The sequence below is a fragment of the Nocardia sp. GP40 genome (assembly GCF_050434125.1).
In the GTDB taxonomy this organism is placed as follows: domain Bacteria; phylum Actinomycetota; class Actinomycetes; order Mycobacteriales; family Mycobacteriaceae; genus Nocardia; species Nocardia albiluteola.
Genome location: NZ_JBNPVW010000005.1, coordinates 1 through 114,208 on the forward strand (window position 1 = coordinate 1; position 114,208 = coordinate 114,208).

Below are 114,208 nucleotides of genomic sequence, written 5' to 3' on the forward strand. Positions count from 1 at the left end.
GACACCCACACGGGGGTGTAAGCGCCGGAACCAAAATAAATATTTGGCACTGACATTCATCGACACACTATTGAGTTCTCAAAGAACACACGCACCAGAATCTCACCGGCGTGAACCGGGTCTCGATCGGCTGGGCAACTTTTACAGCTTAGCTCAGTCAAGCGTGCGGAACCAAATCCGTGATCTTGTGCTGATCCAGTGTGATCGTCAGGCGCTCATCGTACATCCTCGTGTCCCGGGCCTCTCGGCTCCGGGTCGGTGTCCGTGTCGCTCTGACTTGAAATAAGTTACGTGTCCGCCATGATCATTGTCAAATCGCCTGGTCAGGACGGGTTTCCCACGCGCTGGACGTCGGCGCCGAGCGCGGCGAGGTTCTCCACGAAGTTCGGATAGCCGCGATCGATGTGGAAGACGTCGTGCACCTCGGTTACCCCGTCGGCCACCAGACCCGCGAGCACCAGACCCGCGCCGGCCCGGATATCCGACGACCACACCGGCGCGCTCGACAGCCGCGGAATGCCGCGCACCACCGCGTGGTGACCATCGGTCCGCGCGTCGGCGCCCAGCCGGATCATCTCCTCGACGAACCGGAACCGCGCCTCGAAGACGTTCTCGGTGATCATCGAGGTGCCGTCCGCAATCGCCGCCAGGCCGATGGCCATCGGCTGCAGGTCGGTCGGGAATCCCGGAAAGGGCAGCGTCGCGAAGTTCACCGCGCGCGGGCGCTCCGGCTGCACGACACGAAAACCGTTGGGCTCGAACGATATTCGCGCCCCGGCCGAGCGCAGCTTGTCCAGTACCAGGGACAGATGCTTGGGATTGATCCCGATCACCCGCACATCGCCCAGCGTCATCGCCGCCGCGATGCCCCACGTCGCGGCGACGATCCGGTCCCCGATCACCTGATGGGTGGCCGGGGAGAGCTTGCGCACGCCCTCGATGGTCAGCACCGAGGTGCCGGCGCCGTGGATCCGCGCGCCCATGCGGGTCAGCATCGTGCACAGATCGACGATGTCGGGCTCGCGCGCGGCATTGTCGATCACCGTCTCGCCCTCGGCGAGCACGGCCGCCATCAGGATGTTCTCGGTGGCGCCGACCGACGGGAAGTCCAGCCGGATCCGGGCGCCCTGCAGCTCGTCGGCTCGGGCCACCACGCAGCCATGTTCGATTTCGCTGGTCGCACCGAGTAGCCGCAGGCCAGCCTGGTGCATATCGAGCGGGCGCGAACCGATCGCATCACCGCCCGGCAACGCCACCACCGCCCGGCGGCACCGGGCCATCAGCGGGCCGAGCACGCAGACCGAGGCCCGGAACTGCGTCACCGCCGGGAAGTCCGCGTGGTACTTGGGCTCCGCCGGGGTGGTGATCCTGACCACCGACCCGTTGACCGCGACATCGCAGCCCAGGCCGCGCAGCACCTCCGCCATCAGCGGCACGTCGAGAATGTCCGGGCAGTTCGTGATCGTCGTCGTGCCCTCGGCCAGCAGGGCGGCGGCCATCAGCTTCAGGACGCTGTTCTTCGCGCCTCCCACCGTGACCTCGCCGACGAGCCGGCTCCCCCCGGTAACCAGAAACCGTTCACTCACAGCGACTCCTCGCTAGCGCTCGTCGCCGCGGCGCCCGCAGTGTCATTGGTTCGGTCGCAAGCTCCCTCACGGTCGGCGCTCATCGGCGTCGTGCATGCAGCACGCTGTGCTGAGGGTTCGTTCACAGCGGTCAGCCTAACGGTCGGGGCCATCGATCGTGGCCTCTCCGCCGGTGTGCTCCTGTCCGGTGGCACCGGGACGCCACAGCACATCGCCCTGTGGATTCGCCACCCGCCCGAGTATGAAGAGCAGGTCCGAGAGGCGATTCAGGTACCTCGCCGGCAGCACGCTCGTGTCCTCCGGGTGCGCGTCCACGGCCGCCCAGGCCGCGCGCTCGGCCCGCCGGACCACCGTCCGCGCGGTGTGCAGCAGCGCGGCCAGGGGCGTGCCACCAGGCAGAATGAACGAATTCAACGGTGCCAGTTCGGCATTGAATTCATCACACCAGGCCTCGAGCCGGTCGATGTATGGCTGGGTGATGCGCAGGGGCGGATACTTCGGTTCGGCCACAACGGGAGTGGACAGGTCCGCACCGGCGTCGAACAGATCGTTCTGGACCCGACGCAGCACGTCGGCCAGCGCCGGTTCGGGCTGCCCTAACGCAATTGCGACACCGATCGCGGCGTTGGCCTCGTCACAGTCGGCGTACGCGACCAGCCGCGGATCGGTCTTGGCCACGCGCGAGAAATCGCTCAGACCGGTGGTGCCGTCGTCGCCGGTTCGCGTATAGATCCGCGTCAGATGCACACTCACAGGCTCACCCTCATATCAGAAGTACATCCTCGTCCCGGTCAGGCCGGCCGGCGACGGATCCGCTCGGAAGGCCTCGACTCGACCCAGGACAGGAACGCGGCCAGCGCACCCCGATCCAGGGCGAGCTCGTAACTGCCGTCGCCGTCCGACACCGCGATCACGATGATGTCATCGGTCATGATGTCGTACTCGTCACCCACCGGCCCGCGCCGATCGACGACCTCGATGCCGAGGCGCCGAATCGTCGAATCCGCACCGAATTTCAGGCTGGTCAGCTTGTAGAAGACCAGCTGGTTCTCGCGATAGCGGATCAGCCCGTGGCGCCAGCCCTGGCCGCCCTTGGCCGGGAGTACGCGCAGGATCGCGGCCGTGCCGCCGCGGCGCAACATCACCAGCCGGTACAACGAGGCGAGCCCGACAGCGACAAGCAGCAACACCAGAATGATCAGCAACACCATCCCGGTCCGCAATCCAGGTCCGTCCCTTCGCTGAAGCCCCTGTTCGTCGCGAGTGCCGTGCCATCCCATACAACGTCACCGTGTGGGCGAGTCTACAAACCGCCCCGCGCGGGGAATCGCCCGGTACACCCCTGCCCCGCGCGCGGCCGCCGATGTCCGGGCCCGCCTGCGTTCTTCAGGCGAAAACCACACGTGCACACGGAGATTCAAGACCCCCAGAAACACGCATGCCGCGCCGGCGGCGCGCCCGGCATATCGGACACCCCGTCGGCGCGGCGGACGAGCTCAGCCCATCGTGAACGGCGCTCCGTAGATGGTGCTGAAGCTCTCGGTGTTGTCGGTCGAGACGTCCACGCCCGCGAACAGGCGCGCCTGCGCGTACCCGCCGCAGCCGTTGACCGCGAACGTCTCGTCGATCCAGCTGACGCTCGCGTGCGGCCCGTGCACGGTGGTGTGCTTCTTGTGGCTCTCCTGGCCGTAGTCGTCGGGCTGCTCGATGTCCAGAATGAAGTTCGCGCCCGCCTGGCCGGGGCCGAGCGTCAGGGTTTCGGTGTCGCCGATGGCCCCCGTCAGGAGGGCGGTGCTGGATGCGGGCGCGGTCCCGGACTCGCTCTCGCCGGTGCCGAGCGAGCTGATGTTGACCTGGCAGCCCACGATGTAGCCGGGGTTGATCTCGATGGACGCGCTGGACGCCTTGGGCCCGGACACGTCCACCACCACCCGGCCGGTCGTCCACGCGTTGCGATGCAACGGCGTGGCGCCCATCGACCCGCTGACCTTCGCCGACTCCCCGACGATGGACAGGTGAACGACCGTGCCGTCACCGAGCGTGCGGGTGATCGACGCGTCCGGCAGTGGAATCAAGGTGTCGGCGTTGGCCGCGCCCGACGAGCCGAACCCCAGGCCTACCCCGACCGTCGCGACGATCGCGGCTACGCGGGAACTGGGCGTGGATATTCCGGTCATGCGTGTGGTCTCCGTTCGCTCTGCGGTCGTCACCCGAGGGTGAACGGCTGGCCGTACAGGGTCGTCTTGGAATAGTCGGCGCCGATGACCTCGACCACCGAGAACTGCCGGGCCTGCGCGTAGCCCGCGCACCCCTGCACGTTCATGTCGAAATCCTGATAGTTGAGGTGGTAGGTGCCGGACTTGGTCATATCGATGTTGTCGATCTGCACCCACGTCACCGAGCCCGGGCTCAGCGGGAAGGACACCGCTCCCAGCACCGAGGGCGGATTGGTGATGGTGAAACCCGCACCCGCGGAGAGATTGCCGAGCGACACCTGGCACCCGACGATGTAACCGACGGTCAGACCGGACGATCCGTGCGTGGAGGAATCATTGGTGCCGGGATTGTTCTGCGCACCGTTGTTGGGCCCGACCGCACCGTTCGGCGTGACGATATCGACGGTGACGTTTCCCGACACCCACGCCGTGCGACCGGCGCCGTTCGCCGCCAGCGACGGCGAAACCTTGGCCGATTCCCCGGTGCTGACGATCCGCACGCCGGGTCCGTTGATATGCCCGTTCGGCAGCGGGATGAAACTGTCGGCGCGGGCCGCACCCGGCGACCACAGCCCCAGGGCGGCGACAACCGCCATCGCGCCGACGCCCAACCGGGCCAGGCCCGGCCATTTCCTCGTGTCCATCGTGCTCATCGACCCCTCGCTCATCATTGCGATTGCGCGGCCCGTCGCCACTGCCCGGATGAAGACGGCCCCCGCGCCAATCCACAACTCGGTACGGAAAGCTCTGATAAATCCGATTGCGCGGTAATTCCGTGCCGGTGCGACGCCGGCCTGGCAAAGACTCGAATCACCCCATACTGAACGGCTCCCCCCACAGCGTGACCATGCTCTCGGTGTTGTCCGTGGCGACATCGGCGGCGATGAACGACCGCGCGGTGGCCGCGCCGGCGCATCCGTCGATCGCGAACGTCTCATCCCCCCAGGTGACGCTCGAATGCGGACCGCCGATCACCTGCGTGTACTGCTTGTGCGATTCGCGGTGGTAGTCGTCGGGCTGTTCCAGGTCCAGGATGTAGAGGGCCTGCGCCTGTCCCGGGCCGATAGTCAGCGCTTCGGCGAACGTGGACTGCAGGGTTCCGGCGCTGCGAGCCGTCGTGTGCGGCGTATATGCCTCCACCACACCGGAGTTCAGCCCGCCGATCGACACCTGGCATCCGACGATGTAGCCCGGATACAGCTTGATCGACAGGCCCGGCTGATGCGCCTTGGGCCCGGACACATCGACCACCCCGCGGCCGGACACCCACACATTGCGATGCAGTGGAGTGTCGCCCAGCGACGGGTTGATCGTCGCGGATTCGCCGTCGATATGCAGCGATACCGCGGTGCCGTCCGCGAGCGTCCGATTGATCGCGCCACCCGGCAGGGGAATGTGGGTATCGGCCCGGCTCCTGCCCGGATCGCCCGTCACGATGGCGATCACTCCCACCAGCAGCGCGGCCACGGCCGGGGCGCGCAGGAATGTCCCACGCCGGCCCGGCATGCGATCGGTTCGCGGTCGCTTCATCCGGATCATCCGATGCTGAACGGCTGGCCGTACAACGTGGTCTTGCCGTAATCCGGGCCGATGATCTCGACCACCGAAAACTGGCGCGCCTGCGCGAATCCGCCGCAGTTCTCGATATTCATGGAAACGTCCTGGTAGCTGACGTGATATGTGCCCGATTTGGTCATGTCGATATTGTTGATCTGCACCCACTTGACCTGGCCGGGTGCAATGGGAATCGTGGCGTTGCCGCCGATGGTAGGGATGGCGTTGTTGAATGCCAGCGTCACGCCGACCGGCGTATTGAGCAGCTGCACCTGACATCCCACGATGTAGCCGACGGTGAGCCCGGACGAACCGTGCGTCGAGGAGTCGTTGGTGCCGGGATTGTTCTGCGCGCCGTTATTGGGTCCGACGGCGCCCGGCGGGGTGTCGATCTCGGCGGTGACATCGCCAGAGACCCAGGCGACGCGGCCGGCGCCGTTGGCCGCCAGCGACGGCGACACCACCGCGTGCTCCCCCCTGCTGGAGATCCGAATGCCGTGGCTGTCAATATGTCCCGGGGGTAATGCGACGAACGCATCGGCCGAGGCCGCGCCGGGCGACAACAATCCGATCGCCATGGCGGCGGCCGTAATCGAGGTGACGGCGCAGACATTCCGCGGCCGGAGGATCGCCCGCCTGTACTTCCTCATCCACCCTCGCTCAGTGTGGCGAGATCCCACCCGTCATGCCGAGTGCGACCGCGCTGCGCCAACTCGTCGTGCTGGAGGTAAAGCCGATCAATCGGGCAGAACTGCCCGATCGTGGTCGAGCCGTGATCAGGTAGTGCGAAGTTCAGGTGGAGCAGCACGCGTGAAAATCCGCGTGCCCGGACATAACTGGTGACGGGTCAGCGAACGGCACTGCGCCGGAAGAACTTCAATGTTGCAGTGGTGCACGCGCTTTACGACCTCGCGCAGAATCATAACCATACGTTTGCAGTTGCGTACACCGGATGCATCGAATTGTGTCGCTGCGTCGGCCGCCGAGACCACCGCGCCCGCGAGAATGGTTCTCCCCCAGCGCAATCCGATAGAACGACCCGAGACACAAAAAACGAGTGGCGATTCCGGATTTGCCCGGAATCGCCACTCGTTGGTGAATGCGATTTCGCTATAGGGAGCTCGAGCCAGCGGCCTCGACCGCCCGCACGCGGCCCGTGGCCATGTTGCGCTCCTGCTCGGTGGCATTCGGGTCGGCCAGCACCGCGCGGGCCGCATCGACATCCACATCGCCCGCGAAATCCGCTGTCTCCGCGAGAATCCGCACGGTGGCGCCGGTGACCGAGAAGAATCCGCCGTTCACCGCCGCGACGATCCGCTCGCCCTCGGTCCCGACGATCGTCACGACGCCGCCCTCGACGAGCTGGCCCAGCACCGGCTCGTGGCCATGCAGAATACCGATCTGGCCCTCGGTGGTCTGGGCACTGACGAAGCTCGCCGTCCCGGACCACAGCCGGCGCTCGATCGAGACCAGATCCACTGACATGTCAGCCATGGTGGCCTACTTCCCGGCGATCTTCTTCGCGGCCGCCTCGACGTCGTCCAGGCCACCGCAGGAGTTGAACGCCTGCTCGGGGAAGTGGTCGAACTCGCCCTTGCAGACGCGGTCGAAGTCGTCGATGGTCTGCTCCAGCGGCACGACCGAACCCGGCTGGCCGGTGAACTTCTCGGCGACGATGAAGTTCTGGCCCAGGAACTTCTCCAGGCGACGGGCGCGGCCGACGAGGACCTTGTCCTCCTCGGAGAGCTCGTCCATACCCAGAATCGCGATGATGTCCTGAAGTTCCTTGTACTTCTGCAGGATTCGCTTGACCTCGTTGGCCACATCGAAGTGCCGCTGACCCAGGATCGAGGCCTCCAGAATGCGGGAGGTCGAGGTCAGCGGGTCGACGGCGGGGTAGATACCCTTCTGCGAAATCGGGCGGGAGAGCTCGGTGGTCGCATCCAGGTGGGCGAAGGTGGTCGCCGGCGCCGGGTCGGTGTAGTCGTCCGCGGGCACGTAGATCGCCTGCATCGAGGTGATCGAGCGGCCACGGGTCGAGGTGATGCGCTCCTGCAGCTGGCCCATCTCGTCGGCCAGGGTCGGCTGGTAACCGACGGCCGAGGGCATGCGGCCCAGCAGGGTCGAGACCTCGGAACCGGCCTGGGTGAACCGGAAGATGTTGTCGATGAACAGCAGCACGTCCTGGTTCTGCACATCGCGGAAGTACTCCGCCATGGTCAGCGCCGAGAGGGCCACGCGCATACGCGTGCCCGGCGGCTCGTCCATCTGGCCGAAGACGAGGGCGGTGTCCTGAAGGACGCCCATCTCCTCCATTTCCAGGTGCAGGTCGGTGCCCTCACGGGTGCGCTCACCGACGCCCGCGAACACCGAGGTGCCGGAGAACTCGCGGGCGATACGGGTGATCATCTCCTGGATCAGAACGGTCTTGCCGACACCGGCGCCACCGAACAGACCGATCTTGCCGCCCTTGACGTACGGGGTCAGCAGGTCGATGACCTTCACACCGGTCTCGAGGATCTCGGTCTTGCCCTCGAGCTGGTCGAACGACGGCGGCTGGCGGTGGATGCCCCACTGCTCGCCGTCGCGGCCGGTGCCCGGCGCGTCGAGGCAGTCGCCGAGGGCGTTGAAGACGTGGCCCTTGACGACGTCACCGACGGGCACCGAGATCGGCTTGCCGGTGTCCTCGACGGGCACGCCGCGGACCAGGCCGTCGGTCGGCTGCATCGAGATGGTGCGAACGATGTTGTCGCCCAGGTGCTGCGCGACCTCGAGGGTCAGCGTCTTGGCCACCGAGGGCAGCGTGACCTGCGCGTGCAGGGCGTTGAACAGCTCCGGGATGGAACCCCGCGGGAACTCGACGTCGACGACGGGGCCGATGATCCGGGCGACGCGGCCTGTGCCAGCGCCCGCCCGGCTCGTGTTCTCTTGTGTGAGAGATGCGGTCATTGTTCTCTTTCTGGATGGACGGGCTAGTCGCGATCCGATGCCGACGCCAGCGCGTTTGCGCCGCCGACGATTTCGCTGATTTCCTGCGTGATCTGGGCCTGCCGCGCCGAGTTCGCCTGCCGGGTCAGCGTGCTGACCAGATCGGTGGCGTTGTCGGTGGCCGCCTTCATTGCGGTGCGGCGCGCGGCCGACTCCGAGGCCGCGGCCTCGAGCAATGACGAGTAGATGCGGGTGTTGATGTACTTCGGCAACAGCGCGCCGAGCAGCTTGTCCGCATCGGGCTCGAACTCGTACAGCGAACTGATCTGCGCGGTCGGCGAATCGGACAGCATGTCCTCGCCGAGTTCGTAGGTCTCCTCGATGTAGTCCACGTGGATCGGTGCCAGCCGGCGAACCTCCGGCACCTGCGACAGCATCGACACGAACCGGGTGTAGACGATGTGCAGCTCGTCCACGCCGGCGACGGTGCCCTCGCCGCTCGGCGCCGGAACCTGCTCCTGGGAGCCGGCCATGAAGGCCTCCACCAGGTGGTTGCAGGCCTCCGACGCGTCGGTGTAGTGCGGCTGCTGGGAGAACCCCGTCCATGAGCCCAACGGACGGCGGCTGCGGAAGGTGTAGTAGGTCACACCCTTCGCGCCCATCACGTAGATCACCGGCTCCTTGCCCTCGGAGCGCAGCGTCTGCATGAGCTCCTCCGCGCGCCTGAGCACGTTGGAGTTGTAGCCGCCGCACATACCGCGGTCGCTGGTGATCACCAGGATCGCGGCGCGGGTCGGCTCGGCCCGCTCGACCAGTAGCGGATGCGAGAGATTCTGCGAGGCGCCGGCGAGCTCGCCGAGCACCTTGGTGATCTCCTCCGCATACGGCTTCGCGGCGGCGACCCGGGCCTGCGCCTTGCTGATTCGCGAAGTCGCGATCAGCTCCTGCGCCTTGGTGATCTTCTTGATCGAACTCACACTACGAATGCGGGAGCGCAGTTCGCGAATACTTGCCATGCCTACCGCCTCCCTTCATTCGTCTTGTCCGACAATCCCATTGGCTCGCCCGCGTTACTTCTCGACGTGCTTGCGGTGGACGGCGACGGACTCGACCTCTTCGTGGTCCAGCTTGCCCGCGGCGGCCTCGTTGACCACGCGGCTGCCGTCAGCGGCGATGAAGCCCTGCTTGAAGCGATCGGTCTCGGCCTTGAACTTGTCCGCCGTCTCGCCCTCGAGCTTCTTGCCGCCCTCGATGGCCTTGAAGGCCTCGGCCGCGGTGCGGTGCAGGCTCTCGAGCAGCTCGGAGTTGAAGCGGCGCACGTCGCCGACCGGGACGGTGTCGTAGTAGCCCGCGTCGACCAGGAAGATCGACACGATCTGGTCCTCGACCGCGACCGGCGAGTACTGGTTCTGCTTGAGCAACTCGACCCAGCGGGCGCCGCGCTCGAGCTGGGCCAGCGAAGCGGCATCCAGGTCGGAGGCGAAGGCGGAGAACGCCTCCAGCTCGCGGTACTGGGCCAGCTCCAGGCGCAGCGAACCGGCGACCTGCTTCATGCCCTTGGTCTGGGCGGCGCCACCGACACGGGAGACGGAGGTACCGACGTTGATCGCCGGGCGCACACCCTTGTTGAACAGGTCGGACTCGAGGAAGACCTGGCCGTCGGTGATGGAGATGACGTTGGTCGGGATGAACGCGGAGACGTCACCGGCCTTGGTCTCGATGATCGGCAGCGCGGTCATCGAGCCGGCGCCCATCTCGTCCGAGAGCTTCGCGCAGCGCTCCAGCAGGCGCGAGTGCAGGTAGAACACGTCGCCGGGGTACGCCTCGCGGCCCGGCGGGCGGCGCAGCAGCAGCGAGATCGAGCGGTAGGCCTCGGCCTGCTTGGACAGGTCGTCGAACACGATCAGCACGTGCTTGCCCTGGTACATCCAGTGCTGGCCGATGGCCGAACCCGTGTAGGGCGCAAGCCACTTGAAGCCGGCGGAGTCCGACGCGGGCGCCGCGACGATGGTGGTGTACTCCATCGCGCCCTGCGCCTCCAGCGCGGCCTTCACGCCCGCGATGGTGGAGCCCTTCTGACCGATGGCGACGTAGATGCAGCGCATCTGCTTGGTCGGATCGCCCGACTCCCAGTTCGCCTTCTGGTTCAGGATGGCATCGATGCAGACCGCGGTCTTACCGGTCTTGCGGTCGCCGATGATCAGCTGACGCTGGCCGCGGCCGATGGCGGTCAGGGCGTCGATGGCGGTGATGCCGGTGGCCATCGGCTCGCCGACGGGCTGGCGCTGGAGCACCGTGGCCGCCTGCAGCTCGAGCACGCGGCGGTCGTCGGCCTCGATCTCGCCCAGGCCGTCGATCGGCTGGCCGAGCGGGTTCACCACGCGGCCCAGGAACTTGTCGCCGACGGGCACCGAGAGCACGTCGCCGGTGCGGCGGACCGTCTGGCCCTCCTCGATGGTGTCGAACTCACCCAGGATGACCGCACCGATCTCGGTGTCCTCCAGGTTCAGTGCGACGCCCAACACGCCGCCCGGGAATTCGAGCAGCTCGTTGGCCATCGCCGAGGGCAGGCCGCTGACGTGCGCGATGCCGTCGCTGGTGTCGGTGACCGTGCCGACCTCCTCGATGGAGGTCTCGGGGGTGTAGGCCTGGGTGTAGCTCTCGATCGCGCTACGGATCTCATCGGGGGAGATCGTCAGCTCCGCCATGTTCTTCCTGCTCTCGCTGGTCTGGTCTGGAATGTCGTTGTGGGGTGCCGGTGTCGGCTAGAGGAGCGTCTGCCGCAGGCGCGCAAGCCGCCCGACGGCGCTGCCGTCGATCACGTCGTCGCCGACGCGCACGACGACACCGGCCAGCAGCTCCGGGTCGACCTGGACGTGCACGGTGATCGGCCGGTCGTAGATGCGCTGCAGCGAGGCCGCCAACTGCTCGCGCTGCTGCTGCGTCAGCTCGGTCGCCGCCCGCACGTGCGCCACGATCTGCTTGCGCAGCGACGCGGCCAGATCGGCCAGCTCGTCGAAGGCCGTGCCCACGTCGCCGCGCGAGCGGCTCACGGCCTGCTCGGCGAGCTGGAGGGTGACGTCCTCGACCTTTCCGGTGAGCAGGCGCGCGACCAGCTCCCGCTTGGCCTGCGCCGACTTGCCGCGGTCGGCCAGCGCCTGCTCGAGGTCCGGATGGTCCTCGACGATCCGGCCGAGCCGGAACAGTTCGTCCTCGACCGCGTCGATGCGCCCGCGGTCGGCCGCGGCACGCAGCAGCGCCTCCCGCCCGAGCAGGACGAGGGTGTCGACCAGATCCCGGCTACGGGACCAGTCCTGGGCGACGGCGGTGGTCAGCACGGCCTGCGTGGCCACGCTGATCTTTCCGCCGAAGAGCCGTTCGGCCAGTTCGGCGCGCGCCGAACTGGCCACCGACTTGTCTGCGAGCGCCACACGCAACGAACGCTGGTCGTCGAGCACGTCGACGACGGCGAACAATTCGGAACCCGTCGTGGCGGCGACGGTGTCACTCCCGGTGAGAGCGGCCGAAAGAGCTTCCCGGGCACGGGAGTTCGCCTCGCGGCTCGCTGCGTACATGCTTCCCACTTGTGTCGTTACCTTCCGACCCCGATGCCTGCCTGCAGATCCAATTCTGCAAGGAACCGGTCGATGGACGCAGCCTGCTTGGCCTCATCGGCCACGGACTGCCCGATGATCTTCTCAGCAAGGTCTACCGCAGTGTGGCCGAGTTCGGAACGAAGCTCGGTCACGATCTGCTGACGTTGCGCCTCGAGCTGTGCGTGCCCGGACGCCACGATGCGGTCGGCCTCGGCCTGCGCCTCCGCGCGCAACTGCGCGAGGATCTGCTGGCCCTGGGTGCGCGCCTCTTCACGGATCCGCGCGGCCTCGAGCCGGGCGTCGGCCAGTTGCTGCTGGTACTGCGACAGCGTGGCCTGCGCCTGCTCCTGTGCGACCTCCGCCTTCTCGAGCCCGCCCTCGATCTTCTCGGAGCGTTCGTCGAGCACCTTGGTCAACCGCGGGACGACGTACTTGAAGAAGACGACGCCGACGACGACGAAAACCACCGCCGACCAGAAAATGTCGTACGGCTCGGGAATCAGCGGGTTCGGATCCGAACCAGCGGCCGCGAGCAAAATCATCCCGTTCATGGCAATCAGAAGATGAAGCCGGCGACGAGACCGATCAGGGCCAGCGCCTCGGTGAACGCGATACCCAGGAACATGTTGGTCCGGATGGTGCCCTGCAGCTCGGGCTGACGGGCGATGCCCTCGATCGCCTTACCGACGACGATGCCGACACCGATGCCGGGGCCGATAGCAGCCAGACCATAACCAATGGCGCCGTAGCCCTTCACCTTGTCGGTGGTCTGGGCGAGCTCGGTGGCCATGTAGGAGAGGCTCATGAGATTTCATTTCCCTTTCTGTTGCCCACCCACCCGGCGGCGTGTGGGGCAGTTCATGTGCGTGTGCAGTTGTGCCGCAGGTCAGTGCGAATCCGCATGCTGCGCCAGGCCGATGTACACGGCTGTCAGCAGCGCGAAAACGTACGCCTGCAGGAAGATGACCAGCAGTTCGAACAGTGTGAAGGCGAAACCGCCGGCCAGCGAGAACGGGGACAGGCCCTTCATCCAGACGGCGCCGTCGAACAGGAAGAACTGGGTGGCCGCGAAGAACAGCACCAGCATGACGTGTCCGGCGAGCATATTTGCCATGAGTCGGACGGTCAGCGTGAACGGGCGCAGGATGAAGGTCGAGATGAACTCGATCGGAATCAGCAGGATGTGCATCGCCCACGGCACATTGGGCACCACGATGGACGAGTGCAGGTATCGCCAGAAGCCGTACTTCTTGATGCCGACGTAGTTGAACGTGACGTACGCGACAACCGCCAGCACCAGCGGCATACCGATACGCGCATTCGACGACACGTTCAGGAACGGGATGACGCTGGAGAAGTTCAGGAACAGCACCGTGAAGAAGATCGACGCGATGAGCGGGAAATACTTGCGGCCGGTTTCCTTGCCGAGTACCTCGAAGCAGATCTGTTCGCGCACGAATACCAGTCCGTATTCGGCGACGTTCTGCAGACCGCGCGGTACGAGTTTGGGGCTGCGGAATGCGAGCAACATCACGGCCACCAGCACGGCCGCCATGATGATGCGAATCAGCATCAGCCGGTTGAGCTCGAAAGGCGTCCCCGCGAACAGCACCGCTGAAGGGAAGAAGTCGGTTAGCGAAGGCGCATGGAACTCGCCCGCCAAAGTGGTGACGCTCAGCGTTCTCTCCCGTGTTCGGGCCGCGAGCCATAGTGAACTCACGGTTCGGACATTGACGATCAGGTGGGTCGACTGAGGTCGGCTCGAGGTTCGTCAGCAGCTGAGGCGGGAAGATCCCGCTCGAGGCGTCTGTACGTCGGCGACATCGTCGACGGTGCAGAGCCGAACCCAGAGGTCCGGCACGGCTGCAAGCATAACCCGGAGTGGCTGGATCGAGGCGATCGCCCCCACTGATCGGATGCTTACGGTAAAGAGTTTACCAAGCAATCTACGACGCTGTGTAGGGGGTCCCGCTCAAAGATTTGAATGATCTTGTTGTTGCCGGTCATCCGGGGTGGGCATGACCGGAACACGCTGGCGCAGTAGGCCGAACGTCTCGGCGCCCAGCACGATCAGCAGCGCCGCGACGACGGTGAGGAACAGCGTTCCGCGGCTGTAGAAGTCGAACTGCTTCAACACCGCGATCACGATCATGACAACCAGGAGTTTGCCAACCCAGCTGGCAAGCATCACCATGCCCTGAATGCCGGATTCCAATTTCGCACTGAACAGCACCAGAGCGGCCGTGGTCAGGATGAAGAACCCGCCGATTGCCGAACCGATCAGCGCGCCCCACAGGCCGGCCAGGCCCGCGACGATCGAACCGACGACGGACGAAACCACCACCAGCACAATCAATCCGGCAATGCCGTAGCGCAGCGCTCCGCGAAGTGGCGCGTCCTGATGGTTGTCCGGTGTGCTCACGACTCCACCTCGCTGGCGCTCGGCTCCGTCGTGCGCACCGCGCGCCGGCTCATCGGTTCGCTGCGCTTCGCTCCGCTCACGCCGCCCGAGTTTACTCGCCGCTTACTTCGGGCCCGTCCGCCGCCCGACGACCGCGCCGGCGCCGCAGGCCCACGGCCTCGCGCAGCGAGGGCACCGCGGTCAGCACCAGCGCCAGCACCAATCCGGCCGCGAACAGCAGCACCACCAGGCGACGATCGATCAGCGAGGAACCCACCGCCGCGAAGGCAAGCACCCCGACCCACAGATAGATGGTCAGCACGACCCGGCGCTGCGAATGTCCGATCTGCAGCAGCCGGTGGTGCAGATGCATTTTGTCCGGTGTGGAAAAGCTCACACCCGCACGCGCACGGCGCACGATAGCGAGCACCAGATCCAGCACCGGAATAAACATCACGGCCCCCACCAGCAACAATGGCGAGAGCAGACCGACAATGTCGCGGGCGCCGTAGCTGGTGAGCGGAATTCGGCCGGACGCGCCGGTGGAGACGGCCGCGAGCATGAGCCCGATCAGCATCGATCCGGAATCGCCCATGAATATTCGCGCGGGCTGGAAATTATGTGCCAGAAATCCCAGGCAGCCGCCCGCCAGCGCGGCGGCCAGCAGCGCGGGCGGATAGCCGTCGGTGGCCCCGCCCTGCTGATACAGCAGCCCGGCGGCGAATACGAACACCGCCACCGCCGCGATCACCCCGAGGCCGGCCGCGAGCCCGTCCAGGCCGTCCACGAAATTCCATGCGTTGATCATCGTGACCGTGATGGCGACGGTCACCATGCCGCCGTACAGCTGGTCCAGCACCACGGTGGTGTTGGTGAACGGGTTGTAGATCGCCACCCAGCTCAGCCCCATCACCGCCATCACGCCGGCGGCGGTGACCTGGCCGACGAACTTCGTCAGCGCGTCCAGGCCCCACCGGTCATCGATGATGCCCACCAGCACGATGAGCGTGCCCGCGACCACCACCGCCGGGATGTCGTGGGGATAGTCGAAGCCGCGCCGCAGCGCGGGCAACTGGTGGGCGAACAGCACCGCGGCCAGCACGCCCAGGTAGATGCCGACGCCACCCATTCGCGGAATCGGTTTGGTGTGCACGTCACGCGCGCGGGGGATGGCGACGGCGCCGAACTTGATCGCCAGCACCCGAATGGCGCCGGTGGACAGCAGCGTCACCACCGCCGCCACCAGCAGTACCAGCAGTAGCTCACGCAGCGGAACGACCGCGCCCTGGCTGAATATCATCTACCAGGCCGTCACCGCGCGACTTCGGGCGACAGTTCGCCGGGCGCGATACCCAGGACCTCGCCCACCTGCGCGGCGGTGATCGCGCCCTCGCGCAGGATGCGCGGCGCGTCCCCGGTCAGATCGACGATCGTCGAGGCCACACCGTGCTCGGCCGGTCCACCGTCCAGATAAACGCTCACTGCCTCACCGAATTGGATCCGGGCCTCCTCGGCGGACGCGGCCGGGGGCTGCCCGGAAATATTCGCGCTCGAGCACGCGATGGGGCCTACCTCACGCAACAGCTCCAGCGCGACCGGATGCAGCGGCATCCGCAGCATCACCGTGCCGCGGGTGTCGCCGAGATCCCACGCCAGCGAAGGTGCCTGCTGCACCACCAGGCTCAGCCCACCCGGCCAGAAGGCTCGAATCAGATCGCGCGCGGACTGCGGCACCGAGAACACGAGACCGTCGATGGTGTTCCACGAGCCGACCAGCACCTGCACCGGCATGTCCCGGCCGCGGCGCTTGGCCGCCAGCAGCGCGCCGACGGCGGCCGAATCGAACGCGTCGGCAGCGATGCCGTACAGCGTGTCGGTCGGGATGACGGCCAATCGTCCGGATTTCAGCGCGGTCCGGGCGGCGGTCAGCCCGGCGGCGCGTGTATCGGGATCGGAGCAGTCGTAGACGGTACTCACCCGGGAGAGTGTAGGTGTTGCCCCTGAGAGCGGTGTGACGGGAGTCGCCGAGGAGCCGCCCATTCAACGCACCAGGCGGCCGAGAAGGGCCGAGGCGCAGGCGATTCCGAGCACCGCGGCCGCGACGAGGACCCCCAGGTCCAGCCACAGGTTGTCCGCGGCGCCGATCAGGAGCCCGCGCAGCGCGTCGACCTCGTAGCTGAGCGGGTTGACATGGCTGATCGTGCGCAGCCAGCCGGGCATGAGGTTGATCGGGTACGGCGCGTTGGAGGCGAAGAACAGCGGCATCGTGATGGCCTGGCCGATACCCATCAGCCGGTCGCGCTTGACCACCAGCCCGGCGATCGTCATGGACAGGCAGGCGATCCGATTCGCGAGCTCAGTGCCCGCGCGCGGGCCAGGCCCCGCGGCGCCTGGACATTGCGCAGCCCTCCCTCCAGGTTCGTGTCCTCGTCCAGGCCGGCGCCCGTGTGGTGGCGGAACACGTCCTCGAGGGTGGCGCTAGGGCCGAGCGCGGCCTTCAGCTCGGCCGGGGAGCCGACCGCCCGCAGCACGCCCTGGTGCAGCATCGCGACGCGATCGCAGAGCTCGTCGGCCTCGGACATGTAGTGGGTGGTCAGCAGGACGGTCGTGCCGAATCGCCGGCGCAGCTCCCGCACCCGATCCCAGACGCTGTCGCGGGGATCTCGGTGAAGGAGGTTGCCGCGGAGATGGGGCTGGCGGCCAACAGCGTGCGCGAACAGGATTCGGACGATCGGCGGGTGAACCGAGATCGTCGTGGTGCAGGTCGGCGGGCGCTACGGCGACTGAATGGTGCGGCGGGCGGTGACGAAGCGGGGCTTGCCCGCGAGGTCGGGGTGTTCGGTGACGGCTTCGAAGGAAGTGGCGACCAGCAGGGCCGCCACCCCGGAACCGTTGGTGTCGTCGTGCTCGATCGCCGCGACGCCGCCGGGGCGCAGCAGGCGGGTGATGGTGGCGATCATGGGGCGGATTACGGTCAGGCCGTCGGGGCCGCCGAAGAGGGCCAGGTGCGGATCGTGGTCCGCGACTTCGGGATCGAGTGCGGCGCCCTCGGGAATGTACGGCGGATTGGAGACCACGACGTCGACACGGCCGTTCAGGGCGGACAGGATTCCGGGGTCGGTGACGTCGCCGGCGTGCAGCGTGATCGGCGTATCCCCCTCGGCCGCCTGACGATCGGCATTGCGTTGCGCCCATTCGCGTGCGGCCGGGTCGATTTCGACCGCGTGCACGTCGATGTCGGGGCGGGCGTGGGCGATCGCGAGCGCCAGGGCGCCCGATCCGGTGCACAGATCCACGACGACGGGCACGTGTTCGTGCCCGATCCCCTCCAATTGCCCCAGCGCCCAGGCGAACAGCAGCTCGGTCTCGGGCCGGGGCACGAAAACCCCGGGACCGACCTCGAGATCGAGCTCGCCCATGGCCGCGAGGCCCGTGAGATGCTGCAGCGGAATGCGTTCGGCGCGCCGGTCGATCAGCTTCTCGAACTCGGCCACCTGCTCGGCGGACACCATCGGGACCAGCGCCAGGCGCGAGCGCTCGATGCCGAGCACGTGCGCGGCGAGGAATTCGGCGTCGGCGCCGGGGCTGTGCACACCGGCCGCCCGCAGCCGTTCGGCGCCCCGGCTGATCACGGGACGGAGTTGTACGCGACTCACACTGTTCCGCCTCTCCGCGATTTCAGCGTGCCGTTGCCTACCAGGAGACCTGCTCGTCGGGCCGGCTGATGACGGCCCGCTCCCGGTGGGCCCGTCCCCGGTGAGTTACCCATGTGCGTGCGAAATCAGTTGTCGCGTCTGCCTCGTCATGCACGGCGATTCCCCGTTACTCCGCGGCCAGCCGGGCGGCGCGATCGGCCTCGACCAGTGCGTCCAGCAGGGCATCCAGATCCCCGTCAAGCACCGAATCCAGGTTGTGGGCCTTGAAGCCGATGCGGTGGTCGGCGATCCGGTTTTCCGGGAAGTTGTAGGTGCGGATGCGCTCGGAGCGATCCACTGTGCGGATCTGCGAGGCCCGTCCGGCGGCGGCGTCCTGCTCGGCCTGCTCCTCGGCCAGGGCCTGCAGGCGCGCGGCGAGCACCTGCTTGGCGCGAATCTTGTTCTGCAGCTGGGACCGCTCGTTCTGACAGGTCACCACCAGGCCGGTGGGCAGGTGGGTCAGGCGCACGGCCGAGTCGGTGGTATTGACGCCCTGGCCGCCCTTGCCCGAGGAGCGATAGACGTCGACGCGCAGATCCTTGTCGTCGATCTCGACCTCGGCCACCTCGTCCGGCTCCGGATAGACCAGCACGCCCGCGGCGGAGGTGTGGATGCGGCCCTGCGATTCGGTGACCGGTACGCGCTGCACCCGGTGCACGCCGCCCTCCCACTTCAGGCGCGACCACACGCCGTCGCGGGTGGGCTCCTTGCTGCGGATGGAGAACGTGGCCTCCTTGTAGCCGTCCAGGTCGGAGTAGGTGACCCCGAGGACCTCAACCTTCCAGCCGTGCCGCTCGGCATAGCGGACGTACATGCGGGCCAGATCGGAGGCGAACAGCGCCGACTCCTCGCCGCCCTCGCCGGATTTCACCTCGAGCACGATGTCGTCGCCGTCGTGCGGGTCGCGCGGGGCGAGCAGGTCGGTCAGGGCCTTCTCGAGCTCCTCGACCTGCTCCTCGAGCCCCGGCACCTCGGCGGCGAAGGACGCGTCGTCGGCGGCCAGCTCGCGCGCGGCGGCCAGGTCGTCCCGCGCGGCGTTCAGCTTGGTGTAGGTGGACATGATCGGAGCGAGCTCGGCGAACCGCTTACCGACGCGCCGCGCCGCGCCCGGGCTGTTGTGCAGCGCCGGATCGGACAGCTGCAGTTCCAGCCCGGCGTGCTCGGCCAGGATGTCGTCGATCGCGTTCGGGGCCGTCTTGTCGGCCATCGCGGGTGCTCCTTCGGGTCTGATCCATCTGTCCGGCGCGGCTGGAGAACGCACCGACGCCCGCCCTGCGCACGGGCAGGACGGGCGTCGGGTAAGCAGCTACTTGGCGTCGGCGTTCTTCGTGCGCTTGCCGTAGCGCGCCTCGAAGCGGGCGACGCGGCCGCCGGTGTCCAGAATCTTCTGCTTGCCCGTGTAGAACGGGTGGCACTGGGAGCAGACCTCAACAGTGATGTGGCCCGACTCCTTGGTGCTGCGAGTCTGGAACGTGTTGCCACAACCGCAGACGACGGTCGTGTCCACGTAGGTGGGGTGGATTCCTGCCTTCATGGGTGTCCTTTCAATGGTCGCCGGGTCGCCCGCTGTAGCCATGGACGTGAACCGGAACCGACTAGGCATTGTTGCCAACGGAGAAGTATAACCGCCGCTCCTCCCCCGTTTGTTCCCCCCTCCCGGACGCCGGACCGCCCGGCCCGACCACCGGCGTTCGCGGGGGGAAATCGTCGTCCGGACAACGGGTCGGTTTCTCCCCCGGGCGGCCCCCAAGTAATTACGGGCACGCATATTCGCAGCTCTCGAGCCACTCTGAAGACAAGTAGTTCGCTACTCAAGAATGCGAACACCTATGTTCATAGAGTTTCGCAGTGTGAGAGCAGGCCGTTACAGGAGGGACAGCCAGTGAATCTCCACACCGCTCGGGGAGCTCGGGGATCACGATCACCGGGATCGGCACGGCCGCGGCGCTTGCGGCGGTTGATCCGCGCCCTGCCGGGGGGTTGGCGCGCGGAATACCTGGCCGCGAGCGCAGTCGTGCTGATGCTCGGCCTGGCCGCGATCGGCTGGTGGGCCGCGCCGGGAGACCGGACCACCCCTGCGCCCACACCGGGTTCCGGCGACGAGCCGTACCAGTTCACGGTCACGGCCGTCCCGACCGGCGGCCTCACCGCGGCCGCCGCGCTGATTCTGGCGGTCCTGATCCTGGGCGCGGCCCTCATCGGGGTGCTGTTCTACTCCCCCGCCTCCCCGCGACTTCAGCGTGCCGTTGCCAGCCACGAGACTTGCTCATCGGGCCGACGGTTGACGGCCCACTCGAGGTGGGCCCGTCCCCGGCAAGTTACCCATGTTCGTACGAAATCAGTTGTCGCTGTTACGCAGCAAGGGGAATGCCCGCCTCCTGGGCTGGCATCCCCTCGCAGCGCTATCAGTCGTCCATGGCGCCCGGTGCGGTCTTGGCGACCTGCAGCAGGAACTCCATGTTGTTCTTGGACTTCTTCAGCCGGTCGATCAGCAGATCGATGGCCTGCTGCGAGTCCAGACCGGAGAGCACGCGCCGCAGCTTGTGAATGACCGCGGCCTCGTCGGGCGCCAGCAGCAGCTCGTCGTGGCGGGTGCTGGACGGGTTGACGTCCACCGCCGGGAACACGCGCCGCTCGGCGATCTTGCGGTCCAGCTTGAGCTCGGCGTTACCGGTGCCCTTGAACTCCTCGAAGATCACCGTGTCACCGGTCGAACCGGTCTCCACCATGGCGGTGGCGATGATCGTCAGCGAGCCGCCGTTCTCGATGTTGCGCGCCGCGCCGAGGAACCGCTTGGGCGGGTACAGCGCGGTCGAGTCGACACCACCGGACAGGATGCGGCCCGAGGCCGGCGAGGAGTTGTTGTACGCGCGGCCCAGGCGGGTGATCGAGTCCAGCAGCACCACGACGTCCTGGCCCATCTCCACCAGGCGCTTGGCGCGCTCGATGGCGAGCTCGGCGACCGAAGTGTGATCGCCCGGCGGCCGGTCGAACGTCGAGGCGATCACCTCGCCGCGCACCGAGCGCTGCATGTCGGTGACCTCTTCGGGACGCTCGTCGACCAGCACCACCATCAGGTAGCACTCGGGGTTGTTGGTCGCGATCGCGTTCGCGATGTCCTGCATGATCGTGGTCTTACCGGCCTTGGGCGGGGACACGATCAGGGCGCGCTGGCCCTTGCCGATCGGCATGATCAGATCGATCACGCGGGTGGTCAGCTTGTTGGGCGTGGTCTCGAGCCGCAGCCGCTGGTTCGGGTACAGCGGGGTCAGCTTGTTGAACTCCGGACGACGGCGGGCCGAATCGAGATCGGTGCCGTTGACGGTGTCCAGGCGCACCAGCGGATCGAACTTCTGGCGCTGGTTGCCCTGCTCGCCCTCGCGGGGCGCACGCACCGCACCGGTGATCGCGTCACCGCGGCGCAGGCCGTTCTTGCGGACCAGGTTCATCGAGACGTACACGTCGTTCTGGCCGGCCAGGTAGCCGGAGGTCCGCACGAACGCGTAGTTGTCCAGCACGTCGAGGATTCCGGCGACCGGCTGCAGGACGTCGTCCTCGCGGATCTCGACCTCGCGGCCCTCGCCACCGGCGGCGCCGCCCTCGCGGTCCCGGCCCCGGCGACGCTCGCGGAAGCGACGGCCTCGGCGGCCGCGGCCGTCCTCTTCGTCACCGTCGTTGCTGCGGGGCGCGCCGTTGCGGTTGCCCTGGTTCTGGCCACCGTTCTGGTTCCGCTCGCCCTGCTGGTTCCGCTCGCCCTGCTGGCTGCGCTCGCCCTGCTGGCCTCGGTCGCGCCGGCGCTCGCCGGACTCCTGCTCAGGGCGCGCCTCGGCGCCATTGGTCTCGGTCTTCGCTTCCGCGGTTTCGGTAGCGGCCGAACGCGCCTCGCGCCCCCGGCGCTGGCGGCCACCACGGCCACGACCCGACTCCCGCCCGGCGTCCTCGGCCGAATCAGCCGGGCGCGCAGGCGAATCCGTCTTGGCCGCGCCCGACTCGGACTTCCCGGCGGACTTCTCGGCAGCCGGCTTGTCCGCGACGATGCTGTCGAGGGTCTGCTGCTCGGCGCGGGCGGACTTGGACCGCGACGACGGGGCCCGCACGGCCTCGGCCGCGGGCGCCTCCTGCGCCGGCTTGGCCTCGGCCGCGACAGCGTCGGTGCGACCCTTCGTCGGCTTGCCGGAACTGGACTGATTCTCCTTGATAGCGGCGATGAGATCGCCCTTACGCATCCCGGATGTGCCTCGGATACCGAGTTCCCCGGCAAGCGCGCGCAACTGCGGCAACAACATTCCTGTCAGCCCCGATCGTGCGACGTCGGTGTGTTCGCTCATCTTCGAAATCTGTCCGGAGTCACTTTCGCGGTCGTCCGAGGTACGTCCATTGGTTTCCACCCCGGGTGTCGCGAGCAGGTCCGTATCTGTCACGGAGATCCTTTCCTTCCCTCGATTGCCGTGTGCTTATTCGAGGGTTTCTTCCCGAAGCCCGATCATCGTGCCGAGCTCGGATGCCGTATCGCCTGCCCCGCCGGACCAGCGGCTAGTGCCACCAGGTCTGCGCCACCGGTTCACAAAGGTGGGATTGATCATTCCAGTGTCGACCCCAATATCCGAGACCCGCGTCGCGAGCCTGAGCAAGGAGCCTGCTGGAGCGATTGCCCAAATGAAGCACCGGCGTCTGATGCGCACGATGTACGGACTCGCCCAGGATAGCTCCCTGCGGGAATGCCTGCAAGGCAGGCACGCGGTCAATCGGTCCGCACACCCTCGGAAATGGCCGGCTCGAGTACCCGCAACCCCTCCGCAATCGCGAGTTCGCGCAGTTCGGCAGGGAATTCGCCGGTGGTCAACGCCAGCACCGTCGGCCCCGCGCCCGACACCGTGGCGGCGATCCCGGCCGCGCGCAACCGAGCGATCCAGGCGGTTGTCAGGGGCAGCGCACCGGCCCGGTACCCCTGGTGCAGCCGGTCCGCCGTGGCGGGTATCAGCAGGTCGGGGCGCTGCGTCAGCGCCACCACCGCGAGCGCGGCGCGACTGGCGTTGAACGCCGCGTCGCCGTGCGGGACGGTCTCGGGGAGCAGTCCGCGGGTGTGCGCGGTCGCCGAGCGCTCCTCGGGAACCAGCACGTGCGCCCGCAGCAGCGGATGCGGGCTCAGCCGCACCGCGAAATAGGCTCGCCCGGGCCGCTCGCCGTCGGCCACCTGATCGTTTTCGGTCCAGGACACCACAATTCCGCCCAGCACACTGGCCGCGGCATTATCGGGATGTCCCTCGAACTCCGATGCCAGCTGGACCAATTCGGCCTCGCTGCCCGCGAGTTCCGGATCGAACTTCGCCGCCAGTGCCCGCCCGGCGGCCAGCCCGCCGACCACCGCCGAGGCCGAGGATCCCAGCCCCCGCGAATGCGGAATCACATTGCGGCACACCACATCCAGGCCGTCGGCCCACACACCCGCCGATTCCAGCCCCCTTTGGATCGCGCGTACCACGAGATGTGAAGAGTCCCAAGGCACCTCATCGGCACCCTCGCCTTCCACCCGAATCGTAAGCCCCGAATCGGTGGTTCGCACGGCAATCTCGTCGTACAGGCCCAGCGCGATGCCCAGGGAATCGAATCCGGGCCCCAGGTTGGCGCTGGACGCGGGCACCCGCGCCGTCACGCACAATCCGGCGGGCAGGGTTGCGGTCACCTGCCCGGCTCGGCTCGATGCTGTGAAATGACTCACCTCAGGCTAGTTCCAGCTCGTGGGCGACCGCGACCGGGTCGACCGCGATCGCCTGCACCTCGGGCATACCCAAGAGCGCGGTGTCCGGATCCTTGAGGCCGTTGCCGGTCACGGTGCAGACCACGGTCAGCCCGTCATCGAGCCAGCCCTCCTTGCGCGCGGCCAGCAGCCCGGCCACGCTGGCGGCCGAGGCGGGCTCGACGAAGACGCCCTCGGTGCTCGCGACGAGGCGGTACGCCTCGAGGATCTCCGCGTCGGTGGCCGCGCGGAAGGCGCCACCGGACTCCTCCTTCGCCGCGACCGCACTGTTCCACGACGCGGGCGCGCCGATCCGGATGGCGGTGGCGATCGTCTCGGGGTTCTTCACCGGCGCCCCGTTGACCAGCGGCGCGGCCCCGGCAGCCTGCACACCGAGCATGCGCGGGCGGGCGGTGGTGAGGCCGTCGGCGTGATACTCGCTGTAGCCCTTCCAGTACGCGGTGATGTTGCCCGCGTTACCGACCGGCAGCGCGTGCACGTCGGGGGCGCGGCCGAGGGCATCGCAGATCTCGAAGGCCGCGGTCTTCTGGCCCTCGATGCGGGCCGGGTTGACCGAGTTCACCAGGCCGACCTGCGGGAATTCCGCGGTCACCTTGCGGGCGAGCTCGAGGCAGTCGTCGAAGTTGCCGTCCACCTGGATGATCTTGGCGCCGAGCATGACGGCCTGGGCCAGCTTGCCCATCGCGATCTTGCCCTGCGGGATCAGCACCGCGCAGTGCATGCCTGCGCGGGTGGCGTACGCCGCGGCCGACGCCGAGGTGTTGCCGGTGGAGGCGCACAGCACGGCCTTCTGACCGCGGGCCTTGGCATCGGTCATCGCCACGGTCATGCCGCGATCCTTGAAGGATCCGGTCGGGTTCAGGCCCTCGACCTTGAGATATACCTCACAGCCGGTGAGCTGCGAGAGATGATGCGCCGGCACCAGCGGGGTGCCGCCCTCGAACAGCGTGACCGTCTCCCAGTCCGCGCCGACCGCGAGACGATCGCGGTAGGCCTCGATCAGGCCCGGCCAGGGGGTGTGTACCGCGGCGGGAAGGGGCACTCCTGCCTTGTTCATTCCTCGGTGCCTTCCAATCTCAAGACGCTGGTCACGGATGTGACGGATTCCAGCTCGGCCAGTGCGGCCACCGTATCGGCCAGCGCCGACTCGGACGCGTGGTGGGTCACCACGACCAGTCGGGCGCCCGCGTCGGAGCCCTCCTGGCGGACCGTCGAGATGCTGACCCCATGCTGGGCGAACTCGCCGGCGACGGCCTGTAAAACCCCGGTACGGTCGGCGACCTGCAGGTTCACGTGGTAGCGGGTGGGCGTGTCGCCGATCGGCGCGATCGGCAGCTCAGCATAGACCGATTCGCCCGGCGCGCGGCCACCGAAGAACTTGTTGCGGGCGGCCATCACCAGATCGCCCATCACCGCGGAGGCGGTCGGCGCGCCACCGGCACCCTGGCCGTAGAACATCAGCCGGCCCGCGTTCTCGGCCTCCACGACGACGGCGTTGAACGCGCCGGTGACCGCGGACAGCGGATGCTTGCGCGGGATCAGCGCGGGATACACGCGCACCGAGATGCGGTCCTTGCCGCCCTCGTCCGCGCTGGGCTGGCCGGGCACGCGCTCGCAGATCGCCAGCAGCTTGACCGTGCAACCGACGGCCGCGGCGGTCTCCAGGTCCTCGGCGGTGATCTTGGAGATGCCCTCGCGGTAGACGTCGGCGGCGGTCACCCGGGTGTGGAAGGCCAGCGAGGCCAGGATCGCGGCCTTGGCGGCGGCGTCGTAGCCCTCGACGTCGGCGGTCGGGTCGGCCTCGGCATAGCCCAGCCGCTGCGCGTCGGCGAGCATCTGCCCGTAGTCGGCGCCGGTCTCGTCCATCGCCGAGAGGATGAAATTGGTTGTGCCGTTGACGATTCCCACGACGCGGTTGACCCGGTCACCGGACAGCGACTGGATCAGCGGGCGCACCACCGGGATCGCGCCGGCCACGGCGGCCTCGAAATACAGGTCGGCGCGCGAGTGCTCGGCGGCCGCGGCCAGCTCGCCGGTGTAATCGGCCAGCAGCGCCTTGTTCGCGGTGACCACGGATTTGCCGGCGTTCAGCGCGGCACCGATCAGCTCGCGGGCCGGATCGATGCCGCCCATCACCTCCACGACCAGGTCCACGTCGTCGCGGGTGACCAGGGCGCGCGCGTCGGTGGTCAGCAGCTCGGCCGGGATGCCGCGGTCGACGTCGAGGCGGCGCACCGCGACTCCCCGCAGCACCAGCGGGGCGCCCACGCGCTGACGCAGGTCCTCGGCGTTGTCGAGGATGATGCGTACCACCTCGGCGCCGACATTGCCCATGCCCAGGACCGCGACTCCGATCGGATGATCGGATCCGAATGCGCCATTCATGACTGCACCTCCAAGCTCAACAGATCGTTCACCGTCTCGCGGCGCAGGATCAGGCGGGCCTCGCCCGCGCGCACGGCGACCACCGCCGGGCGGGTCAACAGGTTGTACCGGCTCGACATCGAGTAGCAGTACGCGCCCGTCGCGGCCACCGCGATCAGATCGCCCGGGCCGACATCCTCGGGCATCCACGCGTCTCGAATGACGATATCGCCGCTCTCGCAATGCTTTCCGACCACGCGAGCTACCACCGCGGATGCGGCGGACGTGCGCGAGACCAGGCGACAGTCGTAGTCGGCCTGATACAGCGCGGGGCGAATGTTGTCGCTCATCCCGCCGTCGACACTGATGTAGCGGCGCTGGGCGCCGGCGTCGAGGGCGACGTCCTTGATGGTGCCGACTTCGTAGAGCGTGACGGTGCCCGGGCCGGCGATGGCGCGGCCCGGCTCGACCGCGATCTGCGGGGCGGGCAGCCCGATCAGGGCGGCCTCCTCGGCGACCAGATCGCACACCTTGCGCGCGAAGTCGTCCAGGGGCGGCGGGTCGTCGCTCGGCAGATACGAAATGCCCAGTCCGCCACCGAGATCCAGGGTGTGAATCTGCTCGGTGCGCGCCACGCCGAACTTGGCGATCGCATCGCTGAGCAGGCGCAGCATGCGCCGGGCGGAGATCTTGAAGCCGTCGATGTCGAAGATCTGCGAACCGATGTGGCTGTGCAGGCCGACCAGGCGCAGATTCTGCGCCTCGAACACCCGCGCCAGGGCCTCCATGGCGTCGCCGCCGGCGATCGAGAACCCGAACTTCTGATCCTCGTGCGCGGTCGAAATGTATTCGTGGGTATGGGCTTCCACGCCGACCGTGACACGGACCAGCACGTCCTGCACCACCCCGGCGCGACCGGCCACGGCCTCCAGCCGATCGATCTCGATCAGCGAATCCACCACGATGTGGCCGACCCCGGCCCGCACGGCGGCGTCGAGTTCGGTGACGGATTTGTTGTTGCCGTGCAGGGCGATTCGCTCGGCGGGGAAATCAGCGTGCAGCGCGACGGCCAGCTCGCCGCCGGAACACACATCCAGGGACAGACCCTCGTCGCGGACCCAGCGCGCGACCTCGCCGCACAGAAATGCCTTGGAGGCGTAGTGGACTCGGGTATTGGCGCCGAACGCGCGCACCATGTCCCGGCAGCGGGAACGGAAGTCGTCCTCGTCGACCACGAACAGCGGGGTGCCGAACCGCTCGGCGAGCTCGGTCACGGGCACGCCGGCCAGCCGCACCACGCCGTCGTCGCCGCGGGAGGCGTTGCGGGGCCATACATTCGCGGGCAGCTCGGTCATCCGTGCCGGATCACCGGGCCGCTCCGGCAGATTCGGGGCATGCGGAATCTCGGCGTGCCGTGGTCCCGCCGGGTGCGCGCTCATACCTCCGCCTCGCTAGCGCTCGGCTCCGGCATGACCGCGCCGACGGCTGCGCCCATGGTTCGCTCGCTGCGCTCCCTCACAAAAATCGTTCCTTCCATAGCGGATTCACATGCGCTCCGGTGCGCTGACGCCGAGCAGGGCCAGCCCGTTGCGCAGCACCTGACGGGTGGCCTTCACCAGCTCCAGGCGGGCTGCGTGGCGGGGGGTGACCGGCTCGTCGCCCTTCGGGAGCACGCGCATGTCGTCGTCGGACTGGAAGGGGTGGTAGACACCGGCCAGTTCCTCGAGGTAACGCACCACCCGATGCGGCTCGCGCGCCTGGGCGGCCGTGGCGACCACTCGCGGATACTCGCCGAGCGTACGCATCAGCTCACCCTCGCGGTCCGCGGTCATCGCGGCGAAATCCGGTGCCACCGAGGCGAAATCGAATTCGCTCGAATTCTCGATGATGCGGCAGGTGCGGGCGTGCGCGTACTGCACGTAGTAGATCGGGTTGACGCTCTCCTGCTTGGTCCACAGATCCAGATCGATATCGATGCTGCTGTTGACCGACGACCGCACCAGCGAATACCGCGCGGCATCCACCCCGATCGCCTCGACCAGGTCGTCGAGCGTGACGACCGTGCCCGCGCGCTTGGACATCCGCACGGCCACACCGTCTTTCACCAGATTCACCATCTGGCCGATGAGCACCTCGACGGTGTCCGGATCGTCGCCGAACGCGGCCGCGGCGGCCTTCAGGCGGCCGATATATCCGTGGTGGTCCGCGCCGAGCATGTAGATACACAGGTCGAAGCCCCGCGCGCGCTTGTTGTGGAAGTAGGCGATGTCACCGGCGATATAGGCGGAATTGCCGTCGCTCTTGATGACGACGCGGTCCTTGTCGTCGCCGTATTCGGTGGACGCGATCCACCACGCGCCCTCCTTCTCGTACAGCTTGCCCGAGGCCTTCAGCTCGGCGACGGCCCGCTCGACCTCGCCCGAGGCGAACAGCGAGCTCTCGTTGAAGTAGACGTCGAAGTCGGTGCCGAACTCGTGCAGCGTCTGCTTGATCTGCGCGAACATCAGCTCGACGCCCTCGCGGCGGAACAGCTCGTGCCGCTCGTCCTGCGGCAGGTCGGCCGCGCCCGGGTTGGCCGCGACGATCGTGCCGGCGATTTCGCCGATGTAGGCGCCCGCGTAGCCGTCGTCCGGGGTGGGCTGCCCGGTCGCGGCCGCGACCAGGGAGTTGGCGAAGCGGTCGATCTGCGCGCCGTGGTCGTTGAAGTAGTACTCGCGGGTGACCGCGGCGCCCTGCGCGGCCAGGATGCGGCCGAGCGCGTCGCCGACCGCCGCCCACCGGGTGCCGCCGAGATGGATCGGGCCCGTCGGGTTCGCGGAGACGAACTCCAGGTTGATCTTCGTGCCGGCCAGTGCCGCGGCGGTGCCGTACTTCTCCCCGGCCGCCAGGACCGTCTCGATGATGGCGCTCTGCGCGGCCGCGGCCAGCCGGATGTTCAGGAAGCCCGGGCCCGCGACCTCGGCGGACTCGACGCCGTCGGCGGCCGAGAGCGCCTCGGCGAGCAGCCCGGCCAGCTCGCGGGGATTCATGCCCGCCTTCTTCGCCACCTGCATCGCCACATTCGTGGCGTAATCGCCGTGTTCCGGATTGCGGGGTCGCTCCACAGTGACCTCGTCGGGCAGGACGGAGGGGTCCGATCCACGTTCGACGAGCACCTTCGCCGCGGTGGCACGAAGGAGATCTGCAAGGTCAGCTGGAGTCACGAGTAACCATCCTATGGTTACACCCATGAGCCACCGCCAGTGGGTTTAGGCTGGCCCGCCCGCGCCGAACGCGCCCTTTTGGCGCTGCGCCCTCGATGCGATACGCTTTCCCAGCCCGATCGGACGAAGGACGAGCGGGTCCAATCCCCGCCCTCGTAGCTCAGGGGATAGAGCGTCTGCCTCCGGAGCAGAAGGCCGTAGGTTCGAATCCTACCGAGGGCACAAATACTTCGAGCCCCGATCAGCATCGGCTGATCGGGGCTCTTCGTTTTCCGCTACCGCGGCAATCGCCTATTCAGTTGTGCCCGCGAGGATTTCGCGATCCGCCGAGATCCGTGCGGACCGGTCGAGTTGCGCCGCCACCTCGCGCTCACTCCGCGAGAAGTTTGCGGAGGCCGGCGATCACGTAACTCGTGTTCTCGTCGAGCACCCAGTGGTCGGCGTGGGGGACGACGTCGGTGGTCACGTTCGTGGCGACGCGGGCGAGCATGGCGCCGACGGTGGGGCCCATGCTGTCCTGGCCGCCCAGGCCCAATACCGGAATCGTCAGCTTGCCCTGCTGGGCGAACAGGGCGTCCTCGGCCTTGTCGCCGGCGTCCTTCTCGCGGTAGTACTCCAGGCCGGCGTGGGTGCGGCCGGCCCGGCTGAAGGCGGCGATGTAGCCGTCGGTCTCGGCCTTGTCGAGCGGACCGTCCTTCGCCTCGTACAGCCCGCCGTAGAAGTCGGCTTCCTTGCCGGCGATCAACCGTCGGTGGAACGCGGAGAAACGCATCGGTGGATCCTTCTCGAGGCGGCCACCGCGGGCACCACGGTCCCCAGCCTCCGGCGCCGATACCGGAACAAGGCCGAACTGGTAGCCGCGGTGATCGACTCACTACGAGTCGAGGAACCGCCCGAGGTCACCGCTTTTCCCCGCGCCGACGCCCTGGCGATCCTGGAGAACTTCCTGCTCAACCTGCGGGCCATCCCCGCGATGGCCATCCTGGGCTCACTGCTCGCCGAGGAGGAACGCCACCCGGAACTGCTCGGCCTGTTCAAGACGCGCCTCGTCGAGCCGCGACGGGCGCTGCTGCGCCGGGCACTGGCCGAGGGCGGATTCCCCGAGTCCACCGACCTCGACGCGCTCACCAGCATGCTCATCGGGTCCTTCTACGGCCGTTACGTCACCGTCGACGGCATCCCGGACGGTTGGCCCGATCGCGTACTCAGCACCGTCTGGCCACCCGACGCTTGACCGCCCGGGCTGCCGAGGCGGCGCCGAATTCCCCTCGACCGCACGACAAGTCGCCGAACCGGCCCTTCACCGCGCCGTGTGGTCGGGAACGACCTTGCCCGGGTTGAGGATTCCGAAGGGGTCGAGGGATTGCTTGATCGCGTGGTGCATGGACATCACGACGGGGTCCAGTTCCTTGGCCAGGCCGTCCATCTTCAGCAGGCCCACGCCGTGTTCGCCGGTGACGGTGCCGCCGAATTCCAGTGCGGCGTCGATGATGTCGGCAAAGGCGGCGCGGGCTCGGTCGCGGGCGGACAGATCGTCGTGGGAGGTGATCAGCAGGGGATGCAGGTTGCCGTCACCGGCGTGGGCGACATTCGCGATGACGGTGTCGTGGCGGGCGGCGATCTCCTCGATGCGGGCGAGCATGCCGGGAACCGCCCGGATCGGGACGCAGATGTCCTCGGTGAGAACGGGTCCCAGCCGTTCGACGGCCGGATAGGCCAGGCGCCGGGCGGCGAACAGCGCCTCGGATTCGGTCTCGTCGGTGGAGATCGCGCTCCAGGTGGCGCCGGCGGACTCGAAGCACCGGCGCATCGTCTCCGCCTCCGCCTCGCCGGCCGCACCGGCGGTGTCGATCCGGCCCAGCAGCACCGCGTCGGCGTCCACCGAGAGCCCGAGCTTCTTCCATTCGTCCACCGCCCGCAAGCAGTGCCTATCGATCAGTTCCAGCGCCGAGGGAACCACCCCGGACCCGACGACAGCCTCCACGGCCCGCCCGGCGCTGACGATCGAGTCGAAATACCCCGCCACCGTGCGCTCGGCAGGACGGGCGGGCCGCAGCCGCACCGTGATCTCGGTGATGATGCCCAGGGTGCCCTCCGAGCCGACCAGCAGCCCGGCCAGGTCGTAGCCCGCCACCCCCTTGGCGGTGCGACGGCCCAGCCGCGCCAATTCGCCCGTGCCGGTGACGATCTGCATGCCGAGCACGTAGTCGCGGGTGACGCCGTACTTCACGCAGCACAGCCCGCCGGCATTGGTCGCGACGTTGCCGCCGATGGTCGACCAGGGCGCGCTCGCCGGATCCGGCGGATACCACAGCCCGCACTCGGCACAGGCGCGGCGCAGGTCGTCGTTGACCACGCCGGGTTGCACCACCGCGACGCGTTCGAGCGGGTCGATCTCGAGGATCGCGTTCATCTGCTCGAGCGTCAGCACCACGCTCCCGCGCCTCGCATTGGCCCCGCCCGAGAGCCCGGTGCCCGCGCCGCGCGCGACGACCGGGATGCGGTGCTCGGCGCAGGCGCGCACCATGGTGCGAACCTCCTCGGCGGTGCGGGGCCGCAGCACGGCCAGCGGCGTCTCGCAGGGCGCCCATTCGGCCTCGTCGTGCAGGTAGGTCGCCATCACGTCCGGGTCCGTGACGACCCGGCCCGCGGGCAGAGCGGCGGCCAGTTCCTCGAGCGGAGTCGACATCTCACCTCACACATTCGTGGTCGTATCGCAGCCGGAGCCCGAAACACTCGACCCTACGGCCGATCCAGGACCGCGATGACTTCGCGCGGCGTGCCCGAGCTCCGGGAACCGGCCGGGCTACGCGCCCGGGGGCGAGGTCAGGTAGCGCTGCAGCGTCGGGCCGATCTCCGCGGCGATCTGTGCGGGCGTCAGCGCGACGACCGGGGGGAGCTGTAATACGTAGCGGCACAGGGCAAGACCCAGTATCTGACTGGCGATGAGCCCGGCGCGCCGGGGGGCGTCGGCGGGATCGCCGACGCGCAGCACCATCGGCATCAGCTGCTCACCGAACACCCGCCGCCGAAGGTGCTCGACCATGGCGTCGTCGGTCATGGACGATCGCAGGATCGTCAGCAGAATCTCGTTGCCCGGGCTGACCTCCCACAGCTCGAGGAAGCGGCGCACGAGCACCTCCCCCAGCGAATCCTGGGCCACCCCACCGAGATCCGGCAGTTCGAGATCGATATCGAGTGCGGCGCCGAACAACCCCTCCTTGTTGCCGTAGTACCGCATCACCATCGACGGGTCGATCTCGGCGTCGGCGGCGATTGCCCGGATCGTGGCCTTGCGGTAGCCGTCCTGCGCGAAGCGGCGCCGGGCAGCGTCGAGGATGGCGGCGCGGGTGGCGTCGGAGCGGCGCGACGCGGTCTCGGCGGTCATGCCAACGACTGTATGCCAACATTTGTTGACATGCCAGTGCGAGCTATCCGGCAGCGATCCGGGGGTACCGCCGGAGTGTCTCGTTCAGCGAGACCACGACCCGAAACCGCGTCCCGGCGACACCGCCGCGGCTACCGTCATGGTGCATACCGATGCCGAAAGGTTGCTCGCGATGAAACTGATGTACGCGCTGTGGGGGCCGGAGCTGGGCAAGGCGCTGAGCTCGCCGGAATTGCACGCGCGCCTGCGCGCGAGCGGGGCGACCGAGCTTCAGGTGAATATCGCCGATGCGGAGGTGGCGGCCGCGCAGCTACGCCACGCCACCTACGACGCACCGGTCGACGCGATCGTCAGCGTGTGGGGCGAGTTCGACACCGCGACCGTCACCGATGCCCTGTCCGCCGTTGCGGCGAACGTGAACGGCTGGATCGTGGACGAGCGGGTGCCGCTCACCCCGCCGTACACCGCCAGCGGCGTGCGCTGCGATGCGCTGGCCAATGTCGCGCTGCTGCGGATTCCGGCGGACCTGCCCCGCGAGGAGTGGCAGCGGCACTGGCACGGCACGCACACCATGGTCGCGATCGAGACCCAGGCGACGTTCGGATACGTGCAGAACACCGTCGTCGATGCGATCACCCCGGGTCCCCGGGTCGACGCGCTCGTCGAGGAGCTGTTCCCGATGGCCGCGATGACCGATCCGCACGCGTTCTGGGGCAGCGCCGGGGACGATGCCGAGCTGCAGCGCCGGATGAGCCGAATGATGGACAGCGTCAACACCTTCGGCGCCAATCGCGACCTGGACCTCATCCCCACCAGCCGATACCGCTACGACCTGCCCTGACCGCCGTTGCGGTGGCCGTTTCGCGGTCGCGCGCCGTACCGTAGTGTGCGTTGTGACCGTGGCAGCAGTCCGGGACGAGGGCGCCGGGCCGACGAAATGGGACCGCCGAAGTGACGTGTTGCGGACCGAGCCGGCGTCGCATGCTCGCCGCACTCGCCGCCATCCCGATCGTTGCCGCCGCGGGTCCGGCTCGCGCGCAGGAGAATTCGATGATCGCGACCGATCTCGAAGTGGTCACCGTCACCCCGACGTCGGTGATCCTGACCTGGACCACGCTCGCGCCCGGCCCGGGTGGGAACCCGGTGCCGGCGGGCACGCAGGTCCGCCTGGCTCCGGCGGATGCCCGCGGCCCGGCGCGGATCCGGCACGACGATTCCGATCGCACGCCGTACCACTACGCCGAGATCATCGGGCTCGAGCCCGGTCGCGCCTACCGTTTCGAGGCCTGGTCGGACGGCGTGCGCGCGACGCCGGGCTCGACCGTGGTCACCCATCTGCCCGGAAGCCCCGAATGCACCGGGCAGTTCACGACACTCGCACTCCCCCCGGGCCGCCTGCTGCGCATCCTCGCGCTGTCCAACGATCTGCACATCGGCGAGGAGACCGCCGGGCTGATCCACGCGGCGGAGCCGCCCGGCGTGCGGCAGGAGCTTGGATTGCCGCCGTATCCGGAGGTGATGCTCACCGCGCTGCTGGGCGATCTGCGCCTGCCCGACCGTGGTGCCGATCATCTGCTCGTCGCGGGCGACCTGACCGCCGAGGCGACACCGGCCCAGACCGGTTCCGTGCGTGCGCATCTGGATTCGTGGGGCGTGCGCGAGCGGGACTGGTTCGCCGTGCGTGGCAACCACGACCGCCCGCACGTCGGCCCGGAGTACGCGGGCTGCCCCGCCGTGGCCGATGCCGACCATCACGACTGCTGGGGCGAATCCTTCGGTCCGCGAGGGCAACTCACCGAACACCGGCTCGGCGGCCTACGGGTGCTGGGCCTGGACACCACCCTGCTCGACGCCGCCGGCGGCGCCATCGACCCGGCCCAATTCGCCCACCTGCGTACGCTGCTGCGGGCCGACCCGGACCGCCCGACCCTGATCTTCGGCCACCATCCGGTGACGCACGACGCGGCCGTATCCAATATCAACGGACTGGATTTCGTGTTGAACCGGACGGATTCGCTGGCGCTGCAGTCGCTCTATCGGTCCGCGCCGGGAGTATTCCTGCACCATGCCGGACACACCCATCGCAATCGCCGTAGCGGCACGGACATCCCGCTGAATGTCGAGTTCCTGGAAGTCGGCGCGGTGAAGGAATATCCCGGCGGCTACACCCTGGTGCGCATCTACGAGGGCGGCTACACGGTCAACTTCTACAAGACCCGAACCCCCGACGCCCGCCGCTGGAGCCACCGCAGCCGCGCCGAATACCTGGGCCTGTGGCCGGATTACACGCTCGGCACCACGGCCGACCGCAATCACACTGTCCTGCGCGATCTTTCGGGCCTGACCTGACCGACCCCGCCGGAGCGGAGCGGAGGCAGAGGATGCAGAGCGGATGGCGGGAATCGAACCCGCGTGCACGGTTTTGCAGACCGCCCCCTAACCACTCAGGCACACCCGCATCGCAGTTCATGGTGCCGCGGCAGAGTCCCAATGCCCACATTTTCGGTCACCATGATCGGAAAGTTCGGGAGCGGAGCAAATAGACTCGTCGCATGGCTACCCCCCGCCCGCTGCCGCTGGACCCGATCGAGGAGGCGCATCGCCAGTGGACCGCCCACGGCTGGGGCGAGGTGGCCGACGGGATGGCGGCGGTCACGTCGCTGGTGCGGGCCCAGCAGATCGTCATGGCGCGGGTGGACGAGGCGCTGCGGCCCTCGGGGCTGACCTTCTCCCGCTACGAACTGCTCGCGCTGCTGAGCTTCAGCAAGTCCGGCGCCCTGCCGATGGCCATGGCCAGTGCGCGCCTGCAGGTGCACCCGACCAGCGTCACCAACACCGTCGACCGGCTCGAGGCCGCCGGACTGGTCAAGCGAGTACCGCACCCCAGTGATCGGCGGGCAACGCTGATCGAGATCACCGACGCGGGCCGCGAGCTGGTCACCCAGGCGACGCGCGAGCTCAACGAGTCGGTTTTCGCGCGCCCCGGCCTACCGCCGGAGCGCCTGCACCTGCTGTTGCAACTGCTGTCGGAATTCCGCCGAACCGCCGGTGACTTCGATACCGGCGGCACGCCGACACGCTGGGCTTAGCCCGGCGGGCCCGCCCGGAACGCCATAACCATTCAGCATCCGGCCAGCGACATCAGGCCCATTGCCTTCACATCCGGCCCCAAAAGGTTCACCATGGAGGCCATGGTGCTGGTCCTGGGGGTGTCGGCGGGCGCTGGGGGCGCCCGCGCGATGCTCACGCATTCGGATCAGCCGCATCTTCCGCCGATCGACCGCTGCACGGTGCCGCGCCGGGCCGGGGGCGGGGTCGAGGAGGCGGTGTTCGCGGCGATCAATCTGATGCGTCAGGCCGCGGCGCGCCGCGACGAGTTCATCACCGGCATCGCGGTCACCTGCCGCACCTCCCTGCACGAGGACGCCATCCGCACCATGGCCGGGCGCAGCCGCCTCACGATCGTCGACGAACCCCTCGCGCAGCTGCGCTACCTCCGTTTCAGCGGGCAGCTCCCGGACGAGGGCGCGGTGCTGCTCTACGACCTGGGCGCCGCGGGGCTCACCGTCACCGAGGCCGACTGCCGCACCGACGCCATTCTGGCCGTCAAGCGCAGCCGGGTGCTGGGCGGCGACGGGCACGACGCCCTGCTGCGCTGGCATTTGGCGCATGCCGCCGTGAATGTCGACAAGCCGACCAGCCGCGCCTACAAGGAGGCGCTGACGATCACGCCGGTGCTCACCGCGAGCGATCCGCACAGCGGCCGGCGAATGGTGGTGACGCGCAGCGATTTCGAGGATCTGACCGAGGCGGGCATCCACCATTCGGTGTCGTACGTGCGGCAGATGATCGACGAGACGGGTGTCCCGCCGCTGGCGATGGCGCTGCTGGGCGGCTGTTCCCGCAATCCCCGCATTCGCGAGTCGGTGGCGCAGCTATTGAATCTGCCGATCATCTACGATCCGGAGCCCGAATTCGTCTCGGCGCGCGGTGCGGTGCTGATGGCCACCCAGCTGCCCTCGGCCCGCCGGGTGCGGGGCGTGCGCCTGCCGCCACTGCCGACCGTGCCGCCCAAGCGCACCGCGCCGGTGTCCAAGCGCAAACTGGTTGCGGCGCTGGCCGTTACGGCGACGCTCGGCGCGACGGTGGCCGGATTGCTGAGCACGAACCGGGATTCGACGCGGCCCGACACGCACGGTCCCAGCCCCGCGCCGACCCCGGTGGAGGTCGCGGGCACGCCCGCGAATCCGATGCCCTCCAAGTAGATTCGCGCCTCGCACAGAACTCAGGTGCCGTCGATGAGTAGCGTGTGCTGCATCAGGCTCATGGCGACGGCGCACGGATCCGGCTGCGCGGCGTGGTCGCGGTTCTGAGTCCACCACGTGATGGTGCCGGTGTCCGCGGTGGTGATCCCGCAGCTGCCCGGGTCGTTCGGATCGCGCCAGTACATGCCGCCGAACTTCTTGACCACCAGCTTCTCGATCTGATACCCGTACTGGGCCGCGACCTGAGTGTCCCGCATCAGGACGTCGTCCTGGAACCAGCTGTAGGTGACGTCGACGACGCCGTGGGCGGTCTGCGCCCGCCAGGTGCAGACGGTGGGCGCGGTCTGCTGGCGCACCACGGTGCCCTGCAGGCTGCGCGCGAGGACCTGATCGGTCACGGGCCCGCACCCGGCCAGGAAGTTCGGATCGGATGCCGACCGGTCGGCGGACGACGGCGGCGTGCCTCCCGACGAGCATCCCGCCACGGCGGCCGTCAGCAGGACCGCGGCCGCCACGCGCATGAACCGCCCCATGCCCCTAGCCTGCCTTCGCGAGCGTGGCGGCGGCAAGCTTCTCGAGGTCGGAGCAGGCCGCTGGGCGGGCGGACCCGTGCCCCGCGGCCGTCACGATCCAGTCGATGAAGTCCTCCCCGCCCGACTCGACGGCGAGCTCGCAGGCCTGCGGGCCGGACCAGAGGATCCCGGAATGGCCGGCGACCTGCGCCGAGGCGGACGTGCCGAGGGTGACCTGGGTGCGGCGGTCCGCCAGCGGCGTGCCCCGGAACCACTCGAAGACGACCGAGTAGTCGGCGCCGCCGCCGGTCTCCCAGGCGCAACGCAGCGGATTGGCCGATACCTGCTGTAGTCCGGACAGGCCCGTGGCCTGCGCGATCTGCGCGTCGCTGACCGAACCGCAGCGCCCGATCGCGGCGGCGGGCGCAGGGGTGGACGGGCTGGGTGTCGTGGTGGGGGTGCCCGGCGAACCGCACCCCATCGCCACCATCAGGGCAGCGCCCGTCCCGACCGCTGCCGCCACCCGCTTCCACACCAGGCCCAGGCTACCCATCGCCCCCGTGCCACGGGGAACGTGAACCGACGGCTCAGCGGTTGCCGAAATTCGCCGCCCGCTTCTCCACGAACGCCGCCATGCCCTCCTTCTGGTCCGCCGTGGCGAACAGCGAGTGGAAGACCCGGCGCTCGAAGCGCAGGCCCTCACCCAGGGTGGTCTCGAAGGAGCGGTTGACCGCCTCCTTGGCGATCATCACCGATGGCAGCGACATCGAGGCGATCGTGGCAGCCACCTCGAGGGCCGTGGCGACCAGCTCGGCGGCCGGGACGATGCGCGAGACCAGCCCCGCGCGCTCGGCCTCCTCGGCATCCATGTTCCGGCCGGTCAGGATCAGATCCATGGCCTTGGCCTTGCCCACCGCGCGGGTCAGGCGCTGGGAACCGCCCATCCCGGGGATGACGCCGAGCTTGATCTCAGGCTGGCCGAACTTGGCGGTGTCGGCCGCGATCAGCAGGTCGCACATCATCGCGAGCTCGCAGCCGCCGCCCAGGGCATACCCGGCGACCGCCGCGATGATCGGCTTGCGGAACGCGACGAGGCGGTCCCAGCCGGCGAAGTGGTCGGCCAGGTACATGTCCATGTAGGACTTGGACTGCATCTCCTTGATGTCCGCGCCGGCGGCGAAGGCCCGCTCGGATCCGGTGAGCACGACCGCACCGATCTCCTCGTCGGCCTCGAGCTCGTCGAGCGCGGCCGAGATATCGGTCAGCACCTGCGAATTCAGGGCGTTGAGGGCCTTGGGCCGGTTCAGCGTGACGAGGGCGACGCGGCCCTTGCGCTCGAGCAGGATGGTCTCGAAATCAGTCATGTCACATCCCTTTCCGGGCACGTCCGGGGCGGCCGGTCATGCCTGTTCCTGTTCCGATCGCGTGCGGATGTCGGTCACGATAGCGGAGAAGTCCCTGCCCGCTTCGTCCCGGTTGAAGCGCTGGTAGATCTGCGCGGCCAGCTGCCCGAGCTGCCCGTCCACGCCGTTGGCGGCGAGGGCGTTCGCGGCCAGGCCCAGATCCTTGGTCATCAGGGCGGTGGCGAAGCCGGGCCGGTAGTCGTTGTTCGCCGGGCTGGCCGGAACCGGGCCCGGCACAGGGCAATACGAGGTCAGCGCCCAAGACTGCCCCGAGGCGGTGGACACCACGTCGAAGAATTTCTCGTGCGTGAGGCCCAGCTTCTCGCCCAGCACGATGGCCTCGGACAGTCCGATCATCGAGATGCCCAACAGCATGTTGTTGCAGATCTTGGCGGCCTGCCCGACGCCCGCGCCGCCGCAGTGCACAACCTTGCCGCCCATGACCTCGAGCAGCGGCAGGGCCTGGGCGAAATCGTCCGGCGCGCCGCCCACCATGAAGGTGAGGGTGCCCGCGGCCGCGCCCGCGACGCCGCCGGAGACGGGCGCGTCCAGGGCCCGATATCCCTGCGCGACAGCGAGTTCCGCAGCGGCCACCGCATCGGCCACGTCGATGGTGGAGGAGTCGATGAACAGCGTCCCGGGCTTCGCGGCGGACAGGATCTCGCCGTAGAGATCGAGCACGATGCGGCCGTTGGGCAGCATCGTGACGACGATGTCGGCTTCGGCCACGGCCTCCGCCGCGGTCGCGACAACACTCGCACCGTCCGCGCGGGCCTGATCCTGCGCGGCGGGCACGGGGTCGAAGGCGACGACCGCGTATCCCGCGCGCACCAGGTTGGCGGCCATGGGTCCGCCCATGTGGCCCAGGCCCAGGAATCCGACCTTCGGGTTCTCGGTAGTCATGCGTGTCCTCCCGTGGCTCACTGTGCGTCTCGAGGTGCGGTCAGGCCCAATTCGCGATCGCCGAGATCGCCGAAGTAGGCCGCGACGTCGGCACCGGTGACCTCGGCCAGGGTGGCCGGTGCCCACCGGGGGTTGCGGTCCTTGTCGACGACCTGGGCCCGAATGCCCTCCACCAGGTCGTGGGTGCGCAGCGACGCGGCCGAGACCCGGTACTCCCGGTTCAGCGCCTCCGCCAGGCTTGCGGCCTCGCGCGCGCCGCGCAGCGAGCGCAGCGTAACCTTCAGCGCCACCGGCGATTTCGACAGCACGTCGGCGGCCGCCGCGGCGGCCTCGGGACGGCCGTCGTTCTGCAGCCGGTACACGATCTCCTCCACGGTGTCCGCGCCGTAGCAGGCATCGATCCAATCCCGCTGTGCCACGAAGGCCGACACCGGCGCGGGCTGCGCGAATTTGGCGATGGCCACCTCCGCATCCGCGGTCCGCAGCGCCTCGAGCAACGCCGGAACATGTTCGGACGGAACGAAATAGTCGGCGAATCCGGCCGCGATGGCATCCCCGGCGCTCATTCGCGCCGTGGTCAGCGCGAGGTGCGTGCCGATCTCTCCCGGGGCGTTGGCGAGCAGGTAGCTGCCGCCCACATCGGGCACGAAGCCGATGCCGGTCTCGGGCATGCCGACCTTGGATCGTTCGGTCACCACGCGGTGCGAGGCATGTCCGGACAGGCCCACACCGCCGCCCATGACGATACCGTCCATGATCGCGACGTACGGCTTGGGGTAGCGGTCGATGAGGGCATTGAGGACGTACTCGTCACGCCAGAACCGCCCGCTCGGCGAGTCCGCGGCGTCGTACGGCGAACCACCCCGGGCGACGGTGTTTTTCGCATCCTCGTGAATGGCGACGATGTCTCCGCCCGCGCACAGCCCGCGCTCGCCGGCCCCGGTGAGCACCACCGTGCGCACCTCGTCATCGTCCGCCCAGGCGTGCAGCGCGTCGAGAATGGCCAGTGCCATCGGATGATTCAGCGCGTTGATGGCCTTGGGCCGGTTCAGCGTGATCAGGCCGATGCCGTCGAGTTTCTCGATCAGAACCTCGGGTTCGGCTGTCTCCATGGGTCGCTCGCTCATGCTGCTCCTACCACCGAGCGGGCCACGACGACCCGCATAATTTCGTTCGTTCCCTCGAGAATCTGATGCACCCGCAGGTCGCGGACGATCTTCTCGATTCCGTATTCGGCCAGATAGCCGTAGCCGCCGTGCAGCTGCAGGGCCTTGTTGGCCACCTCGAACCCGGCGTCGGTGCCGAATCGCTTGGCCATGGCGCACAGTTCGACCTTGTCGGGCGCGTCGGCGTCCAGTGCGGCCGCGGCCCGCCACAGCAGCGTGCGGGCGGCCTCGAGCGAGGTGCGCATGTCGGCCAGGTCGAACTGCAGGGCGGTGTTGTCCAGCAGCCGGGAGCCGAATGCCTTGCGCTCGTTCAGATATGCGACGGTCCGATCGAGCGCGGTCTGCGCCCCGCCCAGGGAGCAGGCGGCGATGTTGAGCCGGCCGCCGTTGAGCCCGTTCATGGCGATGCGGAAACCGTTGCCCTCCACACCGAGCAGGTTGGCGGCGGGCACCCGGGCATTGTCGAGAACGACCTGCCGGGTCGGCTGGGCGTTCCAGCCCATCTTCCGCTCGTTCGCGCCGAACGAGAGTCCGGGGGTGTCGGCGGGCACGATGAACGCCGAGATGCCCCGCGCCCCCGGGTGTCCGGTGCGCGCCATGATCACGTACACGTCGGTGCTGCCGGCGCCGGAGATGAATTGCTTGACGCCGGTGAGCAGATAGTCGTCGCCATCCCGAACGGCCCTGGTGCTCAGGGCCGCCGCATCGGAGCCGACGCCCGGCTCGGTGAGCGCGTAGCTGGCCAGCAGGTCCATCGACGTCAGGCCCGGCAGCCACCGATTCCGTTGCGCCTCATCGCCGTACGTATCGATCATCCACGTCGCCATGTTGTGGATGGAGATGTAGGCGGCAATGGCCGGGCAGCCGGTGGCCAGCTGCTCGAAGATCCGCACCGCGTCCAGCCGCCGCAGCGCCGAGCCGCCCACGTCGTCGCGGATGTAGATGCCGCCCAGGCCCAGCGAGCCGGCCTTGCGCAACACGTCGACCGGGAAGTGCTTGCGCTCGTCCCATTCCAGGGCATTCGGCGCTAGCAGTTCGTCGGCGAAACTCCGGGCGGTCTCGGCGATCGCCTTCTCGTCCTCGTCCAGTGTGAACACCGGTCAGTCCATGGTGGGGATGACGAATGCGTTGGATTCTTTCGTGCCCGACGGCCAGCGCTGGGTGACGGTCTTGGTCTTGGTGTAGAAGCGGATCGAGTCCGGGCCGTGCTGGTTGAGATCGCCGAAGCCGGAACGCTTCCAGCCGCCGAAGGTGTGGTAGGCGATCGGCACCGGAATCGGCACGTTGACCCCGACCATGCCGACCTGCACGCGGGCGGTGAAGTCGCGGGCGGTGTCGCCGTCGCGGGTGAAAATCGCGACGCCGTTGCCGTATTCGTGCTCGCTGGGCAGGCGCAGCGCCTCCTCGTAGTCCGCGGCGCGCACGATCGCCAGCACCGGCCCGAAGATCTCCTCGCGGTAGATGCGCATGTCAGGGGTGACGCGGTCGAAAAGCGATGCACCCGCGAAGAATCCGTCCTCGCCGCCCTCGACGACCAGGCCGCGGCCGTCGATCACCAGCTCCGCGCCCTCCTCGACGCCGATGCCGATGTAGCTGTTCACCCGGTCCACGCCGTCGCGCCCGACCAGCGGTCCGAAGTCCGCGCCCGGATCGTCGGACAGGCCGACGTTCAGCTTCTCGATGCGCTCGATGAGCTTGCCGCGCAGGCGATCCGCGGTCTCCTCGCCGACCGGCACCGCGACCGAGATGGCCATGCAGCGCTCCCCCGCCGAGCCGTAGCCCGCGCCGATGAGCTGGTCGGCCACGTCGTCCATGTCGGCGTCGGGCATGACCACGGCGTGGTTCTTCGCGCCGCCGAAACACTGGGCGCGCTTGCCGTTCGCGGTCGCGGTCTCGTAGATGTACTGCGCGATCGGGGTGGAACCGACGAATCCGACCGCCTTGATGCGCTCGTCGCGCAGCAGCGTGTCCACGGCCTCCTTGTCGCCGTTGACGACGTTGAACACGCCCGCGGGCAGCCCGGCCTCGAGGAAGAGTTCGGCGAGCCGCAGCGGCACCGAGGGGTCCCGCTCGGAGGGCTTGAGCACCACGGCGTTTCCGCACGCCAGCGCCGGGCCCGCCTGCCACAGCGGGATCATGGCCGGAAAGTTGAACGGCGTGATGGCCGCGACCACACCGAGGGGCTGACGCAGGGAGTACACGTCGATGCCGGTGCCCGCACTCTCGGTGTATTCGCCCTTGAGCAGATGCGGTATGCCGGTGGCGAATTCGACGACCTCGAGCCCGCGCTGGATGTCACCCCTGGCATCGGGGATGGTCTTGCCGTGCTCGCTGGACAGCAGCGCCGCCAGCGAATCCATCTCGTCCTGGACCAGGGTCAGGAACTTCATGAGCACCCGTGCCCGCTTCTGCGGGTTCAGCGCGGCCCAGCCCTTCTGCGCCTCGGCCGCGTCGGCGATGACGGCCTCGACCTCACTCCTGCTCGCCAGCGGCACCCGGGCCTGCACCCGTCCGGTGCTCGGGTTGTACACGTCGCCGAACCTGCCGGACGCCCCGGCCACGTGCTTACCGCCGACATAGTGCGTGAGTTCGCGAACCATCCCAGTTCCTGCCCTTACTTGTGCGGTGTGACGAAAGAACGGTCCGGCTTCCGGCCGGACCAATCGGTATGCGGTCATCCTATAGTTGGACGTCCATCTATTCCACGGCTGCGGGATGTGATCCATCCCATGTCGCCGGCTTCATCCCGAACCCCTGGCACACCGGCGGGTCCGATCGTAGAATTACTTTGATGTCCTACTATTGGGTCATCGACTTTACGACGGCCTCTTATGGAGGATGCCATGGCCGACCTGCACGTTCCGGTGCATCCGGTGCGCTTCGTGACCTCGGCGGCGCTGTTCGACGGGCACGACGCCGCGATCAACATCATGCGGCGGATCCTGCAGGCGCAGGGCGCGGAGGTGATTCACCTCGGACATAACCGGGCCGTGCGCGAGGTCGTCGACGCGGTGCTCACCGAGGATGCGCAGGGCGTGGCGATCAGCTCGTATCAGGGCGGGCACGTCGAATACTTCGAGTACCTCGCCGCCGCGCTGCGCGAGGCCGGCGCCGGGCACGTGCGGATCTTCGGGGGCGGCGGCGGAGTGATCGTGGCGCCGGAGATCGCCCGGCTCGCCGCGGCCGGGGTACGGATCTTCTCCCCCGAGGACGGGCAGCGGCTGGGCCTGCCGGGCATGATCAACGAGCTGGTGCGCGACTGCGACGTCGACCTGTCGCGGGAACCGGCGGCGATCGACGCGGTGCTGGCCGGTGAGCGAAATGCCCTGGCGCGCACCGTCACCTGCCTGCAGGCCGGCAATCTGCCGGCGGACGATCTCGCCGCGATCACGGCCGCGGCCGCCGCCCGCGCGGTGCCGGTGCTCGGCATCACCGGCACCGGCGGCTCCGGAAAGTCCTCTCTCACAGACGAACTCGTCCGGCGGCTGCGCTCGGATCAGCAGGACAAGCTCCGCGTGGCGATCCTGGCGGTGGATCCGACGCGGCGGCGCGGCGGGGGCGCGCTGCTGGGCGACCGGATCCGGATGAACTCGCTCGACGGCGACCACGTCTACTTCCGGTCGCTGGCCACCCGCGGCGGTCACGAGCTCCCGAACAATATCGACGCGATGATCCTGGCCTGCAAGGCCGCCGGATACGACCTGGTGATCCTGGAGACGCCGGGCATCGGCCAGGGCGATGCGGAGATCGTCGACCACGTCGATACGGCGCTGTACGTGATGACGCCGGAATTCGGCGCCGCCTCACAGCTCGAGAAGATCGACATGCTCGACTACGCGGATGTGGTGGCCATCAACAAGTTCGAGCGCCGAGGGGCCGCCGACGCAATGCGCGATGTGGCACGTCAGCTCGTGCGCAACCGGGAGGCGTTCGGCAGCGCCCCGGAGGATATGCCGGTATTCGGTACCAGCGCGGCGACATTCAACGACGACGGCGTGACGGCGCTGTATCAGCATCTGGTGGAGCGGCTGTCCGAGTCGGGCCTGCCGTTGGAGCCCGGGGTGCTGCCGCGCGTGGACACCCGAGCCTCGACCCGGTTCGCGCAGATCATTCCGCCCGCGCGGGTGCGGTACCTGGCCGAGATCGCCGAGACGGTGCGTGCCTATCACGCGGACACCGAGCGGGAAGTGCTTGCCGCGCAGCGGGTGCAGCGTTTCGAGCAGGTATTGACGGAACTGCGTGCCGCGTCGCCGGACTCCACGGCGACGGCCGGGCCGGCCGCGGCGCATACCGCGGTGTCGGACCTCCTCGATCGCGCACGCACCGATCTGAGCGCCGACAACGCCGAACTGCTACGCGACTGGCCCGCCGTCGCCGACTCCTATCGGGGCGAGGAGCAGGTCGTGAAGGTGCGGGACAGGGAGATTCGCACGCCCCTGCGCCGAACGTCGCTGTCGGGCAGCTCGATTCCGCGCGTGGCCCTGCCGCGTTTCACCGATCACGGTGAGCTGCTGCGGTTCCTGCGGGCGGAGAATCTGCCCGGGCGATTCCCCTTCACCGCCGGGGTCTTTCCGTTCAAGCGCGACAACGAGGATCCCGCGCGGATGTTCGCCGGCGAGGGCGATCCGTTCCGCACCAACCGCCGCTTCAAGGTCCTCTCGGAGCATGCCGAGGCGACGCGCCTGTCCACCGCCTTCGATTCGGTGACCCTGTACGGCCACGATCCGGCCGAGCGGCCCGACATCTACGGAAAGGTCGGCACCTCGGGGGTTTCCATCGCCACCCTGGACGACATGAAGGCGCTCTACGACGGCTTCGACCTGACCGCGCCCACCACCTCGGTGTCCATGACCATCAACGGTCCCGCACCGACGATTCTGGCGTTCTTCCTGAACACAGCGATGGACCAAGCGCTGCAACGGTTCCAGGACACACAGGGACGCGAGCCCGGCCCGGACGAGGCCGCCGATATCCGAGCCCGGACGCTGGCCACGGTGCGCGGCACCGTCCAGGCCGACATCCTGAAGGAGGATCAGGGGCAGAACACCTGCATCTTCTCCACCGAATTCAGCCTGCGCATGATGTCCGATATCCAGGAATGGTTCGTGCGCAACAATGTTCGCAACTTCTACTCGGTGTCGATCTCCGGCTATCACATCGCCGAGGCGGGCGCGAATCCGATCAGCCAGCTGGCCTTCACCCTGTCCAACGGATTCACCTATGTCGAGGCGTATCTCGCGCGCGGCATGCACATCGACGATTTCGCACCGAACCTGTCCTTCTTCTTCTCCAACGGCATGGATCCCGAGTATTCGGTGATCGGGCGGGTGGCCCGCAGGATCTGGGCGATCACGATGCGGGACAAGTACGGCGCCGCCGAGCGCTCGCAGAAGCTGAAGTATCACGTGCAGACCTCCGGGCGGTCGCTGCACGCACAGGAGATGAGCTTCAACGACATTCGCACGACCCTGCAGGCGCTCATGGCCCTGTACGACAACTGCAACAGCCTGCACACCAACGCCTACGACGAGGCGGTGACGACGCCCACCGAGGAATCGGTGCGCCGCGCCCTGGCCATCCAGTTGATCATCAACAAGGAATGGGGCCTGGCGATGAACGAAAATCCGCTGCAGGGCAGCTTCATCATCGATGAGCTCACCGACCTGGTGGAGGAGGCGGTGCTCACCGAATTCGAGCGGATCTCCGAACGCGGCGGCGTGCTGGGCGCCATGGAGACCGGCTACCAGCGCGGCCGCATCCAGGACGAGTCGATGCGGTACGAGCATCGCAAACACGATGGAACGCTGCCGATCATCGGCGTGAACACCTTCCGCAGCCCGCACGGCGAGGAACACCGCGAGATCGAACTGGCCCGCGGCACCGAGGAGGAAAAACAGTCGCAGCTGCACCGCACCCGCGACTTTCAGGCGCAGCACGGCGACGCGGCCCACGCGGCGCTGGCCCGCCTCGAGGCCGCCGCCCGCACCGACGACAACGTCTTCGAGGTCCTCATGGATGCCGCCCGCGTCTGCACCCTCCAGCAGATCACCGACGCGTTCTTCACCGTCGGCGGGCAGTACCGCCGCAACGTGTAGGGCCGGCCGGGCGCCCGCAGGCTGATCGCGACGATTGCTCCACTCCGCCGGAGTCCGAGGAACCAGATCGCTGCGGCCGATGAGCACCGTCGGGGCCGCCTGGCGGGCCGTATCGATCTTGCGACTATTGGCTCGAGTGCGTGGGAGCGCCCTCGATCGCACGGCTGAGCCGATCGGTCAGCCGGGCACGGGCCGTAGTCAGGGACGGCCCGTACCAGGTGAGGTCACGGCCGGACACCAGCGCCACCGGAATGCCCGGAAATGCATCGGGCCCATCGGATTCGGTGAAGCGATAGGGTTCGTCGGGCAGTACGGCCAGCCGCACGCCGCGCACCAGCTCGTCGGCGGTGACCGTCGGATACCGCTGCGCCCGACCCGCGTGCACGAGGCGTAATCCGATGCGTCGGGCCAGGTCTGCGGTGAAGGTGTCGCGGCCGACGACCATCCAAGGCCGGCGCCAGATCGGAATGACCGCGTCGACGAGCGGACGCGGCGGCGGTGGTGCCCAGAGCGCTTCGGCCGCGGCGAGCCACGCCGGGCGGTCCACGCCGAGCACCACCTCGAAAAGCCGTGTCATCGAGGCGAATGCCTCGTCGAGGGTGCGAATTCTGGTGACCCATACGGGAATTCCGGCCGAGCGCAGGCGCTGCACGTCGATGAGCCGGTTCTCCTCCTGATTGCACACCACCAGATCCGGCGCCAATCGCACGATCCGCCGGGTGTCCGGATTCTTCGTCCCGCGCACCCGCTCGACGTCCAGATCGGCGGGATGGGTGCACCATTGCGTGGCCGCCACCAGCAGGTCGGGGCAGCTCACCGCGATCGCCTCGGTCAGCGACGGGACCAGGGACACCACCCGTCGCACCGGGCGCGTGAGCGGCACCGGTTCGCCTAGATCGTCGACCACGTCACCGCCGGTCATATACTCACCATAGTTCCGGCGATGGCGGGTAGTCCCACCTACCGGTCCAGGCTCTGGTACAGCTTGCGCAGCTCGCGCAGCCCCGCCTCGGCCGTCCGCTCGTCCTCGGCGGTCATGCGCAGCGCCTGCCGCAGCGGGATCGGGTCCAGATCGTCCACCACCGCACGGAATTCGGGCCGCGGCAGTTCCGGCAGGACGACGTTCTCGCCGTACAGGTCGTCGGACACCGTGGGGCCCTGCTCGCGCTGCACCCCGCCGATGAGGGTGTCCAGGTCCAGGCCGCGCAGGGTGAGCATGACCGCGGGCTCCTCGTCGAGGCGCTCGGAGACGATGTAGCAGACCGCGGCCACGTGTTTGCAGGGCCAGCCCGCATCGGGGCAGCTGCAGGAGAAATTCAGTTCGGATGCCGTCGTGGGCAGCAGCAGCGGCCCGAGCTCCTGGGCCAGCGTGCCCGAGGCGATCTGGGCGAGCATGCCGGGCGTACCGCGGATCAGGTCCAGGACCTCGTCGAGCCGGTCGTCGCGCAGCCGGCGCAGGGTCAGCTGCGCGGTGAACGGGCGCGGCTGACTGCCCTGCACCTCGGCGGTCACCGAGCCGGGCTCGATGTGGTAGTTCACGACCTGCCCGGAGCGGGCATAGGTCCGCCCGCGCGCGAGCCGTCCGGCGTCGGCAACCTGCTCGACCGCATCGATGAACGACCGGCCCCACCAGGTGCGCGCGAAGGATCCGCGGCGACTGCGCGAGGAGACACCGCCGCGGACCGGTATCGCCTTGCCGTACTTGCTGTAATCCTCGAAGGGCATCTACTCACCCACCGCCTCTGCGCCCAGCGCGAACAGCGTGCCGATCTCCTCGGTGCTCAGTTCGGTGATCCAGTTCTCCCCCGTACCGACAGTCAGATCCGCCAATTCCTGTTTGCCGCTGATCATGTCGTCGATGCGTTCCTCGATGGTGTCGACGCACACCAGCTTTCGTACCTGCACGTCCCGGCGCTGCCCGATCCGGAAGGCGCGATCCGTGGCCTGGTTCTCCACCGCCGGGTTCCACCAGCGATCCAGGTGCACAACATGATTGGCTGCGGTGAGGTTCAGGCCGGTACCGCCGGCCTTGAGTGACAACAACATCAGCGGCGGCCCGCCGGACTCCTGGAATCGCTCGACCATCGCATCGCGCCCCTTCTTGCTCACCCCGCCGTGCAGGAACGGGATCGCGACGCCGAACCGCTCGGTCAGATACGGCGCGATCAGCTCGCCGAACTCGCGGAACTGCGTGAACAGCAGCGCCTTCTCCCCATCGGCCAGCACCGACTCGAGCACGTCCTCGACCAACCCCAGCTTGCCCGAGCGATGCTGCCCGCGCCGCAGCACCCCCGACCCATCGCCCAGGTAGTGGGCCGGATGATTGCACACCTGCTTCAGCCTGGTCAGCGCGCCCAGCACCGCACCCTTGCGCGACATGCCCTGGGCGTCCTTCAGTTTCGCGAGCATGTCGTCGACGACCGCCTGATACAACGCCGCCTGCTCCACGGTCAGGTTGGCGCGCACCGTCATCTCGATCTTGTCCGGCAGGTCCGAGATGACCGCCGGATCGGTCTTCACCCGGCGTAGCACGAACGGCGAGGTGACCGTGCGCAATCGGGTGAGCGCGTTGGCGTCGCGTTCGCGTTCGATCGGCACCGCGAAGCGCGCATGGAACTGGGAGGCCTTGCCGAGCAGGGACGGCGCGGCGAAGTCCAGGATCGAGCGCAGCTCCTCGAGCCGGTTCTCGACCGGAGTTCCGGTGAGCGCCAGGCGATGCCGCGCGGGCACCGCACGCGCGGCCCGCGACTGGCGAGTGGCGGAATTCTTGATGTGCTGCGCCTCGTCCAGCACGACCCGCTGCCAGTGCTGGCGCTTCAACTCCTCGATATCGCGAGCGAGCAGCGCATACGTCGTGATCACCAGGTCCGAATCTGCCACGGCGGCATCGAAATCCGCTCCCGAGCTACGTCCGGCACCGTGGTGCACCATTACCCGAAGCCCCGGGGCGAACCGCTCCGCCTCGCGCTGCCAGTTGCCGACCACCGACATGGGCGCTACCAGCAGGGTAGGGCCGATGTGCCGGTTGGCCGCATCGCTCGCCACGCCCGGCCCTTCGGCTCGATCGGAGTCGGACGCGGGAGCGGTCGCATCGAGTCGCGAACCGGCGGGCGATCCGTCTGCATCGGGCTGATCGGAACCGGCGGCGCCCGTCACATCCTGGGCGGCGGCCAGTGGTACGGGATTTACTGTCGCCGTTTCTCTTTCGTGCACCAGCAGCGCGAGCACCTGCACGGTCTTGCCCAGGCCCATATCGTCGGCGAGGATGCCGCCGCAGCCGAGGCGGTTCATCGTGGCGAGCCACGACAGGCCGCGCAGCTGATACGGGCGCAGCTCGGCTTTCAGTCCGGCGGGCGGATCGACCTGTGCGGCATCGCGATCGGCCTCCAGCAGCTCTGCCACCCAGCCGGTCGCGGTCACGTCCTCGATCGGCACCTGCCGGACCTCGCTGGCGGCGATCTCCGCGAGCAACTGGGTCAACGAGCCGATGGTTTCGTCGGTGCGGCCGTCCAGGTATTGCGCCGCGGCCGCCAGCGCCCGATGGTCGGCCTGCACCCACTCTCCACGCAGCCGCACCAGATCCGACTTGGATTGCACCAGGCGGGACATCTCCGCGGGGGTCAGCACGACATCGCCGAGCGCCAACTCCCAGCGATAGGACACCAAACCGTCCATGCCGACGGTACTTTCGGTCGCGGCCGGGCTCTGCACCTGCATCCGCATGCTCGGGGCCACGATCTGCCAGGCCCGCGGCAGCAGCAGATGCACACCCGCCGAACGCAATTCGTTCGCACCGTGCGCCACCAGATCGAGGACAACCTCGGTCGGCAGCAGGAAGTCGATGCCGCCGGGATCGCGTGGCAACCGCTGCAACATCGGATACGCCGCGATCGCCGCGGTCACGCGCTCTCCGGCCAGTCGCAGCTGAGCGGGATCGCCCTGCAGCGGAACCGGCTGTGGCGCTTCGCCTTCCGATCGCAGGCACACCTGCAGACGCCACAGCGCCGCGAGGGTCTCCGCACCCTGCTCCGGATCGTCGTCGGGCTCGATCAACCGCAGCACCAGCTCCGGCTCGCCGCTCGTGAGGCTGGTTCGCCACTCCTGCAGCGCCGAGGCGACGCGGTGCGAGCCGGAGTCCAGCGCAGCTCCCGATATCAGCGCGCCGATCAGCGGGTGCGGATCGGCGGCGCGCCCGACGCCCACCGACCTCGCATCGATCCACAGGCGTGCGATCGGGTCGGCCAATTCCGTCACCAGATCCTCCAGTACCGCGGCGCCGCGACCCGCGGGCCGTAGCGCGGGCGGCATGGCAGCGGCCAGTTCGGCGAGCCACGCGCGCTGGCGCTGCCCGCCGACCAGCCGCCAGCGGACCCACCAGTCGCCGTCGTCGCGCCGGAGTTCCGGCACGATCCGCCCGGCCCGCACCCACCGCTCGACGCCCCGCGCCACGTGGCCGAGGAAGCGGAGGTCGGCGGCGACCGCGCCCGGCGGCAGCGGTTGCAACAGCACGGGCGCGGCGGCCTGCGGCGCCAGCGCGTGCGCCTTCACCTCCAGGGTGCGCGGAACATCCGGCCCCGCGACCACAACCTGTGCGCGATGACGGAATCGCGCCGCCTGCACGACCGCCCCCAGCGGATCCGGGACCGCGACCGCATCAATAGCGGCGACGACATCGGACTCGGGGTGCTGCCACAGCACCAGCCCCGAACCCGGTGTCCACAGTCCGTGCAGCATCAGCCCATCCAACCAGCCGCCCCCGACAGGTCGGCTGGGGGATCAATACCCGCTGTTCCGGTACGTTTTCGGCCCGAAATCATGGCCGCCCGCAACTCGGATGCCGACCCCTTTACGGGATCAGACGGCACTGCCGATGGCAGCACCGGCAACGCCGCCGATCACACCACCGACGACCGCGGCCGGAATGCCCGCCACGGCCGCACCCGCGGCCGCACCGACAATCGTGCCCACGACGGGAGCGACCGCAACACTCGTACCGAGCGTCGGCACGGCCAGGACCGCGCCACCCACGGTGCCTCCGATAACCCCGCCGAGTGCTCCGCCGACAACGCCACCGACCACGGCACTCGGTACGCCGAGCACCGCTGCACCCAGCGCGGCGCCCGCCGCGGTACCGGCGGCGATCTTGTCCGAACGGGACGGGTTGATTCCCACCGAGTTCATGTCGGTAGCGAGGGCCGCCTCACCGTTCGCGGAGGTGAGGTTGACCGTGTTGAGCACGTTGTCAGGAACGAAATTCGGCACTGGGCTGGTGAAATTACCCAGACGGAGCGTGCGCGGCGGCGGCGCGATCGGCTTGACCGGCTTCACGGCAGTTGGCGCATGCAGATCCTGCCAGTTGACCGCCGGGGCAGGCTCGGTGTACTCCGCCTCCGGGATGGGCCGGAAATCCGGCGGGACAACATAATTCGGCGCGACCACACCGGGCTGCGGCATGGACGGCGTCACGCCCGGCTGCACCGGGCCCACGGCGCCGCCGTACAGGCTGTTGGCAATGCTCGGGGTCACACCCGGTTGGGAAGTCGTCGGCGGGGCCATGACGGTCGGCTGCTGCTCGTGATCCGGCGGCGGCGTGATGGCGGTGCCGGGCAGGCTCGGCACGGTGGACTGCTCGGTGGGCGCGGTGCCCGCCGTGGTCGGCACCGCGGCAGAGGACGAATGATCAGCCTGGTTGTTCGTAGTGCTGGAACACCCGACGACCAGCGCCAACGGGAGCGCCCCCACAGCAGGCAACACCACGCGGCGTGCCATGTTCAACTTCCGATGCCGACCCACGTCGCCACACCACCCTCATCAGTTCCGGACCGAACCGCTCCCCCGCGACCGAAGCGTCACGTGTGCGACCCGCATGGTAACTACCCGATAACGTATCGTGGCAAACAACTGTGACGAGCACCACAATCAGTTCGAATCCGCACCCGCAGAAGCCAACACGTAAATGCGACCAGTCGGTATTACAACCCTTGTCGCACACTCTATTCGAGGCACACCTCAGCGAAAAACTCTGCGCGGCAGACATTCCCCGGTGCGCCGCGGCAATGGCGGAGATTCACCGAAACGCAACGGCGCCGGTCCTCGATTCGCCCGCGCCGAATCCCCGTCATTCGCGCGTTCGCAACGCCACCGAATATCGCGCGGCGGGACGATCACCGTCGCAATCGAGCCGCGGGATCGAATCGGCACAAATTACCCGTGGCTACCGCGGAAGCCGGTGCGGAAATTATTCGGGCGAGGAAGTTCCGCCAGCGCTGGCCTATCGCCGCATCGCGGGCGGCGTTACGATGGATACATTGATATATCCGCTGGTCACAGCCGACTAAAGGGGTTCGGCAGCGGAATGCAGCAACACAATATTTCGCACCGCGAAACCACTACGGTTCGCGCCCCGCGCACCCAGACGGGGCGAACCGGCGGCGTCGAGGCGCCGCGCCTGTAGGAGGGCAGTGAATATGACGATTCTGCTCCAGGTACTCGAGCAGAGTTTCACGCCGACCACACCCTGGGAACGGCGCAAATTCACCTTCGTCGATGCCGCGAAGATCGTCGGCATGCGCTTGGACGGCCAGTCCGGAGTGTGGCTGGATCTCTCGCGCCCCGGCGAATCACAGCGGTTGGCGCGCACGGACACTCCGCAGGAGGCGATCACGTTCCTGCTCACCACCTTCGCGAAGATCGCCGAGTGCGAGGATCGCGGCGGCTCGTGGCTGATCGGCCACGACGGGGCGCGGGCGGTGACCCTCGCGGCAACTCGTTTCCCGCCGCAGGCGACCGAACTGGCGGCCGACGACCTGCTGGCGCGCGCCTGGTTGTGAAACCTGTCGGCGCCGCGGTGTAGAAGTGGTGCCGTGCATTCGAACAGGGGCGAATGGGGATGGGCACTGGCGGCGCCGATCGTCGCAATACTGGTCGCGCTCGGGCTGCTGGCCGGTCCGGCCCTGCTCGGCCACGGCCCGCCCGCGCCGGGCAGTCCCACGCGGGCGCGGCTCGAGCAGCTGCTCGCCGCGGTCCGTGTCGTGCCGCACCGCCCGCATCCCGGCGGCTACGAGCGTGGCTGCGGCGCCGGGCAGGGCTGCGTGTTCGGCGCGGCCTGGGCCGGCACCGGCGGCGGTTGCGATTCCCGTAACACGGTGCTGGCACGGCAATTACGCGCGGTGCGGTACCGCGCGCACGGCGGCGACTGCGTGGTGACCGGCGGTACCCTGCAGGACCCCTATACCGGCAGAAGCGTCGCATTCGCCAGATCCAATGCTCGCGGGGTGCAGATCGACCACGTGTACCCGCTGGCGGCCGCGTGGGACATGGGTGCCGCGCAATGGCCTCTGCCGCAACGAATTCGATTCGCCAACGACGTCGAATACAACCTGCTGGCGGTCGACGGCGAGGCCAACCAGGACAAGGGCGACCGCACCCCCGCCGACTGGCTACCGCCCGCGCACGCCTACCGCTGCTACTACGCGGGCAAGTACCTCACCACTGCCGCCCGGTATGCCCTGCCGATCACCGTCGCAGACCGCGACGCGCTGCGTGACGTGTCCCGCCACTGCCCGTGAGCATCGTGCGCGCAGCGGGTCGAGCGTGCCGACGTGGCGCCGACGCTGCCGCGAATTGCGACCGGGCAGGCCGATCCCGCGGTTTCGTGGCCCGAGGAGATCCGCACCGAGGACACCGTGCCGCCGGCGGGGACGACGGTGCGGGCGCGCGCCCTACTTCTCCCCGGTGGCGACCGGACGCTCGGGATCGCTGGACCACTGCGACCACGAACCCGGGTACAGCGTGGCGTCGATCCCTGCGGCAGCCAGGGCCGCGATCTGGTGCGCGGCGGTGACTCCCGAGCCACAGTAGACCGCGACCGGACCCGAGCCCAGCCCGGCGAACCGTTCCCGCAGCCGCTCCGGATCCTTGAAAGTGCCCTCGGCGGTGAGGTTCTCGGCGGTGGGGGCGCTGACCGCGCCCGGAATGTGACCCGCGCGTGGGTCGATCGGTTCCACCTCGCCGCGATAGCGCTCACCGGCCCGCGCGTCCAGCAGCAGCCCGTCCCACCCGGCCGCGCCGTCCGCATCGATCATCGGCAGATTCCCCGCGGTGAGCACGACATCGCCGGCGGCGGGATCCGATTCGCTGCCCGTGGCCAGCTCCCCACCGACCCGTTCCCATGCGGGCAGGCCCCCGTCCAGGATGCGCACATCGGCCATTCCGGCCCAGCGCAGCAGCCACCAGGCCCGCGCCGCGGCCATGCCGCCCGTGGCGTCGTAAACCACGACCGGTTCGCCGGCGCGCAACCCCCAGCTGCGGGCGCACTTCTGCAGATGCGCGATCTCGGGCAGCGGATGCCGGCCCCACGCCGGGGACGGCGGCGCGGCGAGCTCGGTCTCCAGGTCGACGAATACCGCGCCGGGGATGTGACCTTCCAGATAGTGCTGCGGCCCATCGGGATCGCCCAGTGCCCAGCGCACGTCCAACAGATGTACGCCGGAATCACTGCCGGACAGCAACTTCCGAAGGTCGTCCGCCGAGATCAATACCGCCGTCAAGCTCAGCTCCTCTGCCACCTAGGTACCCCCGGGACGCGAACGCCCTTCACCCTACGGCAATCCGCGCACCTCGAGCCCGGTCCGCCCCTATACCGGCATATGCCACGATCCGGGCCCGCATAGCGAAACACAGTGAGCCGGACACCAGCCCGACGACCAGGCTCCGGCGATGGCAACGTCAAGCAGTCGGCGCGGCGCGGCGCGCGGTGAGCACCCAGCGCACCAGCAGCCCGGCGAGCAGCCCCCAGAAGGCGCCGCCGATGCCGAACACCGCGAAGCCCGAGGCCGCCACCAGGAAGGTGGCCGCGGCGGCGAGCCGATGCTCGGCGGTGGCGAGGGCCGCGGTGAGCGCCCCGGCGAACGTGGCGATCAGGGCAAGCCCGGCAACGGTTTCCAGCACGCCCTTGGGTGCGGCCGCGGCGAGCACCACCAGTGCGCCCGCGGCCAGTGCCAGCACCAGATAGCTGCAGCCGACGCTGAACACCGCGATCCAGCGGCGACGCGGATCCGGGTGCGCGGACGGCGCGGCGGACAGCGCCGAACTGATCGCGGCCAGGTTGATCGCGTGCCCGCCCGCCGCCGCGCCGAGCATCGTGCCCACGCCGGTCGCGGTCATCGCGGCGCGCCACGGCACCGTATAGCCGTACGAGTTCATGATGGCGGTGCCCGGGATGTTCTGCCCCGCCATGGTGACGATGTAGAGCGGTACCGCGATGCCGATCATCGCCTGCCAACTCCAATGCGGCACCGTCAGTTCCACCCTCGGCGCCATCGCCGCGAGGTCGAGTCCGCGGTGCCCGAGGGCGATGGAGATGCCGGCGCCGATCGCGGCGGTCGCGAACGCCGCGGGCACCGCCCAGCGCGCCGCGAACCGCTGCAGCGCCAGCCAGACCGCGATGACGGGCACGACCACCAGGGGACTCGCCGTGAGGGCATGCACCGGCGCCAGGCACAGCGGCATCAGCACCCCGGCCAGCATGGCCTGGGCGATCTCGACCGGAATCGCCGCGATCAGCCGGCCCAGCAGACCCCAGTAGCCGGTGAGCACGATCAGGGCGCCGGTCACGACGAACGCGCCCACCGCGGCGGGCCACCCGCCGGCCACCACGCCGGTCGTGGCCAGCAGCGCCGCGCCGGGCGTGGACCAGGCCAGCGCGATCGGCATCCGGTAGCGCCGGCTCAGCACCAGCATCCCGACCGCCTGCGCGAGGCACACCGCGAGCAGACCCGAGGCCGCCTGCGCGGGCGTCGCGCCCACCTTCTCCAGTCCGGTCAACACCACAGCGAAGGCACTGGTGAACCCCACCAGCGCGGCCACGATCCCGGCGCTGATCGGTTGCCAGACGCCGGGATCGGCCGCCACCGCCCCCGGATCGTCCGAGTCGAATTCACCGGACGACGCGGCCGAGGGCGAAGGCGCCGGCCGCGACACCGCCAGTTCCGAATCGGCCCCTGACGCGTCCGGGGTCGTATCGGGCGCGAGGATATCCACATCCGGCGTCATGGACTCCTCGGCGCGCACGGCCGACCCCTCGGCCCGCACGTCGGAAAGCCCGGCCTGCGGGTCGGTGACGGTCATGACGTCATGGTCCCGGGTCCGGACCAGTCCAGTCACGAGCCAATTGCTCGAAACTGGACTGAAATTAGTCGGACGATCAGTTCTGCGCGGCCAGGGTCGCCTGGTAGCGGCGCATGCCGGAGATCCAGCGGTCGTAATCAGATCCCTTGTGCCGGTACATCTCGAGCACCTGCGGATGCGGCAGGATCAGGAACCGCTCGTCGGCGACTCCGGCGAGGATCTCCGCGGCCACCCGCTCGGGCGTCAGCACCTCACCGGCCGATACGACCGCGCGGATCGCCTGCTCGGATTCGGCGGCATCGGCGAAGGTCGGCGAGCCCGCGCGCAGCAGATCCGTGTCGACCCCCATCGGGCAGACACAGCTCACCCGAATTCCCTTGTCGCCGTATGTAACAGCGAGCCACTCCGCAAAGCCGACGGCGGCGTGCTTGGTGACCGCGTAGGGCGCCGAGCCGATCTGGGTGAGCAGCCCCGCCGCCGAGGCGGTAGACACGAAATATCCGGTGCCACGCTCGATCCAGCCCGGCACCAGCGCCTGCGCCGCCCGCACGTGCGCCATGACATTGACTTCCATTGCGGCGGACCACTGTTCGTCGGATCCGTGCAGCCCCCGCGCCCCGAAGATCCCCGCATTCGCGAAATACAGGTCCACCGGCCCGAATTCGCGCTCGGCCCGCGCCACCAGCTCCGCGATCACCGCCGCGTCGGCGACATCCCCGACCACCGCGACAGCCCCCGCTCCCAGCCCGTCGGCCACCCCGTTCACCGCGTCGCCGACATCGGCCAGCACCACCCGCGCACCGCCCCCGACCAGCGCCGCGGCCACCGCGGCCCCGATTCCGCCCCCGGCCCCCGTCACGATCGCAACCTTGCCCGAAACGTCCATAGGTCATCCGCCTCTCCGCGGGCCGCTTCTCCGCGAGCTCAGCGTACCGTCGGCCGCCGCGAGACCGCCCCGGACGACAGCCCCTCGAATCGCCCCGGAGCGACCTGCCACACCTCGTCATCGCCCCACCGCGGTGGCGTCGTGCCATCCGGCCGACATGCGGCCGATCGACGCGTCAGATCCGTATCAGGTCGGTGTCAGCTCGCCCGGCGACAGTATCTGTCGACGCCGTGCTCGCGGCGCGGGGCGTGGACCGGGCGCTGGTGGTGGGCTGGTCCTACGGAGCGTTCGTCGCCTCGCACTGGGCCGCCCGCAATCCCCAGCGCGCCCTGGGCGCCGTCCTGGTCGAGGGCGCCGAGCCGTACGACTGGCTGGACGACGCCATGGAGGCGCGGATCCGCCGGCTGTTCAAGCTGCTGTCCCCGGTCACTACCCTGCTGCGCCCGACCGGTCTGACCCCGCGCCTGCCCGCCGCGCAGCAGGCCGAGTGCAACATCGAACTCGGGAAGATCTCCCGTGCCGCGAACCTGGGGCCGGTACTGGATTCCATCACCGTCCCGACCCGGTATGTGCTGGCCTCCGGGGCGTCGTTCGGCAGCCACGGGGACGAGCAGGAAAAGATCCGCGCCGCCACCGATGCGGTGGTCGCTCGCAACCCGCACATCAAGGTGAGCGCCAAGGTGGCCAGCAACCACGACCACATCCTGCGCAAGGACTTCCGCGCCGTCGCCGACGCCGTCCGTGCGGTTGCGGGCGCGGAGATCCGGGGGAGCCGATAACCGGGCGCGAAGATCGCCCCCGGCCCACTCGGTCCGGCCGCGCCGGGGACAAGTCGAGGGCGCGGCGATCAGCGCGCGGAACGGGCCGCAGGGCGGACCGAATCCTGGCGCGCCGCACCGTTGGCGCGGGACAGCCTGCGCAGCAGCGGTGCGGTGCGGGGCCCGACCAGCTGCTGCATCACCAGGGCCATGTTCGTGCGTTCCACGCCGGGGATCTTCAGGATCCGCCCGGCGATGCGGTACAGATCGTCGGCGTCGCGGGCGACCACGCGTACGGTGAGATCGGTCAGCCCCGTCATGCCGCAGACCTCTGTCACCTCGGGGACCTCGGACAATTCGGCGACGATCGCATCGAGCCGATGCTGGTCGCACACCACCGCGACGAAGGCTGCCAGCTGGTAGCCCAGGGCGCGCGGATCGACCCGGCGATCGAAATCGGCCAGCACCCCCGCCGCCTCCCAGCGCGCCAGCCGGGCCTGCACGGTATTGCGCGACAGGCCCAGCCTGGTGGCCAATTCAACGCCGGTCGCGCGGGGATTCGCGACCAATTCCAGCAGTAGTCGCGCATCTGTCGCATCGACCACGGCTCCGACGGGTTCTCCACTGGACATGTTACGCAGTATGACAGCAATCCCGACCCCGTGACGACGCATTCTGCTTAGTTGGCGTGTTAATGCTTGCGCAGGTCGCTCAATCGTGGATGCTGTGAGGTAGAGCACACAATGCCCTTGTCGCCACGGCGCCCAGACCCCGGAGCGCCGACGGAGTAGGAAGGCAGAGGCCATGCCCACCACCCGCGAGGCAGCGTCCAGCTATCCGGTGCAACTCGTCCAGCCCGACGGCCGCCGGGTCTTCGACCGCGACCACGCGGCCCTGGTGGCCGACGTCGGCCCCGACCGGCTGCGGCGGCTGTACGAGGACATGGTCGTCACCCGCCGGATCGACGTCGAGGCCACGGCCCTGCAGCGGCAGGGCCAGCTCGGGCTGTGGCCGCCGCTGCTGGGGCAGGAGGCCGCGCAGATCGGTTCCGCGCACGCGCTGCACTCCGACGACTACGTGTTCTGCAGCTATCGCGAGGCCGGCGTGGCCTACTGCCGCGGGGTGGATCCGGCGCAGCTCACCCGGCTGTGGCGCGGTGCGGCGCACTCCTGCTGGGATCCGGCCGAGATCAATATGACGAATCCGGCAATCGTGGTGGGGTCGCAGGGATTACACGCCACCGGCTACGCCTACGCCGCCAATCTGGACGGCGCCGAGATCGCGGTGATCGCCTACTTCGGCGACGGCGCCACCAGTCAGGGCGATATCGCCGAGGCGCTGGGATTCGCCGCCTCGTGGAGCGCGCCGGTGGTGTTCTTCTGCCAGAACAACCATTGGGCCATCAGCGAACCGGTCCGGGTGCAGAGCGCCACGCCGATCGCGCGGCGCGCGTACGGCTACGGCATTCCCGGCGTCCAGGTCGACGGCAACGACGCGCTCGCGGTGCTGGCCGTGACCAGGCAGGCCGTGGCGCGGGCCCGGGCGGGCGGCGGCCCGTCCTTCATCGAGGCCATCACCTACCGCATGGGCCCGCACACCACCGCCGACGATCCCACCCGCTACCGCTCGGCCGCCGAGACCGAGCTGTGGCAGCGCCGCGACCCCATCGACCGCATGCGACGGCTGCTCGAGCGGGAAGAGCTGTGGGACAGCGATTTCGAGCAACGCGTGCGGGAACGCTCGGACGACGTGGGCGCCCGGCTGCGCGACGCGACCATCGAGATGCCCGATCCGGAACCGGGGGAACTGTTCGAACACGTCTACACCACCGCGCATCCCCTGATCGACTCCGAGCGCCGCCAGTACGCGGCCTACCTGGAGGGAACACCGCAGTGACTACCCACCCCGCCGATTCCGCAAGCTCCATCGGCTCACCGTCCCCGATGACTACCCACCCCGCCGATTCCCCAAGCTCCATCGGCTCACCGTCCCCGATGACCACCCACCCCGCCGATTCCCCAAGCTCCATCGGCTCACCGTCCCCGATGACCACCCACCTCCCGGCGATCACGACAACCTTTGCGGGCGCACTCAATACCGGCCTGCGCCGCGCCCTCGAGGACGACCCGAAGGTCCTGCTGATGGGCGAGGACATCGGGCGCCTCGGCGGCGTCTTCCGGGTCACGGACACGCTGCAGAAGGACTTCGGCAACAACCGCGTCATCGATACCCCGCTGGCCGAATCCGGCATCATCGGAACGGCTTTCGGCATGGCGCTGCGCGGCTACCGGCCGGTGTGCGAGATCCAGTTCGACGGTTTCGTCTATCCGGCCTTCGATCAGATCGTGTCCCAGGTCGCCAAGATCCACTACCGCACGCAGGGAAAGGTCCGCGCGCCCATCACGATTCGCATTCCGTTCGGCGGCGGCATCGGCTCGGTCGAGCACCACTCCGAGTCACCCGAGGTGTACTTCGCGCACACCGCGGGGCTGCGGGTGGTCTCCCCGAGCACGCCGGACGACGCCTATCTGATGATCCGACAGGCCATTTCGCTGGACGACCCGGTGATCTTCTTCGAGCCCAAGCGGCGTTACTGGGACAAGGCCGAGGTGGATTTCGCCGCCCTGGACGCCGATCCGTATCCGCTGGACTCCGCGCGCATCCGCCGCGCCGGCACCGACGCGACGGTCGTGGCCTACGGCGGCATGGTGCGCACGGCGCTCACCGCGGCCGAAATCGCGGCGGGGGAAGGCCATTCGCTGGAGGTGATCGATCTGCGCAGCCTTTCTCCCATCGACTTCGACACCATCGAGGCCTCGGTGCGCCGGACGGGGCGGCTGATCGTCACCCACGAGGCGCCGGTCTTCGCCGGACTGGGCGCGGAGATCGCCGCCCGGATCACCGAACGCTGCTTCTACCAGCTCGAAGCGCCGGTCCTGCGCGTCGGAGGCTTCGACATCCCCTATCCCCCGGCTAAGCTCGAACGGCACCACCTGCCCGATCCCGACCGCATCCTGGACGCGGTCGACCGCACACTAGCCGCCTGACCCGCCAGGTCCGGGGCGTACCGGCGGGCCCGAAGCAGGAAGCCTGCGTAACCACGCAGGGCCCCGCACAGGCCCCGTTATCCAACACAGACAGAGGTGCCCGTGGACGACGCTGCGCGAGAACTTGAATTCCGGCTTCCCGATCTCGGAGAGGGGTTGACCGAGGCCGAGCTGATCTCCTGGGCGGTGGCCGTCGGCGATGTGGTGGAGCTGAATCAGACCATTGCCGAGGTGGAGACGGCCAAGGCACAGGTCGCGCTGCCGTGTCCGTTCGCGGGACGGGTCGCCGAGCTGCTGGCCCAGCCCGGCGATACGGTGCCGGTGGGCGCGCCACTGATTCGCGTGCACAGCGACACCCCGGCGGCGAGCGCCGGCGGGAACGGCACGGCCGAGCGCCAAGCGTCCGGAGAGACGGCCGCACCGTCCGAACGCCGCTCGGTGCTGGTCGGCTACGGCCCCGACGACGAGAGCACCTCTCGCCGCACCCGCCGATCGGCGAATTTCGATGCCGCGCAAGCCAATTCGCTGAACGACGAGGAATCCGGGGAGGAGGAGGCGCCGGTCGCCTACCCCGATCGCCCGGCGGCCACCCCCGGCGCCCGGAAACTGGCCCGCGAGCTCGGCATCCGTCTCACCTTCGTCGCGGGTTCGGGGCCCGGCGGCGCGGTCACCGTCGAGGATGTGCGCCATGCGGTGCCGGTCTCGCAGCCGGGCAACCGAATTCGCGAGGACGACCCGGCCGCGGCCGCCCCGCGTCCCAGCGCGCCGCCGGTGCCGGCGATGCGGCCCGACGGCGGGGTCATCCGGCCCACGCCGACCACGACCGAGACCCGCACCCCGGTGAGCGGGGTGCGCAAGCGCACCGCGGCCGCGATGCTGGCCAGCGCCCGCACGATTCCGCAGGCCAGCACGTTCGTCACGACCGACTTCACGGCCTCCATGGAACTGCTCGACCACCTGCGCGGCACCGACTCCTTCACCGGGCTCACCCTGACCCCGCTGGCCCTGGTGGCCAAGGCGACCGTGGCGGCGATGGCGGAATTCCCCGGCCTCAACTCGTTCTGGGACGAGGAGGCCAAGCAGATCGTCACCAAGCACTACGTGAACCTGGGCATCGCGGTGGCCACCGACCGCGGCCTGCTGGTGCCGAACATCAAGGACGCGCACACCCTGAGCCTGCGCGAGCTGTGCCGGGAGATCGGCTGGCTCGCCGACATCGCGCGCGCCGGATCCGCGACGCCGGCGGACCTGCGCGGCGGCACCTTCACCATCACCAATGTGGGCGTCTTCGGCGTGGATACCGGTGTGCCGCTGGTGAATCCGGGCGAGGCCGCGATCCTGTGCCTGGGCTCGATCCGCAAGCGGCCGTGGGTCTATCGCGACGAGCTGGCGGTGCGGTGGGTCACCACGGTGGGGCTGAGCTTCGATCACCGCATGATCGACGGCGAGCTCGGGTCACGGTTCCTGGCGACGGTCGCCTCGCTGCTGGAGGATCCGCTCACGCTGCTCGGCCGGATCTGAGTACGCGCCCACCCGGTCGTGCCGGCGTGCGCTCGGCCGAGATCGTGGAGTCCGGCCGACAGCACGCCTGACCGATGGGACACGGTCAGCTGGTCGGCTCCACGACCAGCGCGGCGGCCGCATCGCGGATGACGGCCGGGATCTCGACCGACTTGCGGGTGTCGTTGTCCACGTAGACATGCACGAAACCGCCGGTCGCGGCGAGTTCCAGGTCATCACCGGCCTCGCGGAAGATGGCCAGCTCGTAGGTGATGCTGGAGCGGCCCAGGCGGCTGATTCGCAGGCCGACGCGCAGCTGGTCCGGGAAGCTGAGCGATCCCGCGAAGTGGCAGGACGTCTGCGCGACCACGCCGATCGCGGGCAGCTCCCGGATATCGGTGCCCGTGGCGTGCATCAGCCAGGCGTTGACCGCGGTGTCGAAGTACGAGTAGTAGGTGACGTTGTTGACGTGGCCGTAGTGATCGTTGTCGGCCCACCGGGTCGGCACCGGCCAGAGCACCGGGTAATCCTGCGCAGTAGTCACCGACCAGACGATAGTCACCCGATGGCCGCGGACCCGCGCGGGGACGAGCCCCCACCTTTTCCGGCACCGCAAGTCGGGGCCGGAACTTGTCGGTGACCCGGAATACACTCGAAGGCGAAACCAGTTGGAATTGGTAGAAGTTCGGAGCCCTGCCACCCGCGTCGACGATGCTGCGGATGGCCGGGAACGGGAGCGGCCGGTACTTCCGACCGGTACCGTCGAATCAATGGTTGCTTCGACACTCGCTCCCCCGATTCGGATCGCGCGGGCCAGCGTGTTCGCGGTGTTCGGGCTGAACGGATTCCTGTGTGCCATGTGGGTGGTGCACATCCCGGCGATATCGCAGCGCACCGGCACCTCCCACGCCACCCTCGGCATGCTGATCCTGCTGATGGCCCTCGGCGGCATCGCGGGGATGCAGGCGGCCGGGCCGCTGGCCGACCGGTTCGGCAGTCGCACCCTGGTGGCCGCGGCCGGATGCTGGGTATCGCTGGCGGTGCTGGGGCCGGCCCTCGCCACCGGTCCGTTGGCCCTGGCGCTGGCGCTGCTGGCCTTCGGCGTCGGCAACGGCGCGCTGGACGTGTCCATGAACGCCCAGGCGGTACAGGTCGAGCGGGCCTATCCGCGCCCGATCATGTCGGCATTCCATGCGCTGTTCTCCTGCGGCGGGCTGGCCGGAGCGCTGGTCGGAGCGGCCGCCATGCACCGCGGATGGGATGTGCGCGCGACCATGGCGGGTGCGGGGGTACTGGGGTTGGTGGTGATCGGGCTGTGCGTGCCCAGGCTGCTGCCCCGCATCGATTCGCTGCCCGCGGTAGCCGATTCGATCGGCGGGGAAATAGTGGCCGAGCAGACTGGCGAGCGCGTCACTACGCCCGAATCCGCTGGCTCAGCCGTGGACACCAGGCCGACAAGGGCAACTGCGCAGGCCGAATCCGCGCAGCGGCCCGCGAGGGCGCCGCGAGAGAGCGCGCATCGCAAGGTCTTCGCGCTGGCCGCGACCGCCTTCGCCTTCCTGATGACCGAGGGCGTGGCGAACGACTGGAGCGCGCTGCAGGTGCGGGAGCATCTGGGCGTCAGCGACGCCACCGCCGCGCTGGCCTTCGGCGCCTTCTCCACGACGATGACCGCGGGCCGCTTCACCGCGGACCGGGTCAGCGGCCGGTTCGGGCGGGTCGCGGTGGTGCGCTGGGGCGCGCTTCTCGCCGCGGCCGGGCTGATCCTGATCATCACCTCGACATGGCTGCCCGTGACGCTGGTCGGATGGGCACTGCTGGGCGTCGGGCTCTCGGGCGGGATACCTCAGATATTCAGTGCCGCGGGCAACCTCGGCACCGCTGCGGCGGCGACGGATATGTCGCGGGTATTCGGCCTGGGCTATCTCGGGTTCCTGGCCGGCCCCTCGGTCATCGGCTGGCTGTCCAAGCTGGGCTCGCTCACCGCCGCGCTCGCATTCCCGCTCGTGCTGATCCTGGTATGCGCACTGTTCGCGCGCATTGTCCGGCCCAATTATTGACCTCGAAGTCAAGAATCGGTACCGTCGTGGCATGGGCAGACCGCGCAGCTTCGACGCCGACGACGTCGTCGACCGCGCGATGGAGGCGTTCTGGACCCACGGGTACGCCAACACCTCCCCCGCGCAGCTGGCCGAGGCCACCGGCGTCGGCAAGGGCAGCCTGTACAACACCTTCGGCAGCAAACGCGAGCTGTTCGACCGCGCGCTGCTGCGCTACGACAAACTCGGCGCGACCAACGCTCGAGAAGCACTGTTCCAACCCGGCGGCACCCGCGAGCGAATCCGGGAATTGCTGCGCTACCTCGTGGATTCCGATCTGTCGCAACCGATCCGGCGCGGCTGCATGGCCGTCAACACCGCCACGGAGTTCGCAAGGCAGGACCCGGAGATCACCCGGATCCTGCGCGCCATGCAGGATCGCGTCATCGCCGCTCTGGCCGAACGGATCGACCAGGGCCTGCGCGACGGCGACGTGCGGGCGGGCACCGATCCGCAGGCGACCGCGGAATTCCTGCTCAACACCATCGCCGGACTGCGCGTGATGGCCAAGGCGTACGATGCGCCCACGCTGCACGGCATCATCGAAACAGCCCTGACCATCCTGTGAATCCACTTCCACCGCAATCCTTTTCGTGTACCAGTATTTTTGACCTAAAGTTCAAGAATAGTTGAGGAAAGGCACCCCATGGATCTCGAACTGACCGGCAAGACCGCGGTAGTCACCGGCGCCAGCCGGGGCATCGGCCTGGCCATCGCGCAGGCCCTCACCGACGAGGGCGTGCGCGTGGTCGGCGGCGCCCGGACGATCTCGCCCGAGCTCGAAAAGGCAAGCGTTGCAGCAGTTTCCGCCGACCTGAGCACCCAGGAGGGGGTTACCACCCTGATCGATGCCGCACTCGGGGAACTGGGCGGGATCGACATCCTGATCAACAATGTCGGGGCCGGGGATGCGAACACCCTGCAGATCGGCGGATTCCTGGACATCTCCGATGAGCAGTGGCGAAATATCCTGAACCTCAACCTGTTCAGCGCGGTATGGGCGAGCCGCGCGGCGCTGCCCAGCCTGCTGGAGCGGCGCGGTGCGATCGTGAACATCTCCTCGATCAACGGGCGCTGGCCCGCGGCCGGCCCGTCCGGCTACAGTGAGGCCAAGGCGGCGCTCAATGCGTTCGGCAAGCGCCTGAGCGAGGAGTTCGGCCCGCAGGGCGTACGCGTGAACACCATCTCGCCCGGCGCGGTGGGCAGCCCGCTGTGGCGGGGCGCAGACGGCTTCGGGGCCAAAATCGCGGAAACCCAGGGGATTTCGCACGAGGAACTGCTCGCGGCAATCCCGAAGCAGTTCAACATGGCCTCGGACCGCATCACCGAACCGGAGGAGGTCGCCGCGCTGGTCGCCTTCCTGGTCTCGGCCCGGGCCACCAACATCCAGGGCGCCGAGTACGTCATCGACGGCGGCACGCTCAAGCAGATCTGAGCCCGGCGCGCCTGGCCGCGGCAAGACCCGCGCGGCGAGGCGCTACCGCCGGACGATCTGCTCGATACGCATATCGGGCCACGGCGGACGGCGCACCACCGCCAGCGTGCCCAATGTCGCGGCGATAAGGCCGGTGATCACGCCGAGAGTGGCGATCCGCGTTTCATCCATCGCAGGGTGCCACTTCGACTCGCCGCCCTGCACCACCACGACACCCAGCGGCCGCAGTCCGGTACGGAACAGGCCCGGGCGGGCGACGGTAATGATGGTGGCGCCGTCGGGCGTCTGATACGGCGTGCCGAAGATAGCCGAATCGCCGACGGCCGCGGGAAGATCGAATCGTTCTGTGAGCGTCATCTGGCCCCCTGCAATTAATGGCCGAACCGGTATCGGCGCCGTCGCCAGCTTAATGCGCCTCGCCGTTGTGCAGGTACCCCCGGACCTCCGCAGTGTTGCGTATTACGCAATATTAATTGCACCCCTTGCCCGCGAACTGCGATATGAGTCATCCTGTCGCGAACCACCGGAAAGAATCGTGGCGTCCTGTCTCTTAGCGTCTGAGGCACGTCTCATTGGTCTGAGGCATTCGACGCGCGATCTCATGTCTTTTGCGGCACCTGCCGTCAGGGTGCGACGTTCGGCAGCGACGACCCCCGGGATGACGTGTTGGTCAGCAGTGCAGCGGCTTCGAGAGCCGGTGTCTGTTCGGCCACCGGTGGGACCAAGAGACGCCTACCCGTTCCCGCCGTGGAGCGGACCCGCGATCACCGACAGCAGAGGGAGGGCGTCACGGTCAGGCGATCCGTTCGTCAAGTCGCACCCTTATGGCATCGCCAGGCGACTTGTCCAGGGCTCGAAGGAGATCCGCCTTCACCGGCAGCTTGCGAGACGGAATCCACCCCATGCCGTCTCGCGAATGTGAGGCACCGCAGGCCAGAGAGGCGCGCGGGGTATCACCGTCTGGTCAGCAGGGTCTCGACTCGACCGCCGTCGACGACCACGGCATCGTCGTCGGTGAGGGCCCAGTGTGCGACGCCCTCGCCGCGGTAGGTCTCGGCGATCCGGTCGCAGACTCCGTCGGGGTCGGTGTCGGCGGAGCCGACGTGCGGGACGATGCGACGGTCCACCAATCCGAGTCCGTCCCAGCGGGTTTCGATTCCACAGGCGGGCAGCACCTCGGCCGGATCGTCGGCGGGCTCGAGGCCGTGCAGATCGGGGGTGAGCAGGCAGGCGCCCGCGCTGTATCCCGCGTAGGCCAGCGCGTCCTCGGCCAGCAGCGCGGGCAGCACCAGGTCCGCTCCGCTGCGGGCGAATTGGGCGCGCAGCACGAAGGTATTGCCGCCACGGACCCACATCAGGGGATAACCGCGCAGCTTTCGTTCCAGCTCGCCGGTGCGGCCGAGGTAGTCGCGCAGGTCCACCACCTCGGGGCGGAAACCCAACCGGCGCAACGGTGTCAGGTCGCTGGTCACCGCGCTCGACCAGGCCGCGGGCCAGGCGTCGCAGGCGTTCGGGATCACCGCCACCGGACCCGGCTCGCCGGTCAGCGCGGCGAACCGGTCGTAGTGGGCCCCGAATCGATAGCTGGACAGGAACAGCCGCATCGGCGTCAGATGGTGAAGCGCAACGTGTCTGCCAGCCGGTTGCCCAGGTCGCGATCGCCGGCGACGGTGATCTCGGCCGAATGCTCTGCGACGGTGGTCCTTCCGCCCCGGAGCCGGGCGAACAGGCCGCACGGCATCTCGACCGTCACCGTGGCGGGGCCGTCGAACTCGTCGACGAGGTTCGCGCGCCCGTCGACCTGTAGATGTAGGGCGCGGCCCGCGGGGCCGGTGAGCGCGAAGGTGATTCGCGAACCATCCGGCGCCTGCGCGCCCTTGACCACCGCACGCCCGAGACCGCCGGTGAGCTCGGCGAAGGCGATCTCGGCGCGCGGACCACCCTCGTCCACCCGGACCCCGAGCGCATCGGCGATATCGAGTTCGTGCATCCAGCAGTCGAACAGCCGGACCCGCATGAAGCGGGAATAGGGCACGGTGCCGACGGGTGAGGGGCTGGGCGTCTCCCACTGCTCGTCGGTCATGCCGGTCAGCATCGCGCGGCGGCGGTCGGTGATCTCGGTGAACTTCGCCAGCAGCTGTTCGCCCGTCAGCGGCCGCAGCGCGGCGACCCAGGCCTCGTTGAGGGCGCCGATCTCGTTGTGCACGTACTCCAGTGCCGACAGGTCGCCGTCGTGTTTCGGCGTCGGCTCGCCCAGCAGCATGGATTCGGTGCCGACCACGTGGGCGAGCACATCGAAGACGGTCCAGCCGGGCAGTGCGGTCGGTGTGCGCCAGCGCTTTTCGTCGAGGCCGGTGACGAGGCGGGCCAGCGCATCCCACTGATCCGACAGCGCGGTGGTGTAGGTGCTGCGTTCGGTCATGCCTTCGATTCCTTGTCTCGAGTGTCCGATGGTCCCGCGGGCTCTTCGGTATCGAGCCGGGCCAGGCCGGTGCGGATGGCCGCGGCCGTGGCTGCCCGATCGGGCTGGCGGCCCACCCGGCCGCGAAACAGGAAGCCGGTGGCGAAGGTCCGGATATCCCCGTTCCGACGCGGCACCACGTGCAGGTGAACATGGTGCACGGTCTGGAACGCCGACTTGCCGTCGTTGAGGATCAGATTCGCGCCGTCGGACCCGAGTGGGCTGCGCCGCAACGCCTTTGCCAGCCGATGGCCCAGGGCGAACACCCGCGCGCCCAGCGCGGCGTCGAGATCGTCGAGGGTGCCCGCGTGGCGCTTGGGGATCACCAGGGTGTGGCCGCGGGCGATGGGCCGGATATCGAGGAACGCGCACAGCGTGTCGTCCTCGTAGACGGTCGTGGCCGGGGCGGCGCCCGCGACGATCCGGCAGAACACGCAGTCGTCCCCGGCCGTGCCCTGCCGGCGCTCGGTTGCCGCGCGCTCCGTGACCATGCGGGTGACATTACGGTGTACAAGCCCTGGAGGACACCCCCGTCCCGCCGCGCGTCGGAGGCGGGTACGGAACATCGCCGGGACGGTACGGGTTTCGTAGGGGTGTCTCGAGATCCGGTCGAACCGGGACAGCATGTGAGATTGATCTCGGTTACGCTCAGCCTGGAGCCGTTAAGGTTGCCTAACTCAAAACTTACCAAGGAGTAAGTTTCGAGACCGTGTGCGGCCCGAGCGGCCCGCAGGTGTGAAACCGTCACTAGTGAGGATGTTGACCAGTGGAGACTACGCATAGCGGCGTCGACGCAGCGCCACCCGAGGGTGAGGGGAGCGCCCCGCAGCACACGCGTGTCGGGGTGGTGCGGGAGTCCACCCCGGACGAGCGCCGTGTCGCGTTGGTGCCGAAGATCATTCCGAGCCTGGTCAAGCATGGCGTACAGGTGATCATCGAGTCCAGCGCGGGAGCGGGCGCGCTGATCCCGGATGCGGCCTACCTCGAGGCCGGTGCGTCGATCGGCGATCCCTGGACCGCGGATGTGGTCGTCAAGGTGGCCCCGCCCAGCGACGCCGAGATCGCGAAACTGTCTGCGGGGCAGACCCTCATCGGCTTCCTCGCACCGCGCAACGCCGACAACAAGATCGGTGCACTGCGCGAGGCGGGCGTGCAGGCCTTTGCGGTGGAGGCGATTCCGCGTATCTCGCGCGCACAGGTCATGGATGCGCTGTCCTCCCAGGCGAATGTGGCCGGGTACAAGGCGGTGCTGCTCGCGGCCTCGGAGTCCACACGCTTCTTCCCGATGCTCACCACCGCGGCGGGCACGGTCAAGCCCGCGACGGTGCTTGTGCTCGGCGTGGGTGTAGCCGGCCTGCAGGCGTTGGCCACGGCCAAGCGCCTCGGCGGGCGCACCACCGGCTACGACGTGCGGCCCGAGGTCGCCGATCAAGTGCGTTCGGTGGGCGCGCAGTGGCTGGATCTGGGTATCGACGCTGCCGGTGAGGGCGGTTACGCCCGCGAGCTCACCGAGGAGGAGCGGGCTCAGCAGCAGCAGGCGCTGGAGAACGCGATCAAGGGCTTCGACGTGGTGATCACGACCGCGCTCGTGCCCGGGCGTCCCGCACCGCGCCTGGTGACCGCCGCCGCCGTGGAGGGCATGAAGCCCGGCAGCGTCATCGTGGACATGGCCGGAGAGACCGGCGGCAACTGCGAGCTCACCGAGCCCGGCAAAACCGTTGTCGTGCACGATGTCACGATCGCCTCCCCTCTGAATCTGCCCGCCACCATGCCCGAGCACGCCAGCGAGCTGTATTCGAAAAACATTGCGGCCCTGCTGGAATTGATGCTCGTCGACGGAAAGCTGGCGCCCGACTTCGGCGATCAGGTGCTCGCCGACTCCTGCGTCACCCGAGAAGGGTAATTGATGTATACCGCGCCACATGCGAAAAGCTGGATGCCCTCTGAGGAGGATTACTGATGTACACCGAACTTCTGGCCAACATAGCGATCCTCGTGCTGTCCGGCTTCGTCGGCTTCGCGGTGATCTCCAAGGTACCCAACACCCTGCACACCCCACTCATGTCCGGCACCAACGCCATTCACGGCATTGTCGTGCTGGGCGCGCTGGTGACCCTGGGCAATGTGCAGCATCCATCGGTGCTCACTCAGATAATCCTGTTCGTCGCCGTCGTCTTCGGAACCCTCAACGTCATCGGTGGATTCGTGGTCACGGACCGGATGCTGGGCATGTTCAAGGGCAAAAAGGCTGCCCCGAAAGAGGCGGGTAAGTGATGCACACCTTCGACAACATCAGCTATCTGGTCAACGGCCTCTACATCATCGCGTTCGCGCTGTTCATCTACGGCCTGATGGGCCTGACCGGACCCAAGACCGCGGTGCGCGGCAACCTGATCGCCGCGGTCGGCATGTTCATCGCGGTGGTCGCGACACTGATCTCGGTGCGGCACACCAGCAATTGGATCCTGATCATCGCGGGCATCGTCGTCGGCGTGCTGCTGGGCGTGCCGCCCGCGCGGTTTACCAAGATGACCGCGATGCCGCAGCTGGTGGCCGCGTTCAACGGCGTCGGCGGCGGCACGGTCGCGCTGATCGCGTGGTCGGAATTCATCAACTCCCACGGCTTTTCGCACTTCGACGAGCAGCCCACGGTGCACATCGTGGTCGGCTCGCTGTTCGCGGCGATCATCGGATCGGTGTCGTTCTGGGGTTCGCTCATCGCCTTCGGCAAGCTGCAGGAGATCCTGCCCGGCCGCCCCATGGGCGTCGGAAAGCTGCAGCAGCCGCTGAACCTGCTGCTGTTCGCCGGCGCGGTCGCCAGTGCGGTGGTGATCGGCGTCGGCGCGACGAATCACGGTGTGTCACAGCTGTGGATGATCGCGGTGCTGGTGCTGGCCGGGGTGCTCGGGCTGATGGTGGTGCTGCCGATCGGCGGCGCCGACATGCCGGTGGTGATCTCGCTGCTCAACGCCCTGACCGGACTGTCCGCCGCGGCAGCGGGTCTGGCGCTGAACAACACCGCGATGATCGTGGCGGGCATGATCGTGGGCGCCTCGGGTTCGATCCTGACCAACCTGATGGCCAAGGCGATGAACCGGTCCATCCCGGCGATCGTCGCGGGCGGATTCGGCGGCGGCGGAACGGCTCCCAGCGCGGGCAGCGGAGAACAGAAGCAGGCCAAGGCGACCAGCGCCGCGGACGCCGCTATCCAGATGGCGTACGCCAACCAGGTCATCGTCGTACCCGGCTACGGCATGGCCGTGGCCCAGGCCCAGCACGCGGTCAAGGAGATGGCCTCGCTGCTCGAGGCCAAGGGCGTGGAGGTCAAGTACGCCATTCATCCGGTCGCGGGCCGCATGCCGGGGCATATGAATGTGCTGCTGGCCGAGGCCGAGGTCTCCTACGACGCACTCAAGGAGATGGACGACATCAACGGCGAATTCTCCCGCACCGACGTGGCGCTGGTGATCGGCGCCAACGACGTCACCAACCCGGCCGCGCGGGAGGACTCCTCCAGCCCGATCTACGGCATGCCGGTGCTGAACGTCGACCAGGCGAAATCGGTTATCGTGCTGAAGCGTTCGATGAACTCCGGCTTCGCGGGCATCGACAACCCGCTTTTCTACGCCGACCACACCTCGATGCTGTTCGGCGACGCGAAGAAGTCCGTCGGCGCCGTCACCGAGGAACTGAAGGCGCTGTAGAGGAAAGAGCGCGGCGGCGCGCACCGGTGGAATCCGGTGCGCGCCGCCGCTGTTTCCTGTCCCAGCGTCTATCCCGCCATCCGGGTCAACGCAGTTGCGATCGTGCGGTGGGGGCAAGTCTGAGATGTTGTGGCGGGGCGTTGAGCCGATGGGTCAGATCCGAGAGCACCTGTCTCTGCGAGCCGTTGGGTTGTGAGAGTTGTCGCTCGTGGTCGCGGCGATGATCGGAGTCGGCGAACACCGCCAGCCAGACGAAGACGTTCTCATCTGTTCGCACCGGTAGCGCGGGGTAGGTGTTGGGCGCCGGCTCGGTGCTCAGGTAGGCTACCGGCGGGGCCGCGGTCTCGGCCATCATCGGTTTCACGTGCTGTTCGAAGAAGGCGGCGAAGTCCTCGCCTGAAATGGCCGGGTGATAGATGGTCAGCGTGACTCGGGAGTTCGGCAGCGTGTCGGCATCGAGCGCGGGGCGTGCACTCGACAGCGTGAACCCGGACTCGGATCGGGCGGGGCGCAGTAGTAGAACGTTGTCGGTATCGAGCATGGTGGCTCCGGCGGCGGAACGATGTGTTCGCCATGCGGCTCCATGGATATAAAACGCGGTCAACGCCTCTCGGCGGGCGTTCATATCGGGGAATCCGCGAATCCACACGAACCGGTCGGGGTCGTCCTCGTCGCGAAACTGGCCGATCACGCGAATACCCGCTTCCTCCTGGGTTTCCACGAACTCGCGGTCGAACAGGTCGATCAGCACGTCACGCTGTCCCGGGTGCACGGTGTACTGCCGCAACTCGAAGACATTCAAGCTGTTCATGATTCTGGATCATGCCGACGTGGCCCACACAGCCGCGAGTGGCAGGGCTTCCAATATTCGCACTATTTCTGCCAAGTAGGTTGACGTCGTGGAGAATCCCGGGTCGGTCGCTGTGGCCATGATCGATGACATGCCTCTGTTCGAGTTGGCCATCGCCTGCGAAGTGTTCGGACCGAAACGAACAGACCTCGCCGACCCCTGGTACGACCTACACCTGTGCGCGGCGAATCCGGGTGGCACTCGCAGCGAATTCGGCTTCCTACAGCGTGCGGATCACGGCCTGGCGGAGCTGGCGGCCGCGGACACGGTGATCGTGCCGGCGCTGCCGTATGCGTGTGTCCAGTCGGGCTTGCCCATTCCGCCGGCGCTGATCGACGCGGTTCGGGCGGCGGCCGGCGCGGGGGCTCGGATCGTCTCGCTGTGCACCGGATCATTCGTTCTGGCCGCCGCGGGACTATTGGACGGACGGCGGGCGGCGACTCATTGGATGTATGCCGCTACCCTGGCGATGCTGCACCCTCTGGTGCAGGTGGATGCCTCCGCCCTCTACGTCGATGACGGTGATGTGCTCACCAGCGCAGGCCGCAGCGCCGGCATCGATCTGTGTCTGCACGTGGTGCGTTCGGACCTCGGTGCGCAGGTCGCCAACCAGGTGGCCCGTCGTATGGTGCTGCACGCTCACCGGGCCGGGGGCCAGTCCCAGTACGTCAGCGTGCCGGTTCCCGAGACCGACGACGCCGGACTGAGCCCGCTGCTGCATTGGGCCGCAGAGCATCTCGCACAGCCGCTGACCGTGGATATCCTGGCACGCCGAGCCGGGTTGAGCGCCCGGACCTTCGTGCGGCGGTTCCACGATGCGACGGCCACGACCCCGCTGCAGTGGTTGCTCACCCAACGTGTCATCTATGCGCGAAACCTGCTCGAATCCACCGATCTGACGGTGGAACAGATCAGCGAGCGCAGCGGGCTGGGCTCGGCGGCGAACCTGCGCCGCCACTTCAGCGTCCACCTGGGTGTGACACCTACCCAGTATCGCCGCGCATTCCACACGACCGCGTGATCACGCGTCGCTTCCGAACCTTCCCGCTACGCGCTCAATCCTGCTGCGCGGCAGGCGGTTCCTTGGCTGAGAGGCGATGCATCGCGGACTTGAGCCACGTGCGCCACACCTCGGGATCGGCGTCGTCGCCGAGCATGAAGCGCCCGTACTGCGACATCGCCTCCTTGTAGTTGATCATCGAGGTCATCAGCGCCAGCAGATAGGCGGGCGGGATGTCGTCGCGCACGACGCCCCGGCGCTGCGCGTCGTCCATCGCGCCGACCTTGTCCCGGTAGCGGCCCGCGCGGGCCGCGCCAGCCGCGATCTCGTCCGGGCCCAGCTCCAACGCCTCCCACATCTGCAGGCGCAGGAATTCGGGGTGGTCGCGGTGGTAGTCCAGGTGGGCATCGACCCAGGCGTCGACATCGTCCATGTCGACGGGCACCGCGTCGGCGACGTCGAGCATCACCTTCTCCAGTACCTGCCGGAACAACTGCTGCTTGTCGCCGAAGTAGGCGTAGATCAGCTGCTTGTTGGCGCTGGCGTTGCGGGCGATGCGGTCGACCCGGGCGCCGGCGATGCCGTACGCGGCGAACTCGCTGATGGCCGCGTCGAAGATGCGGGCCTTGGTGGCCTCGGGATCGCGTGCGGCTGCCATGCGCTCGATTCTAACCAACCGAACGGTTGACAAGTCCCGAGCAGGGCGGAATAGTTTCAACCAACCGGTTAGTTACAGACTTCGCGAGGGCGCAACCCTCCGCTCCCACGGCGCAGCGCGGCGCCGCAACAATTCCGCCGATTCCTGGAGCTCGACGTGTCGACGATCGAAAGTCCCACCGTCCCAACACCTTCCACCACCCCCGGCAACGCGGCACGGTCCACCACGCACGTCGGCGAACCCGAGCCGTTCGCCGCCCGCTGGCGCGTGCTTCCCGTCGTGCTCAGCGCCATGTTCATGGCGATGTTCGACTGGTTCGTGGTCAATGTCGCGGCCTCCTCGCTGCAGCACGACCTGCACACCGGCCAGTCGGCGCTCGAACTGATCGTCGGCGGCTACGGCTTCGCCTTCGCCTCGGCCCTGATCACCGGCGGGCGCCTCGGCGACCTGCACGGACACCGCCGGATGTTCATCCTGGGCATGCTCGCGTTCGGCGCGGCCTCGCTGCTGTGCGGCCTGGCCCCGAATTCCTGGTCGCTGGTGGCCTTCCGCATCCTGCAGGGCGGCACCGCGGCGCTGATGGTGCCGCAGCTGCTGGCGCTGATCAACACGCTGTTCCCGGTCGCCGAGCGGCCCCGCGCGATGGCGGCCTACGGCGCGACCATCGGCCTGGGCGCGGTCGCGGGACAGGTGGGCGGCGGAGTGCTGCTCGATGCGAACCTGTTCGGATGGGGCTGGCGGACCATCTTCTACATCAATGTCCCCGTCGGGCTGGCCGCCGCCGCGCTGGCCGCACGCTGGCTACCCGGGCACGAGGTCACGTCCCGTCCGAAGCTGGATCCCGTTGGTGCACTCGGCATCTCGGCCGCGCTGGCGCTGATTCTGGTGCCCGTGACCGTCGGCCGCCCCGAGGGCTGGCCGCTGTGGACCTGGCTCTGCATGGCCGCGGCCGCGCCGGTACTGCTGCTCACCCTGCGCTACGAGACGCTGCTGGCCCGCCGGGGCGGCGAACCGGTGCTGGACATGGAGATGATGCGCGGGCGCGTGTTCCGCTCGGGAATGCTCATCGGCGGCGGCTACCTGACGTTCTTCGCCGGATTCATGCTGTGCCTGACCCTGCTGCTGCAGGACGGGCTCGGATTGTCACCGCTGCGTGCGGGATTGGCGTTCGCGCCGCTGGGCCTGTGCTTCGCGGGCAGCTCGTTCTTCCTGGCCCGCCGCGTGTCCGACCGGATCGGCAACCGGGTCATGGTGGCCGGGGTCGGCGCGGGACTGCTGGGCTGCCTGGTGATCCTGGCCGTGCTGACCGTCTTCGGCCGCAATGTGTCTGTGCTGGAGCTCATTCCGGGCATGATGATCGTCGGCACCGGCAACGGGCTGACCCTGCCGTCGGTGATCGGCGCGGTGCTGTCCTCGGGCATCGCACCGCGACAGGCCGGAATGGCGGCCGGGGCGCTGACCACCTCGCAGCAGTTCGGAAACGCCATCGGCGCAACGATTCTCGGCACCACATTCTTCGCGGCGCTGGGTTCGGGAACCGGACGCGGGGACTACGTGGCCGCGATGCAGGCCGCCGCGCTGGTCGGCGTCGTGGTGCTGGTGATCGCGATATGGGCAGCCGCCCGCCTCCCCGCGACTTCAGCGTGACGTTGCCTGCCCGGAGACTTGCTGGAGCGGGCCGCCGGATGGCGGCCCGCTCCAGGTGGGCGGACGGCGCCACGCCGCTTGCATCGGCGGCCGTCGGTTCAGCAACCACCCGGCGTGCGTCTCTGCTACAGATACAGCCCGGTGCCGTGCTCGGTGCGCTCGTTGGCCACCGCATGCAGGTCGCGTTCGCGCATGACCAGATACGCCTGCCCCTGTACCTCGACCTCGAACTGCTCGTCGGCGCTGTACAGCACCCGATCGCCCACCTCGACGCTGCGCACGTGCGACCCGACGCCACACACCTCACCCCAGGTGAGCCGCTTGGCCACCTGCGCGGTCGCCGGAATCAGAATGCCGCCGCTACTGCGCCGCTCCCCAGACTCCGGGGTCTCACGCACCATCACCCGGTCGTGCAGCATCTGGATCTCGAGCTTCGATTCGGACACTCGCGGAGTCTAGCTGTTCCGCCTCTCCGCGACTTCAGCGTGCCGCTGCTTACCACCAAGGTTGCTCGTCGGGCCGGCGGATGACGGCTGCTCACCTTCGCCACTCGCTAGTGTGGGCATCGTGCGGGCCGCGTAGTTTCGTGAGGTGGACGTGAACACTCTCGCAGCACTACTCCCCGACGGCACCCTGGTCACCGATCCCGACATTCTGGCGGGCTACCGCCAGGACCGGGCCCTGGATCCCGACGCGGGCACGGCACTGGCGCTGGTCCGTCCCACCACCACCGAGCAGGTCTCCACCGTGCTGCGCTGGGCGCACGAGCGGCGGGTTCCGGTGGTGCCGCGGGGCGCGGGCACGGGGCTGTCCGGCGGGGCCACCGCCCAGGACGGCGCGCTGCTGCTGAGCACCGAGCGGATGCGCGCGATCACCGTGGATCCGGTCACCCGAACAGCGATCACCCAGCCGGGCCTGCTGAACGCGGAGGTCAAGCGCGCGGTCGCCGAGCACGGCCTGTGGTATCCGCCCGACCCGTCCTCGTTCGAGATCTGCTCGATCGGCGGCAACGCGGCCACCAACGCCGGCGGGCTGTGCTGCGTGAAGTACGGCGTCACAGCCGATTACGTGCTCGGTATGGAGGTGGTGCTGGCCGACGGCACGGTGGTACGCCTGGGCGGGCCGCGCCTGAAGGATTCGGCCGGGCTCTCGCTGACCAAGCTGTTCGTCGGCAGCGAGGGCACCCTGGGCATCATCACCGAGCTCACCCTGCGCCTGCTGCCCGTGCAGCCGCGCCAGAGCACGGTCGTGGCTACGTTCGCCACACTCGAGGCGGCCACCGCGGCGATTCTGGCCATCACCGCGCGGCTGCGGCCCTCGATGCTGGAATTCATGGATGCGGTGGCCATCAACGCCGTCGAGGACGAGCTGCGCATGGACCTGGACCGCACCGCCGCCGCGATGCTTGTCGCCCGCTCCGACGCGCCCGGCGAATACGCCGTCGCCGAGGCCGCGTTGATGGTGGCCGCCTGCGAGAACGCCGGAGCCAGTGAGGTATTCAGCACCGAGGATCCCGAGGAGGGCGAGGCCTTCACCGCCGCACGGCGGTTCGCCATTCCGGCCGTCGAGCGCAAGGGCACCCTGCTGCTCGAGGACGTCGGCGTCCCGCTGCCGCGCCTGGGCGAATTGGTCTCCGGCGTCGCCGATATCGCCGCGCGGCGCGAGGTGCTGATCTCGGTGATCGCGCACGCCGGGGACGGCAACGCCCATCCGCTGATCGTGCACGATCCGCACGACGCCGACGAGACCGCGCGCGCCCACCTGGCCTTCGGGGAGGTGATGGAGCTGGCGATCGCGCTGGGCGGCACCATCACCGGCGAGCACGGCGTCGGGCGCCTGAAGAAGGCCTGGCTGCCCGATCAGCTCGGCCCCGACGTGATGGCGCTGACGCGGCGCATCAAGGACGCCCTGGATCCGCACGGCATCCTCAACCCTGGCGCGGTGCTGTAGCGAGGCACATGCGGCCGGGTACATTTCAGCAATTCCGAAATACCCTCGCCTGATCCGGAACAACCCCTATCGGCAAGGAGTTTCACCTGATATGACGACGGAATCACCCCGCCCGGCCGAACGCAGCGCCGCGCCGTCACCCCGGTTCGAGCACAACGTCGCCGACACCCGCTACGAGATCTACTTCGACGACACCCTCGCCGGATACGCCGACTACAGCGAGCGCGCCGCCGGTGGCCGGCGAACCCGCGATTTCCAGCACACCCTGACGTTTCCGGAATTCCGCGGCCACGGGGTGGCCGCGCAGGTCGTCGAATACGCCCTGCGAGACTCCCGGGAGGCGGGCTTCTCCGTCGTCCCCACGTGCTGGTACGTGGAGAAGTTCATCGCCGAGCATCGCGAATACGCCGATCTGGTCCGGTGACGGACCGCCAGGGGGCGCGGCGCCAGACCGAGAACTGGCAGTCGCTGGTGCTGGCCAGGGCCTGGGTCACCCTCCGGTCGTCGAAATTCGGTAGCGCCCGCAGCCGTGGCAGCAGTGCGGGATTCGCCGCCGAATAGGGCACCACACAACCGTTTCCCTTCGTCCCGATCAGCACGAAGAACATCGCCTCGGCGAACGGCCCGTCCGCCGTGGTGATGACGCGGACCTCGCAGAGCTCACGCCAGAGCACCTCTTCGACACGTCCGTTGTCCAACGTGCGCCGGACGAACATGTCGTTGATCTCGACTCCGGCCATGCCTCAATAGTGCTCCGTGCGAGCCCGGTTTGATAGACCCGAATTCGCCCGATTGCGACTGTATTCGCATATGCAAGAACACATCTGGCCGGCCCTATTACGGACCGGCCAGAAGGGAGCTACTTTTCAGTTCTCAGCGCAGCAGGGCCCGCGACATCACAAGTCGCTGAATCTGGTTCGTGCCCTCGTAGATCTGGGTGATCTTCGCGTCGCGCATCATCCGTTCCACCGGGAAGTCGGTGGTGTACCCGGCGCCGCCGAACAACTGCACGGCATTGGTGGTGACCTCCATCGCCACATCCGACGCGAAACATTTGGCGGCCGCGGAAATGAACCCGAGGTTCTTCTCGCCCCGCTCGGCGCGCGCGGCGGAGGTGTAGACCATCAGGCGCGCGGCCTCCACCTTCATCGCCATGTCCGCGAGCATGAACTGGGTGTTCTGGAAGTCGGCGATGGACTTGCCGAACTGCTTGCGATCCTTGGTGTAGGCGATCGCGGCGTCCAGGGCGCCCTGGGCGAGGCCGACAGCCTGCGCGCCGATGGTCGGGCGGGTGTGGTCGAGGGTCTCGAGCGCGGTCTTGAAGCCGGTGCCCTCCGCGCCGATCATGCGGTCGCCGGGGATGCGGCAGTTCTCGAAATACAGTTCCGCGGTGGGCGAGCCCTTGATGCCCAGCTTGTGCTCCAGCGGGCCGACGACGAAGCCCTCGTCGTCGAGGTGGACCATGAACGCGGAGATGCCGTTGGCGCCCTTCTCGGGGTCGGTCACGGCCATCACGGTGTACCAGCTGGACTTGCCGCCGTTGGTGATCCAGCACTTGGAGCCGTTGATCACCCAGTCGTCGCCGTCGCGGCGGGCGCGGGTGCGCATGCCGGCCGCGTCGGAGCCCGCCTCGCGCTCGGACAGCGCGTAGGAGGCCATCTTGCCGTCGACGATGTCGGGCAGCACCTGCTTCTTGAGCTCCTCGGAGCCCTTGAGGATCAGGCCCATGGTGCCCAGCTTGTTGACCGCCGGGATCAGCGAGGACGAACCGCAGACGCGGGCGACCTCCTCGATAACGATGCAGGTCGCGACCGAATCCGCACCCTGGCCGCCGTAGGCGTCGGGCACGTGCACGGCGTTGAAACCGGCCGCGTTGAGCGCGTCGAGGGCCTCCTGCGGGAATCGGGAGTGCTCGTCGACATCCTTGGCGTGCGGGGAGATTTCCTTCTCGGCCAGGCCGCGGATCGCCTCCCGCAGCTCGTTGTGGACATCGTCCAGCTTGAACAGATCGAAATCGGGATTACCCGCCATGGGTCTTCTCCTGGTCGTCGGTCGGGATCGCCTGTTTCGCGAATCTCCAGCTCCACGGCACTCAGTGCCAGTCGTCATCGAGTATACAACGCCAGGTCGCGCCTACGTGCCCGGATGTGCCGTCTTTCACGTGGCACCGAGTGTCATCGACTGAAATATGTCCGACCTCACAGACTACCGAGACGATGCGCGATCAGATCGGCAACCTGCCCGGGCGGCAGCTGCCGCGGGAAGACCGCGACGACCATCTCCCCGGCCGGATCGCCGCCCGCGCGGCCCCCGCGCGCGATCCCCGCCAGCGCCGCGCGCAAATCCACCGTCCCCGCCTCGGCCCGGCCGCGGACCATGCGCCGCAGCAGATAGTTGTGGGTCGCGGTGACCGCCGCCGAGAACTGGATCAGCACCAGATCGTTCTCCTGCGGCAGCGCCTCGCGCAGATAGTCGGTGAACAGCCGCTCGTACCGGAACACCGTGACGATCTCCCGATCCCGCAGCGCGGGCACCTGCCGCACCACCCGATACCGCCGCGCAGCCAATTCCCTTGTCCGCGTGAATCTCTCGAAGATGCCGACGATGGCCTCGCACACCGCGTCCCACGGATCCCCCTGCGCGGCGTCCAGATCCGCCCGAGCCTGCGCCAATTGCGCCTCGTGATCGGCGAATACGACATCCTCCTTGGCCCGGAACTGCCGGAAGAAGGTCCGTCGCGAGATCCCCGCCGCCTCGGCGATCTCGTCCACCGTCGTCGCCTCGTACCCCTTGTCGGCGAACAGCCGCAGCGCGTGATCGACGACGGCCAGGCGGAATCGAGCCTGGTCGTCGTCGGAGCGGGCGCGGGTCATGTCATCGGAGGGCGCTCCCCCGCCTCCCCGAGACTTCAGCGTGCCGTTGCTTGCTGCGAGACCTGCTTGTCGGGCCGGAGGCTGACGGCCCGCTCCGGTTGGGCCCGTCCCCGGCAAGTTACCCATGTACTCGCGAAATCAGTCGGCAAGTTGACATACCCGAATCATCCCATTAGGCGGGCACGGAGCGTCGCGTCCTTTTCCAGCACCATGTTCTCCAGCCCGGCCTGGAACTGTTCCATGTGGGTGCGCAGCGCCGGGTCGGCCGCGGCGAGGATGCGCACAGCCAGCAGTCCCGCGTTGCGGGCGCCGCCGATGGAGACCGTCGCGACCGGGACGCCCGCGGGCATCTGCACGATCGACAACAGCGAGTCCATGCCGTCGAGATACTTCAGCGGGACCGGCACGCCGATCACCGGAAGGGCGGTAGCCGAGGCGACCATGCCCGGCAGGTGCGCCGCGCCGCCGGCGCCCGCGATGATCACCTGGATGCCGCGCCCGGCCGCGCCGCGGGCGTAGTCGAGCATCCGCTGCGGGGTGCGGTGCGCGGAGACGACACCGACCTCGAAGCGAATTCCGAACTCCGCCAACGCTTCCGCCGCGGCCTCCATCGTCGGCCAGTCGGAGTCGCTGCCCATGATCAGGCCGACCTGCGGCCCGGCGCCGGCGTTCGAAACCTCAGTGCTCACCGTGGGGATCCCATCCGTCGGTCCATACCGCGTGCGACATCCAGTGCGCCGCGCGCTCGGCCTTCTCCCGCACCTGTGCCATGTCGTCGCCGAGGACGTTGATGTGGCCGATCTTCCGGTGCGGACGCTCACCCTTGCCGTACAGGTGCACCCGGGCCTCGGGCATCCGGGCGAACAGATGATGCAGCCGCTCGTCCATCGACATGTCCGGGGCCACCGGCGCGCCGAGAATGTTCGCCATCACCGTCACCGGCGCGAGCGGGCTCGTGTCGCCGAGCGGATAGTCCAGCACGGCCCGCAGATGCTGCTCGAACTGACCGGTGACCGCGCCGTCCATCCCCCAGTGCCCGGAGTTGTGCGGGCGCATCGCGAGCTCGTTGATCAGCAGTTCGCCGTCGTCGGTCTCGAACAGCTCGACCGCCATCACGCCGGTGACGCCCAGCTCCGCGGCCAACCGCAGCGCCAGCGATTCCGCGCGCGTGGCCAGCTCCCGCGACAGGTCCGGGGCCGGGGCGATCACCACCGCGCACTGCCCGTCGCGCTGCACCGTCTCCACCACCGGCCACACCGCGGCCTGTCCGAAGGGCGAGCGCGCGACCATCGCCGAGAGCTCCCGGCGCAGCCGCACCTTCTGCTCGGCCAGCAGCGAAACCCCGTGCGCCAGCTGATCTTTCACGACGGGCTCGACCTCGGCGGCGGTATCGGCCATCCACACGCCGCGGCCGTCGTACCCGCCGCGCACGGCCTTGATCACCACCGGCCAGCCGTGCTCGTCACCGAACCGCACGGCGTCGGCGACCGATTCCACCTCGGTGAAGGCGGGGATCGGCTCGCCGAACTCGGCCAGCCTGCGCCGCATCGCCAGCTTGTCCTGCGCGTAGATCAGCGCGGTCGGCGGCGGCTGCACGTTCACGCCCTCGGCGATCAGCGCCTCGAGGTGCTCGGTCGGCACGTGCTCGTGATCGAAGGTCAGCACGTGCGATCCGACCGCGGCCTTGCGCAGCGCCGTCAGATCGGTGTGCGAGCCCAGCACCGTGTCGGGAGTCACCTGCGCGGCCGGGTCGTCGGGGCGTTCGGCCAGCACCCGCAGCCGCTGACCCAGCGCGATCGCGGCCTGATGCGTCATGCGCGCGAGTTGGCCACCACCGATCATGGTCACGGTCGGCATGCCCGAATTGTCGAAGGAACGGGACGTCACGAGCCATAATGGTGTCATGGGCACTTCCCGGCGATCGCGAGCGGGTTGGTTGCCCACTCGGGGACGCACGTAGACTCATCACGTGTCATTCGTCGACGGTGCCGTCAACGTCCTGCCCAAAACCCTGCGGGACCTCGCATTGCGCCACCATGAGCTGATCAAGTTCGCCATCGTCGGCGCCACTACCTTTCTTATCGACAGCGGGATCTTCTACGCCCTCAAGCTCACGGTGCTGGCGCCCAAACCGGTCACCGCGAAGATCATCTCGGGTGTGATCGCGGTCATCGCGTCCTACATCCTCAACCGGGAGTGGTCGTTCAAGGGCCGCGGCGGGCGGGAGCGCCACCACGAGGCGCTGCTGTTCTTCGTGGTCAGCGGCATCGGCGTGCTGCTGAGCATGATGCCGCTGTGGGTGTCGAGCTACGTGTTCCAGCTGCGCACCCCGCATGTGAGCCTCACCACCGAGAACATCGCCGACTTCTGCAGCGCCTTCATCATCGGCAACATCCTGCAGATGGTGTTCCGGTTCTGGACGATGAAGCGCTGGGTCTTCCCGGACGAGATCGACGCCCTGGTCGACGAGTTCGAGGAGCTCTACGAGGAAGAGCAGCAGCTCGGCCAGTCCTGACCTCCGCCGTTCGGCAGGTCTTCGGCCCCCAGGTAGCCGGTCCCGGCGACGAGCGCGCCGGGACGACGGGGCGAGTTCTCATCGCGGTTCCGTCGTAGCCCCGATCCCCGAGCGCGCGGGCATCGGCTTGGCCAGGAAGACCGCGAACAGGGCCGGGCGGCGGCGCTGCAGCTCCAGACGGCCGCCGTCGGCCTCGATCAGCGCCCTGGCGAGTGCGAGCCCCACACCGGTGGATCCGGCGCCGGAGAAGCCGCGGTCGAAGATGTGCGGGGCCAACTCGTCGCTCACGCCGTCGCCCTCGTCGGCGACCTCCACCGCGACCAGCGGCTCGCGATCCGGGCCGCCGTAGACGGTGCGGACCGAGACCGTGCAGTCGCCCGCGCCGTGCATGAGCGCGTTGTCCACAAGCACCGCCAGCGCCTCGCGCAGCCGCGACCCCGTCACGGGGGCGCGGAGCATCGGATCGCCCGACAGGATCAGCGAACGGCCCGCCTCGGCGAACGGATGGCGCCACTCGGCCACCACCCCGCGCAGCTCCTCGACCACCGCGACCGGATCGCGATCCGACGCGTTCTCGTCCCGGGAGGCGCGCACCAGCTCGTCGATGGCCGCGGTGAGCCGATCGACCTGCGCCATCGCCTCCTCGGCCTCGTGCACCACCGCCGGATCGGGATGCTCGGACAGCTCGTCCAGCCGCAGCCGCACCGCGGTGAGGCGGCTGCGCAGCTGGTGGGAGACGTCGGCCACCAGCGCATGTTCGCGCTGCAGCCGTCCGGCGATCTCGACCGCGGCCGCATCGAGCACGTCCGAGACCCGGTCGAGTTCGGTGATGCGGTGCCGCCGGGTCTCCAGCCGGAAGTCACCCAGCGCCAGCCGGGCCGCGCGCGCGGCGACATCGCGCAGCGGGTCGGCCACCCGCCGCGCGGTCACCATCGCCACCGCCACACCCGAGGACATCGACGCCAGCGCCAGCAGCGCCACGCCCCCGACGGCCTGCCACTGCATCTCGTGCATCCGGCCCGAGGGCGCCTCCATGCGCAGCGAGCCGAAGGTGCCCATCGACAGCGAACGGACCACCGGATCGCTCACCTGCGACGCCCCGGCGGTGACGCTGAGCGCGGCGTCCTCCGGGGTCGGGTAGATGATGGTCAGCTTGCCGCCCTGCGGAATCAGCGCCTGCACCAGATGCAGGTCCAGGGTGCCGTGCACCAGCCCGTCGGGCTGCTCCTGTGCCCGCAACTCCAGCGACATCCGGTCCAGCCGGTCCTGCAGGTCGTTCTGGGTCAGGTCGGCGACCCACTGCCAGGCCGTGAAGGCCAGCGGTACGCCCAGCACGACTGTGGTGAAGAGCAGCGCGGCCAGCATCGACCGGAGAATTCGGCGGCGCATCAGTCGGTGTTGAAGCGGAACCCGACGCCCCGGACGGTGACGATGCGGCGCTCGGCCACGGGGCCCTCGTCACCGATCTTGCGGCGCAGCCAGGACATGTGCATGTCGAGGGTCTTGGAGCCGCGCAGATCGGCATCGCCCCAGACCTCGCGCAGGATCGCCTCGCGCGAGACGACCTGACCGGCCTTGTCGATCAGGACCTTCAGCAGCTCGTACTCCTTGTTGGCCAGGTTCACCTCGTGGCCGTTGACCAGCACCCGGCGCGCCTGCGGCTCGAGCCGGATGCCGCCGATCTCGACGGCCTCGTCGCCGATTCCGCTGCGCCGCAACAGCGCCCGCACCCGCGCCAGCAGCTCGGCCAGGCGGAACGGCTTGCCGACATAGTCATCCGCGCCCGCGTCGAGGCCGACCACGAAATCGACCTCGTCGGTGCGCGCGGTCAGCATCAGCACCGCGAGATCGGCGCCGCTCGCGCGCACCTGACGGCACACCTCCAGCCCGTCCATACCCGGTAGGCCGAGATCCAGGATCAGCAGATCGTGCTCGCCGTGCAGCGCACGCTCGAGGACGGCGGGGCCGAAACTCTCCACGGTCACGGAGTAACCCTCGCGCCCCAGCGCCCGCGACAGCGGGGCGGCGATGGCCTCGTCATCTTCGGCGAGCAATACGGCTGTCACCGCACAAGACTACGTCGATGATCTCGCGGACCGTGTGCGGATCAGCGGTATCCCGGCGCGCGGCGGTCGTCACCGCGGTTCGGCGGATCGCTGCGAGGGGTGTCGAACACCTCGTGGTACAGCAGGCCGTGCACCTGTTCCACCTGCGGAATGTCGTGGTACTCCAGGGGATCGCCGGAGGCCGCGTCGATGATGAGGGTGCCGGTGCCGAGCATCCGATCGAACAGGCCGTTCCGGAACTGCACGCTCGCAATGCGATTGAGCGGAATGTCGATGCCGGTGTGGGTGAATACCCCGTCGCGCACCAGCACCCGGCGATCGGTGACGATGAAATGCGTTGTACGCCAGCGCAGCACCGGCCCCACGCAGCGCCACAGCAGCAGGATCAGCCAGACCGCCGCGATGGCGAGCAGCGCCGCGTTCTGCGCGGTGCCCTCGGTGCGCCGCGAGGCCAGCCCGGCGACGAATCCGGCCACCGCGGTTGCCAGGATGAAGGTGACCGCAGGCCAGAACAACATCTTCCAGTGCGGATGACGGTGTAAGAGTAATTGCTCGTCCGGCGCGAGCAGCCCCTCCGGATAACCCATATTCCGCACCCTACCGCGTGAAGATCGCGGAACGGATGACGGCGACCGGCGCCGTGCGAAGGAACCCCGGCGGTCCGCGCCGGGGTTTCCGGGCAGGTTTACCGCGCCCGGCGCAGGTGGGTTACATCCCCTGCGGAGACCGCGCGGCCGTCGATGAGCAGGCGGCCGCTGCCGTCGATATCGGTGGCGGTTCCGGCGAGGATCTCGCCGCCGGGCAGTTCCGCACGAACCTGGGCGCCGAGCGTAGTGCAGCGTTCGCGATACTCCCCGGCCAGGGCGGTGACATCCCAGTTCGCGGCCTGCCAGCGGGTGAACTGGCGCGCGAATTCGCGCAGCATGGATTGCGCCAGGGCGGTGCGGTCGACGTCGGGAGCACCGGCCAGGGTCAGCGAGGTGGCGTGCGGGACGGGCAGTTCGTCCTGGGTGAGGCTGACATTGAGACCGATGCCGACCACCACCGCGGGCGCCGCGCCGACGGCCGCGATCTCCGCCAGGATGCCCGCCAGCTTGCCGCCGTCGACGAGAACATCGTTGGGCCACTTGAGATTTGCATTCACCCCCGTGGTCGCGCGGACGGCGTCCACCACCGCGACACCGGTCAGCAGCGGCAGCCAGCCGAGCACCTCCGGATCGATGTCGTGCAGTCGCACCAGGATCGACATCGAGATCTGCGCGCGCGGCGGGCTCGACCAAGCGCGGTCGTACCGGCCGCGGGCATGGTCCTGCGTCTCGGCGATCAGGACCTGACGGTCGGCCTGTGGATCGGCCGCCCGGGCGATCAGGTCGGCATTGGTGGATCCGGTGGAATCCACCACCTCGATGCCCGAGAAGTACGAGAGATCCGGATTTTCGGCGATGCTGCGCCGCAGTCCGGCGGCGTCCAAGGGGGGCCTGTGCACCCTCGCAGGCTACCCCGGCGCCGGGCCCGCTCCGACCGTCACCACGATCGGCCGGAGAGTCGCACACGGCCCCGATAGGCAACAGCGCCGCGACCCCGATGGGTCGCGGCGCCGGTCGAGCAGGTTGTCCCGGAGCGAGCGATCAGCCCGCGAGGCAGTAGTCGGCGGATGCCATGGCACCCTCGGACTCCTCGGGCTCCGCGACGGCGGCCACTGCCCACGGCTCCGGATCAGTGACGGTCGGCCTCGGCTCCACCACCCGCATGCTTTGCCAGGTGGCCGCCGCGGCCCTTTCGGCGACGCGAATGAAAGCGAATATTCTTCGTCACAGCCATGCGCGGACTCGATCCGGTTGCCGCGCAGCCTATTTCGCTGCTTTCGGCGAGCGCGGATCAGACCGGTCGCAGGCCCAGTGCGCCGGAGACGAATCGCCGCACCGCGGTGATCCCGGTTTCCAGTGCGGCCGTGTAGCCCTCACGGGCCCAGCCCGAAATATCCGCCGTGCCATCGGCATTGGGCGTCACGACGATCTCGGCAACGAGTTCGGCGGTGGTCGGCTCGCAGACCGCCCACGAATATCCCGTCTCGGCGCTCCAGTCCCCTGTGCGGCGGGCGATGTAGTCCGGATCGGTGATGCCGCCATCGGCCAGGGCCGGGCGGTCGTCGATGCGGTCGTCGGCGCGCAGCGCACGCAGGTACCAGGAACCCGCGTTGATCTCGATCGGCTCCATCTACCGCCCCCGCCGCCGATCGCGCCGCTCGATGCGGCGATCGCGCCGGCGGCCACTCCGCCCGCCCTGCCCGGCCGCGCCGAACAGGATCCCCGCCGCCGGGATCATCAGGAACCACAGCCAGGTGTGCGTCAGGAAGAACAGCGCCAGCGCCGCGATGACGACCAGCCCCATCACCGAACCGCCGACCTCGGGCCTGCGTCCGCGATGCTCGGCCGGCGCGGCGGGTGCGTCCGCCGCGACCGGCTCGGGCAGGTCGGCGAACACCGGCGTCAGGTCCCCGCGCGTCATCGCCGCCGCGACCCGCGCGCTGCGCTCGTCGAACTCGGCGACCGAGAGCCGCCCGGCGGCGAAATGATCCGAGAGACGCCGCATGGCGTCCTCACGCTCCGCGGTACCGATGCGGATGTCGGGTGAATCGGCCATAGGACGAGATTAACCCCGCACCTGTCGTCGAGCTCACTGGCTCCGACTCGCCCGCTCGGTACAGGGTCGGGATATGTTCCCGCAGCGCGACATCAGGAACGCTCGCGCATCGGATTCGGCGCGCGCCTGTCGTCGAGCTCACTGGCTCCCACTCGCCCGCTCGGTCTAGGGTCGGGATATGTTCCGGCAATGCGGCAACAGGACCGCTCGCGCGCCGGGTTCGGCGCGCGCGGCGATCGGCTCCGCCGCATCACGTCGTGGCGACATCGCACGTCCGGTGGGGGTGGTCCGATGACCGGGCACCGGTTCGGCACGTACCGGCTCGATCGGCTCATCGGGCGGGGGTCGGCCGGTGAGGTGTGGCTGGCGCAGGACACCGTGGCCGGGCGCTCGGTGGCGTTGAAGATTCTGTCGGTGACCGCTGGTCAGGATCCGGATTATCGGCGGCGGTTCGAGCGCGAGGCCGCGATTGGCGCGCGGCTGGACAATCCCCATGTGGTGCCGATCCACACCTACGGTGAGGTCGACGGGCGACTATTCCTGGACATGGCCCACATTCCCGGGGTGGACGTGGCCGGGCGGCTGCGCGTCGGCCCGATGGATGCGGCGCGGGCGGTGGATCTCGTCGCGCAGGTCGCGCAGGCTCTGGACGCCGCGCACGCGGCCGGGCTCGTGCACCGGGATGTCAAGCCCGCCAACATCATTGTGCACGCGAGCGGTTTCGCGTACCTGATCGACTTCGGCATCGCGCACGTCTCGAACCAAACCAATATCACCGCAACGGGTTTCACGGTCGGCACGATGGCGTACATGGCGCCCGAGCGGTTCACCGGCAGTGCCGACGCCCGCTCGGACATCTATTCGCTCGCCTGCGTACTGTACGAATGCCTCACCGCGCAAAGGCCGTTCGGCGATACGGACCCGGTGCAGCAACTGCATGCCCACCTGAAGGAGGATCCGCCGCGGGCGGATTCGGCCCCCGCGGCGCTGAACGACGTGATCGCGCGCGGCATGGCCAAGCAGCCCGCCGATCGGTACCGCAGCGCCGGCGAGCTGGCCGCGGCGGCCCTGGCCGCCATCGGTATGGCGCAACCGATTTCGCGCACACCGCCGGTACTCGAGCAACCGTCGGCGACGCGGAGACTGCCGGCCACCGCGGCGACCGGCCGGGCCGCGGCCGCCACCGGATACCCCGTGGAAACCGAGCCGGATACCGGCTCGCCGGGGGCGCAGCCGAACCAGACCGTCCCTCCCGCAGCCGGACCGGCACGAACGAGGACCATGACCGTCATGGACGGGCCGGTGCCACGGGGACCCGCTCCGACCCGCGCGCACCCCTGGCAGGCGGGCCCACTCCCGACACGGGTGCTCGCGAACCCGGATCCGCCGCCCCCGACCGGAGCCCCCGCGGTCCTGGTCTCAGCGCCCGCCGCCCGGCGCCATCCGCTGCTGACCGCCCGGGCCCTCGGGATTGTCGCCGGAGCGATCATCCTGGCGATCCTCGTCTTCGTGGTCGTGGCGGCCTTCACGGCGCTGCTGTCCAGCGGCGGCCAGGCCCCGACGCAGCCCGAGGTGACGACCACGATATCGGCGGCGCCGACCACCACCGAAACCCCCACGCCGACAACCGAATCTACTCCGCCGGGACTGAGCCAGGCGCCGCTGAGCATCCCGGTCGCGCCGGGCTTCACCCTGACGTTCCAGATCCCGGTCCCCTCGGGCATGAGCATCCCGCCCGCACCGGGCAACCAATGAGCCCGCCCGGCGCTCCGGCCCCGGCGTATGACTCGCGTTTGCGCTTGACCTTGCCGTAACGGCAACTTCTACGGTCGAAGGCGAAGTCGGATGGACCGGCTCAACGGAAATGGTGGAGAGCGCTATGAGCTGGTCGATCGCGGAAGTGGCGAGGATGTCGGGCGTCACTGCCCGCACTCTGCGGCACTACGACCAGATCGGGCTGCTCGAGCCGGCATGGGTGGGTGCCAACAGCTATCGCTACTACGAGGAGGAGCAACTGCTGCGCCTGCAGCAGATCCTCGTCCTGCGTGAGCTGGGCCTGAGTCTCGCCGAGATCGCCGAGTCGGTCGATTCCGAGCCGGACACGCTCGCGGCTCTCCGGCAGCATCACGTCCGTCTGCTCACCGAGCGCAATCGCCTGGACCGGATGGCGAACACGGTGGCGCGCACCATCGCCGAACTCGAAGGGAAGACAGAGATGGCAGTCAAGATCAACCGCCCGGAGAACCTGTTCGAGGGGTTCGACCACTCGCAGTACGACGATGAGGCCCGCGAACGCTGGCCGGAGGAGTTCGAGCAGTCCCAGCGCAACGCCGCGAACATATCTCCCGAGGACGTCGAGCGCATGCAGCGGGAAGCGACCGCTGCGATGATCCGCATGGCCGAGTTCATGGCCGCGGGCGCACCAGTCGACAACTCGGCGGTACAGGCCGAGATCCACACTCACTACCAGGGCATATGCCGGTTCTGGACCCCGAACCGGGATGCGTACAAGTGCATGGGTCGGATGTTCGTGGACGACGAGCGGTACAAGGCGAGCTACCTGAAGATCGCCGAGGGCCTGGCCGAGTATCAGCGAGACGCGATGGTTGTCTACGCCGACCAGCGGCTCGGTCAGTAGCCCCGATCATCTGCTGACGAACAGCTGGGGCACCGGATCGAGGGTGCCCCTCCACTGAGGCGCGGCCGGCCGGAACGCCGAAGTCCCGCTCGCTCACCATGAGCGGGCGGGACTTCGGTGAAAAGCGCTGAGCCTGCCTACTTGATTTCGGCGAGCACGGTGCCCTGGGTGATGGCCGCACCGGCCTCCACCGCCAGGCCGGTGACCACGCCGGACTTGTGGGCGTTGACCGGGTTCTCCATCTTCATGGCCTCGAGGACCACGATCAGGTCACCGGCCTCCACGGTCTGGCCCTCGGTGACGGCGACCTTGACCACGGTGCCCTGCATCGGCGCCGTCACCGAATCGCCCGAGGCCGCGGCCCCGGCGCCACCGCCACGCGTGCGCGGCTTGGGCTTCTTGCGGACCACGCCCGTGCCGTTTCCGGCCACGCCCGCGACCCCGGCGCCGACGGTGAACTGTCCGGGCAGCGACACCTCGACGCGGCGTCCGCCGACCTCGACCACGACCTTCTGGCGCGGCTCGTCCTCACCCTCGATCGGCTGGCCGCCGGTGTACGGCTCGATCGGGTTGTCCCACTCGTTCTCGATCCACTTGGTGTAGACGTCGAACTTCTCACCGTCGCCGATGAACGCCGGGTTCTCCACGATGTGCCGGTGGAACGGCAGCACGGTGGCCAGGCCCTCGATCTGGTATTCGGCCAAGGCGCGCGCGGCGCGCTGCAGGGCCTGCTCGCGGTTCTCCCCGTACACGATCAGCTTGGCCAGCATCGAATCGAACTGACCTCCGATCACCGAGCCCTCGACCACGCCGGAATCCACACGCACACCCGGGCCCGCGGGCTCGCGGTAGACCACGACCGGTCCGGGGGCGGGCAGGAAGTTGCGGCCCGCGTCCTCGCCGTTGATCCTGAACTCGAACGCGTGGCCGCGCGGGGCGGGATCCTCGGTGATCGACAGCTCGTGGCCCTCGGCGATGCGGAACTGCTGGCGCACCAGGTCGATGCCCGCGGTCTCCTCGGTCACCGGGTGCTCGACCTGCAGGCGGGTGTTCACCTCGAGGAACGACACCGTCTCGCCCTGCACGAGGTACTCCACCGTGCCGGCGCCGTAGTATCCGGCCTCCCGGCAGATCCGCTTGGCGGACTCGTGGATCTTCGCGCGCACCTCGTCGGACAGGAACGGCGCGGGGGCCTCCTCGACGAGCTTCTGGAAGCGGCGCTGCAGCGAGCAGTCGCGGGTGCCCGCGACGACCACGTTGCCGTGCTTGTCCGCGATGACCTGCGCCTCGACGTGGCGGGCCTTGTCCAGGTACTGCTCCACGAAGCACTCACCGCGACCGAAGGCGGAGACCGCCTCGCGGGTGGCGGACTCGAACAGCTCCGGGATCTCCTCGATGGTGTGCGCGACCTTCATGCCGCGACCGCCACCACCGAACGCGGCCTTGATCGCGACCGGAACCCCGTACTGCTTCGCGAACGCCACGACCTCCTCGGCGTTCTTGACCGGATCCTTGGTGCCCGCGGCCATCGGCGCGTCGGCGCGCTGGGCGATGTGCCGAGCGGTGACCTTGTCACCCAGATCCCGGATCGACTGCGGCGAGGGACCGATCCAGATCAGCCTGGCGTCGAGCACGGCCTGCGCGAAATCCGCGTTCTCGGACAGGAACCCGTACCCCGGGTGAATCGCGTCCGCGCCCGCCTTGCGCGCGGCATCCAAAATCTTGTCGAACACCAGATACGACTCCGCCGAGGTGTGCCCACCCAGGGCGAACGCCTCATCGGCCAGCTTCACGAAGGGCGCATCCGCGTCCGGCTCCGCGTACACGGCGACACTGGCGATACCGGCATCCTTGGCGGCCCGGATCACGCGCACGGCGATCTCGCCTCGGTTGGCTACGAGGACCTTCGTGATCTGCGCGTTGGCATGGTTGGGCACTGAGCCTCCTGTGCTCTGAATTCTTACTTCTCCGGCGAGTGTAGGCAGTCTGCCAATAGAACCCGAACCCGGCCACGCTTACCGAGGGGTAGGAGGGGCGTTCCCGGAGCGGGTTTCGCCACTCACACCGCAGGTATCGCGGCCGGGCCCTGCGACGCTCTCGCCGCGCCCGGTTCAGTCCCCTTGACCATGGGAGTCCGCACCGAATTCCCCCACTCGGTCCACGAGCCGTCGTAGACGCGCACTCGCTCGTGACCCAGCAGCGCAGTGAGCACGAACCAGGTGTGCGCGGCCCGCTCGCCGACCCGGCAGTAGACGATCGTCTCGGCGGCGGCCGGAATCGCCTCGTAGATCCGGTCCAGCTCGGCGCGCGAGCGGAAGCGCCCGTCGGCGCCGACCGCCGCGGTCCACGGGATGTTCACCGCCGTGGGGATGTGCCCGGCGCGCAGGGACTGTTCGTCCGGCCGGTCGAGGATCCTGTCCTGCTCCCCGGAATACTCCTCGGGTGTGCGCACATCGATCAGCGGCCGCCCCAGGTGAGCACGCACCTCGTCCAGGAAGGCCCGCGACTGCGAGTCGTCGCGCTCGACCACCGGATACTCCCCCAGGCCCGCATCGGGCACCTCGAACGCGGTGTGGCGCGCCTCGGAGATCCATGCCTCGCGGCCCCCGTCCAGCAAGCGCACGTCGCGATGACCGAACAGCCGGAACACCCACAGGGTGGCCGCGGCCGTGCCGTTCGCCTTGTCTCCGTAGACAACCACGGTATCGTCGCGCAAAATACCTTTCGCCCGCATCAGTTCGGCGAAACGCGTGCCGTCGACAACGTCCCGGGACAGCGGGTCGGTAAGCTCGGCGCGCCAGTCGATCTTGATGGCACCGGGTATGTGCCCGATGTCGTACAACAGAACATCGTCGTCGGACTCGACAATCTTGAGGCCGGGAGCGCCGATGTTTGCCGACAGCCACTCCGTGGTTACTAGTCGGTGAGGGTCTGCGTGGGAGCCGAACGAAGGATGAGGGTCCGGAGCGACGGGCACGGTAGTTGGTCCTTCACGCGTGATAGACGGTGGTCGACGGTTCCACTCCGATGGTAGGGGCGAATCCTTACAGCAACTGGTTGCAGATCATGAATTCATGAATCGGATGAATGAGCGAATAAGTCGCAGCCCCATCCGATAAAGTCTCCCGGGAGGAGGGGTGAGCTATGTCCGATTCTTGGCCGCGACGGCGCCTGCTCGCGATCCTGCGCGGCGCCAGCGAGCCTCTCGATGCTCAGCAACTCGCCAGAGTGACCGGGCAGCACGTCACCACGGTGCGATTCCACCTGGACGTGCTCACCCGGGAGTCGCTGGTGCGGCAGTTCCAGCAGCCGCCGCGCGGGCGAGGCCGCCCGCGCATCGGGTACAGCGCCGTCCAGCGATCGGTCGGCTATCAGGACCTCGCGCAGGTGCTCGCCGATCAGCTCGGCAGTGACCCGCGACGCCGCTCCGAGGCCGCGGTCGCGGCCGGACGGGCCTGGGGCGCCAAGATCGAGGCGTTCGAGCAGCAGATCGAGAGCCTGGACGACGCGCGCGACCTGACCGTCACGATGATGTCGGAGCTGGGTTTCGCACCCGAGCGCGATCCCGCCTCCGAAACCGACGAGCAGGCGCTGATCCGGCTGACGGCGTGCCCGCTGCGCGATTTGGCACGCACCCATTCGGAGGTGGTGTGCGGCGTGCATCTGGGGCTGCTGCGAGAGGCGCTGGACCGCAGCGGCGGCCGGGACACGGTGAATGTGCGCCTGCACCCGTTCGTGGAGCCCGAACTGTGCGTGGCCCGGCTCGATGCCCTGAAGAGTTCGCTCGTGCCGGATCCGGGCACCATGCCGGACGCGCAGGCCCAGGACGGCACCGAGCCGCGATTAGCCGCGACCGCGCCGTCAGCGAGCCGCGTCGGCCCCCAGCTGCGCTCCGACGGCCCACAGCTGCGCAATGCCGACACCCACGTCGCCAAGCAGTCGACGAACCAGCGGTAGCCCGATCCCGATGACGCTGGAGGGATCGCCGTCGATGCGGTCCACGAACCAGCCGCCGCGCCCGTCCAGGGTGAACGCGCCCGCGACCTGCAGCGGCTCGCCCGAGGCGATGTAAGCGTCGAGTTCCTCGGGTCCGGGATCGGCGAAATGCACGGTGGTGCTGCTGCAATCAGCGGCCGCGGCCACGATCCGGCCCTCGCGCAGGCGCAGCACGCAGTGTCCGGTCAGCAGATCGGCGCTGCGCCCGGCCATCTCGGCCCAGCGCGCCTTGGCCACCTCCGGGGTGTGCGGCTTGCCCTGCAGCTGCCCGTCCACCAGCAGCATCGAATCGCAGCCGACCACAACGCAATCGGCCACGACCGGCGCGGCATCGGCGATCAGCGCGGCGGCGACGGATTCCGCCTTGGCCCGCGCCAGGGCGGTGACCACCCCCTCGGGTGGGGTGCCGGCGGGCAGCGCCGCGGCCACCGCGTCCTCGTCCACGTCGGAGACCCGGACGATGGGCGCCAGGCCCGCGGATCGCAGGACCTGCAGGCGCGCGGGTGAGGCGGAACCGAGTACGAATCCCGTCACGTCAGTCGCGCAGGTGCGACAGGAAGGGGAATGCGTACGGGGAGAACGGCGCCGCGCCGCGGTGCATCAGGGTCGGGATGCCCCACAGATCCACGGGCCCGCTGGACGCGCTGGCCGAGGCGCCCGCGCTCGCGAACACGCACACCAGTGCGGCGATCTCCTCGTCCGTGGGAGAGCCCTTCAGGATCCGGATGACCGGCCCGGCAGTCGATTCGGCATCGGCCACGACCGGCTCCATCGTCTCGACGAGTTCGTCGACCGACAGCGCCAGCTCGGCGGCCCGCAGTACCTCTTCATCAGCTACAGCCGTCACAGCGCCAGTTCCTCCTGTTCGTGTGCCGCGGCCCGGTGGGTCACGGCGTCCCCAGGGTCTTCGACGAACCCCGCGAACGGTCTTCGTACGGCCCTGAAGTACTCAGGCCGTCCTACCATCTTCGCTCGGATCATGCACTCTCGCGCGCAACTGTCTGTGGTGTCACACTCGAGTCAGCTCCCGACACGCGGAATATCGCTGAATCAGAGCGGAATGTTGCCGTGCTTCTTCGGCGGCAGGCTGACCATCTTGCGCTCGAGCAGCCGCAGCGCCGAGACGATCTGGCCGCGAGTGTGCGAGGGCGGGATGACGGCGTCGACATAGCCGCGCTCGGCGGCCACGTACGGGTTCACGAGGGTGTCCTCGTACTCGTTCTGCAGCTCCAGGCGCAGCGCATCCACGTCGGCGCCCTCGGCGGCGGCCTCCTTGAGCTGCTTGCGGTAGACGAAGCCGACCGCGCCCGAGGCGCCCATGACCGCGATCTGCGCCGTCGGCCAGGCCAGGTTCACATCCGCGCCCATGTGCTTGGAGCCCATGACGTCGTAGGCGCCGCCGTAGGCCTTGCGGGTGATGATGGTGATCTTCCCCACGGTCGCCTCGCCGTACGCGTACAGCAGCTTGGCGCCACGGCGGATGATGCCGTTGTACTCCTGATCGGTGCCCGGCAGGAAGCCCGGCACGTCCACCAGGGTGATGATCGGAATGTTGAACGCGTCGCAGGTGCGCACAAAGCGCGCGGCCTTCTCCGAGGCGTCGATGTCCAGGCAGCCGGCGAACTGCATGGGCTGGTTGGCCACGAATCCCACACTGCGACCGTCGATCCGGGCGAAGCCGATGATGATGTTCCGCGCGCGCTCGGCCTGCACCTCGAAGAACTCGTCGTCGTCGACGAGGCGACGGATCACCTCGTGCATGTCGTACGGCTGGTTCGCCGAGTCCGGGATCAGCGAGTCGAGCTCGCGATCCTCCTCGGTCAGCGACTCCTCGATCGAGCCGGTGATCGGGTCCGTCGCGGGGAAGCGCGGGGCCTCGGCGCGGTTGTTGCTGGGCAGGTAGCTCAGCAGATCGCGCACGTAGTCCAGGGCGTCCTGCTCGCCGGAGGCGACGTAGTGCGCGGTGCCGGACTTCACCATGTGGGTGTGGGCGCCGCCCAGCTCCTCCATGGTGACCTCTTCGCCGGTGACGGTCTTGATGACGTCCGGGCCGGTGATGAACATCTGGCTGGTCTCGTCGACCATGATGACGAAGTCGGTCAGCGCCGGGGAGTACACGTGCCCGCCCGCGGCCGCGCCCAGGATCAGCGAGATCTGCGGGATGACGCCCGAGGCCTGGATGTTGCGGTGGAAGATCTCGCCGTACAGGCCGAGGGAGACCACGCCCTCCTGAATGCGCGCGCCCGCGCCGTCGTTGATGCCGATGAGCGGGCGGCCGGTCTTGATCGCCAGATCCATGACTTTGACGATCTTCTCGCCGTACACCTCGCCGAGGCTGCCGCCGAAGACGGTGGAGTCCTGGGAGAAGATGCACACGTCGCGGCCGTCGATGGTGCCGTAGCCGGTGACCACGCCGTCACCGAGCGGGCGGTTGTTCTCCAGGCCGAAATTCACGCTGCGGTGCCGGGCCAGCGCATCCATCTCGACGAACGAGCCCTCGTCCAGCAGGGCCAGGATGCGCTCACGCGCGGTCATCTTGCCCTTGGCGTGCACCTTGTCGACGGCGGCCTCACCCATCGGGTGCTTGGCCTCTTCCAGCCGATTGCGCAGATCAGCAAGCTTGCCGGCGGTGGTGTGGATATCGGGGGCGCCAGCCGACCCCGGCACTGGCTGCTGCTGGACACTCGTCATGCCCGGAGTGTAACCAGTAGCAGGGACACGGGGAACCTCCGAGGGGGCTACTCGCGAGTACCCTATTGACCCCTTGCCAGCAGAAAAGCGCTGGTCAAATGCGATGCGGCCGAGCCGAAACCGCCTCGGGCGGACCGGAAAACGCCGTCGGGAACGGACTTCGGCGCGCCGGGCCGCGCCGGGTGCGGCCGGCGCGGGCGAGCATGTGGCCGCCGCGACGCCTCGGGCACCCGGAATCGGTGCGTGACACCGCGAATATCGAGTTCCGACAAGTTCTTTCACCGCATTCGGGCGCAGCATCGCGCGCCAGACCGTGGCGCGGCACGGGACCGGGCCGACACTGTCCGAGCCTGGTGCGAAATGTGCGGCGGACGGCATCCGGGGCGGACGGCCGACGGGCCCGCCCCCGGAGCCGGCTCAGCCCAGGACGCGGTCGAGCGCGTCGATAGCCTCGTCCAGTTCCGCGACGGTGACCGTCAGCGGCGGGCGGAACCGGATGCCTCGCTCGCCCGTGCCCAGCAGCAGCACCCGCTCGCGTTCGCGCATGGCCGTGACCACCGCGTCCCGCAGGGCCGCCGATTCCAGCGTGATCGCGCAGAACAGCCCGCGCCCGCGCGGATCGGTGACCTCCGGATGCCGCGCGGCCAGGTCCGTGAGCCGCTCGAGCAGGTGGGCGCCGAGCTCGGCGGCGCGGGCGGGCAGCTCGTCGCGCTCGATCACCTCGAGGATGCGCCGCGCGCGCACCATGTCCGCGAGGTTGCCGCCCCAGGTGGAGTTCAGCCGCGAGCTCACGGCGAAGACGTTGCCGGGCACCTCGTCGAGCCGCCCGCCCGCCATGATCCCGCACACCTGCGTCTTCTTGCCGAAGGCAACGATGTCCGGCTCTACGCCCAGCTGCTCGTATGCCCACCGGGTGCCGGTCGAGGCGACGCCGGTCTGCACCTCGTCGAGCACGAACAGCGCGTCGTGCTCGCGGCACAGCGCCTGCACCGCGCGCAGGAATTCCGGCCGCAGGTGCCGGTCGCCGCCCTCGCCCTGGATGGGTTCGGCGATGAAACACGCTATGTCATGCGGGTTTTCGGCGAAGGCTGCGCGGGCCTGCGCGAGGGCGTAAGCCTCGGCGGCCTCGATGTCGACTTCGCTTGCCAGATAGGGCGTTTCGATGCGCGGCCAGTCGAATTTCGGGAAGCGGGCGGTCTTGACCGGATCGGTGTTCGTCAGCGACAGGGTGTAGCCGCTGCGGCCGTGGAAGGCACCGGTCAGGTGCAACACCTTGGTGCCGAGTTCGGCGGGGCGGCCGTGCATTTCGTTGTGGCGGCTCTTCCAGTCGAAGGCCGCCTTGAGCGCGTTCTCCACCGCGAGGGCGCCGCCGTCGATGAAGAACAGATGCGGCAGCGCGGGATCGCCCAGGACGCGGGCGAAGGTCTCCACGAAGCGGGCCATCTCGACGGTGTAGATGTCGGAGTTGCTGGGCTTGTTCAGCGCCGCGACCACCAGCTCGTCGCGGAACTCCGCGTCGTCGGCCAGGTCCGGATGGTTCATGCCCAGCGCCGAGGAGGCGAAGAAGCCGAACATGTCCAGATACGGGGTGCCGTCGCGGGCGTCGACGAGCCGGCGGCCTCGGGATCTGGCTAGGTCGAGCACCAGATCGAAGCCGTCGGCGAGGATGCTCGCGGACAGAATCTCATGCACCGTGGCGGGGGTGACCTGCGGCGCATCTGCCATCACCCCGGGGCGCTCCATTTCGAGGGTCACACCACGAGGCTACGCAAACATTTACGCTTTTTCTACGCCTTTACAAACAAAGTTACGATCAGGCATCATCTGTCATAGAATGTCTGCAGGATGATGGTGCTGCGCGTCTGAACATTTGCGGTGACGCGGATCTCCTGCAGCAACTGTTCCAGGTGCCGCGGCGAGGCGACGCGCACCATCAGCACGTAGCTGTCCTCGCCCGCCACCGAATGGCAAGCTTCGATGCCGGGGACGTGCCGCAGGAGCGCCGGAGCCTCGTCGGGCTGCGACGGGTCGAGAGGAGTGATCGCGACAAATGCCGAGAGCATTTGCCCCAGCGCCTCGGGATCGATCTGCGCGGTGTACCCGCGGATCACACCCCGCGCCTCGAGCCTGCGCACCCGCGACTGCACCGCGGACACCGACAGATTCGCCTTCTCCGCGAGATTGGACAGCGTGGCCCGGCCATCGTCCATCAGCTCGCGAATCAGTAGTCGATCGATGTCGTCCAGAACAGGTTTCGCCGGTGCATCCGCCATCAGCGAAGGCTAACGCAGCCGACCGACATCGTGGCCGAAACCGTCCCAGCCAGCAGATACGGAGACACCCATGACCATTGCCGCCCCCGACACCCGCGAACTGGCCGCCCGCGCCGAACAGTTGCTGCGCACGCTGGGCACCACGCCGCCCGCGCCGGGGCTGCTGCCCGCACGCACCCCGATTACCGGCGGCGAGCTGACGACCCTGTCGCCGAGTTCGGACGCGGAGATCGACGCCGCGATCGGCAAGGCGGCCACCGCATTCCGCGATTGGCGCACGGTGCCCGCGCCGCAGCGGGCCGCCGTGGTGCGACGGCTGGGCGAGCTGCTGACCGCGCATCAGCACGAACTCGGCGAGCTGGTCACCCTCGAGGCGGGCAAGATCGGCGCCGAGGCGCGCGGCGAGGTGCAGGAGATGATCGACATCTGCGAGTTCGCGGTGGGGTTGTCGCGGCAGTTGTACGGGCGCACCATGGCCTCGGAGCGGCCCGGGCATCGGCTCATGGAGACCTGGCATCCGCTCGGCGTCGTGGGGGTGCTCTCGGCGTTCAACTTCCCGGTGGCGGTGTGGGCGTGGAACACCGCGGTGGCGCTGGTGTGCGGCGACACCGTGGTCTGGAAGCCGTCGGAGACAACGCCTTTGACCGCGCTGGCCTGTCACGGCCTGCTGCGGCGCGCGGCGGCGGAGGTCGGTGCGGATCCGGAGATCCACCAGCTGATCCAGGGCGCCGCAGACGCCGGGGCACGGCTGGTCGACGACGAGCGCATCGCGCTGGTCAGCGCGACCGGATCGGTGCGGATGGGCCGCACCGTGGGCCCGCGGGTGGCCGCGCGGTTCGGGCGCTGCCTGCTGGAGCTGGGCGGCAACAACGCGGCGATCGTCACTCCCTCGGCGGATCTCGAATTGGCCACGCGCGGTGTGGTTTTCGCGGCCGCCGGTACCGCCGGGCAGCGCTGCACCTCGCTGCGCCGCCTGATCGCGCACACCGACGTCGTCGGTCCGCTGACCGACCGGATCGAGGCCGCGTATCGCCAGCTTCGGGTGGGCAGTCCGCTCGAGGACGGGGTGCTGGTCGGCCCGCTGATCAACAGCCGGGCCTACACCGCGATGCAGGAGGCGCTGACCCGCGCGGTCGCCGACGGCGGCGAATTGCTGTGCGGCGGTGAGCGAGTCATGGTGCACGGCGAGGATTCGTACTACGTGCACCCGGCCCTGGTCCGCATGCCCGCACAGACCGAGGTCGTCCGCGAGGAAACCTTCGCGCCGATCCTGTACGTGCTCACCTACGACGACTTCGACGAGGCCATCGCCCTGCACAACGCGGTACCCCAGGGCCTGTCCTCGGCCGTGTTCACCCGCGACCAGCGCGAGGCCGAGCGCTTCCTGGCCGCCGACGGCTCGGACTGCGGCATCGCCAACGTGAACATCGGTACGTCGGGGGCGGAGATCGGCGGCGCGTTCGGCGGGGAGAAGCAGACCGGCGGCGGCCGCGAATCGGGGTCGGACTCCTGGAAGGCGTATATGCGCCGGGCCACCAACACCGTCAACTACTCCACGGATCTGCCGCTCGCGCAGGGGATTCAGTTCGGCTGAGGCTGCGGGGCCGCACGAGCCGGTATCACCCCGCGCCGAACAGCGCCCGTGCCCGGCCCCTCAGCTCGTCCGGCAACAACCGGTTCGGTACCCGGACGGCGCGCGCCAAAGGGACTCACAACCCGTGCCCGGTGCTTCGGGACCAACCGCGTCGGTGCCGGACGCGCGAACGACGCGACCCACAAGGCCTCCGGCCCGTGCCCGGCCCGTCCGGCACCAACCGGGTCCTATCGGACGAGCCCCCATACCGGCGGCGAGACACCCACCAGTTATCGGTATTTCCTATCGTTTGGCAAAGTATTCGGGCGGCGTAATCTCTCGAAATATCCGGTCAGCGGGTGCCATGTGCCGCATGGCCGGGTTGAGACGGCTAGCACAGATCAGGAGTTGCAAACATTGAGCAAGCCGACGTATTACGCACCCGACGGCGGGCTGCCGTCGCAGACCATGCTGCTGACCGACCGCGCCATCGTGAAGGAGGCATACACGGTCATACCGCGCGGTGTGCTTCGTGACATCGTCACCAGCAACCTGCCGGGCTGGAAGAAGACCCGCTCGTGGATTCTCGCCAAGCCGGTTTCCGGATTCGCCACCACCTTCGCGCAGTACATCGTCGAGGTGTCCCCCGGCGGCGGCAGCACCGCACCAGAGCCGGAACGCGGCGTGGAGTCGGTGCTGTTCCTGCTGAGCGGCGCGCTGACCGTCGTCATCGGGGGCAGCACGCACGCCCTGACGCCCGGTGGATACGCCTATCTCCCGGCGGGCAGCGAGTGGTCGGTGGCCAACGAGTCGGACTCGGCCGCCACCTTCACGTGGGTCCGCAAGGCCTACGAGGCCGTCGACGGCCAGCCCGCACCCAAGGCGTTCGCCGTGCAGGAGCAGGACGTCGATCCGTCGCCGATGCCGGACACCGACGGCGCCTGGGCCACCACCCGGTTCGTCGACCCCAGCGACCTCGCGCACGATATGCACGTCAACATCGTGACCTTCGAGCCGGGCGCGGTGATCCCGTTCGCGGAGACGCACGTGATGGAGCACGGGATCTACATTCTCGAGGGCAAGGCGGTGTACCGCCTCAACGACGACTGGGTCGAGGTCCAGGCCGGCGACTTCCTCTGGCTGCGTGCCTTCTGCCCGCAGGCCTGCTACGCGGGCGGCCCCGGCAAGTTCCGCTACCTGCTGTACAAGGACGTCAACCGCCAGATCAAGCTGACCTGAGGACTGCCCGGGCCGGTTGTCCGCGCGTCGCCCGTATCGCCTGTCGTGATACGGGTGCGACGGACGCGGTCGATGGGCATCGCCTCGGTGCCCATAGCCGCGTCGGATAATCCGATCACGGTGGCCGCGTCGCTGACCGCACCGGCGCCGCAGCACGCGCTGACATCCGGATCGACGCCAGCGGGACGAAACCGGCCAACGTCGTGCCGATCCACTCCCGACGCCGACGGTCGAACCGTCCGCACGGACCTACGGCCGGCCGCGCAGCCGGAAGCCGCGCGGGGTGGGGGCGAAGCCCGCGTCGGTGAGGAAGGTGGCGAAGGTGTTGCCGTGCACCGAGTCGCCGTCGACGCGCTCGACGACCAGGGAGTCGACGCGACGGTCGTGGACCAGGGCGGCCAGGGCCGCGGCCGCCCGGGTGCGGCGTTCGGGATCCTCGGTGAAGGTGAGCAGGGTCTTGCCGCCGCGTTCGAGGTAGAGGGTGAGATCGCCGTCGATGAGGACGACCAGCGCGCCCGCCTTGCGGCCCGGGCGATGGCCCGCGCCCTCGGCCGCCCCCTTCGGCCAGGGCAGCGCCGCACCGTAGGGGTTGGCGGGATCGCAGGCCGCGAGGACGACCGCTGAACCGATGACCCGGTCGTCGCGATCGGTGTCGAACGACCGCAGCCGATCCACGACATCGGTCGTAGAGAACTGGGCGCCGCCCAGGGAATCGATGAAATAGCCGCGGCGGCAACGCCCGCGGTCCTCGAATTCGGTGAGCACGCGGTACATCAGCGCGAATCCACCCGGAATCCCCTCGCCCTGCACGGCGCCCCGGGTCAGTACGCCGTACCGCTCCAGCAGCTGATCGGCGGTCGCGTGCGCGCGAATCGTGTTGTCGGACACGCGTTCCGGCAGCAGCGACCAGCGTCCGGCCACGGTCGGCGGACCCGACCGGACCGGCATGTTCGGCCGCGGCAGATACGCCCGCCCCCGCGGGGTGCGCCGCGGCGAGCGATGCGCGGTGGTGGTGCGCGTCGTCCCGGACAGCAGCGCCCGCACCGGCGCGAAGGTGTCGCCCCCGACGTACCCGGCCCACACCAGCTCCCACAACGCCGCCGCGACCGCCGCATCGTCGAGCAGCCCGGTGGAATCGGATAGCTGCCGGAAGAAGTATGCGCCCCCGGACGACGGAATCACCTGCACCCGTGCGGTTTTCGGCTCGCCGGCCACGGTGTCACTACCATCGGCCGGGCCCCCGGACGACAAGGCATCGGCCCGCTCGGAGGCAGTAGCCCCCGGCTCCGGCGGCGCTACGCCATGCGCGCCCTCATCCGTCGTGGCGAAATCCCCTGACCCGGCCATTCCGACGAGGGGCGCAGCCGCGGAATCTGCCTGCAGGTGGCGACCCTTCGCGCGCTCTGTGGCATCGTCCGCCGCTTCGGCCGCATCGCCCCACGGCTCGCCTCGCTCGGTATCGGCCGCTTCAGCCGTATCGACCGACCGGACGGCCCGATCGGATGTTCGGGTACCGATCGAGTCGGGGAAATCTGCTGCCCAACTGTGTATTTCCACGGCTCGTGGGGCATCGCCCACCGTCGGCGTGTCCGGCGATTGCCGGTCTCGAGCCGCCTTGCCGGCAGCCGGTGACTTGGCCGCGCCAGACCCTGATGCAGACCGGGCGGCACCGGCGAGCGGTGATGAATCCCCTACTGCCGGCGACGTCGGAATAACGGTCGCGCCCAGCGCCAGCAGCAGTTGGATCTGGGTTTCGGTGAGGTCGATGTCGTCGGGTGGGGGCAGGGTCAGGGGGGCCTGGTCGGCGGGGTGCAGGGCGATCCAGCCGTCCTTGGCGGTGATGGATCCGTGGCCGGACCAGACGACCTCGCCCGTAGCCATCAGCTCGTCGAGCATTGCGGGGGTGTAGTCGCGTACTCGGGCGGGCAGGACGAGCGTCTCCCACGCCGAGGCCGGAATCGGTACGCCCGCAAGCTGTTCCACGACCGCGAAGACCCCGTCCACGCCGCGTAGCTCGGCGGTGCCGACATGCTGCCAGGCGGGCAGGAACCGGGCGAAGGCGGCGGTGGCGACCGGCTCGACGTCCTTGCGGGCCGCGGCCAGCGATCGCCGCCGCAATCGGCGCAGCACCTGGGTGTCGCACCACTCCGCGCCCGCGGCACCCGGGGTGAATTCGCCCTCCACGACGCGTTTTTCGGCGGCCAGGCGATGCAGCGCGGTGGCGGCCACCGCCGTACCGATGCCGAACCGGTGCGCCAGCGCCTCCAGTCCGAACGGGCCGTGCGTGCGGGCATAGCGCCCGACCAGGTCGCCGAGGGGGTCCGCGACCGGCTCGATGAACGCCGCGGGCGTCCCGATCGGCAGCGGCACGCCCAGGGCGTCGCGCAGACGAGCCGCGTCCTCGACCGCGGCCCACCAGCGCTGCCCGGCGAAGGACACCTCCAGCGCGCGGCGGGCCACGGCGAGCCCGGCGAACCACGGGCCGGGATCGGCGGTGCAGCGCTGGGCCGCCTCCTGCGCGGTCAACGGACCCAGCAGGCGCAGCAGGTCGGCCAGGCCCTCGGCGTCGCGGGCGTGGCGTTCGTCGGTGAGGCGCTGCAGTTCCCGCTCGGTCAGCTCGAGCACGGCAGGATCGAGCAGCTCGCGCAGCTCCACCCGCCCGAGCAGTTCGGCGAGCAGGCTCGAATCCAGCGAGAGCGCGGCGGCGCGGCGTTCGGCCAGCGGGCTATCGCCCTCGTACATGAACTGCCCGATGTAGTCGAACAGCAGCGCATTGGCGAAGGGCGACGGCGTGGCCGTCTCGACCTCCACCAGCCGCAGCTTGCGCCGGGCGATCCCGGACTGGAGCTCGCGCAGCGCGGGCAGATCGTAGACGTCCTGCAGGCATTCGCGCACCGTCTCGAGCAGCATCGGGAAGTCGGGAAACTTGCGCGCCACATCCAGCAGCTGGGCCGCGCGCTGGCGCTGCTGCCACAGCGGCGCCCGCCGGCCCGGATCGCGGCGCGGCAGCAACAGGGCGCGCGCGGAACACTCGCGGAACCGGGACGCGAAAAGCGCGGAGCCGCCGACCTGTTCGGTCACCAGCTCGTCGATCTCCTCGGGTTCGAAGACGAACAGATCCGCACCCGGCGGATCGTCGGTGGTGTCCGGCAGGCGCACGACGATCCCGTCGTCGGCGGCCGTGGGCACCGCGTCGACCCCGAAGCGCTCGCGCAGCCGCGCGCCCACCGCGAGCGCCCACGGCGCGTGCACCGGCTGACCGTACGGCGAATGCAGCACCAGCCGCCAGTCGCCGAGCTCATCGCGAAACCGCTCGACCAGCAGCGTCCGATCGGTCGGCAGGTGCCCCGTCGCCGAGCTCTGCTCCCGCAGCAGCGCAACGAGATTCGCGGTCGCGAAGTCGTCCAGGCCCGCGGCGTGCACGATCTGCTCGAGCGCCGAGAGCTCGGCTCCAGCCGTTGCGGCGCCGCTGGACTTGTGCCGGGCCGCACCGGATCTGGCTGCCGACGCGGGCGTGCCTGCCGCCGGGGATTTGCTCGCCGTCGAGCCGGATTTCGCCACCGTCGCAGCGCTTTCGCCCGGTGCGGACGTCGCCACATCCGCGGCTGCGGCGAGGGAATCACCGGATTTACGGCGCCTGCCGCGGGAGCTCGCGGCAAGACTCCGGGGCGTGCCCGCATCGGAGTCGTCGGATGCGGTCGATCCGACTCGGTCCGGCGCTGCATCGAGATCCCCGGACGCGCGCGATCCGGGCGACTCCGCCGAGCGAACCAGCGCATCGAGCTGCGCCGCCGGTGCGTGCTCGATCGCCTGTCCGGCCGTGCGGACGAATTCTCCCAGCGCCGCACCCAATTCGGCCGGGCGGCCGAGCGAATCCCCGTGCCAGAACGGAAGCCGCCCGGGCAGGCCGAAGGCCGGCGTGACGAGCACGCGGTCGTGCGTGATGTCCTCGATGCGCCAGCTCGTGGCGCCGAGCGCGAACACATCACCCACGCGGGACTCGTAGACCATCTCCTCGTCGAGCTCGCCTACGCGCGAGGCCTTCTCGCCCACCATGAACACCGGGAACAACCCGCGGTCGGGGATCGCCCCGCCCGAGGTGACCGCGAGCCGCTGCGCTCCGGGGCGCCCGGTGAGCGTGCCCGCATCGCGATCCCACACCACGCGCGGCCGCAGTTCGGCGAACTCGTCCGACGGATAGCGCCCGGACAGCAGGTCCAGCACCGCCTCGAACGCCGAGCGCGGCAGCTCCGCGTAACTGCCCGTGCCCCTGACGGTCTCGAACCAGGCGTCCGCATCGATCGGCTCGAGCGCGCAGGCAGCGACGGTCTGCTGAGCCAGGATGTCGAGTGGGTGCGCGGGAATGCGCAACTGCTCGATCTGCCCGGCGGTCATGCGCATCGAGGCGACCGCGCAGTGGATCACATCGGTGCGATGCTTGGGGAAGATCACGCCCCGGGAGATCTCACCCACCTGATGCCCGGCCCGGCCCACCCGCTGCAGGCCGCTGGCCACCGACGGCGGTGCCTCCACCTGGACCACGAGATCGACCGCGCCCATGTCGATTCCGAGCTCGAGGCTGCTGGTCGCCACCACGCATCGCAGCCGCCCGGTCTTGAGGTCGTCCTCGATGATCGCGCGCTGTTCCTTGCTGACCGAGCCGTGGTGGGCCCGGGCCAGCAGCGCCGCCGCGCCGTGATTCACCTCGCCGGTCGCGCCGTACTCGGAGGGGGTCCGGCCCGGCGACACCGGCGGCGGGCCCGCGAATGCCGGTGTCGGATCCCCGGATTCGGCGACCCGCCGGCCCAGCGCCGGCCCCGCGGAGTGCCCGTCGCCCGCCGCGACCGCCGACGCCCCCGGCGCGGCGGAGTCACCCGAATCGAGGTCGACCGAGTCGCCCAGCCGCTCGGCATACGTCTCGTTCAGCCGGGCGGTGAGTCGCTCGGCCAGCCGCCGCGAGTTGGCGAAGACGATCGAGGACCGGTGCCGCACAACCAGATCCACGATGGCCGCATCGACATGCGGCCAGATGGAGGGCGTGCGGGACTGGTCCTCGTCGAATTCGCCCACCGGATCGGGCTCTGTCATATCCGCGACCGGCACCCGGACCGACAGATCGAAGGTCTTCGGCGCGGGCGGGGCGACGATGGTGATCGGCGCCGCGCCCACCAGGAAGCGGCCGACCTCCTCGGGCGGACGCACCGTGGCCGACAGTCCGATCCGTTGCGCGGGCCGTGCCTGCCCTATCGACCCGTCCAGCCCGGGCGTCTGCGCCAGCACATCCAGCCGGGCCAGCGAAAGGGCAAGGTGCGCACCGCGTTTGGATCCAGCAATGGCATGCACCTCGTCGACGATGACGGTGTGCACCGTGCGCAGCGTTTCGCGCGCGGCCGAGGTGAGCATGAGAAACAGCGATTCGGGGGTGGTGATGAGAATGTCGGGCGGGGTGCGCTGCATCGCTCTGCGCGTGGCCGCGGGCGTATCCCCGGACCGGACGCCGACGGTGATATCCGGCGCGGGCAGCCCGAGCCGCTTGGCGGTCTGCGTCACCCCGACCAGCGGTGCGCGCAGATTGCGCTCGACATCCACGGCCAGCGCCTTGAGCGGGGAGACGTAGAGCACCGACGTGCCCGGCGGGGCTTTCCGCGGCCCGCGTGCGGCCAGCCGGTCGATGGCCCACAGGAAGGCCGAGAGCGTCTTGCCCGATCCGGTGGGCGCGATGACCAGCGTGTGCTCACCCGCCGCAATGGCACCCCACGCCCCCAACTGGGCGGCCGTCGGCGCGGGGAACGCGCCCTCGAACCACTCCTGGGTCGGGCGGGAGAACTGGTCCATGGCATCAGTCTGCACCGAGGCACCGACAGAAAGTCCAGGACCGCCTGCGCCCGAATCCGGACGCACGGTTCATGCCGGGCACACCTGGCGGGGCGGGCCGGGGCGTGTCGCCCGGAGGCGGAGCAATCGCGACACAGCCAGCGAGGCCGCGCCGTAGGCTTCGGAACGTGCAGAAGGTGCTCCGACTCGACCTTGTCAGCCATGGCATGACCGAGGCGATGCGCAAGGCACGATTCCCGGTGGACGAGCCCCTGACCGAAGCCGGACGCCGCGCGGTCGCCGAGTGCGGCCGCCTGCACGCCGCCCGCGTCCTGACCGCGCCCGAGCGCCGCGCCGTCGAGACCGCGGCGCTGCTGGGCCTGCTGGGCGAGCAGGACGATCGCCTGCGCGACCTGGACGCGGGCGCCTGGCGGGGCGGCGAGCTGATGTCGGTGCCGCAGGAGGAGTTGTACGCCTGGCTCACGGATCCGAAATTCCGTGGTCACGGCGGCGAGGCGGTCATCGATGTGATCGATCGGACCAGGCAGTGGCTGTTCGACATCGCCGCGGAGGGCCTGCCGACCATCGCGGTCACCCATCCCGCGGTGATCCGCTCGGCCCTGCTGCTCACCCTCGACGCCCCGGCAAAATCGTTCTGGCGCATCGACATTCCTCCGGTCGGCATCACGCGCCTGAACTACCGCGGCGAATGGACGCTGCATTTTCGCGCCTGAACCGCGGCCGTCGGCCATCCCCACCCCAGGCCAGCTGCACGAGCACCACGCCGCGACCCGATCGGTCGAGGGCCGGGTGCATTTCGCGGGCGACCACACCAGCCTCGAGCCCGCCTGGATCGAGGGCGCGTTGGAGGTGTGCGCACCTCGCTCGAGGTGCACCGGCGCTGAATGCCCGGCTCGCCGGCTCGGTGATGACGACCGCGGGCGCGAATCACGGCCGATACCAGCGCGGGCGAGCCCGAGGACTACCGTTGGCCCATGCCCGAGGGTGACACGGTATTCCGCACCGCCGCCCGGCTGCGGGCGGCGTTGGCCGGGAAGACGCTGACCCACAGCGATTTTCGGGTGCCGCGATATGCAACGCTGGACCTGAGCGGGCAGCCCGTGGAGAGCGTGGGCAGTTACGGCAAACACCTGTTCGTCCGCACCCCCGCGCTCAGCATCCACACCCATCTGAAGATGGAGGGTGAGTGGCGGGTGCACGCGCCGGGCGAGCGGTGGCGCAAGCCGGGGTTCACCGCGCGACTGGTCCTGGCCACCGACGACGCCGAGGCCGTCGGGTTCTCCCTCGGCACGGTCGAGGTGCTGCCGATCGAGCAGGAGCACACCGCCGTCGACCACCTCGGCCCGGATCTGCTCGGGCCGAATTGGGATGCCGCCGAGGCGGTGCGGCGCCTGGCCGCGGATCCGGACCGGCCGATCGCGCTGGCGCTGCTCGATCAGACGAATCTGGCCGGAATCGGCAATATCTTTCGTAGCGAGATCTGCTTCGTCGAGCGGGTGGATCCGCGCATTCCGGTCGGGTCCGTCCCGGACCTGCGCGCGCTGGTCGATCGCGCGCATACCGTGCTGCATTCCGCCGCGCACAATCCGCCGTGGCGCCCCTTCGCCTACGGCCGCCACCGCCGCCCCTGCCGTCGCTGCGGCACGAATCTGACGCTCACGCTGATCGGCGAGGGACCGGACCGCGAGCGCGGGATCTACTTCTGCACCGGCTGTCAGGTGTGAATCGATGTAATTTGCCACTCAATAGCTAACATCGCGCCCCTCGCGAACGACTCCTCCTGCGAGGGCAGTTCACGACGCGCAGGAAGCAGGCAGATGACTACGGTGACGACCACCATGCGCCGGTTCCCGCGCATAGCGCGGCAACTGCTGAACGCGCTGGTTGCCGCCGCGATCACCGTCGTCCTGAGCTACCTGCTGTTCCACACCTGGTCCGGCCCCGCACCGGCAACACCCCCGCACACCGCCGTCACCAGAACCACCGAACCGGTCGCCAGCACCACGCCCGCGGCCCACGTGGCCGTATCCGGCGCCGACCATTACTCGACCCGATAGGGAACCCGTCCGGCGGTTCGGCACCCCCGGAACAACAACAGGATCGTCCGCTGCACCGGGGTGCAGCGCCCGCATCAGTCGAGCGGGACCGGCTCCAGGATCTCCGGGCGCGGCTCCGGGGCGGCGACCCGCAGGGCGTCGGCCGAAATGTCGTCAGGCTGTGTCTGCGAGTGGATTTCGGCGTCGACGCGGGCGTTGTAGGTGGCGACCTCCCAGTCGGCCTGCTCGGTGCTCCAGCCCAGGATCGGCGCGATCAGCCGCGCGACCTCGTCCGAACAGCCCGCGCCGCGGTGCGAATACTCGATGGAGATGCGGGTGCGGCGGGCCAGGACGTCGTCGAGGTGCAGGGCACCCTCGGCCGCGACCGCGTAGACCGCCTCCACCCGCAGATAGGTGGGGGCGGTGGTGATCGGTTGCAGCAGTTCGGGTTTGCCCGCGGCCAGGTCGAGCACGTCGGTGACCAGCGAGCCGTACCGGTTGAGCAAATGTTCGATCCGGTACGGATGCACGCCGTAGCTCTGCGCCAGCTGCTGGGCCTGATTGAGCAGGGCGAAGTAGCCGTCCGCACCCAGCAGCGGCACCTTCTCGGTGATCGAGGGCGACACCCGCTGCGGAATGTCCTGCGCCGCGGCGTCGACCGCGTCGTAGGCCATCACCCGGTAGGTGGTGTACTTGCCGCCCGCGATGGCCACCAGGCCCGGCGCGATCCGCGTGACGGCATGCTCGCGCGAGAGCTTGGAGGTCTCGTCGCTCTCGCCCGCGAGCAGCGGGCGCAGCCCGGCGTAGACGCCCTGGATGTCGTCGTGGGTGAGCGGGGTGACCAGCACCTGGTTCACCCGCTCCAGCAGGTAGGCGATGTCGGCCTTGGTCGCCGCGGGATGGGCCAGATCCAGATTCCAGTCGGTGTCGGTGGTGCCGATGATCCAGTGGCTCGAGCCCCAGGGGATCACGAACAGCACCGAGGTCGGCGTCCGCAGGATCAGTGCGGTGTCGCTGGCGATGCGGTCGCGCGGAACGACCACGTGCACGCCCTTGGACGCGCGCACGTGAAAGCGGCCGCGCTGGCGCGAGAGCGCCTGGATCTCGTCGGTCCACACCCCGGTCGCATTGATCACCACGTGGCCGCGGACGTCGGTGGTGCGCCCGTCCTCGCTGTCGCGCACGCTCACCCCGACGACCCGATCGGCCTCGCGCACGAACCCCACGACCTGGGTGGAGGTGCGGATGACCGCGCCGTAGTGTGCGGCCGTGCGGGCCACGGTCATGGTGTGGCGGGCGTCGTCGACGACGGTGTCGTAATAGGTGACCCCGCCGACGAGTGCGGTGCGGCGCAGCCCCGGCGCCAGTCGCAGCGCGGCCGACCTGGTCAGATGATGTTGGCCCGGTACCGATTTCGCGCCACCCATGCTGTCGTACAGCACCAGGCCCGAGGCGACGTAGGGCCGCTCCCACACCCGATGGGTGAGCGGGTAGAGAAACCGCAGCGGCTTGACCAGATGCGGCGCAAGGGTTTTCAGGCTCAGCTCGCGCTCGCGCAGGGCCTCGCGCACCAGCCCGAAATCGAGCTGCTCGAGATACCGCAGGCCGCCGTGGAACATCTTCGACGAGCGGCTCGAGGTCCCCGAGGCCAGATCGCGCGCCTCGACGAGGGCGACCTCCAGCCCCCGGGTCGCCGCGTCCAGAGCGATGCCCGCACCGACCACGCCGCCGCCGATGACCACGACGTCGAAATGATCCCGCCCGAGCCGCTCCCAGGCCGCGGCCCGCTGCTCCGGGCTCAGATCACCGGACGGCTGGGACTGCACTCGCGATTGCTCCGTCATCCTCCACTCCTCCGGCCGGTTCTGAACCGCTCGTTGGTGACGCTGATAAATAGCTAGCAGCCACAGTAATGCACCGCCCTAACATCGGCGAGATATACGACCCGCGGCCCGAACGACTCCCCCGTGCGGCAGGGCCACCGAGCGCCCCGACGACCGAATGGATCGGTCCTACCCTCGAGAGCACCCGGCGGCCCAGCGCGGACCCGAGCCCGCCGCGAACGCTACGAATCGACGATCGCGCTACAAAAGTCGACCGAGCATTACACCCGCACGGAAAACGCTACGGGACACGGCGAGTTCGGACAACGGCAATATCGTCCGGTGCGGACGGAAAGCGACTGCTGCAGTGCGCTATTCACCGACCGCCCGGGCGAGCCGGTCGACGGCTTCCCGCAGCACGGGCCCGTCGGAGGTCGTGAAGCACAGGCGCATCGAGTGACCGTAGTCCTCGCCGACGGCGAATGCCGAGCCGGGGACGTAGGCGACACCATGATCGACTGCGCGCGGCAGCAATTCGGTGGTGCGGGTGCCATCGGTGAAGTCGGCCCACACGAACATTCCGCCCGCGGCCTCGGTGCTGACCACCCGATGCCCGAGGCGCTCCCGCAGGGCGCCCACCAGGGCCCCGGCCCGTTCGCCGTAGCTGCGGCGCACCTTGTCCACGTGCGCGGCAAGCCAATCCGTGTCGGCGAGCAGCTCGGCGGCGATCTGCTGGGTCAGCGCCGAGCCGCACAGATCCGCACCCTGCTTGAGCAGTTCCACGCCGCGGCAGACCGCGTCGGGCGCGACCATCCAGCCCGCGCGCAGCGACGGGGCCAGGATCTTCGAGG

At 68.9% G+C, this 114,208-nt stretch carries 106 protein-coding genes, 2 tRNA genes and 2 pseudogenes (1 of these 110 cut by a window edge); 33 read left to right on the forward strand and 77 right to left on the reverse strand.

The window, feature by feature from the left end; translation table 11 throughout:
- Positions 1-323: 323 nt before the first annotated feature.
- From murA to argS, 29 genes and pseudogenes are all read right to left on the reverse strand, one after another.
- Entirely contained in the window at positions 324-1,586 is a 1,263-nt protein-coding gene (gene murA / locus ABH933_RS16420) for a UDP-N-acetylglucosamine 1-carboxyvinyltransferase (protein ID WP_429427506.1), read from the reverse strand.
- 135 nt (positions 1,587-1,721) lie between these two features.
- A complete protein-coding gene (locus ABH933_RS16425; protein ID WP_429427504.1) occupies positions 1,722-2,339 on the reverse strand; it encodes a cob(I)yrinic acid a,c-diamide adenosyltransferase in 618 nt (205 codons plus the stop codon).
- Positions 2,340-2,377: 38 nt separating this feature from the next.
- The gene (locus ABH933_RS16430) at positions 2,378-2,797 is read right to left on the reverse strand and encodes a DUF2550 domain-containing protein (RefSeq protein ID WP_215916624.1); all 420 of its coding nucleotides are present in this window, start codon (positions 2,795-2,797) and stop codon (positions 2,378-2,380) included.
- Positions 2,798-3,082: 285 nt separating this feature from the next.
- Positions 3,083-3,763, reverse strand: a complete 681-nt coding sequence (locus ABH933_RS16435; RefSeq protein ID WP_429427502.1) for an MspA family porin — start codon at positions 3,761-3,763, stop codon at positions 3,083-3,085.
- A gap of 29 nt (positions 3,764-3,792) precedes the next feature.
- A complete protein-coding gene (locus ABH933_RS16440) occupies positions 3,793-4,455 on the reverse strand; it encodes an MspA family porin (protein ID WP_429427500.1) in 663 nt (220 codons plus the stop codon).
- A gap of 157 nt (positions 4,456-4,612) precedes the next feature.
- Entirely contained in the window at positions 4,613-5,332 is a 720-nt protein-coding gene (locus tag ABH933_RS16445; protein ID WP_429427498.1) for an MspA family porin, read from the reverse strand.
- 5 nt (positions 5,333-5,337) lie between these two features.
- On the reverse strand, positions 5,338-5,922 hold the full coding sequence (locus ABH933_RS16450) for an MspA family porin (RefSeq protein ID WP_429427496.1): 585 nt from the start codon (positions 5,920-5,922) through the stop codon (positions 5,338-5,340).
- A gap of 544 nt (positions 5,923-6,466) precedes the next feature.
- Entirely contained in the window at positions 6,467-6,850 is a 384-nt protein-coding gene (locus ABH933_RS16455) for a F0F1 ATP synthase subunit epsilon (protein ID WP_429427494.1), read from the reverse strand.
- A gap of 6 nt (positions 6,851-6,856) precedes the next feature.
- A complete protein-coding gene (atpD, locus tag ABH933_RS16460; protein WP_215916620.1) occupies positions 6,857-8,305 on the reverse strand; it encodes a F0F1 ATP synthase subunit beta in 1,449 nt (482 codons plus the stop codon).
- A gap of 23 nt (positions 8,306-8,328) precedes the next feature.
- Entirely contained in the window at positions 8,329-9,300 is a 972-nt protein-coding gene (locus tag ABH933_RS16465; RefSeq protein WP_429427492.1) for a F0F1 ATP synthase subunit gamma, read from the reverse strand.
- 54 nt (positions 9,301-9,354) lie between these two features.
- Positions 9,355-10,992, reverse strand: coding sequence for a F0F1 ATP synthase subunit alpha (atpA, locus tag ABH933_RS16470; protein WP_215916618.1), 1,638 nt, complete (start codon positions 10,990-10,992; stop codon positions 9,355-9,357).
- Positions 10,993-11,049: 57 nt separating this feature from the next.
- Positions 11,050-11,859 (reverse strand): F0F1 ATP synthase subunit delta, encoded by an 810-nt coding sequence (locus ABH933_RS16475; protein WP_429427527.1) that lies wholly within the window; start codon positions 11,857-11,859, stop codon positions 11,050-11,052.
- A gap of 17 nt (positions 11,860-11,876) precedes the next feature.
- On the reverse strand, positions 11,877-12,431 hold the full coding sequence (locus tag ABH933_RS16480) for a F0F1 ATP synthase subunit B (protein ID WP_429427490.1): 555 nt from the start codon (positions 12,429-12,431) through the stop codon (positions 11,877-11,879).
- Between the two features lie 5 nt (positions 12,432-12,436).
- Positions 12,437-12,685 carry an ATP synthase F0 subunit C gene (locus tag ABH933_RS16485; protein WP_429427488.1) on the reverse strand — a complete coding sequence of 83 codons (249 nt, stop codon included), beginning with the start codon at positions 12,683-12,685 and terminating at the stop codon, positions 12,437-12,439.
- An 81-nt stretch (positions 12,686-12,766) separates the two neighbouring features.
- Positions 12,767-13,492, reverse strand: coding sequence for a F0F1 ATP synthase subunit A (gene atpB / locus ABH933_RS16490; protein ID WP_429427525.1), 726 nt, complete (start codon positions 13,490-13,492; stop codon positions 12,767-12,769).
- A gap of 360 nt (positions 13,493-13,852) precedes the next feature.
- Positions 13,853-14,302, reverse strand: a complete 450-nt coding sequence (locus tag ABH933_RS16495; RefSeq protein WP_429427486.1) for a hypothetical protein — start codon at positions 14,300-14,302, stop codon at positions 13,853-13,855.
- A 91-nt stretch (positions 14,303-14,393) separates the two neighbouring features.
- Positions 14,394-15,581 carry an MraY family glycosyltransferase gene (locus ABH933_RS16500; protein ID WP_429427484.1) on the reverse strand — a complete coding sequence of 396 codons (1,188 nt, stop codon included), beginning with the start codon at positions 15,579-15,581 and terminating at the stop codon, positions 14,394-14,396.
- A gap of 11 nt (positions 15,582-15,592) precedes the next feature.
- A complete protein-coding gene (locus ABH933_RS16505; RefSeq protein ID WP_215916612.1) occupies positions 15,593-16,258 on the reverse strand; it encodes an L-threonylcarbamoyladenylate synthase in 666 nt (221 codons plus the stop codon).
- A 63-nt stretch (positions 16,259-16,321) separates the two neighbouring features.
- Positions 16,322-16,621, reverse strand: a pseudogene (locus tag ABH933_RS16510) (ABC transporter permease); the annotation flags it as partial.
- Positions 16,606-16,938, reverse strand: a pseudogene (locus ABH933_RS16515) (hypothetical protein); the annotation flags it as partial. The pseudogenes ABH933_RS16510 and ABH933_RS16515, both read right to left, overlap by 16 nt.
- 117 nt (positions 16,939-17,055) lie before the next feature.
- Positions 17,056-17,937: a peptide chain release factor N(5)-glutamine methyltransferase gene (prmC, locus tag ABH933_RS16520; RefSeq protein ID WP_429427482.1), complete on the reverse strand. Its 882-nt coding sequence runs from the start codon at positions 17,935-17,937 to the stop codon at positions 17,056-17,058.
- Between the two features lie 166 nt (positions 17,938-18,103).
- Positions 18,104-19,183 (reverse strand): peptide chain release factor 1, encoded by a 1,080-nt coding sequence (gene prfA, locus ABH933_RS16525; RefSeq protein ID WP_429427480.1) that lies wholly within the window; start codon positions 19,181-19,183, stop codon positions 18,104-18,106.
- A 99-nt stretch (positions 19,184-19,282) separates the two neighbouring features.
- Positions 19,283-19,510 (reverse strand): 50S ribosomal protein L31, encoded by a 228-nt coding sequence (rpmE, locus tag ABH933_RS16530; protein WP_429427478.1) that lies wholly within the window; start codon positions 19,508-19,510, stop codon positions 19,283-19,285.
- A gap of 871 nt (positions 19,511-20,381) precedes the next feature.
- On the reverse strand, positions 20,382-22,397 hold the full coding sequence (gene rho, locus ABH933_RS16535; RefSeq protein WP_429427476.1) for a transcription termination factor Rho: 2,016 nt from the start codon (positions 22,395-22,397) through the stop codon (positions 20,382-20,384).
- 320 nt (positions 22,398-22,717) lie between these two features.
- Positions 22,718-23,659, reverse strand: a complete 942-nt coding sequence (thrB, locus tag ABH933_RS16540; protein ID WP_429427523.1) for a homoserine kinase — start codon at positions 23,657-23,659, stop codon at positions 22,718-22,720.
- A gap of 37 nt (positions 23,660-23,696) precedes the next feature.
- Positions 23,697-24,791 carry a threonine synthase gene (gene thrC, locus ABH933_RS16545; protein WP_429427474.1) on the reverse strand — a complete coding sequence of 365 codons (1,095 nt, stop codon included), beginning with the start codon at positions 24,789-24,791 and terminating at the stop codon, positions 23,697-23,699.
- The gene (locus tag ABH933_RS16550) at positions 24,788-26,119 is read right to left on the reverse strand and encodes a homoserine dehydrogenase (RefSeq protein WP_429427472.1); all 1,332 of its coding nucleotides are present in this window, start codon (positions 26,117-26,119) and stop codon (positions 24,788-24,790) included. Before ABH933_RS16550 ends, thrC begins: the two co-directional genes overlap by 4 nt.
- Positions 26,116-27,537 (reverse strand): diaminopimelate decarboxylase, encoded by a 1,422-nt coding sequence (gene lysA, locus ABH933_RS16555; RefSeq protein ID WP_429455045.1) that lies wholly within the window; start codon positions 27,535-27,537, stop codon positions 26,116-26,118. The genes ABH933_RS16550 and lysA overlap by 4 nt, the downstream gene beginning before the upstream one ends.
- Before the next feature lie 105 nt (positions 27,538-27,642).
- A complete protein-coding gene (argS, locus tag ABH933_RS16560) occupies positions 27,643-29,301 on the reverse strand; it encodes an arginine--tRNA ligase (protein WP_429427468.1) in 1,659 nt (552 codons plus the stop codon).
- A gap of 149 nt (positions 29,302-29,450) precedes the next feature.
- Here argS and ABH933_RS16565 point away from each other — a divergent pair.
- Positions 29,451-29,523, forward strand: a tRNA-Arg gene (locus ABH933_RS16565).
- Between the two features lie 148 nt (positions 29,524-29,671).
- Here the strand turns inward: ABH933_RS16565 and ABH933_RS16570 are convergent.
- A complete protein-coding gene (locus tag ABH933_RS16570; protein WP_429427466.1) occupies positions 29,672-30,073 on the reverse strand; it encodes an alpha/beta fold hydrolase in 402 nt (133 codons plus the stop codon).
- Here ABH933_RS16570 and ABH933_RS16575 point away from each other — a divergent pair.
- Positions 30,053-30,535, forward strand: a complete 483-nt coding sequence (locus ABH933_RS16575; RefSeq protein WP_429427464.1) for a TetR/AcrR family transcriptional regulator — start codon at positions 30,053-30,055, stop codon at positions 30,533-30,535. The genes ABH933_RS16570 and ABH933_RS16575 overlap by 21 nt on opposite strands.
- A gap of 66 nt (positions 30,536-30,601) precedes the next feature.
- Here the strand turns inward: ABH933_RS16575 and ABH933_RS16580 are convergent, their stop codons facing one another.
- A complete protein-coding gene (locus tag ABH933_RS16580) occupies positions 30,602-31,990 on the reverse strand; it encodes an FAD-binding oxidoreductase (protein ID WP_429427462.1) in 1,389 nt (462 codons plus the stop codon).
- Between the two features lie 117 nt (positions 31,991-32,107).
- A complete protein-coding gene (locus ABH933_RS16585; RefSeq protein WP_429427460.1) occupies positions 32,108-32,689 on the reverse strand; it encodes a TetR family transcriptional regulator in 582 nt (193 codons plus the stop codon).
- Between the two features lie 172 nt (positions 32,690-32,861).
- Between ABH933_RS16585 and ABH933_RS16590 the strand changes: the two genes are divergently transcribed.
- Positions 32,862-33,530, forward strand: coding sequence for a hypothetical protein (locus ABH933_RS16590; RefSeq protein ID WP_429427458.1), 669 nt, complete (start codon positions 32,862-32,864; stop codon positions 33,528-33,530).
- 140 nt (positions 33,531-33,670) lie between these two features.
- Positions 33,671-35,038 carry a metallophosphoesterase gene (locus ABH933_RS16595; protein WP_429427456.1) on the forward strand — a complete coding sequence of 456 codons (1,368 nt, stop codon included), beginning with the start codon at positions 33,671-33,673 and terminating at the stop codon, positions 35,036-35,038.
- 38 nt (positions 35,039-35,076) lie between these two features.
- Here ABH933_RS16595 and ABH933_RS16600 read toward each other — a convergent pair.
- Positions 35,077-35,147, reverse strand: a tRNA-Cys gene (locus ABH933_RS16600).
- Positions 35,148-35,241: 94 nt separating this feature from the next.
- Here ABH933_RS16600 and ABH933_RS16605 point away from each other — a divergent pair.
- Together ABH933_RS16605 and ABH933_RS16610 are read left to right on the forward strand one after the other, a co-directional pair.
- On the forward strand, positions 35,242-35,778 hold the full coding sequence (locus ABH933_RS16605; protein WP_429427454.1) for a MarR family winged helix-turn-helix transcriptional regulator: 537 nt from the start codon (positions 35,242-35,244) through the stop codon (positions 35,776-35,778).
- Between the two features lie 93 nt (positions 35,779-35,871).
- Positions 35,872-36,954, forward strand: a complete 1,083-nt coding sequence (locus ABH933_RS16610; RefSeq protein WP_429427452.1) for an Hsp70 family protein — start codon at positions 35,872-35,874, stop codon at positions 36,952-36,954.
- Positions 36,955-36,974: 20 nt separating this feature from the next.
- Here ABH933_RS16610 and ABH933_RS16615 read toward each other — a convergent pair whose 3' ends face one another.
- From ABH933_RS16615 to ABH933_RS16645, 7 genes are read right to left on the reverse strand one after another with little or no spacing between them, the layout of a single operon-like run.
- The gene (locus ABH933_RS16615) at positions 36,975-37,487 is read right to left on the reverse strand and encodes a DUF3558 family protein (RefSeq protein ID WP_429427450.1); all 513 of its coding nucleotides are present in this window, start codon (positions 37,485-37,487) and stop codon (positions 36,975-36,977) included.
- Between the two features lie 4 nt (positions 37,488-37,491).
- On the reverse strand, positions 37,492-38,019 hold the full coding sequence (locus tag ABH933_RS16620; protein ID WP_429427448.1) for a DUF3558 family protein: 528 nt from the start codon (positions 38,017-38,019) through the stop codon (positions 37,492-37,494).
- A gap of 34 nt (positions 38,020-38,053) precedes the next feature.
- Positions 38,054-38,830, reverse strand: coding sequence for an enoyl-CoA hydratase (locus ABH933_RS16625; protein WP_215916583.1), 777 nt, complete (start codon positions 38,828-38,830; stop codon positions 38,054-38,056).
- A gap of 36 nt (positions 38,831-38,866) precedes the next feature.
- A complete protein-coding gene (gene mmsB / locus ABH933_RS16630) occupies positions 38,867-39,772 on the reverse strand; it encodes a 3-hydroxyisobutyrate dehydrogenase (RefSeq protein ID WP_429427446.1) in 906 nt (301 codons plus the stop codon).
- A 17-nt stretch (positions 39,773-39,789) separates the two neighbouring features.
- Positions 39,790-40,884 carry an enoyl-CoA hydratase/isomerase family protein gene (locus tag ABH933_RS16635; RefSeq protein WP_429427521.1) on the reverse strand — a complete coding sequence of 365 codons (1,095 nt, stop codon included), beginning with the start codon at positions 40,882-40,884 and terminating at the stop codon, positions 39,790-39,792.
- Positions 40,885-40,895: 11 nt separating this feature from the next.
- Positions 40,896-42,035, reverse strand: coding sequence for an acyl-CoA dehydrogenase family protein (locus tag ABH933_RS16640; RefSeq protein ID WP_215916581.1), 1,140 nt, complete (start codon positions 42,033-42,035; stop codon positions 40,896-40,898).
- A 3-nt stretch (positions 42,036-42,038) separates the two neighbouring features.
- Entirely contained in the window at positions 42,039-43,538 is a 1,500-nt protein-coding gene (locus tag ABH933_RS16645; protein WP_429427443.1) for a CoA-acylating methylmalonate-semialdehyde dehydrogenase, read from the reverse strand.
- A gap of 243 nt (positions 43,539-43,781) precedes the next feature.
- Here ABH933_RS16645 and icmF point away from each other — a divergent pair, with 243 nt between their 5' ends.
- Positions 43,782-47,033: a fused isobutyryl-CoA mutase/GTPase IcmF gene (gene icmF / locus ABH933_RS16650; protein ID WP_429427441.1), complete on the forward strand. Its 3,252-nt coding sequence runs from the start codon at positions 43,782-43,784 to the stop codon at positions 47,031-47,033.
- Between the two features lie 124 nt (positions 47,034-47,157).
- Here the strand turns inward: icmF and ABH933_RS16655 are convergent, their stop codons facing one another.
- The 4 genes from ABH933_RS16655 to ABH933_RS16670 all read right to left on the reverse strand — a co-directional run bounded on the left by ABH933_RS16655 (position 47,158) and on the right by ABH933_RS16670 (position 52,694).
- Positions 47,158-47,955: a helical backbone metal receptor gene (locus ABH933_RS16655; RefSeq protein WP_429427439.1), complete on the reverse strand. Its 798-nt coding sequence runs from the start codon at positions 47,953-47,955 to the stop codon at positions 47,158-47,160.
- 38 nt (positions 47,956-47,993) lie between these two features.
- Positions 47,994-48,758, reverse strand: coding sequence for an SWIM zinc finger family protein (locus ABH933_RS16660; protein WP_429427437.1), 765 nt, complete (start codon positions 48,756-48,758; stop codon positions 47,994-47,996).
- Positions 48,759-51,767 carry a DEAD/DEAH box helicase gene (locus ABH933_RS16665; RefSeq protein ID WP_429427435.1) on the reverse strand — a complete coding sequence of 1,003 codons (3,009 nt, stop codon included), beginning with the start codon at positions 51,765-51,767 and terminating at the stop codon, positions 48,759-48,761.
- A 120-nt stretch (positions 51,768-51,887) separates the two neighbouring features.
- Positions 51,888-52,694 (reverse strand): hypothetical protein, encoded by an 807-nt coding sequence (locus tag ABH933_RS16670; protein ID WP_429427433.1) that lies wholly within the window; start codon positions 52,692-52,694, stop codon positions 51,888-51,890.
- Positions 52,695-52,936: 242 nt separating this feature from the next.
- Here ABH933_RS16670 and ABH933_RS16675 point away from each other — a divergent pair, with 242 nt between their 5' ends.
- The 3 genes from ABH933_RS16675 (at position 52,937) to ABH933_RS16685 (ending at position 54,601) form a co-directional block, all read left to right on the forward strand.
- Positions 52,937-53,371 (forward strand): hypothetical protein, encoded by a 435-nt coding sequence (locus tag ABH933_RS16675; RefSeq protein WP_429427431.1) that lies wholly within the window; start codon positions 52,937-52,939, stop codon positions 53,369-53,371.
- 129 nt (positions 53,372-53,500) lie between these two features.
- Positions 53,501-53,863, forward strand: a complete 363-nt coding sequence (locus ABH933_RS16680; RefSeq protein ID WP_429427429.1) for a hypothetical protein — start codon at positions 53,501-53,503, stop codon at positions 53,861-53,863.
- Between the two features lie 33 nt (positions 53,864-53,896).
- Positions 53,897-54,601 (forward strand): HNH endonuclease family protein, encoded by a 705-nt coding sequence (locus ABH933_RS16685; protein WP_429427427.1) that lies wholly within the window; start codon positions 53,897-53,899, stop codon positions 54,599-54,601.
- Positions 54,602-54,754: 153 nt separating this feature from the next.
- Here ABH933_RS16685 and ABH933_RS16690 read toward each other — a convergent pair whose 3' ends face one another.
- The 3 genes from ABH933_RS16690 to ABH933_RS16700 form a co-directional block, all read right to left on the reverse strand.
- Positions 54,755-55,570 (reverse strand): sulfurtransferase, encoded by an 816-nt coding sequence (locus tag ABH933_RS16690; RefSeq protein WP_429427519.1) that lies wholly within the window; start codon positions 55,568-55,570, stop codon positions 54,755-54,757.
- 190 nt (positions 55,571-55,760) lie between these two features.
- Positions 55,761-57,161 (reverse strand): benzoate/H(+) symporter BenE family transporter, encoded by a 1,401-nt coding sequence (locus tag ABH933_RS16695; RefSeq protein ID WP_429427425.1) that lies wholly within the window; start codon positions 57,159-57,161, stop codon positions 55,761-55,763.
- 76 nt (positions 57,162-57,237) lie between these two features.
- Positions 57,238-58,047: an SDR family oxidoreductase gene (locus tag ABH933_RS16700; RefSeq protein ID WP_429427423.1), complete on the reverse strand. Its 810-nt coding sequence runs from the start codon at positions 58,045-58,047 to the stop codon at positions 57,238-57,240.
- 146 nt (positions 58,048-58,193) lie between these two features.
- On the opposite strand from ABH933_RS16700, the gene ABH933_RS16705 reads away from it, so the two are divergent.
- Positions 58,194-58,826: an alpha/beta fold hydrolase gene (locus tag ABH933_RS16705; RefSeq protein WP_429455051.1), complete on the forward strand. Its 633-nt coding sequence runs from the start codon at positions 58,194-58,196 to the stop codon at positions 58,824-58,826.
- 68 nt (positions 58,827-58,894) lie between these two features.
- On the opposite strand, the gene ABH933_RS16710 is transcribed toward ABH933_RS16705, so the two are convergent.
- Positions 58,895-59,437 carry an Lrp/AsnC family transcriptional regulator gene (locus ABH933_RS16710; RefSeq protein WP_215916569.1) on the reverse strand — a complete coding sequence of 181 codons (543 nt, stop codon included), beginning with the start codon at positions 59,435-59,437 and terminating at the stop codon, positions 58,895-58,897.
- 172 nt (positions 59,438-59,609) lie between these two features.
- Between ABH933_RS16710 and pdhA the strand changes: the two genes are divergently transcribed.
- The 3 genes from pdhA to ABH933_RS16725 all read left to right on the forward strand — a co-directional run bounded on the left by pdhA (position 59,610) and on the right by ABH933_RS16725 (position 63,373).
- Positions 59,610-60,701 (forward strand): pyruvate dehydrogenase (acetyl-transferring) E1 component subunit alpha, encoded by a 1,092-nt coding sequence (pdhA, locus tag ABH933_RS16715; protein WP_429427420.1) that lies wholly within the window; start codon positions 59,610-59,612, stop codon positions 60,699-60,701.
- 149 nt (positions 60,702-60,850) lie between these two features.
- On the forward strand, positions 60,851-61,852 hold the full coding sequence (locus tag ABH933_RS16720) for an alpha-ketoacid dehydrogenase subunit beta (protein WP_215916725.1): 1,002 nt from the start codon (positions 60,851-60,853) through the stop codon (positions 61,850-61,852).
- 102 nt (positions 61,853-61,954) lie between these two features.
- On the forward strand, positions 61,955-63,373 hold the full coding sequence (locus ABH933_RS16725; RefSeq protein ID WP_429427418.1) for a dihydrolipoamide acetyltransferase family protein: 1,419 nt from the start codon (positions 61,955-61,957) through the stop codon (positions 63,371-63,373).
- 85 nt (positions 63,374-63,458) lie between these two features.
- Here the strand turns inward: ABH933_RS16725 and ABH933_RS16730 are convergent, their stop codons facing one another.
- Positions 63,459-63,896 carry an acyl-CoA thioesterase gene (locus ABH933_RS16730; RefSeq protein WP_308166455.1) on the reverse strand — a complete coding sequence of 146 codons (438 nt, stop codon included), beginning with the start codon at positions 63,894-63,896 and terminating at the stop codon, positions 63,459-63,461.
- 226 nt (positions 63,897-64,122) lie between these two features.
- On the opposite strand from ABH933_RS16730, the gene ABH933_RS16735 reads away from it, so the two are divergent.
- From ABH933_RS16735 to ABH933_RS16745, 3 genes are all read left to right on the forward strand, one after another.
- On the forward strand, positions 64,123-65,412 hold the full coding sequence (locus ABH933_RS16735) for an MFS transporter (RefSeq protein WP_429427416.1): 1,290 nt from the start codon (positions 64,123-64,125) through the stop codon (positions 65,410-65,412).
- 31 nt (positions 65,413-65,443) lie between these two features.
- Entirely contained in the window at positions 65,444-66,019 is a 576-nt protein-coding gene (locus ABH933_RS16740) for a TetR/AcrR family transcriptional regulator (RefSeq protein WP_429427414.1), read from the forward strand.
- Between the two features lie 78 nt (positions 66,020-66,097).
- Positions 66,098-66,886 carry an oxidoreductase gene (locus ABH933_RS16745; RefSeq protein ID WP_429427412.1) on the forward strand — a complete coding sequence of 263 codons (789 nt, stop codon included), beginning with the start codon at positions 66,098-66,100 and terminating at the stop codon, positions 66,884-66,886.
- A gap of 42 nt (positions 66,887-66,928) precedes the next feature.
- Here ABH933_RS16745 and ABH933_RS16750 read toward each other — a convergent pair whose 3' ends face one another.
- The 4 genes from ABH933_RS16750 to ABH933_RS16765 all read right to left on the reverse strand — a co-directional run bounded on the left by ABH933_RS16750 (position 66,929) and on the right by ABH933_RS16765 (position 69,838).
- Positions 66,929-67,243, reverse strand: coding sequence for a hypothetical protein (locus ABH933_RS16750; RefSeq protein WP_429427410.1), 315 nt, complete (start codon positions 67,241-67,243; stop codon positions 66,929-66,931).
- 596 nt (positions 67,244-67,839) lie between these two features.
- A complete protein-coding gene (locus ABH933_RS16755; protein ID WP_429427408.1) occupies positions 67,840-68,490 on the reverse strand; it encodes a Type 1 glutamine amidotransferase-like domain-containing protein in 651 nt (216 codons plus the stop codon).
- A 5-nt stretch (positions 68,491-68,495) separates the two neighbouring features.
- Complete coding sequence (locus ABH933_RS16760; RefSeq protein WP_429427406.1) at positions 68,496-69,308, reverse strand: maleylpyruvate isomerase family mycothiol-dependent enzyme; 813 nt, start codon at positions 69,306-69,308, stop codon at positions 68,496-68,498.
- The gene (locus ABH933_RS16765) at positions 69,305-69,838 is read right to left on the reverse strand and encodes an HIT family protein (RefSeq protein ID WP_429427404.1); all 534 of its coding nucleotides are present in this window, start codon (positions 69,836-69,838) and stop codon (positions 69,305-69,307) included. Before ABH933_RS16765 ends, ABH933_RS16760 begins: the two co-directional genes overlap by 4 nt.
- A 353-nt stretch (positions 69,839-70,191) precedes the next feature.
- Here ABH933_RS16765 and ABH933_RS16770 point away from each other — a divergent pair, with 353 nt between their 5' ends.
- Genes ABH933_RS16770 through ABH933_RS16780 form a run of 3 tightly spaced genes read left to right on the forward strand, consistent with a single transcriptional unit; the run spans position 70,192 to position 73,051 of the window.
- The gene (locus tag ABH933_RS16770) at positions 70,192-71,250 is read left to right on the forward strand and encodes a Re/Si-specific NAD(P)(+) transhydrogenase subunit alpha (RefSeq protein WP_215916723.1); all 1,059 of its coding nucleotides are present in this window, start codon (positions 70,192-70,194) and stop codon (positions 71,248-71,250) included.
- A gap of 56 nt (positions 71,251-71,306) precedes the next feature.
- On the forward strand, positions 71,307-71,621 hold the full coding sequence (locus ABH933_RS16775) for an NAD(P) transhydrogenase subunit alpha (protein WP_215916556.1): 315 nt from the start codon (positions 71,307-71,309) through the stop codon (positions 71,619-71,621).
- Positions 71,621-73,051, forward strand: coding sequence for an NAD(P)(+) transhydrogenase (Re/Si-specific) subunit beta (locus ABH933_RS16780; protein WP_429427514.1), 1,431 nt, complete (start codon positions 71,621-71,623; stop codon positions 73,049-73,051). Before ABH933_RS16775 ends, ABH933_RS16780 begins: the two co-directional genes overlap by 1 nt.
- Positions 73,052-73,136: 85 nt before the next feature.
- Here ABH933_RS16780 and ABH933_RS16785 read toward each other — a convergent pair whose 3' ends face one another.
- Positions 73,137-73,862, reverse strand: a complete 726-nt coding sequence (locus ABH933_RS16785; RefSeq protein ID WP_429427401.1) for an NIPSNAP family protein — start codon at positions 73,860-73,862, stop codon at positions 73,137-73,139.
- A gap of 130 nt (positions 73,863-73,992) precedes the next feature.
- Between ABH933_RS16785 and ABH933_RS16790 the strand changes: the two genes are divergently transcribed.
- Positions 73,993-74,922: a helix-turn-helix domain-containing protein gene (locus ABH933_RS16790; protein WP_429427399.1), complete on the forward strand. Its 930-nt coding sequence runs from the start codon at positions 73,993-73,995 to the stop codon at positions 74,920-74,922.
- 34 nt (positions 74,923-74,956) lie between these two features.
- Here the strand turns inward: ABH933_RS16790 and ABH933_RS16795 are convergent, their stop codons facing one another.
- On the reverse strand, positions 74,957-75,559 hold the full coding sequence (locus tag ABH933_RS16795) for a TetR family transcriptional regulator (RefSeq protein ID WP_429427397.1): 603 nt from the start codon (positions 75,557-75,559) through the stop codon (positions 74,957-74,959).
- 156 nt (positions 75,560-75,715) lie between these two features.
- Here ABH933_RS16795 and ABH933_RS16800 point away from each other — a divergent pair, with 156 nt between their 5' ends.
- The gene (locus ABH933_RS16800) at positions 75,716-77,206 is read left to right on the forward strand and encodes an MFS transporter (protein ID WP_429427395.1); all 1,491 of its coding nucleotides are present in this window, start codon (positions 75,716-75,718) and stop codon (positions 77,204-77,206) included.
- Positions 77,207-77,331: 125 nt separating this feature from the next.
- Here ABH933_RS16800 and ABH933_RS16805 read toward each other — a convergent pair whose 3' ends face one another.
- Positions 77,332-77,652, reverse strand: a complete 321-nt coding sequence (locus ABH933_RS16805) for a GroES family chaperonin (RefSeq protein WP_429427393.1) — start codon at positions 77,650-77,652, stop codon at positions 77,332-77,334.
- 145 nt (positions 77,653-77,797) lie between these two features.
- On the opposite strand from ABH933_RS16805, the gene ABH933_RS16810 reads away from it, so the two are divergent.
- Positions 77,798-79,156, forward strand: a complete 1,359-nt coding sequence (locus tag ABH933_RS16810; RefSeq protein WP_429427391.1) for an FAD-binding oxidoreductase — start codon at positions 77,798-77,800, stop codon at positions 79,154-79,156.
- Between the two features lie 91 nt (positions 79,157-79,247).
- Positions 79,248-79,580 (forward strand): GNAT family N-acetyltransferase, encoded by a 333-nt coding sequence (locus ABH933_RS16815; RefSeq protein WP_429427389.1) that lies wholly within the window; start codon positions 79,248-79,250, stop codon positions 79,578-79,580.
- On the opposite strand, the gene ABH933_RS16820 is transcribed toward ABH933_RS16815, so the two are convergent.
- From ABH933_RS16820 to ABH933_RS16840, 5 genes are all read right to left on the reverse strand, one after another.
- Complete coding sequence (locus ABH933_RS16820; RefSeq protein ID WP_429427387.1) at positions 79,540-79,896, reverse strand: hypothetical protein; 357 nt, start codon at positions 79,894-79,896, stop codon at positions 79,540-79,542. The two genes, ABH933_RS16815 and ABH933_RS16820, sit on opposite strands and share 41 nt — an antisense overlap.
- Positions 79,897-80,029: 133 nt before the next feature.
- Positions 80,030-81,187 (reverse strand): acyl-CoA dehydrogenase, encoded by a 1,158-nt coding sequence (locus ABH933_RS16825; protein ID WP_215916548.1) that lies wholly within the window; start codon positions 81,185-81,187, stop codon positions 80,030-80,032.
- Between the two features lie 167 nt (positions 81,188-81,354).
- Positions 81,355-82,029, reverse strand: coding sequence for a TetR family transcriptional regulator (locus ABH933_RS16830; protein WP_429427384.1), 675 nt, complete (start codon positions 82,027-82,029; stop codon positions 81,355-81,357).
- Positions 82,030-82,193: 164 nt separating this feature from the next.
- Positions 82,194-82,718 carry a 5-(carboxyamino)imidazole ribonucleotide mutase gene (gene purE, locus ABH933_RS16835; protein WP_429427382.1) on the reverse strand — a complete coding sequence of 175 codons (525 nt, stop codon included), beginning with the start codon at positions 82,716-82,718 and terminating at the stop codon, positions 82,194-82,196.
- The gene (locus ABH933_RS16840) at positions 82,708-83,934 is read right to left on the reverse strand and encodes a 5-(carboxyamino)imidazole ribonucleotide synthase (protein ID WP_429427380.1); all 1,227 of its coding nucleotides are present in this window, start codon (positions 83,932-83,934) and stop codon (positions 82,708-82,710) included. The genes purE and ABH933_RS16840 overlap by 11 nt, the downstream gene beginning before the upstream one ends.
- Before the next feature lie 64 nt (positions 83,935-83,998).
- Between ABH933_RS16840 and ABH933_RS16845 the strand changes: the two genes are divergently transcribed.
- Positions 83,999-84,544 (forward strand): GtrA family protein, encoded by a 546-nt coding sequence (locus ABH933_RS16845; RefSeq protein ID WP_429427378.1) that lies wholly within the window; start codon positions 83,999-84,001, stop codon positions 84,542-84,544.
- A gap of 78 nt (positions 84,545-84,622) precedes the next feature.
- On the opposite strand, the gene ABH933_RS16850 is transcribed toward ABH933_RS16845, so the two are convergent.
- The 6 genes from ABH933_RS16850 to ABH933_RS16875 all read right to left on the reverse strand — a co-directional run bounded on the left by ABH933_RS16850 (position 84,623) and on the right by ABH933_RS16875 (position 89,253).
- Positions 84,623-85,933, reverse strand: coding sequence for a sensor histidine kinase (locus ABH933_RS16850; RefSeq protein ID WP_429427376.1), 1,311 nt, complete (start codon positions 85,931-85,933; stop codon positions 84,623-84,625).
- Positions 85,933-86,610, reverse strand: a complete 678-nt coding sequence (locus ABH933_RS16855) for a response regulator transcription factor (protein ID WP_429427374.1) — start codon at positions 86,608-86,610, stop codon at positions 85,933-85,935. The genes ABH933_RS16850 and ABH933_RS16855 overlap by 1 nt, the downstream gene beginning before the upstream one ends.
- Positions 86,611-86,651: 41 nt before the next feature.
- Positions 86,652-87,197 carry a PH domain-containing protein gene (locus ABH933_RS16860; RefSeq protein WP_215916541.1) on the reverse strand — a complete coding sequence of 182 codons (546 nt, stop codon included), beginning with the start codon at positions 87,195-87,197 and terminating at the stop codon, positions 86,652-86,654.
- 98 nt (positions 87,198-87,295) lie between these two features.
- Complete coding sequence (locus tag ABH933_RS16865) at positions 87,296-88,096, reverse strand: biotin--[acetyl-CoA-carboxylase] ligase (protein ID WP_429427372.1); 801 nt, start codon at positions 88,094-88,096, stop codon at positions 87,296-87,298.
- Between the two features lie 392 nt (positions 88,097-88,488).
- Positions 88,489-88,827: a hypothetical protein gene (locus tag ABH933_RS16870; protein WP_429427370.1), complete on the reverse strand. Its 339-nt coding sequence runs from the start codon at positions 88,825-88,827 to the stop codon at positions 88,489-88,491.
- Complete coding sequence (locus ABH933_RS16875; RefSeq protein ID WP_429427368.1) at positions 88,828-89,253, reverse strand: DUF1707 SHOCT-like domain-containing protein; 426 nt, start codon at positions 89,251-89,253, stop codon at positions 88,828-88,830.
- A gap of 291 nt (positions 89,254-89,544) precedes the next feature.
- Here ABH933_RS16875 and ABH933_RS16880 point away from each other — a divergent pair, with 291 nt between their 5' ends.
- Entirely contained in the window at positions 89,545-91,008 is a 1,464-nt protein-coding gene (locus ABH933_RS16880) for a protein kinase domain-containing protein (protein ID WP_429427366.1), read from the forward strand.
- Positions 91,009-91,132: 124 nt separating this feature from the next.
- Positions 91,133-91,891 carry a MerR family transcriptional regulator gene (locus ABH933_RS16885; RefSeq protein ID WP_429427364.1) on the forward strand — a complete coding sequence of 253 codons (759 nt, stop codon included), beginning with the start codon at positions 91,133-91,135 and terminating at the stop codon, positions 91,889-91,891.
- Positions 91,892-92,028: 137 nt separating this feature from the next.
- Here the strand turns inward: ABH933_RS16885 and ABH933_RS16890 are convergent, their stop codons facing one another.
- Together ABH933_RS16890 and ABH933_RS16895 are read right to left on the reverse strand one after the other, a co-directional pair.
- Positions 92,029-93,828 carry an acetyl/propionyl/methylcrotonyl-CoA carboxylase subunit alpha gene (locus tag ABH933_RS16890; protein WP_429427362.1) on the reverse strand — a complete coding sequence of 600 codons (1,800 nt, stop codon included), beginning with the start codon at positions 93,826-93,828 and terminating at the stop codon, positions 92,029-92,031.
- A 122-nt stretch (positions 93,829-93,950) separates the two neighbouring features.
- The gene (locus ABH933_RS16895; RefSeq protein ID WP_429427360.1) at positions 93,951-94,868 is read right to left on the reverse strand and encodes a sulfurtransferase; all 918 of its coding nucleotides are present in this window, start codon (positions 94,866-94,868) and stop codon (positions 93,951-93,953) included.
- Between the two features lie 167 nt (positions 94,869-95,035).
- On the opposite strand from ABH933_RS16895, the gene ABH933_RS16900 reads away from it, so the two are divergent.
- Positions 95,036-95,848: a helix-turn-helix transcriptional regulator gene (locus tag ABH933_RS16900; RefSeq protein WP_429427358.1), complete on the forward strand. Its 813-nt coding sequence runs from the start codon at positions 95,036-95,038 to the stop codon at positions 95,846-95,848.
- On the opposite strand, the gene ABH933_RS16905 is transcribed toward ABH933_RS16900, so the two are convergent.
- The 5 genes from ABH933_RS16905 to ABH933_RS16925 all read right to left on the reverse strand — a co-directional run bounded on the left by ABH933_RS16905 (position 95,753) and on the right by ABH933_RS16925 (position 100,851).
- Positions 95,753-96,421, reverse strand: a complete 669-nt coding sequence (locus tag ABH933_RS16905) for a Maf family protein (protein WP_215916532.1) — start codon at positions 96,419-96,421, stop codon at positions 95,753-95,755. The genes ABH933_RS16900 and ABH933_RS16905 overlap by 96 nt on opposite strands.
- Position 96,422: 1 nt before the next feature.
- Positions 96,423-96,734: an acyl-CoA carboxylase subunit epsilon gene (locus ABH933_RS16910; protein WP_429427356.1), complete on the reverse strand. Its 312-nt coding sequence runs from the start codon at positions 96,732-96,734 to the stop codon at positions 96,423-96,425.
- Positions 96,735-96,937: 203 nt separating this feature from the next.
- Positions 96,938-98,578, reverse strand: a complete 1,641-nt coding sequence (locus tag ABH933_RS16915) for an acyl-CoA carboxylase subunit beta (protein ID WP_215916531.1) — start codon at positions 98,576-98,578, stop codon at positions 96,938-96,940.
- Between the two features lie 417 nt (positions 98,579-98,995).
- Entirely contained in the window at positions 98,996-100,303 is a 1,308-nt protein-coding gene (gene lat, locus ABH933_RS16920) for an L-lysine 6-transaminase (RefSeq protein ID WP_429427512.1), read from the reverse strand.
- A 95-nt stretch (positions 100,304-100,398) separates the two neighbouring features.
- Positions 100,399-100,851, reverse strand: coding sequence for an Lrp/AsnC family transcriptional regulator (locus ABH933_RS16925; RefSeq protein WP_429427354.1), 453 nt, complete (start codon positions 100,849-100,851; stop codon positions 100,399-100,401).
- A gap of 70 nt (positions 100,852-100,921) precedes the next feature.
- Here ABH933_RS16925 and amaB point away from each other — a divergent pair, with 70 nt between their 5' ends.
- Positions 100,922-102,445, forward strand: a complete 1,524-nt coding sequence (amaB, locus tag ABH933_RS16930; protein ID WP_429427352.1) for an L-piperidine-6-carboxylate dehydrogenase — start codon at positions 100,922-100,924, stop codon at positions 102,443-102,445.
- A 396-nt stretch (positions 102,446-102,841) separates the two neighbouring features.
- On the forward strand, positions 102,842-103,663 hold the full coding sequence (locus tag ABH933_RS16935; RefSeq protein ID WP_429427350.1) for a bifunctional allantoicase/(S)-ureidoglycine aminohydrolase: 822 nt from the start codon (positions 102,842-102,844) through the stop codon (positions 103,661-103,663).
- A 249-nt stretch (positions 103,664-103,912) separates the two neighbouring features.
- Here ABH933_RS16935 and ABH933_RS16940 read toward each other — a convergent pair whose 3' ends face one another.
- On the reverse strand, positions 103,913-109,498 hold the full coding sequence (locus tag ABH933_RS16940) for an Lhr family ATP-dependent helicase (RefSeq protein WP_429427348.1): 5,586 nt from the start codon (positions 109,496-109,498) through the stop codon (positions 103,913-103,915).
- A gap of 167 nt (positions 109,499-109,665) precedes the next feature.
- On the opposite strand from ABH933_RS16940, the gene ABH933_RS16945 reads away from it, so the two are divergent.
- The 3 genes from ABH933_RS16945 (at position 109,666) to ABH933_RS16955 (ending at position 111,555) form a co-directional block, all read left to right on the forward strand.
- Entirely contained in the window at positions 109,666-110,211 is a 546-nt protein-coding gene (locus tag ABH933_RS16945) for a histidine phosphatase family protein (protein WP_429427346.1), read from the forward strand.
- A 261-nt stretch (positions 110,212-110,472) separates the two neighbouring features.
- Positions 110,473-111,222 (forward strand): DNA-formamidopyrimidine glycosylase family protein, encoded by a 750-nt coding sequence (locus ABH933_RS16950; protein ID WP_429427344.1) that lies wholly within the window; start codon positions 110,473-110,475, stop codon positions 111,220-111,222.
- A gap of 93 nt (positions 111,223-111,315) precedes the next feature.
- Complete coding sequence (locus ABH933_RS16955; protein WP_429427342.1) at positions 111,316-111,555, forward strand: hypothetical protein; 240 nt, start codon at positions 111,316-111,318, stop codon at positions 111,553-111,555.
- A 74-nt stretch (positions 111,556-111,629) separates the two neighbouring features.
- Here the strand turns inward: ABH933_RS16955 and glpD are convergent, their stop codons facing one another.
- Positions 111,630-113,378, reverse strand: a complete 1,749-nt coding sequence (glpD, locus tag ABH933_RS16960) for a glycerol-3-phosphate dehydrogenase (protein ID WP_429427340.1) — start codon at positions 113,376-113,378, stop codon at positions 111,630-111,632.
- Between the two features lie 351 nt (positions 113,379-113,729).
- A protein-coding gene (locus tag ABH933_RS16965; protein WP_429427510.1) for a PLP-dependent aminotransferase family protein crosses the window boundary here: on the reverse strand, positions 113,730-114,208 show its end. The gene runs 700 nt beyond the window's last position; 479 of the gene's 1,179 nt are visible here — the last part of the coding sequence; its start codon lies beyond the right edge, outside the window; its stop codon occupies positions 113,730-113,732.

Bases quoted from the DNA above. Each gene is read 5' to 3' on its own strand.
- ABH933_RS16430 (WP_215916624.1), bottom strand. From the start codon at position 2,797: ATGGTGTTGCTGATCATTCTGGTGTTGCTGCTTGTCGCTGTCGGGCTC.
- ABH933_RS16435 (WP_429427502.1), bottom strand. From the start codon at position 3,763: ATGACCGGAATATCCACGCCCAGTTCCCGCGTAGCCGCGATCGTCGCG.
- ABH933_RS16440 (WP_429427500.1), bottom strand. From the start codon at position 4,455: ATGAGCACGATGGACACGAGGAAATGGCCGGGCCTGGCCCGGTTGGGC.
- ABH933_RS16445 (WP_429427498.1), bottom strand. From the start codon at position 5,332: ATGAAGCGACCGCGAACCGATCGCATGCCGGGCCGGCGTGGGACATTC.
- ABH933_RS16455 (WP_429427494.1), bottom strand. From the start codon at position 6,850: ATGGCTGACATGTCAGTGGATCTGGTCTCGATCGAGCGCCGGCTGTGG.
- atpD (WP_215916620.1), bottom strand. From the start codon at position 8,305: ATGACCGCATCTCTCACACAAGAGAACACGAGCCGGGCGGGCGCTGGC.
- ABH933_RS16465 (WP_429427492.1), bottom strand. From the start codon at position 9,300: ATGGCAAGTATTCGCGAACTGCGCTCCCGCATTCGTAGTGTGAGTTCG.
- atpA (WP_215916618.1), bottom strand. From the start codon at position 10,992: ATGGCGGAGCTGACGATCTCCCCCGATGAGATCCGTAGCGCGATCGAG.
- ABH933_RS16475 (WP_429427527.1), bottom strand. From the start codon at position 11,859: ATGTACGCAGCGAGCCGCGAGGCGAACTCCCGTGCCCGGGAAGCTCTT.
- ABH933_RS16480 (WP_429427490.1), bottom strand. From the start codon at position 12,431: ATGAACGGGATGATTTTGCTCGCGGCCGCTGGTTCGGATCCGAACCCG.
- ABH933_RS16485 (WP_429427488.1), bottom strand. From the start codon at position 12,685: ATGAGCCTCTCCTACATGGCCACCGAGCTCGCCCAGACCACCGACAAG.
- ABH933_RS16500 (WP_429427484.1), bottom strand. From the start codon at position 15,581: ATGATATTCAGCCAGGGCGCGGTCGTTCCGCTGCGTGAGCTACTGCTG.
- prfA (WP_429427480.1), bottom strand. From the start codon at position 19,183: ATGGCCGACAAGACGGCCCCGAACGCGATCGACGACATCCTGGCCGAG.
- rpmE (WP_429427478.1), bottom strand. From the start codon at position 19,510: ATGAAGGCAGGAATCCACCCCACCTACGTGGACACGACCGTCGTCTGC.
- thrC (WP_429427474.1), bottom strand. From the start codon at position 24,791: ATGAACAAGGCAGGAGTGCCCCTTCCCGCCGCGGTACACACCCCCTGG.
- ABH933_RS16550 (WP_429427472.1), bottom strand. From the start codon at position 26,119: ATGAATGGCGCATTCGGATCCGATCATCCGATCGGAGTCGCGGTCCTG.
- lysA (WP_429455045.1), bottom strand. From the start codon at position 27,537: ATGAGCGCGCACCCGGCGGGACCACGGCACGCCGAGATTCCGCATGCC.
- ABH933_RS16570 (WP_429427466.1), bottom strand. From the start codon at position 30,073: ATGCGTTTCTCCGCGTTCCACCGACGGTTGATCGCCGGCAAGGAAGCC.
- ABH933_RS16580 (WP_429427462.1), bottom strand. From the start codon at position 31,990: ATGTCGACTCCGCTCGAGGAACTGGCCGCCGCTCTGCCCGCGGGCCGG.
- ABH933_RS16585 (WP_429427460.1), bottom strand. From the start codon at position 32,689: ATGACCGCCGAGACCGCGTCGCGCCGCTCCGACGCCACCCGCGCCGCC.
- ABH933_RS16590 (WP_429427458.1), top strand. From the start codon at position 32,862: ATGAAACTGATGTACGCGCTGTGGGGGCCGGAGCTGGGCAAGGCGCTG.
- ABH933_RS16595 (WP_429427456.1), top strand. From the start codon at position 33,671: ATGCTCGCCGCACTCGCCGCCATCCCGATCGTTGCCGCCGCGGGTCCG.
- ABH933_RS16605 (WP_429427454.1), top strand. From the start codon at position 35,242: ATGGCTACCCCCCGCCCGCTGCCGCTGGACCCGATCGAGGAGGCGCAT.
- ABH933_RS16610 (WP_429427452.1), top strand. From the start codon at position 35,872: ATGGAGGCCATGGTGCTGGTCCTGGGGGTGTCGGCGGGCGCTGGGGGC.
- ABH933_RS16615 (WP_429427450.1), bottom strand. From the start codon at position 37,487: ATGGGGCGGTTCATGCGCGTGGCGGCCGCGGTCCTGCTGACGGCCGCC.
- ABH933_RS16620 (WP_429427448.1), bottom strand. From the start codon at position 38,019: ATGGGTAGCCTGGGCCTGGTGTGGAAGCGGGTGGCGGCAGCGGTCGGG.
- ABH933_RS16625 (WP_215916583.1), bottom strand. From the start codon at position 38,830: ATGACTGATTTCGAGACCATCCTGCTCGAGCGCAAGGGCCGCGTCGCC.
- mmsB (WP_429427446.1), bottom strand. From the start codon at position 39,772: ATGACTACCGAGAACCCGAAGGTCGGATTCCTGGGCCTGGGCCACATG.
- ABH933_RS16635 (WP_429427521.1), bottom strand. From the start codon at position 40,884: ATGGAGACAGCCGAACCCGAGGTTCTGATCGAGAAACTCGACGGCATC.
- ABH933_RS16645 (WP_429427443.1), bottom strand. From the start codon at position 43,538: ATGGTTCGCGAACTCACGCACTATGTCGGCGGTAAGCACGTGGCCGGG.
- icmF (WP_429427441.1), top strand. From the start codon at position 43,782: ATGGCCGACCTGCACGTTCCGGTGCATCCGGTGCGCTTCGTGACCTCG.
- ABH933_RS16655 (WP_429427439.1), bottom strand. From the start codon at position 47,955: ATGACCGGCGGTGACGTGGTCGACGATCTAGGCGAACCGGTGCCGCTC.
- ABH933_RS16660 (WP_429427437.1), bottom strand. From the start codon at position 48,758: ATGCCCTTCGAGGATTACAGCAAGTACGGCAAGGCGATACCGGTCCGC.
- ABH933_RS16665 (WP_429427435.1), bottom strand. From the start codon at position 51,767: ATGCTGCACGGACTGTGGACACCGGGTTCGGGGCTGGTGCTGTGGCAG.
- ABH933_RS16680 (WP_429427429.1), top strand. From the start codon at position 53,501: ATGACGATTCTGCTCCAGGTACTCGAGCAGAGTTTCACGCCGACCACA.
- ABH933_RS16695 (WP_429427425.1), bottom strand. From the start codon at position 57,161: ATGACCGTCACCGACCCGCAGGCCGGGCTTTCCGACGTGCGGGCCGAG.
- ABH933_RS16700 (WP_429427423.1), bottom strand. From the start codon at position 58,047: ATGGACGTTTCGGGCAAGGTTGCGATCGTGACGGGGGCCGGGGGCGGA.
- ABH933_RS16710 (WP_215916569.1), bottom strand. From the start codon at position 59,437: ATGTCCAGTGGAGAACCCGTCGGAGCCGTGGTCGATGCGACAGATGCG.
- pdhA (WP_429427420.1), top strand. From the start codon at position 59,610: ATGCCCACCACCCGCGAGGCAGCGTCCAGCTATCCGGTGCAACTCGTC.
- ABH933_RS16720 (WP_215916725.1), top strand. From the start codon at position 60,851: ATGACCACCCACCTCCCGGCGATCACGACAACCTTTGCGGGCGCACTC.
- ABH933_RS16735 (WP_429427416.1), top strand. From the start codon at position 64,123: ATGGTTGCTTCGACACTCGCTCCCCCGATTCGGATCGCGCGGGCCAGC.
- ABH933_RS16740 (WP_429427414.1), top strand. From the start codon at position 65,444: ATGGGCAGACCGCGCAGCTTCGACGCCGACGACGTCGTCGACCGCGCG.
- ABH933_RS16745 (WP_429427412.1), top strand. From the start codon at position 66,098: ATGGATCTCGAACTGACCGGCAAGACCGCGGTAGTCACCGGCGCCAGC.
- ABH933_RS16750 (WP_429427410.1), bottom strand. From the start codon at position 67,243: ATGACGCTCACAGAACGATTCGATCTTCCCGCGGCCGTCGGCGATTCG.
- ABH933_RS16755 (WP_429427408.1), bottom strand. From the start codon at position 68,490: ATGCGGCTGTTCCTGTCCAGCTATCGATTCGGGGCCCACTACGACCGG.
- ABH933_RS16760 (WP_429427406.1), bottom strand. From the start codon at position 69,308: ATGACCGAACGCAGCACCTACACCACCGCGCTGTCGGATCAGTGGGAT.
- ABH933_RS16765 (WP_429427404.1), bottom strand. From the start codon at position 69,838: ATGGTCACGGAGCGCGCGGCAACCGAGCGCCGGCAGGGCACGGCCGGG.
- ABH933_RS16775 (WP_215916556.1), top strand. From the start codon at position 71,307: ATGTACACCGAACTTCTGGCCAACATAGCGATCCTCGTGCTGTCCGGC.
- ABH933_RS16780 (WP_429427514.1), top strand. From the start codon at position 71,621: ATGCACACCTTCGACAACATCAGCTATCTGGTCAACGGCCTCTACATC.
- ABH933_RS16785 (WP_429427401.1), bottom strand. From the start codon at position 73,862: ATGAACAGCTTGAATGTCTTCGAGTTGCGGCAGTACACCGTGCACCCG.
- ABH933_RS16790 (WP_429427399.1), top strand. From the start codon at position 73,993: ATGCCTCTGTTCGAGTTGGCCATCGCCTGCGAAGTGTTCGGACCGAAA.
- ABH933_RS16795 (WP_429427397.1), bottom strand. From the start codon at position 75,559: ATGGCAGCCGCACGCGATCCCGAGGCCACCAAGGCCCGCATCTTCGAC.
- ABH933_RS16815 (WP_429427389.1), top strand. From the start codon at position 79,248: ATGACGACGGAATCACCCCGCCCGGCCGAACGCAGCGCCGCGCCGTCA.
- ABH933_RS16820 (WP_429427387.1), bottom strand. From the start codon at position 79,896: ATGGCCGGAGTCGAGATCAACGACATGTTCGTCCGGCGCACGTTGGAC.
- ABH933_RS16825 (WP_215916548.1), bottom strand. From the start codon at position 81,187: ATGGCGGGTAATCCCGATTTCGATCTGTTCAAGCTGGACGATGTCCAC.
- ABH933_RS16830 (WP_429427384.1), bottom strand. From the start codon at position 82,029: ATGACCCGCGCCCGCTCCGACGACGACCAGGCTCGATTCCGCCTGGCC.
- ABH933_RS16840 (WP_429427380.1), bottom strand. From the start codon at position 83,934: ATGACACCATTATGGCTCGTGACGTCCCGTTCCTTCGACAATTCGGGC.
- ABH933_RS16850 (WP_429427376.1), bottom strand. From the start codon at position 85,933: ATGCGCCGCCGAATTCTCCGGTCGATGCTGGCCGCGCTGCTCTTCACC.
- ABH933_RS16860 (WP_215916541.1), bottom strand. From the start codon at position 87,197: ATGGGTTATCCGGAGGGGCTGCTCGCGCCGGACGAGCAATTACTCTTA.
- ABH933_RS16870 (WP_429427370.1), bottom strand. From the start codon at position 88,827: ATGGAGCCGATCGAGATCAACGCGGGTTCCTGGTACCTGCGTGCGCTG.
- ABH933_RS16875 (WP_429427368.1), bottom strand. From the start codon at position 89,253: ATGGCCGATTCACCCGACATCCGCATCGGTACCGCGGAGCGTGAGGAC.
- ABH933_RS16880 (WP_429427366.1), top strand. From the start codon at position 89,545: ATGACCGGGCACCGGTTCGGCACGTACCGGCTCGATCGGCTCATCGGG.
- ABH933_RS16885 (WP_429427364.1), top strand. From the start codon at position 91,133: ATGAGCTGGTCGATCGCGGAAGTGGCGAGGATGTCGGGCGTCACTGCC.
- ABH933_RS16900 (WP_429427358.1), top strand. From the start codon at position 95,036: ATGTCCGATTCTTGGCCGCGACGGCGCCTGCTCGCGATCCTGCGCGGC.
- ABH933_RS16915 (WP_215916531.1), bottom strand. From the start codon at position 98,578: ATGACGAGTGTCCAGCAGCAGCCAGTGCCGGGGTCGGCTGGCGCCCCC.
- lat (WP_429427512.1), bottom strand. From the start codon at position 100,303: ATGGCAGATGCGCCGCAGGTCACCCCCGCCACGGTGCATGAGATTCTG.
- ABH933_RS16925 (WP_429427354.1), bottom strand. From the start codon at position 100,851: ATGGCGGATGCACCGGCGAAACCTGTTCTGGACGACATCGATCGACTA.
- amaB (WP_429427352.1), top strand. From the start codon at position 100,922: ATGACCATTGCCGCCCCCGACACCCGCGAACTGGCCGCCCGCGCCGAA.
- ABH933_RS16940 (WP_429427348.1), bottom strand. From the start codon at position 109,498: ATGGACCAGTTCTCCCGCCCGACCCAGGAGTGGTTCGAGGGCGCGTTC.
- ABH933_RS16950 (WP_429427344.1), top strand. From the start codon at position 110,473: ATGCCCGAGGGTGACACGGTATTCCGCACCGCCGCCCGGCTGCGGGCG.
- ABH933_RS16955 (WP_429427342.1), top strand. From the start codon at position 111,316: ATGACTACGGTGACGACCACCATGCGCCGGTTCCCGCGCATAGCGCGG.
- glpD (WP_429427340.1), bottom strand. From the start codon at position 113,378: ATGACGGAGCAATCGCGAGTGCAGTCCCAGCCGTCCGGTGATCTGAGC.